71 protein-coding genes and 1 riboswitch (1 of these 72 running past the window's edge) are annotated in these 115,343 nt (G+C 41.1%); of the genes, 49 read left to right on the top strand and 22 right to left on the bottom strand.

Going from position 1 to position 115,343, the window contains the following annotated elements; genetic code table 11:
* Window positions 1-473, bottom strand: partial view of a vWA domain-containing protein gene (locus tag ACW689_RS05505; protein WP_476289141.1) — the 5' portion only. The gene continues 1,318 nt to the left of window position 1, outside the view; the window shows 473 of its 1,791 coding nt (coding positions 1-473); the start codon lies at window positions 471-473; its stop codon lies off the left edge, out of view.
* A gap of 1,308 nt (window positions 474-1,781) precedes the next feature.
* Between ACW689_RS05505 and ACW689_RS05500 the strand changes: the two genes are divergently transcribed.
* The 9 genes from ACW689_RS05500 to ACW689_RS05460 all read left to right on the top strand — a co-directional run bounded on the left by ACW689_RS05500 (window position 1,782) and on the right by ACW689_RS05460 (window position 40,064).
* Complete coding sequence (locus ACW689_RS05500; RefSeq protein ID WP_476289139.1) at window positions 1,782-11,732, top strand: amino acid adenylation domain-containing protein; 9,951 nt, start codon at window positions 1,782-1,784, stop codon at window positions 11,730-11,732.
* A 2-nt stretch (window positions 11,733-11,734) separates the two neighbouring features.
* Window positions 11,735-21,610, top strand: a complete 9,876-nt coding sequence (locus ACW689_RS05495; protein ID WP_476289137.1) for an amino acid adenylation domain-containing protein — start codon at window positions 11,735-11,737, stop codon at window positions 21,608-21,610.
* Window positions 21,610-33,696: an amino acid adenylation domain-containing protein gene (locus ACW689_RS05490; RefSeq protein WP_476289135.1), complete on the top strand. Its 12,087-nt coding sequence runs from the start codon at window positions 21,610-21,612 to the stop codon at window positions 33,694-33,696. The genes ACW689_RS05495 and ACW689_RS05490 overlap by 1 nt, the downstream gene beginning before the upstream one ends.
* Before the next feature lie 59 nt (window positions 33,697-33,755).
* Window positions 33,756-34,724, top strand: a complete 969-nt coding sequence (locus ACW689_RS05485) for a TauD/TfdA family dioxygenase (protein ID WP_476289133.1) — start codon at window positions 33,756-33,758, stop codon at window positions 34,722-34,724.
* 87 nt (window positions 34,725-34,811) lie between these two features.
* Complete coding sequence (locus ACW689_RS05480; RefSeq protein WP_476289131.1) at window positions 34,812-36,191, top strand: serine hydrolase domain-containing protein; 1,380 nt, start codon at window positions 34,812-34,814, stop codon at window positions 36,189-36,191.
* 204 nt (window positions 36,192-36,395) lie between these two features.
* Complete coding sequence (locus ACW689_RS05475; protein ID WP_476289129.1) at window positions 36,396-36,935, top strand: YcjF family protein; 540 nt, start codon at window positions 36,396-36,398, stop codon at window positions 36,933-36,935.
* Window positions 36,936-37,006: 71 nt separating this feature from the next.
* Window positions 37,007-37,183 carry a hypothetical protein gene (locus ACW689_RS05470; protein ID WP_476289127.1) on the top strand — a complete coding sequence of 59 codons (177 nt, stop codon included), beginning with the start codon at window positions 37,007-37,009 and terminating at the stop codon, window positions 37,181-37,183.
* A 107-nt stretch (window positions 37,184-37,290) separates the two neighbouring features.
* A complete protein-coding gene (locus ACW689_RS05465) occupies window positions 37,291-38,958 on the top strand; it encodes a cyclic peptide export ABC transporter (protein ID WP_476289125.1) in 1,668 nt (555 codons plus the stop codon).
* A complete protein-coding gene (locus ACW689_RS05460; protein ID WP_476289123.1) occupies window positions 38,955-40,064 on the top strand; it encodes a prohibitin family protein in 1,110 nt (369 codons plus the stop codon). Before ACW689_RS05465 ends, ACW689_RS05460 begins: the two co-directional genes overlap by 4 nt.
* 62 nt (window positions 40,065-40,126) lie before the next feature.
* On the opposite strand, the gene ACW689_RS05455 is transcribed toward ACW689_RS05460, so the two are convergent.
* Window positions 40,127-41,869 (bottom strand): lipoprotein N-acyltransferase Lnb domain-containing protein, encoded by a 1,743-nt coding sequence (locus ACW689_RS05455; protein WP_476289121.1) that lies wholly within the window; start codon window positions 41,867-41,869, stop codon window positions 40,127-40,129.
* An 11-nt stretch (window positions 41,870-41,880) separates the two neighbouring features.
* Window positions 41,881-42,243 carry an adenosine deaminase gene (locus tag ACW689_RS05450; RefSeq protein WP_476289119.1) on the bottom strand — a complete coding sequence of 121 codons (363 nt, stop codon included), beginning with the start codon at window positions 42,241-42,243 and terminating at the stop codon, window positions 41,881-41,883.
* 217 nt (window positions 42,244-42,460) lie between these two features.
* On the opposite strand from ACW689_RS05450, the gene ACW689_RS05445 reads away from it, so the two are divergent.
* The 3 genes from ACW689_RS05445 to ACW689_RS05435 all read left to right on the top strand — a co-directional run bounded on the left by ACW689_RS05445 (window position 42,461) and on the right by ACW689_RS05435 (window position 45,829).
* Window positions 42,461-44,125 carry a YHYH protein gene (locus tag ACW689_RS05445; protein ID WP_476289117.1) on the top strand — a complete coding sequence of 555 codons (1,665 nt, stop codon included), beginning with the start codon at window positions 42,461-42,463 and terminating at the stop codon, window positions 44,123-44,125.
* 506 nt (window positions 44,126-44,631) lie between these two features.
* Entirely contained in the window at window positions 44,632-45,429 is a 798-nt protein-coding gene (locus ACW689_RS05440) for a hypothetical protein (RefSeq protein WP_476289115.1), read from the top strand.
* 115 nt (window positions 45,430-45,544) lie between these two features.
* A complete protein-coding gene (locus ACW689_RS05435; RefSeq protein WP_476289113.1) occupies window positions 45,545-45,829 on the top strand; it encodes a hypothetical protein in 285 nt (94 codons plus the stop codon).
* A gap of 82 nt (window positions 45,830-45,911) precedes the next feature.
* Here the strand turns inward: ACW689_RS05435 and ACW689_RS05430 are convergent, their stop codons facing one another.
* The gene (locus tag ACW689_RS05430; RefSeq protein WP_476289111.1) at window positions 45,912-47,786 is read right to left on the bottom strand and encodes an acyltransferase family protein; all 1,875 of its coding nucleotides are present in this window, start codon (window positions 47,784-47,786) and stop codon (window positions 45,912-45,914) included.
* Window positions 47,787-48,050: 264 nt separating this feature from the next.
* Between ACW689_RS05430 and ACW689_RS05425 the strand changes: the two genes are divergently transcribed.
* On the top strand, window positions 48,051-48,302 hold the full coding sequence (locus ACW689_RS05425; protein ID WP_476289109.1) for a YkgJ family cysteine cluster protein: 252 nt from the start codon (window positions 48,051-48,053) through the stop codon (window positions 48,300-48,302).
* Window positions 48,303-48,349: 47 nt separating this feature from the next.
* Here ACW689_RS05425 and ACW689_RS05420 read toward each other — a convergent pair whose 3' ends face one another.
* Genes ACW689_RS05420 through ACW689_RS05405 form a run of 4 tightly spaced genes read right to left on the bottom strand, consistent with a single transcriptional unit; the run spans window position 48,350 to window position 53,546 of the window.
* Window positions 48,350-48,898 (bottom strand): DUF4136 domain-containing protein, encoded by a 549-nt coding sequence (locus ACW689_RS05420; RefSeq protein WP_476289447.1) that lies wholly within the window; start codon window positions 48,896-48,898, stop codon window positions 48,350-48,352.
* 46 nt (window positions 48,899-48,944) lie between these two features.
* A complete protein-coding gene (locus ACW689_RS05415) occupies window positions 48,945-51,737 on the bottom strand; it encodes an ATPase (RefSeq protein WP_476289107.1) in 2,793 nt (930 codons plus the stop codon).
* The gene (locus tag ACW689_RS05410; RefSeq protein WP_476289105.1) at window positions 51,734-52,285 is read right to left on the bottom strand and encodes a condensin complex protein MksE; all 552 of its coding nucleotides are present in this window, start codon (window positions 52,283-52,285) and stop codon (window positions 51,734-51,736) included. Before ACW689_RS05410 ends, ACW689_RS05415 begins: the two co-directional genes overlap by 4 nt.
* A complete protein-coding gene (locus tag ACW689_RS05405; protein ID WP_476289103.1) occupies window positions 52,272-53,546 on the bottom strand; it encodes a hypothetical protein in 1,275 nt (424 codons plus the stop codon). Before ACW689_RS05405 ends, ACW689_RS05410 begins: the two co-directional genes overlap by 14 nt.
* 145 nt (window positions 53,547-53,691) lie before the next feature.
* Between ACW689_RS05405 and nhaD the strand changes: the two genes are divergently transcribed.
* From nhaD to ACW689_RS05385, 4 genes are all read left to right on the top strand, one after another.
* Window positions 53,692-54,939 (top strand): sodium:proton antiporter NhaD, encoded by a 1,248-nt coding sequence (gene nhaD / locus ACW689_RS05400; protein WP_476289101.1) that lies wholly within the window; start codon window positions 53,692-53,694, stop codon window positions 54,937-54,939.
* Between the two features lie 120 nt (window positions 54,940-55,059).
* Window positions 55,060-55,232: riboswitch (Lysine riboswitch) on the top strand.
* A gap of 83 nt (window positions 55,233-55,315) precedes the next feature.
* On the top strand, window positions 55,316-56,662 hold the full coding sequence (gene lysC, locus ACW689_RS05395; protein WP_476289099.1) for a lysine-sensitive aspartokinase 3: 1,347 nt from the start codon (window positions 55,316-55,318) through the stop codon (window positions 56,660-56,662).
* A 91-nt stretch (window positions 56,663-56,753) separates the two neighbouring features.
* Window positions 56,754-57,284 carry a DUF924 family protein gene (locus ACW689_RS05390; RefSeq protein WP_476289097.1) on the top strand — a complete coding sequence of 177 codons (531 nt, stop codon included), beginning with the start codon at window positions 56,754-56,756 and terminating at the stop codon, window positions 57,282-57,284.
* Between the two features lie 104 nt (window positions 57,285-57,388).
* Window positions 57,389-58,717 carry a sodium-dependent transporter gene (locus ACW689_RS05385; RefSeq protein ID WP_476289095.1) on the top strand — a complete coding sequence of 443 codons (1,329 nt, stop codon included), beginning with the start codon at window positions 57,389-57,391 and terminating at the stop codon, window positions 58,715-58,717.
* 51 nt (window positions 58,718-58,768) lie between these two features.
* Here the strand turns inward: ACW689_RS05385 and ACW689_RS05380 are convergent, their stop codons facing one another.
* Window positions 58,769-60,919: a carbohydrate binding family 9 domain-containing protein gene (locus tag ACW689_RS05380; protein WP_476289093.1), complete on the bottom strand. Its 2,151-nt coding sequence runs from the start codon at window positions 60,917-60,919 to the stop codon at window positions 58,769-58,771.
* A gap of 308 nt (window positions 60,920-61,227) precedes the next feature.
* On the opposite strand from ACW689_RS05380, the gene ACW689_RS05375 reads away from it, so the two are divergent.
* From ACW689_RS05375 to ACW689_RS05360, 4 genes are all read left to right on the top strand, one after another.
* Window positions 61,228-62,583, top strand: a complete 1,356-nt coding sequence (locus ACW689_RS05375) for a DASH family cryptochrome (RefSeq protein WP_476289091.1) — start codon at window positions 61,228-61,230, stop codon at window positions 62,581-62,583.
* Window positions 62,580-62,729, top strand: a complete 150-nt coding sequence (locus tag ACW689_RS05370) for a DUF2256 domain-containing protein (protein ID WP_476289089.1) — start codon at window positions 62,580-62,582, stop codon at window positions 62,727-62,729. Before ACW689_RS05375 ends, ACW689_RS05370 begins: the two co-directional genes overlap by 4 nt.
* Window positions 62,726-64,297 carry a cryptochrome/photolyase family protein gene (locus tag ACW689_RS05365; RefSeq protein WP_476289087.1) on the top strand — a complete coding sequence of 524 codons (1,572 nt, stop codon included), beginning with the start codon at window positions 62,726-62,728 and terminating at the stop codon, window positions 64,295-64,297. The genes ACW689_RS05370 and ACW689_RS05365 overlap by 4 nt, the downstream gene beginning before the upstream one ends.
* 143 nt (window positions 64,298-64,440) lie before the next feature.
* Window positions 64,441-65,070: a LysE family translocator gene (locus ACW689_RS05360; RefSeq protein ID WP_476289085.1), complete on the top strand. Its 630-nt coding sequence runs from the start codon at window positions 64,441-64,443 to the stop codon at window positions 65,068-65,070.
* A gap of 1 nt (window position 65,071) precedes the next feature.
* On the opposite strand, the gene ACW689_RS05355 is transcribed toward ACW689_RS05360, so the two are convergent.
* Complete coding sequence (locus tag ACW689_RS05355; RefSeq protein ID WP_476289083.1) at window positions 65,072-65,656, bottom strand: hypothetical protein; 585 nt, start codon at window positions 65,654-65,656, stop codon at window positions 65,072-65,074.
* A gap of 273 nt (window positions 65,657-65,929) precedes the next feature.
* Window positions 65,930-66,655, bottom strand: a complete 726-nt coding sequence (locus ACW689_RS05350) for a substrate-binding periplasmic protein (RefSeq protein WP_476289081.1) — start codon at window positions 66,653-66,655, stop codon at window positions 65,930-65,932.
* 199 nt (window positions 66,656-66,854) lie between these two features.
* Between ACW689_RS05350 and ACW689_RS05345 the strand changes: the two genes are divergently transcribed.
* The 4 genes from ACW689_RS05345 (at window position 66,855) to ACW689_RS05330 (ending at window position 72,287) form a co-directional block, all read left to right on the top strand.
* A complete protein-coding gene (locus tag ACW689_RS05345; RefSeq protein ID WP_476289079.1) occupies window positions 66,855-67,376 on the top strand; it encodes an RNA polymerase sigma factor in 522 nt (173 codons plus the stop codon).
* 16 nt (window positions 67,377-67,392) lie between these two features.
* Window positions 67,393-67,761: a DUF6768 family protein gene (locus tag ACW689_RS05340; RefSeq protein ID WP_476289077.1), complete on the top strand. Its 369-nt coding sequence runs from the start codon at window positions 67,393-67,395 to the stop codon at window positions 67,759-67,761.
* A gap of 124 nt (window positions 67,762-67,885) precedes the next feature.
* Complete coding sequence (locus tag ACW689_RS05335; protein WP_476289075.1) at window positions 67,886-69,931, top strand: winged helix-turn-helix domain-containing protein; 2,046 nt, start codon at window positions 67,886-67,888, stop codon at window positions 69,929-69,931.
* Window positions 69,932-70,091: 160 nt separating this feature from the next.
* Window positions 70,092-72,287, top strand: coding sequence for a tetratricopeptide repeat protein (locus ACW689_RS05330; RefSeq protein ID WP_476289073.1), 2,196 nt, complete (start codon window positions 70,092-70,094; stop codon window positions 72,285-72,287).
* A gap of 82 nt (window positions 72,288-72,369) precedes the next feature.
* Here the strand turns inward: ACW689_RS05330 and ACW689_RS05325 are convergent, their stop codons facing one another.
* On the bottom strand, window positions 72,370-72,759 hold the full coding sequence (locus ACW689_RS05325) for a VOC family protein (protein WP_476289071.1): 390 nt from the start codon (window positions 72,757-72,759) through the stop codon (window positions 72,370-72,372).
* A 127-nt stretch (window positions 72,760-72,886) separates the two neighbouring features.
* On the opposite strand from ACW689_RS05325, the gene ACW689_RS05320 reads away from it, so the two are divergent.
* Entirely contained in the window at window positions 72,887-73,423 is a 537-nt protein-coding gene (locus tag ACW689_RS05320; RefSeq protein WP_476289069.1) for a GNAT family N-acetyltransferase, read from the top strand.
* A 30-nt stretch (window positions 73,424-73,453) separates the two neighbouring features.
* On the opposite strand, the gene ACW689_RS05315 is transcribed toward ACW689_RS05320, so the two are convergent.
* The 3 genes from ACW689_RS05315 to ACW689_RS05305 form a co-directional block, all read right to left on the bottom strand.
* Window positions 73,454-77,542 carry a GEVED domain-containing protein gene (locus tag ACW689_RS05315; RefSeq protein ID WP_476289067.1) on the bottom strand — a complete coding sequence of 1,363 codons (4,089 nt, stop codon included), beginning with the start codon at window positions 77,540-77,542 and terminating at the stop codon, window positions 73,454-73,456.
* 496 nt (window positions 77,543-78,038) lie between these two features.
* Window positions 78,039-80,846 (bottom strand): TonB-dependent receptor plug domain-containing protein, encoded by a 2,808-nt coding sequence (locus ACW689_RS05310; protein ID WP_476289065.1) that lies wholly within the window; start codon window positions 80,844-80,846, stop codon window positions 78,039-78,041.
* A gap of 333 nt (window positions 80,847-81,179) precedes the next feature.
* Entirely contained in the window at window positions 81,180-81,359 is a 180-nt protein-coding gene (locus tag ACW689_RS05305) for a hypothetical protein (RefSeq protein WP_476289063.1), read from the bottom strand.
* 616 nt (window positions 81,360-81,975) lie between these two features.
* Here ACW689_RS05305 and ACW689_RS05300 point away from each other — a divergent pair.
* The gene (locus tag ACW689_RS05300) at window positions 81,976-82,947 is read left to right on the top strand and encodes a hypothetical protein (protein WP_476289061.1); all 972 of its coding nucleotides are present in this window, start codon (window positions 81,976-81,978) and stop codon (window positions 82,945-82,947) included.
* Window positions 82,948-83,206: 259 nt separating this feature from the next.
* Here the strand turns inward: ACW689_RS05300 and astB are convergent, their stop codons facing one another.
* Complete coding sequence (gene astB, locus ACW689_RS05295) at window positions 83,207-84,559, bottom strand: N-succinylarginine dihydrolase (protein WP_476289059.1); 1,353 nt, start codon at window positions 84,557-84,559, stop codon at window positions 83,207-83,209.
* A 142-nt stretch (window positions 84,560-84,701) separates the two neighbouring features.
* On the opposite strand from astB, the gene ACW689_RS05290 reads away from it, so the two are divergent.
* The 3 genes from ACW689_RS05290 to arsJ are packed head-to-tail and all read left to right on the top strand — an operon-like array spanning window position 84,702 to window position 87,277.
* Window positions 84,702-85,055: a metalloregulator ArsR/SmtB family transcription factor gene (locus ACW689_RS05290; RefSeq protein ID WP_476289057.1), complete on the top strand. Its 354-nt coding sequence runs from the start codon at window positions 84,702-84,704 to the stop codon at window positions 85,053-85,055.
* Between the two features lie 9 nt (window positions 85,056-85,064).
* Window positions 85,065-86,075 carry an ArsJ-associated glyceraldehyde-3-phosphate dehydrogenase gene (locus tag ACW689_RS05285; RefSeq protein WP_476289055.1) on the top strand — a complete coding sequence of 337 codons (1,011 nt, stop codon included), beginning with the start codon at window positions 85,065-85,067 and terminating at the stop codon, window positions 86,073-86,075.
* Between the two features lie 5 nt (window positions 86,076-86,080).
* Entirely contained in the window at window positions 86,081-87,277 is a 1,197-nt protein-coding gene (gene arsJ / locus ACW689_RS05280) for an organoarsenical effux MFS transporter ArsJ (protein WP_476289053.1), read from the top strand.
* Window positions 87,278-87,378: 101 nt separating this feature from the next.
* Here the strand turns inward: arsJ and ACW689_RS05275 are convergent, their stop codons facing one another.
* On the bottom strand, window positions 87,379-87,807 hold the full coding sequence (locus tag ACW689_RS05275) for a hypothetical protein (protein WP_476289051.1): 429 nt from the start codon (window positions 87,805-87,807) through the stop codon (window positions 87,379-87,381).
* 529 nt (window positions 87,808-88,336) lie between these two features.
* Here ACW689_RS05275 and ACW689_RS05270 point away from each other — a divergent pair.
* Window positions 88,337-90,520, top strand: a complete 2,184-nt coding sequence (locus ACW689_RS05270; protein WP_476289049.1) for a phosphatidylinositol-specific phospholipase C domain-containing protein — start codon at window positions 88,337-88,339, stop codon at window positions 90,518-90,520.
* Between the two features lie 63 nt (window positions 90,521-90,583).
* Here the strand turns inward: ACW689_RS05270 and htpX are convergent, their stop codons facing one another.
* Together htpX and ACW689_RS05260 are read right to left on the bottom strand one after the other, a co-directional pair.
* Complete coding sequence (gene htpX / locus ACW689_RS05265) at window positions 90,584-91,441, bottom strand: protease HtpX (protein ID WP_476289047.1); 858 nt, start codon at window positions 91,439-91,441, stop codon at window positions 90,584-90,586.
* 194 nt (window positions 91,442-91,635) lie between these two features.
* Window positions 91,636-92,163: an NADPH-dependent FMN reductase gene (locus ACW689_RS05260; protein WP_476289045.1), complete on the bottom strand. Its 528-nt coding sequence runs from the start codon at window positions 92,161-92,163 to the stop codon at window positions 91,636-91,638.
* A 129-nt stretch (window positions 92,164-92,292) separates the two neighbouring features.
* Here ACW689_RS05260 and ACW689_RS05255 point away from each other — a divergent pair, with 129 nt between their 5' ends.
* Together ACW689_RS05255 and ACW689_RS05250 are read left to right on the top strand one after the other, a co-directional pair.
* Window positions 92,293-93,192, top strand: a complete 900-nt coding sequence (locus ACW689_RS05255) for a LysR family transcriptional regulator (protein ID WP_476289043.1) — start codon at window positions 92,293-92,295, stop codon at window positions 93,190-93,192.
* 135 nt (window positions 93,193-93,327) lie between these two features.
* Window positions 93,328-93,630, top strand: coding sequence for a DUF6172 family protein (locus ACW689_RS05250; RefSeq protein WP_476289041.1), 303 nt, complete (start codon window positions 93,328-93,330; stop codon window positions 93,628-93,630).
* 46 nt (window positions 93,631-93,676) lie between these two features.
* Here the strand turns inward: ACW689_RS05250 and rrtA are convergent, their stop codons facing one another.
* Entirely contained in the window at window positions 93,677-94,276 is a 600-nt protein-coding gene (rrtA, locus tag ACW689_RS05245; RefSeq protein ID WP_476289039.1) for a rhombosortase, read from the bottom strand.
* Window positions 94,277-94,358: 82 nt separating this feature from the next.
* Here rrtA and ggt point away from each other — a divergent pair, with 82 nt between their 5' ends.
* The 7 genes from ggt to cspE all read left to right on the top strand — a co-directional run bounded on the left by ggt (window position 94,359) and on the right by cspE (window position 101,552).
* Window positions 94,359-96,122, top strand: a complete 1,764-nt coding sequence (gene ggt, locus ACW689_RS05240; protein ID WP_476289038.1) for a gamma-glutamyltransferase — start codon at window positions 94,359-94,361, stop codon at window positions 96,120-96,122.
* A gap of 172 nt (window positions 96,123-96,294) precedes the next feature.
* Entirely contained in the window at window positions 96,295-97,989 is a 1,695-nt protein-coding gene (locus ACW689_RS05235; RefSeq protein ID WP_476289036.1) for an NAD-dependent malic enzyme, read from the top strand.
* Between the two features lie 102 nt (window positions 97,990-98,091).
* The gene (locus ACW689_RS05230) at window positions 98,092-98,910 is read left to right on the top strand and encodes an ABC transporter substrate-binding protein (protein WP_476289034.1); all 819 of its coding nucleotides are present in this window, start codon (window positions 98,092-98,094) and stop codon (window positions 98,908-98,910) included.
* 52 nt (window positions 98,911-98,962) lie between these two features.
* A complete protein-coding gene (locus ACW689_RS05225) occupies window positions 98,963-99,670 on the top strand; it encodes an SIMPL domain-containing protein (RefSeq protein ID WP_476289032.1) in 708 nt (235 codons plus the stop codon).
* A 98-nt stretch (window positions 99,671-99,768) separates the two neighbouring features.
* A complete protein-coding gene (locus ACW689_RS05220) occupies window positions 99,769-100,410 on the top strand; it encodes a sulfotransferase (RefSeq protein ID WP_476289030.1) in 642 nt (213 codons plus the stop codon).
* A gap of 68 nt (window positions 100,411-100,478) precedes the next feature.
* Window positions 100,479-101,051, top strand: a complete 573-nt coding sequence (locus ACW689_RS05215; protein WP_476289028.1) for a MiaE family protein — start codon at window positions 100,479-100,481, stop codon at window positions 101,049-101,051.
* Between the two features lie 291 nt (window positions 101,052-101,342).
* Window positions 101,343-101,552, top strand: coding sequence for a transcription antiterminator/RNA stability regulator CspE (gene cspE, locus ACW689_RS05210; RefSeq protein WP_070985466.1), 210 nt, complete (start codon window positions 101,343-101,345; stop codon window positions 101,550-101,552).
* Window positions 101,553-101,632: 80 nt separating this feature from the next.
* Here cspE and ACW689_RS05205 read toward each other — a convergent pair whose 3' ends face one another.
* On the bottom strand, window positions 101,633-103,255 hold the full coding sequence (locus tag ACW689_RS05205) for a methyl-accepting chemotaxis protein (protein WP_476289025.1): 1,623 nt from the start codon (window positions 103,253-103,255) through the stop codon (window positions 101,633-101,635).
* Between the two features lie 204 nt (window positions 103,256-103,459).
* Between ACW689_RS05205 and ACW689_RS05200 the strand changes: the two genes are divergently transcribed.
* Both ACW689_RS05200 and ACW689_RS05195 read left to right on the top strand, forming a co-directional pair.
* The gene (locus ACW689_RS05200) at window positions 103,460-104,533 is read left to right on the top strand and encodes a porin (RefSeq protein ID WP_476289023.1); all 1,074 of its coding nucleotides are present in this window, start codon (window positions 103,460-103,462) and stop codon (window positions 104,531-104,533) included.
* 9 nt (window positions 104,534-104,542) lie between these two features.
* Complete coding sequence (locus ACW689_RS05195; RefSeq protein WP_476289021.1) at window positions 104,543-104,950, top strand: type 2 periplasmic-binding domain-containing protein; 408 nt, start codon at window positions 104,543-104,545, stop codon at window positions 104,948-104,950.
* Window positions 104,951-105,005: 55 nt separating this feature from the next.
* On the opposite strand, the gene ACW689_RS05190 is transcribed toward ACW689_RS05195, so the two are convergent.
* Window positions 105,006-107,402 (bottom strand): hypothetical protein, encoded by a 2,397-nt coding sequence (locus tag ACW689_RS05190; protein WP_476289019.1) that lies wholly within the window; start codon window positions 107,400-107,402, stop codon window positions 105,006-105,008.
* Between the two features lie 310 nt (window positions 107,403-107,712).
* Between ACW689_RS05190 and ACW689_RS05185 the strand changes: the two genes are divergently transcribed.
* The 7 genes from ACW689_RS05185 (at window position 107,713) to ACW689_RS05155 (ending at window position 115,263) form a co-directional block, all read left to right on the top strand.
* On the top strand, window positions 107,713-108,072 hold the full coding sequence (locus ACW689_RS05185; protein WP_476289017.1) for a hypothetical protein: 360 nt from the start codon (window positions 107,713-107,715) through the stop codon (window positions 108,070-108,072).
* A 438-nt stretch (window positions 108,073-108,510) separates the two neighbouring features.
* The gene (locus ACW689_RS05180) at window positions 108,511-108,894 is read left to right on the top strand and encodes a response regulator (protein ID WP_476289015.1); all 384 of its coding nucleotides are present in this window, start codon (window positions 108,511-108,513) and stop codon (window positions 108,892-108,894) included.
* Window positions 108,891-109,796, top strand: coding sequence for an AAA family ATPase (locus ACW689_RS05175; protein WP_476289013.1), 906 nt, complete (start codon window positions 108,891-108,893; stop codon window positions 109,794-109,796). Before ACW689_RS05180 ends, ACW689_RS05175 begins: the two co-directional genes overlap by 4 nt.
* Window positions 109,796-110,734, top strand: a complete 939-nt coding sequence (locus tag ACW689_RS05170; protein ID WP_476289011.1) for a DUF58 domain-containing protein — start codon at window positions 109,796-109,798, stop codon at window positions 110,732-110,734. The genes ACW689_RS05175 and ACW689_RS05170 overlap by 1 nt, the downstream gene beginning before the upstream one ends.
* On the top strand, window positions 110,721-112,658 hold the full coding sequence (locus tag ACW689_RS05165) for a transglutaminase TgpA family protein (RefSeq protein WP_476289009.1): 1,938 nt from the start codon (window positions 110,721-110,723) through the stop codon (window positions 112,656-112,658). Before ACW689_RS05170 ends, ACW689_RS05165 begins: the two co-directional genes overlap by 14 nt.
* On the top strand, window positions 112,655-113,977 hold the full coding sequence (locus ACW689_RS05160) for a Na+/H+ antiporter family protein (protein WP_476289007.1): 1,323 nt from the start codon (window positions 112,655-112,657) through the stop codon (window positions 113,975-113,977). Before ACW689_RS05165 ends, ACW689_RS05160 begins: the two co-directional genes overlap by 4 nt.
* 173 nt (window positions 113,978-114,150) lie before the next feature.
* The gene (locus ACW689_RS05155; RefSeq protein ID WP_476289005.1) at window positions 114,151-115,263 is read left to right on the top strand and encodes a nucleotide sugar dehydrogenase; all 1,113 of its coding nucleotides are present in this window, start codon (window positions 114,151-114,153) and stop codon (window positions 115,261-115,263) included.
* Window positions 115,264-115,343 lie beyond the last annotated feature (80 nt).

Here is a 115,343-nt window from a genome sequence, read left to right as displayed (position 1 = left end):
GCTTTATTTTGTTCCTCAAGGGAGCGAGCCTTTATTTCCTCTTCTATTTTAGCTATGTATTCTAAAGAGTTGTCATAAATCGTACGTCGGCAAGCATTACCCTCCTCACACGCATAAGATAGAGAAAATAAACCATCGACTATCATATTCCAAGCTGAAAACGCGTCGCAGTTCACTAGTTTCTCGACTATTTCCGGTACTATCCCGTATGGGTTTTCAATTGGCGTGTATTTCGAATTCATGTAGTCATCCCTATTATTAATAAGCATCACTTTCATTTTTCCCCTGGTAGATTTGTGAATGGTATCCGCTATTTCGCTTTCATTTTCGTCAATTAGCCGCGTAGCTATTGTAATGTTCCAGAACGCTTGGCGTAGTGGAGGAGCAGCTGTGTGAACTTTTTTGTCAGTAGAGGGCACTGCAAATGTTAAAAAAGGCCATAATAATAGAATGGCTGCGGTAATAAATTTCATAATCAAAGTCCTTATATAATGTTTCGATACACGCAACTAGACTGAGTCTTGAGCAAGATCGATGTGCTTATGTTGATCTGCTGAACGTCATAGATGGCATCATTCAAATAAGTTTTGCACTAGAAAGTAAATACTGTGTAAATCTTATTTGTGTATAAATTGTATTATTTATGTTTGTTTTTTGTATTACACGGAATTACACTTATCACTAATCTAGATCAGGTAACTGTTATTTCTCTATAGACAGCTCTTAAGAATCAAGTAGATAATATAGCGCTGTGCTTACAGCTGATTAGCTCACCTCTAGACAGAAATTGTTTCTTACTTGCGGTTCTACAAACTCCGGAGATAGGGAAAGGTTGTGCAAGTAAGAACAAAATAATTTGTCGTATGGAATGATATCGGGCCAACACTGCTTAAGTGTTGGCCTGAGAGTAGGTTGTTAACGCAGATAAACCTCAAATTTTCCTGATGATATACCTTTCAAATCACCTTTTGTCCAAGTTGTGTCCGGATCAACGATAGTAAGACGCGAAACGTTAAATTTCTTGCATAAATTTTATTTACTTTTCTCATCAAGAATTCAGAAATTTACAGTGAACAGCTATCAATGAATTTATTCATTTTCCATATCTGCTCTGACAGATAGATGAAACATAGCTGTGATAGTTTTTAATGGGTGCGGATTGCTTGAAATAGCAGCATTGAGAAATGAAAAAATAGTTTTACCTAAATTAAATTTAGCAAAATAAATTAGTTAGACTAAACTCGTGTTGTAAACAAGATGTTTGTGAGCAATGAATAAGCTGGACGCTGTTTTTCTCACTCCCAAAGATAGAAAGCGCTCAAATTTGATTGGTTAAATTTTGTTCGTCACTGTGCGAAAGATGTGTATTAATTTTTTTAGGGAAGGTGAAACAGGCTATTAGCTAAGATTGAAAACTCCCAATGTTAAATAAATGTTATTTTAAGGGTGTTTTTATTTATTCTTAGTGTTAGTATCAAAGCATAATCACTATAACATTTATTTTCGATAGAAATTGTTTTGTAGTTCTGTGGTCGTTAATTCGAGATTATCGGTTTCTTTCGGGTGGCTTTAGGTTGGTAAATAATCCATTTAAAGTCAGTTGATTGGGGCAGTTTTTTGGCGCGTGCGTTAGGCGTGTTGATTACCCATATTGGTTCGTGTTGCTAAGCATGTTTTCTAGCATCACTTGGTTGAGAAAGTTTATTAATTGCGCTTTTTTGACCATTTGGCATATCGAAACGGTTCCTGTAAGGGCTGTAGTAATCGTTAATGGGCATGGAATGAAAAACAATATAGTGGCTTCTTTGGCCTTTTTGGCTGAAACTCGTGGCAATGACGTTGCATATCAATATTTCTTCGAAGATGACCAACCTGCAAAAGTTCTCACTTACTCGCAACTAGACTCAAATGTAAGGCGTATAGCATTACAGCTCTCAATGTATTTTAAACGCGGTGATAGGGCATTACTGCTTTATAACTCTGGTTTTGAATTTATTGAAGCTTTCTTTGCTTGTTTATATGCAGGAATTATCCCAGTACCAGCCTATCCGCCTAAGAAGAATCAAAACACAGACAGGTTACGTGCCATCATTTTGGATGCGGGTGCAACAGGAGCGCTAACAAGCGACAAAATCAATGAAATTGCGCGCCCACTTCTAGAAGCTGAGCCAACACTCAGTGAATTGCCAATTATTACCACTGATAATTTTGAACAGTGCAGCGATGAACAAACGCCCTGGCAACACATAGACATACAAGCACAAGATCTTGCTTTTTTGCAGTACACATCAGGCTCAACGGGTAGCCCAAAAGGGGTTATGGTCAGCCACGGCAACATCATGGACAACGAGCAAATGATGAAAGTGGCTTTTGAGCACGACAGTAACAGTAAAATTGTCAGCTGGTTGCCGCACTTTCACGATATGGGGTTAATATTTGGAATTATGCACCCGATCTACATCGGTGCGCCTGCCACATTGATGAACCCCACTTATTTTTTACAAAAACCATTAAGGTGGCTAAAGCTACTCAGTGATACCAAGGCTGTGACTTCAAGCGCCCCCAATTTTGCTTACGATTTATGTGTCGACACCATTAAAGACAGTGAACTTGCCAATTTAGACTTATCGCACTGGCGTTCTGCGCTTAATGGTGCGGAGCCTGTAAGAGCAAGTACTTTGGAGCGCTTTTATCAAAAATTTAAACAATGTGGTTTAAGACGAAATAGCATTTCTCCTTGTTATGGCATGGCGGAAACGACCCTATTCGCAACAGGAAGTAAGCTACTTGAGCGGACTTCTGTGTTGAGTTTGGATGCACAACAGATTCAATCTGGTAACGCGGTCGTACTTAAACAGCCTCAAAAAGAGGAAGCGTTTGTTGATGATGACGGTGGATATTACGCCGTTTCTTGCGGACAAAGCTGGCAAAATCATGACGTTATAATCGTTAATCCAGAAAACAAACAACGCTGTGAAGACTATGCGGTTGGCGAAATTTGGGTTAAAGGCGCAAGTGTTGCACAAGGATATTGGCAAAATGAGCAAGCAACAAAGGAAACGTTTCGAGCTTATACCGCTTGTGATAACTCCGGGCCTTTCTTGAGAACTGGCGATCTAGGCTTTATTGCCAATGAGCAGCTGTATGTAACTGGCCGTTGTAAGGATGTGTTGATCTTTAATGGCAAGAACTATTACCCTCAAGACATCGAATTGAGCGCGAGCGAATGCCATGAAGCATTAGATAGCAATGGTGGTGCAGCATTTTCAATTCAAACACCAAGTGATGAAGAAGGCCTCGTCGTTGTACAACAAGTGAAACGTACATTTGTCAGAAAGCTAAATAGTGAAGCTATTTTCTCTGCAATAAATCAGGCTATTGTTGAACAGCATGGTGTGATGCCTTATGAAGTTGTATTAATAAAACCTGGCCGCATTTTGAAGACTTCTAGTGGCAAAATCCAACGTCAGGAAAATAAACGCCATTATTTAGCGAATGAGTTTGAAGTTTTGGCACGAAGCAGGGATGAGGTTGCAGTCGTAGACCTTGATAAAGAGTCATTACAGAGCGACAGTAAAGCGTTATACGAGCAGGTAGTTGCAGCAGTTAAAGAACATATTGCATTTGAGGTTGATAAAAAGCCAGAGCAGCTAGATGTGAGTGCCTCGTTTGTGTCGTTTGGTGTTGACTCCGTTAAAGCCGTACGTATCTCTGGCGAGTTAATGGAACACTTTGATATAGAGCTCGGTGCGACTGTGTTGTATGAGTACCCATCAATAGCACAGTTGTCAGCGTATTTATCTCAAAATGATAAAGTTAAGCGAAGTTTTGACCAAGCTCTAATTGCAAGCGGCGAAATCAACCAAAGCGAACATAGTCTAAAACAAAGTGCCGATGAGCGAGACTTAGAAGAAACAGCGGACATTGCTGTGATCGGTATGGCATGCCGCTACCCCAAAGCGGAAAACATAGATGCGTTTTGGCAGTTGCTCATTGACAAAGAGGACGCTATATCTCTGCCAGAGTCGGTTCGTAAGGCCCTGTGTCCGAGTATCGAAAGCTCAAGAATGGGTGGCTATGTTAAAAACATTGAGTGTTTTGATGCGGCCATGTTTTCCATCTCACCCACTGAAGCAAAGCATATAGACCCACAACATAGATTGTTATTGGAAAGTAGTTATCATGCAATTCAATCGGCAGGTTATCAGCCTTCGGAGCTGTCGGGCAATAACATCGGCGTATATGTCGGTATTTCACAAAATGATTATTTTTTACTTTCGCAACAAACGAAAAAAGAGAACCCGTATCTAGGCACGGGCACGGCGTTGAGCATCGCCGCCAATCGTCTTTCGTACACTTACAACTTTACAGGTCCGAGTGTGGCCATTGATACCGCATGTTCATCGTCACTGGTGGCTTTGCATCAAGCAGTACAAGCGATCCGTAACGATGAGACGAATGCAGCTTTAGTTGCAGGAGTTAATTTGATCCTCAGCGATGAAGTAACCAATGCTTGTGATAACGCGCAAATGCTCGCCGATGATGGGCATTGTAAAACCTTTTCCGATTCTGCTAATGGTTATGTAAGAAGTGAAGGGATAGGCTGTATTTTATTGAAGCCGTTATCAAGCGCGCTTGCCGAGAAAGATCATATTTATGGTGTGATAAAAGGCAGTGCCGTCAATCAAGATGGTCGTAGTAATGGGATAACGGCACCCAATGGGCTCTCTCAACAAGCAGTGATCAAAGATGCTATACAAAACGCAGGGATCACAGCGGCGGACGTTCAATATGTTGAGTGCCATGGCACAGGCACTGAGTTGGGCGACCCAATTGAAATATCGGCATTAAACAAAACCTATGGACAAACCAAAACGAAGCAATCTCCATTGGTTTTGGGGGCTGTGAAGGCCAATATAGGTCATTTAGAGTCTGGAGCAGGGATTGCCGGTGTGATAAAAACCTTGCTATGTATGCAGCATCGACAGCTCCCAGGCCAACGCTATGTTGAGCACCTAAATACACATGTGAAATGGTCGCAGTTACCGTTGTCCGTGCTAGGTCAAACGCAGACTTGGCCCAAACTAAACAATGAGCAAATGATCGCCGGTGTTAGCTCGTTTGGCTTTGGAGGGACAAATGCCCATGTCATTTGTGCTCAAACTCCCACTAATTATGATTATCCTAAGCTGAATATTGAAGCCAATAAAGCGCTGTATGTATTGCCGTTATCGGCAAAAAATCCAGACAGTATGCAGGCGCTCGCTGCGAGTTATGCTCAGTCGCTAGCACATAAAACAGACGATGAGTTTGATGCACTGATATATAACAGCGTGCTAAAACCGCAATTTTCAGAGTACCGCTCGGGCTATTTTGGTGCATCACGAAAAGAATTAGTCCAAGCCTTAAAGGCAGGCATGCAGACTCCTCAAAAAAGGGGGGAACGCAAACAAACGTTAGTATTTGCATTTACAGGTCAAGGCGCACAGTACACGAAAATGGGCTTGAGTCTATATCAAACTCAAGGCGTTTTTAAATCGGCCATTGATGAATGTGACCGTTTGCTTTTACCAAGTTTTGATGGTTCGCTGATTGATGCGCTGTTTGGCGAAAATTCACAAGCGCTTTTAGAACAAACTAAATGGACTCAAGTTGCTTTGTTTTCGCTTGAATATGCGCTGGGCAAGTTGTGTTTGAGTTTAGGGCTCGAGCCAAAAGTGATGGTTGGTCACAGTGTAGGGGAATATGCCGCAGCTTGCTTGGCGGGCGTATTTTCACTGGAGGATGCGCTCACGCTTGTTTCTTCACGTGCAAATTTGATGCATAAGTTAGAAGCGTCTGGCAGCATGGTGTCAGCTCGGTGCGATGAACAGCTGGCTAAGCAGTTAGTCCAGAATTACAAAAATGAAGCCGCTATATCTGCTTATCATGGTCGCAGTGGCGTGGTGTTTTCAGGCAGTGATCACGCTATTAGTGAAATTTGTAAAGCACTAGAAAATCATCAAGTCAAATACACGCAATTGAATACCGCCAAAGCATTTCATTCGCCGTTGATGCGTCCAATGCTAGAGCAATTCGCTCATATTGCTAATTCCATTAAATATAATTTGCCGAAAATTGCATTTTTGTCTTCGGTAACAGGCAATATCGAAAGCAAACTCATTACTGATGCGCAGTATTGGATAGAGCAAATCATTCAACCTGTAGAATTTGCAAAAGTCATGGATGAGTTGAAATCAATAGATGATATATGCGTGTTGGAACTTGGGCCTAAACCCGTCTTATGTGCGTTGTTACAAGAAAATATCTCACGTAGTAATGACGAGCTACTCAGCTTGCTGACACATAAGCGCACTGATAATAGTTGTTTTGCAAACACACTGGCTCGTTTATATGAATTGGGCTTTGATATTAACTGGCAAGCGTTATATGGCAAATTTGATACGCCCAAAACACCTATGCCACTTTATCCTTTTGCCAAAACGCCTTACTGGATAACTGATGCTGTCACTCAAACGTTGCAACAAATACCAGCAGCTATATCCAGTTCAGATAGGGTGGAGGCTATTCAGGGCTTTGTACTTAATACGCTTTCTAAACAGCTATCCATAAGCGCCAGTGACATTCATCCAACTCAACCACTATTGGAGATGGGCGTAGACTCGTTAATGATTATGCAAGCGGTTCGTGCCTATGAAAAAGAATTTAATTTAGAGTTTAGCGTTAGACAGTTCTATGAAGAGCTCAGTACCGTTGAGCAACTGGTTGAATATATCGCTGCTCATAGCGATTATTTATTGGGGCAAAGTGAGCCTGTAGAGGCTGTCTCGTCAATTGAACAAACAAGTACCGTGAGTCATGCACAACAGTCGATGTTAGGTAGTGATTTTGCGCAAATTTTTAATGCACAACTACAAGCTGCAGCGAGCGTGACACACGAACAAGCAAGACTCAGTGTCGATTCAGTCGTTGCTCAACAATTACGGGTGATGCATTCAGGCAGCTCACAAACAATGGCGACCGCCCATTCACAAGTAGAGCCAACGCATGTTGCCCCGAGCACATTTAAACAAGCTGCTACGGGCAAGCAAACTACCAGTGTATTACCCGGTTTCCAAACTAAGCAAGTTAGCGCGTTTCATATGTCATCGCAGATAGCCGAACATCAAGCGCAGTTAGCCAAGCGATTTGTGGCAAAAACGAAAAGCTCAAAAGCACTGGTTGCCGAACATCGTGCTCATTTAGCTGATTGCAGAGCCTCTGCGGGTTTTAGGCTTTCGAGTAAAGAGATGTTGTATCCAATTTATTCAAAGCGCTGTCATGGTGCGCGTATTTGGGACATTGATGACAATGAATATATTGATATCACCATGGACTTTGGCGTGAATTTGTTTGGTCACAAACCTGAGTTCATAACACAAGCACTCTACGAGCAAGTAGATGCGGGCTTACAATTGGGTTTGGCAAGTACCAACGCATGTGAAGCTGCGAAACTGGTCAGCGAATTAACCGCCCTTGAACGGGTTACGTTTTGTAATTCGGGCACTGAGGCAGTAATGACCGCAGTGCGTTTAGCGCGCAGTAAAACAAATCGCGATAAAATTGTGCAATTTAATGGCGCTTATCACGGGCACTATGACGGGACGCTAGCCCATCCTAGTGAACAGGGCGTCGAGCCAATGTGCTCAGGGGTAAGACTTGGTTCGGTTAGCGACAACTTAGTACTAGACTACGGTGACGATGCGGCTCTAGATATTATTCGGGCAAACGCCAGTACAATCGCCGCAGTATTGGTTGAGCCTGTGCAAAGCCGCCATCCAGAATTACAGCCTTGGTCATTCTTACACAAGCTACGTGAATTGACGCAAGCGTTAGACATTGCCCTTATTTTCGATGAAATGATCACAGGTTTTAGGGCACATCCAGGTGGCGTACAGGCGTTACTTGGTATTCAGGCTGATATGGCGACTTACGGTAAAATAGTCGGGGGGGGCTTACCAATAGGTGTAGTTGCGGGCAGTGCGAAATATTTAGACGGTATTGATGGAGGTGTATGGCAATACGGAGATGCATCATTTCCGCAAGCAGATACAACGTTCTTTGCAGGTACATTTTGTAAACACCCACTGGTAATGGCCACAGCCAAAGCGGTACTTAGTGAAATAAAGCACAGAGGCGCACGCTTACAAGCAAGTATCGAAGATAAAACCACTTATCTGAAAGACACGCTCAATGATTTCTTCGTTAATGAGCAAGTTCCCATCACAATTGAGTCGTTCAGCTCTTTATTCCGCTTCAAGTTTAATCAGAACTTAGACGTATTCTTTTATGAAATGCTTAGCCGAGGCGTGTTTATTTGGGAGGGGCGCAACTGCTTTCTAAGTGATGCACATTCTAGAGAAGATGTTCAGCTGATCATTAAAGCGGTTAAAGACAGTGTATTAACTTTGAAAAAAGCGGGATACTTTGGCACGACAACAGAGCCTAACCACGACGTCACAGAATTCCCGTTGACGCAAAGTCAGCAGCAATTACTGGCACTGGCGCTAAGCTCTGAAGAAGGCGCAAAGGCTTATCATCTTCAGGCAACACTTAAGTTAGACGGGCAACTTGATAAAGCAAAGCTTAAAAATGCTATACAACAAGTACATGGCCAATTTAGCTTGCTTAACTGTGGTATAGATACAGGTAACCTAACGCATCAACTCGTTAATGTAGAACATGAACTGTGCCGTGAGTTTTCAATCACAAATACACAGGATCTAATGCCTTTATTGGATGAGTTGCGGTATCTACCTTTTAGCTTCGATAATGAACGCTTATGTCGATTCTCTGTTGTTACCGTCAATGACCAGGAGCACTATTTAACCCTTGTTGCTCATCACGTTTTATATGATGGGATCTCTTTATCATTAGTTTTAGATGCGGTGGCTAACAATTACAGTCTTTCTTCGAGCACGGCTTTAGAGCAAGGAGTCGCTTTTGGCCATTATGTTAGTGCATTGGAACACTATCTTGCATCCGGTGGCTATCTGCAAGACCAAGCTTATTGGTATGAGCAGCTAGCCGATTGTGAGCAAGTATTGCCACCAGTTGTGTCAGCGCAAATTTCAAAAGACACCTTTGAGGTAGAAAGCGTCGATATGTCTTTGAACGATGAAGTAATGGCAAATATATCGACACTCGCAAAGCAGCAAGGGTGCGGCCAGTTTGCAACGATGCTGGCGCTTTATATGTTGTGGTTGAACAAATTAAGCCAAGAGTCAATTGTATCTGTGGCTATTCCATCGTCTGATAGGTCGTTGCTAAATTTTATGAAAAGCGATGGTGTAGATATTGGTAAACTGGATACACATTTGGTGGGGTATTGCACGAATTTGCTGTCAATTGTCGTGGACTTCAAAACGATTAATAGCATTGGTGCGTTAATTAAACGCGTACAAAATACCTTGCTTAATGCTTTTGAACATCAACACTATCCTTATTCTCAATTAGTCAACAGTGGCCAGAATACGCCTAGTACCTTGTTCAACTTAGATAGGGTGGCAACGTTACCGAGTTTTGACGGACTGTGTACAAGTTCGATCGCAAGCAAAGCACGGTATGGTCAATTTAAGTTCAGTTTAAACGTACTTACGGTGCAAACGCACACAACCTTACAGGTTGAGTTTAACCGTTGCGCTTATAAGCCATCACAAATACAAAGTTATCTGGATAGTTTAATTACGTTATTAACAAATTTGCGCAGCAATGACCTAATTGATTCTGAAGCCTGTTCGTTGTTGAGCAATACAGATAGACAGATGTTGGTATCGCAACAGCTTGAAAATACGTACGAAATTCAACCACAAGAGAAAGTCAGTTTTATCTCTACCTTTGAACAGCAAACTAAAGCCAACGCAGAGAAAATTGCGCTTGTATGCGAGCAACAGCAATTGAGCTATTCAAGCCTGTCGTCAAAAGCTAACCGACTTGCTCACTATCTGATAGCGAAAGGTATAAAAGAGCATGATTTAGTGGCGATAGCGCTACCAAGACGCACCGACATGCTTGTCGCATTATTGGCTGTTATGAAAGCAGGCGCAGCTTTTTTGCCAATCGATTTAGCGTATCCTGCTGAGCGAGTAACAGGCATTTTACAAGATGCCAATGCCACCATGGTGATCTGTGATAGCACAAGCAATGATAGCGAGATACTAACGCATGCTCCATTTAAAGTGCTAGATATTGACAATGAGGCACTTGAAATTGACGCGCAAAATGATGACTCACCCACGGTTAATGTTTCATCAAATCATACCGCCTATGCTATTTACACGTCAGGTTCAACGGGTAAACCAAAGGGCGTTGAAATCAGCCACGGTAATTTACTCAATCTGTTAAATGCCATGCAACATGCGCCTGGAATAGAGGTGCAAGATAGGTTGTTAGCCATTACAACCATTGCATTTGATATTGCGATACTGGAGCTGTTTTTACCATTGTGTGTGGGCGCTACGGTAATTTTGGCTAATGAGCAAGAGTGTAGTGATCCGAGTGCGCTCATTGGTGTTATGCAAGCACAGCATATCAGCATGATGCAAGCAACCCCCACGTTATGGCGACTTTTACTCAAAACCAATAGTGAATGTGTGCACGACATTAAAGTACTTTGTGGTGGCGAGCCATTAGATAAACCCCTTGCTGACACTATTTTGTCAAATGGGGCTGAGCTTTGGAACATGTATGGTCCAACTGAAACCACAATTTGGTCTTCGGTTAAGCAAATCACCGATAAAGAAACCATTACGATTGGCGAAGGCATTTCCAATACTAGTCTGTTTGTGATGCCAAATAATGCTCGGCAAAATTCATTACCACTTCCCGCTGGGGTTTGGGGTGAGCTTTGGATTGGTGGTGCCGGCGTTGCAAAGGGCTACATTAACCGTGAAGAGTTAACGTCGCAGCGATTTATTGAGCATCAGTTCGCAGACTCAGCACATCACCTCGTTTATAAAACGGGTGATAGGGCAAGACGTTTAGTAAGCGGTGAGATAGAAATTCAAGGACGATTAGATCAGCAAGTTAAGCTAAACGGACACCGCATCGAACTTGGTGAAATTGAAAGCCAGCTTACTAAGCTAATTGGCACACAATATGTCAAAGCCTTGATTGTGCCTGTAGACAACGACGCACGCGCGCTAAGTATTTATTGTTTGAATGACAACCAGCAAAAAGCGGATTGGACGTTAAGCCACTTACGCCAGGCGCTGGCAAGCTTTTTACCAAACTACATGCTTCCTGAACATGTGTGCTGGCTGGATGCATGGCCTACCACTGCCAATGGCAAGCTTAATGTTAGGGCTTTGCCATCTATAGAAACCGAAGTAAATGTAGAAAGCGACGTAATAGCGCCTTGTAGTGAAACGGAGCAAGCACTGTTGCAATGTTACTTGAGTGTTTTAAATCGTAGTGTATTGAGCACACAGATAAGCTTTTTTGACGCCGGAGGCAATTCGGTGCTTGCGATGCAGTTAGTTTCAAAAATTAATCGCACATTTGGCATACGCGTGACCGTAGCGGATATTTTCGATTACCCCAATGTTATTCATTTAGCGCAGAGAATTGATGATTTAAATCAAGCTCATATGGCATCCGGTGCACCGAGAGTGCAACACTTGAGTGATATAGCCAGTGGCCGTGATATTAGTGACGCGCTTAATGATCAATCCATGACTGAGATGGACTTATAAGAATGGATAATTTAGCAATTAAAAACCTGTTGGATGAGTTAGATAGTTTAGGCATTTATATTTATCTACAAGATGGACGCTTAAAGCTTCGAACTAAGCTAAGTGCTGTACCAAGTGAGCATCTGACGCGTATTAAAGCAAATAAAACGGCACTGATTGCTTACATGCAACAGCATGACCAAAAACAAGGTCCATTATCAAGCGCCCAAAAGCGGATCTGGTTTATCTCTGAATATGAAGAGAATTCGGCTGCATACAATATGTCTGGCCTTATTGAGTTTTCACAACCGCTAGAAGAAGCAACTTTAGAACAGGCGCTTAATCGTCTATTGGCAAAACATCAGATATTGAGAAGCAACTTTGCAATGGGTGAAAACGGCCCAGTGCAAAAGGTAAATGATTCACATTATCTTAGCCTTAGTACATTGGAAACCAAGGGTTTGGATTGCAAAGAAAGCATTGCTCACTTATTGCGAGATGAACTTACATACAGCTTTGATTTGAGTGAAGAGTTATTACTTCGTGCGGTTTTGATCACGGGAGAAAGGCAGGAAAAGGGACGTTGGTTTTATGTTGCGATGCACCACATTATCGCCGATGGTTGGTCTGTCGGATTATTCGTGCAAGCCTTACTTGATGAGCTGGCTGAGTTATCATTGGATGACGAGGGGGCTTTACAATACCTAGATTACGTGCACTGGGAGCGACAGTATCGCCAAAGCGATGAGTATCAAGCGCAGCTACACTATTGGCAAACATCGCTTTTGGGTATGAGCTTATTTGAGTTACCCACTTGCTATCCAAGGGCTTCAAACAAAACGTATCACGGTAGTCATGTTCACTTTGTGCTCGATCAAGAAATACTTACGCATGTCGATACTGTCTGTGCCCACTTAGGTGCAACTCGGTTTGTTGTCTTAATCGCCTCTTTTTATGGCTTGCTATATCGATACAGCCAACAATCTGACATTACGATTGGTGTACCAGTTTTAAATCGCGATCAGAGCGAGTTCGATTCAATGATCGGATGTTTTATCAATACATTACCCTTGCGACTTAAGCTGCCAAGTGAGCAGAGTTTCACACAGCTCGTCGCATTGACGCAAAATTTGGTAAAGCAGTCGTTGGCTAATCAAAATGTTGCCATAGAAGACATCATCAGCAAGCTAAATTTACCCAAATCCAGTGCTCATTCTGCGCTGTTCCAAGTTTTGTTTAATTATAACGGGGTAGCGCTTGATACCTTATCAGCTGATGGCTTATCAGCGCGTTTACATCCACTTGATAATGATACTGCTAAGTTTGATTTGACTTTGACTATCAATGAAAGTGCTCAAGGGTTGGAATGTGTTTTTGATTATAGTGCGTCATTATTTGACGACGTATTGATAGAGCGCATGGGTCAAGACTATGAAGCTTTAGTTAAGGCGCTTTGTAGTGACACTGAGCTAAATTTGAGTGAACTTGTGCTGCCAAGTCATCAAATAAATCCTATACGAAGTCACAAGCATGCGTTATTAACGCCTTTACCTGAACTGATAGCCTCTACAGCCGAGTCAAAGCCAAGCCAAATTGCGCTAATTGATGGGGATAAATCGCTAAGCTACACGCAACTTATCGCTCAAAGCTCAGCACTAGCAAGCAATATTAACCAACAAGATGCATTTGCTAATGAGCGCTTTGTTGCCATTTTGGTGGATGGCCATAGCGAGTCAATTGTTGCTATGTTGGGCGTTATGTTCAGCGGCCGCGCGTATTTACCTATTGATATAAACACACCCACTGAACGCATCATTGAATTACTTAAACAAGCCACTTGCAAAAACGTTGTCGTATTAAATGAATTTGCACTAAAGCAAGGCATTCGGGTGGGGTTAGATGAAGTTGATGTTATCGTTCACTCGTTGACAGAATTAGTTGCCGATCAAAGGGCACATGCAAGTCCAGAGGTAAAACTAAACAGCGATGATTGTGCGTATGTGATCTTTACTTCAGGTACAACCGGCAAACCAAAAGGTGTTATGCTCTCGCACAATGCGCTATCTCATTATGTAGCCAGTATCTCGCAGGTCTTATCCTTTGATGAAAATACCCGCTCGGCCGTAGTGACAGGTTTAGCAACTGATCTTTGCTTAACCGGTATTTACCCAGTTTTAGCAAGTGGCGGCACGGTGATACTAAACCAGACAGAATCAGGTCATTTAGAGCCTAATGACATGATTGCGCAATTGGCGCGAACACAAACTAACTTTATAAAAATTACGCCATCGTTCGCGTCAGAGTTGTTGCCCTTTTTACGTACTGCGGACCATTTGCCACCAATAAAACAGTGGGTGTTAGGCGGTGAACCACTCACCGAACAGACTGTCGCACAAATTCGTGCGTTATACCCTAATGCCGTGCTCGTTAACCATTATGGTCCTACAGAATCTTGTATCGGGGTAACCTGTAATGTCTTGAGCTCAGACTCAACAACCAATTGGGGTAGCTTTAGCATTGGTAAGCCGCTCGCGCATGTACAGACGTTGGTGCTAGACGCATCGCAGCGGCCTGTCACACAAGGCATGCCCGGTGAGTTATACATTGGTGGTGCAAGTTTAGCGCTTGGCTACATTAATGAAGTAAAAATGAGTGAAGACGCATTTATAACGTTAAGTGGTGATAACGATGAGCCGGTGCGATTTTATCGCACTGGTGACAAGGTGAGAGTGAATGCATGTGGAGAGCTGGAGTATCTTGGACGCTTGGATAACCAGCCGAAAATACGGGGTTTTAGAGTTGATATATTAGATGTAGAGGCGAAGCTAAAGTCACTTGCTATTGTTAGTAATGCAGCCGTTACGTGCAAATTCATTGCTGAGCAAGCCGTGTTAGTGGGTCACGTTGTCGCTTATGAGACAAATAGGACCGACACGCAACTAATGCACGACATCAAAATCGCGCTCAAAGCTTTGTTGCCAGAGCCGATGATCCCAAGCGTATTGGTGCTCTGTGAGCAGTTACCAATGCTGACTAACGGGAAAATTGACCGTAAAGAACTGGCGCAACGCACTGTTCAAATCACCCAATCAGTTTATGTGGCGCCGACTACGCCATTGCAAACGCAACTGGTGGAAATTTTTACGCAGCTGACCGAATGCGTCAATGTAGGCATTCACGATGACTTCTTTGCCATTGGCGGCCATTCATTGTTGGCGATGAAATTAATCAATTGTATCCGTGATGAATTGGGTTACCCCATGTCACTTAAAGCAGTATTTGCAAATCCTACTGTGGCTGATATTGCGCAATATCTTGAAGCTCAGCCAATGGACTTTGTTAGTGACTCTGTGTATGCAATGAGCAGCTACGACGGTCAATTTCCGTTGTCGTTTTCTCAGCAGCGTTTGTGGTTTGTAGATCAGATGCAAGGACATAGTCGTCAATACAACTTACAAGGTGTGTTTACTTTGTCGGGTGTGGTTGATCTGCAAGCGCTGGAGCGCTCATTTGCAGATGTCATAGATGCGCATAAGGTCCTTGCTTTTAACTTTTTTACTGACGCCAATGGGGAGCTGATTCAAAGGTATAACCCTCAATGGCAATTTCACTTGAAGACACAGTCGCTAAGTGGGATGCCTGAAACTTTACAAGCGCAAGCAATTGACGAAATCATAGATCAGGATTATCAGCTCAGTTTTGACCTTAGCAAAGATTTACTAATAAGAGCCCAGCTGATTGAGCTTGGTGATCTTAATCATTTATTGATGGTCACTATGCATCATATTGCCTCTGACGGCTGGTCGATTGCTTTGTGTTGCCAAGCGCTTTCACAGGCATATCAAACGCGTTTACTCAATGAACATGGGCAAATATCCACACCTTCACACAGCTATCTTGACTTTGCACTTTGGCAACGAGAACAAGAACAAAAAGGGGGATGGCAGCGTGACTTGGATTATTGGCAAGAAAAATTAGCACAACTTCCTAAAGTTCATGAATTACCAACCGATTTTGAGCGAGGCAATACCAAGCTTCAAGGCGGCGGGCTGCTTGTTCGTCATTTACCTTCGACTCTCTCATCATTAGTTAAGCAGTATGTCGGGCAATCAGGGAACTCTTTATTTTTGGTGTTGCACACCGTCTTTAATCTTTGGCTTAGTAGAGCGAGCGGCCAATCATTTAGTATTATAGGCACGCCTGTTTCGGGCCGAGAACGAAAAGAATTTGAAGCCATTATTGGTAATTTTATTAATACGTTGGTGCTCAAAAATGAATTTACCGACGAGGCAACATTTGAACAGGTGTTGGCAAGTTGCAAAGTCACGTTATCGGATGCAATCGCGCATCAACAAATTCCCTTTGACTTACTTGTGGATGAACTATCGGGTGAGCGCAGTATTGCTATCCACCCGCTTATGCAAATCGTATTTCGTGTAAATAATCAGGTGAATGAGACACTTAAGCTACAAGGCTTAGCAGTTGATAATTACGAGGTGACAACACGTCATGCCAAACTCGACCTAGAAGTCAGTATTATTGATGAAGGCGATAGACTTAAAACGGAGTGGCTGTTCGATAGCGCTCTTTGGTTAGACGCGAGCATTGAGCGCTTTTTTGAGCAGTATTGTTATGTACTTGAGCAGTGCCTGAAAACGCCACTTAAATCGTTTAAAGAAATTCAGTTATGTCCTATCAATGAACGCAAACGTTTATTAGAGTTTGCGCAAACACTGGATATTGAATTATCTCATTCTAAGCGTTGGGAGCAGAAGTTTTCGCAGATTGCGGCCTTGTATCCTCAAAAAGTGGCCGTGCAATGTAATGACACAAAGATCAGCTATTCGCGCATAGAGGAGAGTGCAAATAGGCTTGCCCACTGTTTTATGGAAATGGAATTTGAGCCACAAAGTCGTATTGGTATCTTGCTTCCATCTTGTCCTGAAATGGTCACTGTCATGTTGGCTATCTTAAAGGCTAACCATGTCTATGTACCGTTACATATGGACACGCCAGTCAATGGACTCGCGGCAATTGTTGAAGACGCTCAAATGTCGATGATTTTGGCATTTAGCGCAGACAGTGAAAAATTAATAGACAGTGGTACCGACTTTTTGTTACTCGATGATTTGTTCGACGAAGAGTCAAACTTTTCCGGCTATCCGACCTGCGCAGTACAGCATGATGTACCAATCGATAGTACGCAGTTGTGTTATATCATTTATACTTCGGGCTCGACGGGGCGGCCGAAGGGCGTTGCCATCAGCCATGATAATTTAAATACCTATCTAGCGCATGCAATCGATCAATATTTCCAAGAAACACCTTTGCTGAGTACTTCCGTCGTCAGCACACCTTTGGCATTTGATGCCACTGTAACGTCTTTGATCCCACCACTAGTTAAAGGCTTAACGGTAAATATTGTACCTGCAGGCGCGCAGCAAATGTCGACTTTACACTCGCTGATGATGAACTCAACGCAACCTATGCTGTTTAAGATCACGCCAGCACACTTGCGCATTATCAATCTACTTTCCACCGCAAAGCCGTGTATGAATGCCCATACTTTAGTCATAGGTGGGCAAGCCTTGACGAGTGAATTGGTTGTACAGCTAAGAAAGCATTTGCCAAATGGTCGGATCATTAACGAATATGGTCCAACTGAGACAACGGTAGGCTCGAGTGTTCATGTTGTTGAGCCTTCGCAACCAATAGAGGTTATCAATCGCTATACAGATATTCCAATCGGTTTACCTATTCATGGCGCGACGATGATGGTTGTTGATAAGTTCGGCAAGCCAGCACCTATCAATAGTGTTGGTGAGCTACTCATAGGGGGAAGCGTCGTCAGCTCGGGATATCTCAATCGTGATGACTTGAATGAACGGGCATTTATAGATGTTACGTTACATGATTCAGGCACTCAACAGCGATTTTATCGTACCGGTGATATGGTGAAATGGGTTGAAGTTAGCCAAACCGGCAATCTATATTTACGATATTGTGGCAGAAAAGATGAACAACTTAAGCTACGAGGTTATCGTGTAAACGTTGGCGCGATATGCCACCATGCCAATTCATTTCCCGCAATTAAAGACTCCGCGGTAACGTATAACAAGGAGCAAGAAACATTATGTTTGCACTTTTGCTGCGATAAAGCGAATTCCGTTGATATTACGCATCTTAAAGCTTTTTTAGCGACATGCTTACCACCCTATATGATCCCGAGTCGCTTTGACCAAGTCAGTGAAATTCCTATTAACCGTAACGGCAAGGTTGATCTAAAAGCATTGCAAGATCACTTGGTTGCAGAGGACAAACTAGCATCAGAAAGAGTGGATTTAAGCACCCTAAGCCCGTTACAAGCTTATTTATTACAGGCATTTACAAAACTTTTAAAACGTGAAGATATAACACTCACAGATGGATTTTTTGAACTCGGTGGTCACTCTTTACTCGCTATTCGGCTTATTAATCAAATACGTCAAGACAAGCATTATGACATCACTTTAGAGCAGCTATTTAAAACACCAAGTGTGAATACGTTAGCGATCGCGCTAGAATCATGTGCTCCTATAATGAGTGAGAATCGCATAGCTCCGGTATCGCGAGCTCAACGCCTTCCACTATCGTATGCTCAACAACGTGTTTGGTTAATTGACCAGTTACAGCAAGGAAGTGTCCAATATCATATGCCAGCGACATTTGAAATTACTGGTCGTCTTGATATTAAAGCAGTTAGCAAAGCGCTTGAGCAAATAATCGAGCGACATGAAGTGTTACGCACGATAATAATACCCGGCAGTAAAGGGGAAGAACCTGAGCAAGTCATTAATGACAAATTTCAAGTGCCGTTGCTTGTATCAGAGCTACCTGAGACAAATATTTACGACCAGCAGACAAAATTACAAGCGCTTCTAAGTGCCTGTGAATCTGCGCCTTTTGATCTGACTTGTGACGTGCTGCTAAGGGTTAACTTGTTTTGCTTATCACCCACACGTTATTACTTGCACTTTAATATGCATCATATTGCCAGTGATGGATGGTCAATGTCATTGTTGACGAAAGAGTTTGTTGCTTTTTATCGGCATTTTTCGGGCGAGGTGAATTATACGCTGTCACTTGAGCAAGCGCATCCACTTGGCGTTCAATATGCAGACTTTGCTTACTGGCAAAGAAGTGGGGCTCACAAAGCTAAAGTAGGCGCTTCGCTTTCGTATTGGCAACAGCAACTTGTTGATTGTCCATCATTACATCAGCTACCGTTAGATTTTCCTAGACCCAAAGTACAATCTTTGTCTGGTCAAAGTTATACATGCTTTATTCCTAACAACCTTGTCACGCTTATCAATGAACAGTGTAGAGCCCACGACGTCACGTTGTTTATGTGGCTGCAAAGTGTATTTGCACTATTTGTGATGCGATATAGCGGGGCGACGGATGTGTTAATTGGTTCTCCAGTTGCAGGGCGGGAGCAGAGTGAAGTTAAAGATCTCATAGGCTTTTTTGTTAATACCATCGTGATCCGTTCTAGTACGAAAACGAACACTCGCTTTAACGAATTTTTGCTACAGCAAAAACAGATTATTATTGACGCCTTTACCCACCAATCTGCGCCGTTTGAAAAAGTGGTAGAGTTAATTCAACCAGAGCGAGAGTTAAGTCATCAGCCACTTTTCCAGATTTTATTTGCGCTGCAAAACAATGAACAGACAGAGTTTACATTGCCAGATTTGGATATTTCGCTTATCCAACCTACACATCACAATATGAAGTTTGATTTGGAATTAAACGCGATGGAATGTGAACGGGGTATAGAATTACGATGGAACTACAGTACGAGTTTGTTTAAAGAGCGGACTGTTATTGCGATGTCTGAAGCGTTTTACACATTGGTGAGTCAATTAGCCGAAAACGCCAATCTGGTCATTGAGCAAGTACCTTTGCTAAGTCAAAGGCAAGCGCATGAATTATTAAATGTGCATCAACTGCAAAAGCCGTACGACAAAACGCCAATTCATGCGCGTTTTGACGCTGTTGTACAACAAAATCCCGAGCAAATTGCGATATCAGATGCCTATGGTATTGAGCTCACATATCAACAGCTGCAACGAAAGTCAGCACAACTTGCAAGTTATCTCGTGACTCAAAATGTGAAGCCTGGGGATTATGTCGCGATTTGTATACCACCATCATGCGATTCAATAATCGCAATGTTGGCAGTGTTGCAGCTAGGCGCTGCGTATATTCCCATTGACTCAAAACTACCTAAATCCCGTTGTGCTTATATTATACAAGATAGCGACGCGCGAATACTGATCACAACCCAAGCGTTATTAGTTGATGTGCCTGACATCTGTGTGCTAGCCATTGATGATACAACTCAATGGGAAAATACACCGCTGTTAACAAGTTGGCCAGTTGTACATCCTGATCAGCAAGCCTATGTGATTTACACATCGGGTACAACAGGGCAGCCCAAAGGTGTCGCGATCACCCATGCAAACCTTGCGCTTTATCTAGACCATGCCATAACACACTATTTACCAGAACACATAGCTCGCAGTGTTGTTAGCACACCGCTTGCGTTTGATGCAACGGTAACCGCAATTTGGGCGCCTTTGCTCAAAGGGCTTTGTGTTGAAATGCTTAGCGATGGAGATGAACTGCTAGAAATATTGGCAATAAAGCTATTCGATTCACGTCCATCATTATTCAAGCTAACACCAGCGCATTTACAAGGCATGATTGACTATGCACCAAAAGAGAGCGGTGAAGCGTTACATCAAGTTGTGGTTGGTGGTGAGGCATTTAATATGCAATTGCTTAATAAACTAGTTGAGAAGCTACCCAATTGCGACTGGTACAATGAATATGGCCCAACGGAAACGACCGTTGGCACGAGTCTATTCCACTGTGATGCACACAAACTGACCAAGTTGAATCAAACGCGTAAAACCTCGGTACCAATAGGTACGCCTATTGCTAATACACAGCTGTTGGTTTTAGACGAAAACCAGCAACTTGCTCCCATCGGTGTGGTTGGTGAGTTGTATATTGGGGGAGAAAACCTCTCTTCAGGTTATCTGAACAAAAGTACGTTAACCGAGGAAAAGTTTGTGATGTTGCCTTTTGGCGAACACGGGCAGTTAAAGCGGTTTTATCGTAGTGGTGACAAGGTAAGTTGGGTTGCGGATAACAACCAAGCACCAGCATACTTGCAGTTTTTTGGACGCGTGGATCATCAAATAAAGCTTCGCGGCTATCGCATTGAGCTAGCTGATATCGAAAGCCAGTTGCATAAGCTTGCACAAATTGAGCAAGCTTTTGTCGCGCTTGATGAAAAGGGCGACAACCTCGAGGCCTTTTTGTTGCCTAGCGCTCAATTATTGTCATCTGTCTTAAACGAAAACAGTGAATTACCAAGCATTTTGAGTAAAGAGCTCGCTGCAACGCTTATGTCGGAGCTTTTGCACGTGTTACCCAGTTACATGCTGCCCAGTCGCTTTATTGTATTAGATGAAATGCCTGTCACCAGTAATGGCAAAAAAGACCATCGTAAACTGAAAGCAATTTCGGCTCAGTGCTTAACGCCGACTCAAAATATAAGCCCGCGTAACGAGTTTGAGCAATCGTTACAAAGCATTTTTATCTCAATCCTTGATGTGCCTTCGGTGGGGATAACGGATGACTTTTTTGCGCTAGGTGGGCATTCCTTGCTGGCAACACAATGTGTGGCACTCATAAAAGAACAGCTAGATATTGATATGCCGACAAGGGTGCTATTTGAACGCCCAACGATAATGGCGCTTTCTCAATGGTATGCCATCTCTCAAGCAGTCAACGAGGCAAACCCCAAAGACAGTGAAACGGACAATTCTGAAGAGATGTTTTTGTAATGAATGAACAAACTTTAATGATAGAAAGCTTGATAGCCGAGGCACTTGAAGCCGGTGTTACGTTATACGAAAAAAACGGTGGACTGGCTTTTAAGCAAAAACAGGGTTTTCCTGAAGACTTAAAAGCGCGGGTTGTTGCTAATAAAGCAGATATTATTGAGTACTTTCAGAAGCAGCATTTTACGAATACTAAAAACAAAATAAGCCAAGTTGAACGGCTCGAAAAGGTGCCTAGGCAAGTGCCCATCCCTTTAAGTTTCGCGCAAGAAGGGTTGTGGTTTATCGAGCAGTTGCAGGGGTCAAAGCAGTATTACATGCCGGCCGAATTCAAATTACAAGGCAAGTTAAATGTAGCTGGGTTTGAGTATGCGATATCTAAGGTCATTGAACGCCATGAGATCCTAAGAACGAACTTTGTTGAGGACGAAACAGGGCTACCGCATCAGGTAATATCTGAGTCAATAGCAACGCCTTTTACTTGGCACGATATCAGCGAGCTTGAAGAAAGCGACAAGCTTGCCTTTTCAAACAAGCTCAAGCAGACGTACTTCGATGAGCCTTTTGATTTATCGACAGGCGCTTTATTGCGCGTGTTACTTGTATCGGATAATGAACAGCATTGGCTTGCTTTTAATATGCATCATATTATTTCAGATGGTGCATCTTTGGCCTGTTTAGTTGGTGAAATTGTTGCTTTTTACAGTGCTTTTTTAACCGGAGAACAAAGGCTCACTCTACCAAAACTCGAACTGCAATATGCGGACTACGCAAACTGGCAGCGAGAAAATTTTACACCGCAGCGATTGCAGCAAATCAGCGCTTTTTGGCAAGAGAAGCTTGCCGATATAGAACCTATTCAGTCTTTGCCCTGTGATAGAGCAAGGCCTGCGGTTCAAAAGTTACAGGGCCAGATATTTCGCCAACAGCTTAGTTCTTTATCCATCTCGAATTTACAAACGCAAGCGAGTAAGTCCGGTGTTACACCATTTATGTGGGTTTTAAGCTGCTTTATGCTGTTTATTGGCCGGATAAGTCAAAGTGACAGTGTGGCCGTTGGTACGCCTGTCTTGGGCCGAAGTCAGCCTGAGCTGGCAGACCTCATAGGTTTATTTGTTAATACACTGGTGGTCCATGGTCAATTGCACGATGAGTTACCGTTTAATGAATGGCTAAAAATTCAAAAAGAGACCATTTTACAGGCATTTGAGTACCGAGAAATGCCGTTTGATAAATTGGTTGAAGGGTTGAAATGCGAACGAGATTTGAGTCATCATCCCTTGGTACAAATTTTATTTACGCTAGAGCAAAATCAAGACCGTGCGTTTAATCTACCAGGCGTAGTCGTAGAGCCAATCGTCAGCTCTTCGACGCAAAGCTGTGCAATCAAATGTGATTTAGAATTGAATGTTCAATTAAATCAAGAAGGTGCAACGCTTAATTGGAAATTTGATAGTGCGCTGTATGATTTAGAAACGATACAGAACTGGGCAAACAGTTTTGAAGTAATGCTTAGTCATACTTTAATCAACTCAGATACACCTTGCGCAAAACTTCCGTTGTTGAATGACCAACAGCGCCATGAACTATTGCTAAAAAGTAGTGCTAAGCGTGCGCAATGGCCACAAAATGAAACCCTTGTTAGTTTGTTTGATAAGGTATGCAAAAAATATCCTGATAATATCGCGCTCACTGATGGTCAGTCGCAGCTTACTTACAGTCAGCTGGCACTTAAAGTAGATAATCTAGCCTATACATTAGCTCAACAGGGTGTTAAACCTGGATTGTGTATTCCGATTAGTGTAAGTCGTACAAACGAGTTAGTTGTGTCCTTGTTGGCTACCATTAAAGTGGGGGCCGCTTATGTACCTATTGACCCACAATATCCGCTTGAGCGTATCAACTATATTGTCAAAGACATCGATAGTGACTTTTTGATTTGTGATCAAAGTTGTGCCGTAGAATTTTCTAGTCTCGCTGAGAAGGTTATTAATATCGATGACCTTGAGTATGATAAAAACTTCCAGAACGTGACGCCCGATGTTGGTGTACGACCCGAAGACTTGGCTTATATCATTTATACCTCTGGTACCACAGGCCAACCAAAAGGTGTGCAGATTGAGCACCGTCATGTGGTGCGGTTACTGTTTACTGAGCCTAGCCTATTTGATTTTAGTAGTTCAGATATATGGACGCTATTTCATTCATTTTGTTTTGATTTCTCGGTATGGGAAATGTATGGGGCGTTGCTGTTTGGTGGCAAGCTGGTTGTAATAAACCAAGAAACAAGTAAAGACTCGCAAGCATTCGCACAATGTTTATTGGATAACCAAGTAACCGTATTGAATCAAACACCCAGTGCATTTTATGTGCTTCAGCAGAGCCTTTTGGCTATGCCAGAAGAATCGCTGTCAGATTGTCACATTCGTTACGTTATTTTTGGTGGAGAAGCATTATCGCCATCCAAAATAAAGCCTTGGTCACAACAGTTCACACGGTGTCAACTCATCAACATGTATGGGATCACGGAAACAACTGTCCATGTAACGTATAAAAAAATCACACAGCAAGAAATAGAGCGAGGTACAAGCAACATCGGCAAGCCCATTCCGACAACATTTTGTTATGTGTTGGATAAAGAACAGCAATTGCTACCAGTAGGCGCTATTGGTGAGTTATACGTTGGTGGAGAGGGCGTTTGCAGAGGCTACTGGCAACGTGAAGGGCTCAATCAAACACGCTTTATCGAGGATACTTACTCTCATGATGCGGGTAAGAAACTGTATAAATCGGGAGATCTTGTTCGTTATTTACCAAATGGCGAACTCGTTTACATTGGGCGAGCGGATGATCAGGTAAAGGTACGAGGGTACCGCATTGAACTTGGAGAAATTGAAAATCAACTAAGAACGCATCCTTGGTTAGATGAAGTTGCTGTATTGCTAGATAAGACACACCACACTGGCGCACGGATCTGTGCTTTTGCGGTGGTCAATAAACAAGCGCAATTTGATTCACTAAGCAGTCAGCTTAAGCAGTACCTGCGTTTAACTCTGCCCGAATTTATGTTGCCAAGTGGTTTTGTTGCTGTAGACACGATACCACTGACACATAATGGCAAAGTGAACAAAAAGGCGCTATTGGCACTGGACATAGACGAAGATGAAAAAGAACAGTTTTGTCCTCCAAGAAGTCCTGTTGAACAGATCATTGCTGAATGTTTTGAACAGGTATTACAGGTATCAAAAGTCGGGCGTGAAGGCCATTTTTTCCGGCTGGGCGGTCATTCACTATTAGCCACTCAGCTGGTGACGCATTTACGTGAAAGAGCAAAGCTGAACATTTCTTTGAAGGATTTATTCCAACAGCCTCAAGTTAAGAGCCTTGCGCTTTATGCTCAACAAAATAACGATTCTGCCGAGCTAGTAACTCAGATCCCAATTGTTTCCAAAGATCAGCCATTGCCTCTGTCGTTTGCGCAACAGCGGCTGTGGAGCATAGATCAAATCCAACAAGGTAGCCTCGAATATCATATGAGCGCTGCATTTGATATCAAAGGAAGATTAAATGTAGATGCGTTTACACAGGCTTGGAACGCCATTGTAATGCGTCATGAGGTGTTGAGAACCAATATAAGGTCGCTCAGTAATGGGGAGCCGCATCAGGTTATATCTGATTTACCTTTAAACCCGGTGCAATATGTCGATGCCAGTGCACTTAATGAAGTACAAAAGCAAAGACTGTGGCTAAAAGTATTACGAGATGATGGACAAACACCCTTTGATTTAGAGCAGGACTTAATGCTTAGGGTTGTGTTGGTTAAGGAAAGTCGTGAGGCATATAAGTTGCTGATAAACACGCACCATATCGCCTCTGACGCAAAGTCGTTAGATATTTTAGTGAAAGAGTTTACGCACTACTATCAATGCTTTGCTCATGAGCAAGCGCTTCCCGAGTTTTTACGTGAACCCCTTGCTATCCAGTATGCCGATTATGCCAGTTGGCAGCGCGATAGTTTGGCTGGTAAAAGGCTGGAATCAGATAACCTATTTTGGTTAAAGCATTTGAAAGGTGCACCGCCAATTCATCAATTACCCTTGGACAACCCACGCACTAAACAGTTAAAAACGAATGGCGATGTGCATGTCCAATATTTCGATGAAATACTGACATCACAACTTAGAGCGCATTGTCAGCGTTTGGATATTACAACATTTACTTGGCTACATAGCGCATTCTCATTGCTCGTGGCGCGTTTAAGCCAAACTCACGATGTAGTCATTGGTTCTCCATTTTCAGGTCGAGAACACAGCCAATTAGATGCCCTTATCGGTTTCTTTGTCAATACGCTACCGATTAGAACGCAGTTTAGTGATTCTATGAGTTTTGAAGCCTTACTGCTCCAGCAAAAAGCAGTTTTGCAAGAAATACATCTACACCATGCTATGCCCTTTGAGCAAATAGTTGAAAGCTTAGGGCTTAATCGAGACTTATCTCATCAAAGTGTTTTTCAGCTGTCTTTTTCGCTTAATCCAGACCTCGATACTGAGTTACATTTGCCGAGCATAACAATAAATGCACAACAAGCGTCGGCTACAAAAGTGAAGTTTGATATAGAACTGAGTTGTTCTAAACAAGATAAAGGGTTGCGCTTTAGCTGGGCTTATAACACCTCGTTATTTGAAAGGAAAACGATTGAAACGCTTTCACTAGCATTTGAAGTACTTGTTAAGCAAGTACTTAACCGACCACAACAGGCCGTAGGTTCAATTCCGTTAACGGATGAGGCGCATACGAATGAATACGCAATATGTGGTAAACAAACGGGGTTGCCAGAGTTCTGTTCGGTGGTTGAGTATATTGAAGAGCTTGCCAATGCCGCAGATAGCCGGACGCTAGTGGCTGTGAAAGAGCCCTGTTCAGGCCAGGAAATAAACTATCAACGATTACACAACCGCAGTGATGAACTGGCAAAATATCTTGTGTTGAAAGGATTGGTGTTTGAAGAGCGTGTGCTTATCAGCATGCATAGTGGTATCGACTTGGTGGTTGCGATGCTGGCGGTTATGAAAGCAGGTGGTTGTTATGTCCCCGTTGATCCCAATTACCCTCTATCTCGCGTTGAGCACATAGTTCAAGACAGTGGTGCAAAGTGGCTTATTTCACAGACGGAATATGTTGATAAATTGATAGGAACTTGCCCTGATAGAGATTACTTCCTATGCATCGATGATTATCAGCATGAAACCAGAATACTTGAAGCGACAAGGAACTTTGTTCAACTTCCAAGTATTCGCGCCGACCAATTGGCCTATGTGCTTTATACATCGGGCACTACTGGGAAACCCAAGGGGGTTATGATCCCTCATCAAGGGCTGGTTAACCTTTGCAGTTGGCACAAAAGGGCTTTTGAAGTGACCGAGCAAAGTGTAGCCACACAAACAGCGAATATAGCGTTTGATGCAGCGACGTGGGAAATATGGCCATACTTAAGCGTTGGGGCAAGTGTAGTGAGTATATCTAAAGCTCAACAAAACGACCCAGAGCAATTGTCTTCATTACTGAGTCATTACAAGGTAACACATTGCTTTTTGGCAACGCCTATTGCGGAAGTTGTGCTGTCAGATGATAGTTTTACCCCTGAATTCTTAAAATATCTCCTGGTCGGTGGGGACAAGTTAGGGCCTTTAAATTCGCACCAATTTCCATTTTCTGTGGTAAACAATTATGGTCCTACTGAAACATCAGTAGTGGCAACTTCAGGTATTGTAGAGTCAACGCCTGAGGAGACCCCTGATATTGGCCTACCTATTGATAACACAGAGCTATTCATTTTAGACAACCATCGGCAGTTGACCCCTTTGGGTATGATCGGTGAGCTTTATATTGCGGGACGAGGTTTAGCGAGAGGCTATTTAAACAATATACATCTTAGTGAAGAACGCTTTGTTACGCTTAATTTGGCTAATAAGCGCCCCGTTAGGGCCTACAAAACGGGTGACTTAGTACGCCGCCTGCACAATGGCCGAATTGCCTACATTGCTAGAAATGATAGCCAAATTAAGCTAAGGGGCTATCGCATTGAGTTGAGCGAGATAGAGCATGTGCTTACGCAGGTAAGTGAAGTGCAAGAGTGCGTTGTGCAAATTTTCACGCGGGGTAATACCAATAGCTTAGTTGCTTTTGTCACGACGGATCTACGAGAAGATAAAGCATCACTACCAGAAAAATTAGCCAAAGTCGCCAATGGTTCACTACCGCGATATATGTGTCCTACTCATTACTATGTACTAGATGAAATTCCCTTAACACCACACGGCAAAATTGATGCACAAGCCTTAACCGAGTTTGCACAAGATCAAAAGCGCACTTCATGTGAGTTTGAATCACCAAAGCAAAGTGAGCAGCCAAGCGGTGGGTTTAGTAATCAGCTACTGACTATTTATCGTGATGTACTCAATATGCCTAAATTTGGTTTACATGATGATTTTTTTGCATGTGGCGGTGATTCAATTTTAAGTATTCAAATTGCAAGCAGAGCGCGTGCCGCTGGTTTAGAACTCAAAGTGGTAGATATTTTTAATCATGCGAGCGTGTATCAGTTATTAGAGAATGTGACACCTTTGACTACTGCAACGGGCGCATTTACGGATGAGTCTCCTTTTATTGGCAGTATTGCACCGTTACCTATTCAAAAGTGGTTTTTTGAGCAAAGCTTTGAACAGCCTTCACATTGGAACCAAGCCTTACTATTGTCTATTGACAAAAAAGTGACGAGTGATGACGTTGAGCTTGCTTGGCGTGCTTTGATTGAGCAGCATGACTCATTGCGGTTAGTGGTAAAGGAGCAAAATACAGATGTTGTTTTAGAGGTATTACCAAGCAGCCACTACGACTGTGACGTGCAGCACCAAGATTTATCTTTAGAAATTAATTGGCCAGATACATTTGCACGATTAGCTGATCAGCTACAGGCGAGTTTTTGTTTTGACGGCTCGTCATTGACTCGACTTTGTTTAGCGAAAACCCCTGAAGGTGAAAGCAAAAACCGGTTATTGTTAGTTGTTCATCATTTGTTGATAGATGGAGTGTCGTGGCGTATTTTGTTAGAAGATTTGCAGCAAAGTCTCTATCAGCTTACTCATCATTTGCCTTCACAATTGCCAAAAAGAAGTGCGAATATCGAAAGCGTAGGCAATTTCTTTAAGCAGCTAGCGACTGACGAAACGAATTTAGCCCGCTGGCAGTCTTTGGCAAAAGTGAGTAGAGAAACTCACTTGTTTGCGAATAAAAAAATGAGCCATAGTGATGGAGATGGTCTTCGAAAGGCGCGTTTTACATGCTCTAAACAGCTAACGCAAAATCTGCTTACACAAGGGAGCGTTAAATTTTCGGTTGATTTACAAGTCTCTTTACTCGCAGCCTTACAATGGTGCCTATATAGACATTATCAAACAAATAGCCAAGTCGTGATGCTAGAGGGACATGGTCGAGAATTACTGGGCAACAACCTCGATTGTACAAGAACTACTGGATGGCTGACTTCGCTCTATCCGGCACATCTTTATTGCAATACAGATGACATATCGCTGCTAGTGTGTGACATAAAAGAGCAAGTTGCTCAATTGTCTGCGATAGCCAGTAGTTATGGTGCGCTGAGATACAATCATACTAGCGCTGATGTGCAAACATCCTTATCCATAGATACGCAAGACAAGATATTTTTTAACTACTTAGGTCAGTTAGACGGTTCTCTACAAAATGCAGATTTATTGTCAGATGCCCCTGAGCACATAGGGACACTACATAGCAAAGCTAACCACCTATATTATGCGGTGCAAATGACTGCGGCCATCAGTAATGAATGCCTGTCTGTTACTATTGACTACGATAACAACAATTTTACTGACGATGAAATAAGTCAATTTGTCGCATTACTCGAGCAATCCATTGAAGACATCGAAAGGACCTATTTAGCAACTGACTTGAAAGTATTCACCCCGAGTGATTTTAAATTACTAGAAGGGGTATCAAATTTGCAGATACAAGGTTTACTTGAACCTTTACGTGGTATGCAAATAGAAGACATTTATCCACTTAGTGCCTTGCAACAAGGTATGTGGCTGCATAGTCAAACATCAATATCTGAACAAACGCCATATGTAGAACAAACCGCCATGATGTTTTCGGGTAATTTTGACATTGAAGCATTTTGCTTTGCGTGGGAGCAAGTAATTGCCGAACATAGCATTTTGCGAACTGCGTTTATCAAGGCAAGCCCGGAGCCTTTGCAAGTTGTATTCGAAAAGCCAAGTATTCCCTTATCTATTTCTGACGAACGCTTCGTGTTGAGTGAAGAGGAAGCACTGCGATATCTACATGAGCAATCCCAAAAGGAATATAACCAGGGAGTACAACTCGGCACAGCGCCTGCTATGAGGCTGTGCTTGATCCCTTTTAGTAATGAACATTGTGGATTTATTTGGACATACCATCATATGATTTTAGATGGGTGGTCAATACCCATACTATTATCAAAGCTATTAGGACATTATAAAGCGCGTATCGAAGGAATACGAACGAGCCATAAGGTTGATCGATTTAGTGATTATATTGGCTATTTGAAAGAGACCAGTAACAACCAAGCTCAAGATTTTTGGCAAACTTACTTAAAAGGGGTTGATGAGCCGACCTTACTGAGCGCAGCAATTGCAAACCAAGCTAAGGGTAAACAAGGCACACTAGAAGAACTTCAGCTCACGTTGACCTCACAATTTAATAGCAAAGTAAATGAATTCGCCAAGCAACATAGCATCACAGTTAATCACTTGGTCCAGAGTGTGTGGGCTTATTGGATTAGCGTTTGCTGTAATACGCCATATGCGTTGTTCGGTCAGACCGTGTCTGGACGTCCAACTGACCTAAATGCAGTAGAAACGCGGGTGGGCATGTACATCAATACGCAGCCTGTACGGATAAATATCCCACACAATTCGAGCGTTTTTGACTTCTTGCAAGCAGTTAAACAAAACAGTGCGGGTTTAAATCAACATGTGCACAGCGTACTGACCGATGTACATACTTGGAGTGATATACCCAATGGTACGGAATTGTTTGATGCGCTTTATGTGTTTGAAAACTTCCCCACTGATCCACTGAATAATGTAGAACAGTTGCCATTCGATGTCATTTATCAAGCAAGTCAAGATAATACGCACTACCCAATATCACTCGTTGTGGGTTGCGGTGATTCACTGTCACTGACACTGTGTTATAACACCGCTTTGTTCAGTGACCAGTTAGCTCATGACGCCCTGGGGACACTACAGCATCTACTTGAAGCATTTATTAGTAGTCCAAATACATTACTTTGCCAAATACCTTTGCGCGGTGACGGTGACATCACGCCGGATAAATCTTTATTCCTTCAAGAGTTCCGTTTGTATGGAGCTCAGGGTAAGCGCAGTGTTAGTCAAACTTTCAAAGACACACTTCAGCAGCAATTTGAATTTATTGCACAGCAGTATGCCACGCAAGATGCACTGATGTACTACCATAGTGACGGCGTTTTGAGTATGAGTTATGAGGAGCTCAATATACGAGCGAATCAACTGGCACATTTCCTTAGCCAGCGGTTAACTTTGACAAAGAATACGCAACCTATCATTGGAGTGTGCTTAGGAAGTGGTTTTGAGCTTATTGTCGCTATTTTAGCGAGTTTAAAACTAGGCGCGGCTTATTTACCCATATCGCCTTCATTACCGCTGCAGCGTCGACGGTTTATGCTTGAAAACGCGAAAGCCAGTGCGTTGATCACAAGCCAAAATGAAAAAGCTGAATTTGCTATGACTCAGGTTATCGATTTGCACAAGAGTAAAGCGTTATTAGCGCATATGCCAAAAACTCAGCTTAATCTGCCTTATCATCGCGACGACTTGTGCTATGTAATTTATACATCAGGCACAACAGGGACACCAAAAGGGGTGATGGTTGAGCAGCAAAGTGTGGTGAATTATGTCGAGTTTTTAACTCAAAATTATGCTATTTCATCATCCGACAACTATCTGCAGTTTGCTAGTTGTAGCTTTGATGTATTTGCAGAGGAAGTATTCTGTACGTTATTAAGCGGCGCAACACTGGTGATGTCTGAACAAAGTGAGCTGCTCAACACGGAGTCACTTGGTGCGCTCAGTCGTGAGTGTGAAATTTCCCTGATGAGTTTACCAACCGCTTATTGGCATCAGTTGTGTAATATTCGCGTTGATTTATCAAATAAATTACGACTCATCACCATTGGTGGTGAGGCTATGCAAAGCAGTGCATTATCTGCTTGGCAGCGCAATTACGACGCGAACATTCGCTTGATAAATGCCTATGGCCCAACAGAAGCGACGATATCTGCAACACTCAATGATGTAACGACCTATGAAGGTGAACTGGTGCCCATTGGGCAGCCCGTCGCAAATGTTAACTTACATGTTCTTGATGGGCATCAACGTGCGTTACCGAACTACATCGCCGGTCAGTTGTACATTAGTGGTGTAGCGTTAGCTCGGGGATATTTACATGATGAACAAAGAACCCTACAAAGTTTCATTATTGATGAACAAACCAATAAAAGGCTCTACAAAACAGGCGATAAGGTAAGAGTAACGGTAAATGGAGAAATTGAATATATTGGCCGTGTTGATAAGCAAGTCAAAATAAGGGGTTATCGCATTGAATTGGGCGAGGTCGAAAAATGCATATTGAGCTGTGAACATGTACAAAGGTGCTCGGTCATCGTGCATGAGGATACCTCAAAAACCAATCAATTATATGCTTTTGTCGTTTCAAGTAGTCAGCACCTACAAGAGGACATGATAAAAACGCAATTATCAAGCGAACTACCGGATTACATGGTACCGAGTAAGTTATGGCTGATTGATGAGCTACCAATAACGGTGAATGGAAAAGTTGACCAGACTAAACTACTTGAGCGCGTGTTGCATGATACGGTTAATGCGACTTCACACGCTCCTCCGCAGACTCCCGTTCAAATCGCAATTGCTGAGCATATTTCGTGCTTGCTTAATGTTGAACTTCCAAGCATTGATGATGACATTTTTAATTTGGGTATGCATTCTCTGTTGATGATGCGCTTGCTTGGTGAGATAAGCCGTCAGATAGGTATTTCGTTGCCTGTCGAGTTACTCTTTAAAAATCGCACCATCCGATCTTTAAGCAAAGTGATCGAGCAAATACAGCAAAAAAGAAATCGTGATTCAATGGGCAATGCGCCAGCTACATTAGTATGTTTGCAGGCGGGGCAAAAAGGGTATACGCCCATCGTTTTGGTAGCTGGTGCTGGTGGTTTATTAATATCATTTCAGGCGCTTTTAGAGCGTTTAGATGAGCGTATACCAGTGTATGGGTTACAACCGGACGAAATTGCACACGATGACGATTTAATCAGTTCACTTAGCGCAACAGCAAAGCATTATGTGAGTGCATTAAACAAACTAAAGCTTAACGATAGAGTAAGCCTTGTTGGGCATTCTTTCGGTAGTTTCATTGTGCATGAAATGGCGTGTCAGCTAAAACAAGACCAAGCTAGCGCGGTATCTATGTATGTTTTAGACACCCCCGTTTCTGTGCAAAATGTAACTCAAGTGCATCGCGATCAGAGCGATTTATATTTGCTTAACAATCTATGTGACTTTTTCTCATTGAAAGCGGAACAAAGCGAACTTAACGCTTATATTAAACTACCAATAACACATCGAAGTGCGTGGTTATCTAACTACTTAAGTAACCAAGGCTACTACTTCTCAGAGCCGCAACTAGAAAGCTTTTCGAAAGTTTTTCATGCACAGCTTAATGCGGATATAGGCTTACAAAAATGCGCACTTAATTTTCCAGTGAAAGTCATCAAAGCGAACGAAACGCGTGTCTTTGAGGGAGCAGAATTGGCAGCAGATATGGGCTGGGCGCAGCTTCATGAGAATTTAAAATGCTATGAGATAGATGCTAACCATTTTTCTATGTTGCAGAGTGACCATGTAGGTCAAATTGTAAATATTTTAGAAAATAATTATGTACTCGATTAACGTATTTGACATATGTGTTCTACATTGTAGGCCATACCTAAATAAAGGATGGGACGGAAATGGATCAGTTATTAACGAATAAGGTCAGTTCACAGTCTGAGGTTATCGATCAACGGATCCATGACCTTAGTGCAATCAAACAAAGCGGATTAGCGTGGGTTAAATCGCATATCAGCGAAATAAATCAATGGGTCAATCGTGATGGCTTTGCATTGCTCAGAGGCTTAAACATCGTGAGTAGTAATCAGTTTAGTACCATTTTGGAAACGATTTTTGGCGAGCCGCTCAGTCAGTATATGTATCGCTCATCGCCCAGAACCGCTTTGAAAAACAATATTTACACCACGACTGAATATCATTCTGATCAAGTTATTTTGCAGCACAATGAAAACGCCTACTCAAATTGTTGGCCAATGAGAATGGGTTTTTTCTGTGTAGTACCAGCAAAAGAGGGCGGAGATACACCACTTGCCGATAGTCGTTTGGTATATCAAAACTTGCCGCTACCTTTGAGGGAGAAGTTTGAGCGTTTGGGCGTTATGTACGTGAGAAACTATGGTTCGATAGATTTACCTTGGCAAGAAGTGTTTCAGACTAATAGTAAGCTTGAGGTTGAATCTTATTGTAAAGCAAATGATATTCAATTTGAGTGGCTTGATGAACAAAGGCTGCAAACTAAGCAGGTTCGCCCGGCCGTCGCTACTCATCCTAGAACTGGTGAAAAGGTTTGGTTTAATCAAGCACACTTATTTCACAGCTCAAGTATTGATGCCCATTCTCCAGATATGATGCGTACCAGCATTGGCGAAGACAAGTTACCAAGAAACGCATATTTTGGTGATGGGAGTTCTATTTTGGATGAAGACATCAAAACGATTAACGATGTATATGAAAACGTGACATTTTCATATCCATGGCAAAGAAATGATATTTTGTTGTTGGATAACATGTTGTACACCCATGGTCGACAGGCATACTCCGGTGTAAGGAAAGTTTTAGTGGGAATGGCAAAAATCACTCATGGCTAAGTTTATCGATGCCTTTTAAATTAAAACAAAAGTGTTTGTTAGTAGTTGTGTGGTTAGCAGGCAATAAACCTTTGAAGGAAACGAACAATGCAATGGCTTTTACATTCACGTTTTAAAATTTTGGTTTTATGTTTGATCAGTTTGATCTTGGCGTCCTGTTTACAAAAGAAAAGCATCGCTAAGAACACAACGATAACGGCGGACCAAATTGAGATGATCGCCACAACGGTTAATGATTACTGTGACAAAATGGTGTTCTTTGGCACAGTTTATATCACCTCAGCAGATAGCGTTGTCTATAAGGCAAACTGCGGCCCGCAAAATATGCAATATGAAGTCGATAACACCATAAAGTCTAAATATAGAATTGGCTCTAATACTAAAGCGTTCGCGGCAGCCATTTTAATGCGTATTCTCGAAGGAAAGGACCTAAGACAGGAAACCGTAGGTGATTATCTACCTTGGTATCCGAAAAACGAATGTGCCAATGTTTCTCTTCATCATCTATTAACTATGTCGTCTGGCATTGATAATTATAGCGACAATGAAGAGGTATATGACAACTATGGCTGGCGCCCATTTTTGTCTGAATCAGATCCCGCAAATCAATTGACATTAAGTGGCCCAGAGGTCTTTAGTAAACGTTTTTGTACATGCACAGCGCAAGGTGATAAACCGTCGTTTACACCCGGATCTCAATACGAATACAGTAACTGTAATTACTATTTAATCGGTAACATCATTGAGCGGTTTTTATCAGGAAATCAGGGCGATATTGCCGAAGAGTTTTGGTTTAGAAATGTACTTCAAGAACAGATTTTAAATCCATTAAATATGACCGATAGCGGCTCGTTTAGTGCGATTGGTGTGTATAAGGATATGACTACGGGGTATATCTATAAAGATAACCAGTATTTACCGCTTGCCAATGGCAGACCACCAGCTGTGGGTGGGCCAGTACCCTATGAAAATATATTAGTAAACCCGTACAGCAACCCTTTAGTTTTGTACTCAGCAGGGGATATGTATTCCACGGTTGAGGATATGCACAAATGGGATCAGGGGTTATATGGCACGCAAATTCTAAACGAAACGCAAAAGCTTGCTGCGTTTGCACCGTACTCAAACACCAATAGCAGCGAGTCATGTGAGTATTATGGCTATGGTTGGTTTGTGACATACATTGACCCTAACCAGTACGGAAAAGTATCGAATTGTCCTCAAGACCCAACCGATGCCAACTTAAGACAATACGAAAAGTTTTTGCAGTATTCAGGCAGCTACCCTTATTCATGGGTGACTAGCTTTAACCGATTACTTGAACGTGATCAGACCGTGATGGTTTTTAGCAACTATGTAAAAACGGGTACCGAATCAGATTGTATTTCTAGCGAGATCAGAAACATCATTTTTTATAGTGACAAACACCGTAGTGTCAGTTGTCAAAATGTCTTAAATGATGCTTAGCATAATAGCTGAAAAGGAAATAGAGCAGTTGTATTTCATTTTCACATCGAGGAACAAAAATACATTGTTCCTTGTTTGAGTTACTTTTCTATCACTATGTGGTGGAAAGTGAAAAAGGGCAAACTTGAGTTGAGGCTTTTATAGCTTAAGCAATGGTTTGATGTGTTTAACAACTGTTTAATTCAAAATCATAGAGGATTTATTATGACAGCGACAAAAGCAGCAAAGGATGAAAAAGCAAGCGAAGTGAAAACTGAGCAAGTTGAGGTGGAAAACCGTTCAGCCGTTGCAAACATTATTGTCGATAAGTATACCAAATGGTCATTTGGCACAGGGCTTATTCCAATTCCTGCGGTTGATTTAGTGGCTTTAACTGGTATTCAGATAAAAATGATTAGCGAGATTGCCAAGGTTTATGGTCAGTCGTATAGCGAAAATAAGATACGCGGTACTGTAAGCGCAGTAATTGGTGGTTCATTTCCACAAACGCTTGGCGGTGCAGGCTTAAGCAGCTTTTTGAAAGCTGTGCCAGTGATAGGCACTTTGAGTGCTTTAGCATTTATGCCTGTAGTTTCAGCAGCATCTACCAATGCTGTAGGCACTACGTTTATTCGACACTTTGAAAATGGTGGCACTTTGCTTGATTTAAACCTAGCAAGCATTAAAGGTGACATCTCTGAGATAGCAGCGAAGTATCGTAAAGACAAAGGTAATGCAGACGCTCAAGTGAATGCTGCTAGTTAGTAGTAGGCTGATAAACCAGCAGATTTCTGCTGGTTTATTTATAAAATGCTTGTTAACGTAAGGATATAATTATGTTGGTCGTGTTGTATTTATCGTTATGCCTGTTGTCGGGGTATTGGGGAAGAAACACGTTTGCTGGCCCTGTTGGATTTTTTCTGATCTCCTTGGTGTTTACGCCAATAGCGAGTTTGCTCATTTTGTTTTTGGCAAAGCGAAGAGATCCTGAACCAGAGAGCGACGACGATTGATTTAAGTATGATTTATAAGCTGCTTTATCACTAAATGCTTGAAAGGATATTGCAATTCGTCTTAGCAAGCAAACGAATGCTGAGTACAAAAACAATAAGATAATGAAATGGTATTATACGATTTAATAAGTCGAAATATAAAAATAAAGAAAAGGACCTTCATAGCACTCGGTTGTATCTCTGGGCTTGCTAATGCATTGGTACTTGCTTTAATCAATAATGTGGCAGAGAACATATCTGATATTCATAAAGAAAATCATATTCTCTATTATTTAGTTTTATTTAGCTTAACCATTTTAATCTATGGACTAACGCAGCAGCGTGTTATGACCAAGGCCGCTCGCACGGTTGAACGGGCCATCGCTAGCCTAAGAGTCGAGTTATTCGAGAGTGTACGTTACACCGAATTGTCAACGCTCGAGAAAATTGGCAAAGAACGAATTTTTAATACGCTGAGCAAAGAGCTACAAACCATTTCACAATCTGCACAACTATTTGTGATAATCGGTCAGTCAATTACATTGGTGTTTTTTACCTCGTTGTACATTGCATATCACTCATTTGTTGCTTTTTTGGTGATTTCCGCACTCATTATGTTGGGTGCGAGCATTCATCGGCTTCGAGCTAACGAGATCCAAAAAAATATGCAGCTTTCATTCGAAAGTGAAAACATGTTAATCCAACGCTTATCTGATTTACTCGATGGATTCAAAGAAGTAAAACTCAGTGTACCTCGCGCAGACGACCTAGAACATGCTTTTGTCGCTGATTCTAATCGTGCAAAAAAAGCAAATACCAACACCAAAACCCTGTTTGCGACCGATTTTGTAATGTCACAAATCACCTTTTTTGCGGCAACGGGCGCGATGGTGTTTATTGTTCCTATGCTGTCAGATGTGTATACAGATGTTGTTATAAAGGTGACAACCGCATCTTTGTTCTTAATAGGGCCTATAACCAGTATTGTTGGTGGTATTCCTATTTACACGACGGCAACTGAGGCTGCTAACAACGTGCTTGCGTTAGAACAAGAACTCAAGAAAGAGACTCAAAAAGATAAAGTAAAGGCTGCAAGAGCAAGCCATGGAGCGCAGGTACGCGCCTTCGAAGAAATTCGTTTGGATAATGCCTACTATCAGCACAATAAAAAGGCTGGGGATAGGCCGTTTTTTGTTGGCCCCGTGGAGTTATCCATTAAGCCTGGTCAGATCACGTTTATTACCGGTGGTAACGGAAGCGGCAAAACGACCTTTATCCGTATGTTAACTGGGCTATACGAGTTACAAGGTGGGCAGATACTTCTCAATGGTCAAGCGGTAACAAATAATGAGCTTGAGAGCTATCGGAGTTTGTTTACGGCGGTATTTTCTGATTTTCACTTATTTAAACAACTTTATGGTATTCGCACGGCGTCACAACAAGAAATCGATGATTGGCTCGTATTTTTAGAAATGAACAATAAGGTGAGTGTAGAAAATGGCAAATTCAGCTCTGTGGATTTATCTACAGGTCAGAGGAAACGTTTAGCCTTGCTCAGTACCATTCTAGAAAATAGGCCTATTTATATTTTTGATGAATGGGCTGCTGATCAAGACCCTATATTTAGACGCAAGTTTTATGAACAAGTATTGCCAAGGTTAAAAGCGCGCGGCAATACAGTCATTGCCATCACTCATGATGATGCATACTTCCATTTAGCGGATGTGCACCTGAAAATGGTAGAAGGACAATTAATGGAACACCATCAAGTCGAAGCTGAGGGGACACCCTTATGAATATTATCATCCCACCAGATATAGGCTTACTTGCGCTTGGTGCGCTCTGTTTAGTCATTCTTATCTCTAACTTAGTGATGCGCCTTCTAAAACGTTATTATCCAAAGTTGCGTAAGCGCATCATATCTTGGCGTTTTAGAGCTGGTGTTACGCTGCTGGTTTTATTATTTTTAATAGTCGCCTTATTTCCTGTAGTGTTTATTAAAATTGATTCAGGTCAAGTGGGGGTACTGTGGAAGCGTTTGGGAGGTGGTACCTATCTCGATAAGCCATTTTCAGAAGGTACTGTGCTCGTGATGCCATGGGATAAATTAACGATTTACTCTAGCCGATTCCAAACTGCACATCGAAAGGTACACGCGATAACCAAGCAAGGCTTAAGGATCTCCATGGATATAACGGTACGTTACAGGCCCGTTGTTAAGCATGTTCCTTATCTGCATCAGTTGGTTGGCGCTGATTATGTGAATGAAATGGTGATACCTGAAGTTGGTTCAGCGGTTAGGATAATTGTCTCTAACTATACTGCGGAGGAAGTTTATGGTTCACAAAGGATGGACGTGCAAGCGCAGCTACTGAATGAAGTGCTAAAAGAGTTAAGGTTGCAAGAACAAACGATACTAGAAGAAGCTGAAAGTGGCATAAGGGGACATGCACTTGTAAACCTTGATGATGTGCTGATCCGACGTGTGGATGTACCAGAGAAAGTTCATAATGCCATAATTTCTAAGGTAAATCAGCATTACCTGCAACAAGAGTATGACATGCGTCTAGAAGTTGCGGTAAAAGAGGCCAAAAGAAAAGAAACGGAAGCAAAGGGTATTGCAGCATTTCAAAAGGAAGTTAGTGGTGGTATTTCTGAAACTTACCTGAGATGGCGAGGAATTGAGGCAACTATTGAACTTGCTAAATCAAATAATAGCAAAGTGGTTGTCATTGGCGGTGGTAAAGACGGGCTTCCCCTCATTTTGAATACTGAAAATAGTTTGGCACCGGTAATACAACCTGATACAGAAAAAGAGGCTGAGTCGCCAACTAAGGAATCGATATACAAGAGTCCGACAAGTAGCACTCATATTCCACTAGAAGAGGTGAGTAGCCCATAAACGCTTGACTCATGCCTACGTATCATCGTGGGCATGAGTCAATAGTGTCAAGTTTAAGCACTCTAAAAATATAAATTGTAACTCAGACTCATGCTGGTATTTGTCTGGAGTTTATCTTTTACTGACTCTAATGACAGAGATACACTATTTGCATTATTGATAAACCAACTGTACTTTATCGTTGTTTCCATCATCGTGTTTGTTTTGTGTATTTTTCCAGAGCCCCATGATACTTCAACTGTTAATTTGGTATCGTGTACTAAGTCAGTAACTATTCCAGCTTTTAATTGAGCGAACCATTCGATGTGAGCTAGATTTGATGTTAACCCAGTAACGCCATGTGAATATACTAGAAGATCTTTATGAAGTTGTATGCTTTTACCCAGTCCAAACGAGATCTCACCGACAGAGTCGGGGTTCAGTGAATCATTATATGACGGGCGGTAACCTAAATATAGCTCACTAGACCAAGTCGAATTATGTTGTGTTGAAGGAGCGAGGTTTTTAACGCTGTAAATAGTCGCCTCTGACAGTTTTACGCTATTCTTATCAAAGTTAAGTTCGGTTACAACTTTTCCTAGCAACAATTCAGATTCATACAGATACTGCCGATTATCCGCAAAAAGATAATGGCCAGAAGCCAAGAAACTCAATTGAGCGCGCGCATCGGCTGAGTTATCAATCAAACTTATTCCGATGGCAGAATCTTGAGGGGTCATCGCAGGGTGTTTGTAATCTGCAAGATCGACATCTATTGAATCACCGAGCGCTTCATACCAATTGGCAGATGCGAGTGCTAGGTATTTTTGCGATAGCAAAGGTAACTTTCTTGCTTTGTCGATATTTTTTGTAGTAAGCAAAGGTGTAAGTTGGTACTTTTGTGACGCAGTCAGTTCATCATAAAGGGAGTTTAGTAACCAGTTTGGAGAAGCAATTACTTGCGTTTGTGATACCAAGCCATGTTTTTTGGCAGCCTTTAATACGTCGACAGGACTTACAAATAGCTTTTTTTCAATTAAAACACTTGGGTTGAGTAAGGCGATTAGTTCCAACGTGAGTGTTGCACAGTTATAAGATTGAAAATAATACGTTAAGTTAAGTGCCTTTAGCTCCCATAGGTGTAGCTGTAGCAATCTCTTTTTAAATTCGTCACCGGATAAACGAAATAGCCACAAATTTCGTTTTTCAATATCAAGGTATTTATGTTGATCTTGTTTGAACGGCCTGACGGTGAAAAAACCTGGCATACCAGTGATTAAGCTTTCTTTAATAAGAGAAAAGGGATTGAGCGTGGTTATCTCTGTAAAAAAAGCGAGAGAGTGACTCACTTCAACATCTCGATAATTCTTACCATTAGCCTTTAAAAATATATGGCCCATCATACTTGAGGCCGAGGAGAATATCTCAGATGCAAATACAAGTTCCAGATCGTCAATGGGAACGTGATCAATATACCTCTTTAGTTCAGGGCAATGCTCTAAGGCGCTTGCATAATCACTAATATTTATATTTAAAGCGTCACTTAAAAAAAGACTTCGAGCAGGGTATTTACAAAAAGCAGACTGAGGATCGGTATTAATGAGTGATAGAGTGAGTTCTAGCTCTCTAGAATTAGAGAAATTATTACCGGATAGTAAGAAATTACGACTTGTTATTTGCGGCTTATTATCACTACTATGTAACAAGCTCTGCCAAATTTTGGATGAAGCAACTTCGTTAAGAGATTTTATCTCATGTGCGATAGCATTGGATGTGAATAAAATGAATAGAGCCACTAAAATGTGGCTCTTGATATGATTGTTCATAATAAAGTGTATTATTTACACTTTACTTGTACAGAGTCTTCATAATCCCACATTTTACCTGTAGAACTGTCTGTAGTTGATCCTAGAACACCACCTATAACGATATTTCCAAAAAATACTGGTGTTACAGATTTTTTAACGGTTGTTTCAGCTTGGCAGTCTGCATCTGTTGCTTTAACAACTTTGTCTTTACCATTACGTAAAACAACGACAGTACCGGGAGTTGTGACTTTCTTGTCATCAACCGTTACTTCAATTGCTTTATCGTTAGAAGTTGTAATATTAATTGCTTGTTCTTGGTGTGTCATTACACTCGCACAGCCAGAAAGAGTAGCTAGCGAAACCGCCATTGTTGAAAGTAAGACTTTCTTCATTATATCCATCCCATTTATTGGATTGTAAAAAGGCGAGAACTTACACATAACTTATACTGTTTACAATTTAAAAATAATGCATATGGTGAAAGATTGTAAACAAGCATCTAAGGCGTTGTCGTTTAGTTCGCTCTTATTGCTTCCTATTTTCTTCCTCATTTCTATCTTAGCCTATACTCATCAGCAAACGTTAAATCGGTATTTAGAGGTGAGTAATATGAGATTAATTACACAAAAAGCAGTTACAACGCTAATTTGTTTATATGCTTTATCTGGTTGTGGTGGCTCGGAAGGGAGTAGCACTACTTCTCAGACTGATAACTCTCAACAGCCAGTGACTACAACTAACACTGTACCGATTGCTAATGCGGGTTTGGATCAAAGTGCAATAGTAGGTGAGCCTGTGTCACTAAACGGCAGTGCGAGCATAGACGCAGACGGCGATACGCTCACTTATCAATGGAGCTTTGTATCAAAGCCAACAAATAGTGCATCTTCTCTAACGTCTGCGACAAGTGTTACACCATCATTTATTCCAGACCTGCAAGGCGCTTATCGTATTTTATTGTCTGTTAGCGATAGTAAAGACAGTGCGCAAGATGAAGTTATTATTAATGTTTCACAGTCAGCTGAGCCAAACAATACTCCCGTTGCAAACGCGGGGGATGATGAGAATGTGGATGTTGGAAGCTTAGTCACGCTCAATGGTAACGATAGCAATGATGCCGATGGCGATACATTAACTTACACGTGGAGTTTTATTGCCAGACCTGAAAATAGTCAAGCAACGATTGTACAAAATACCAGTGTAGCTGCATCGTTTACAGCAGACTTAGAAGGGACATATAGAGTGATGTTAACTGTAAGCGATGGCAAAGCAAGTGCACAGGATGAAGTTGTGATCACCGCCAGTCAGTCCACTGCAAATAATTTGGATATTACTAATATTATATTAACTAAAACCGATGGTTCTTGCGTGTCTTATGTAGGTACTTATGAGTCGTTTGTAATGGATATACAAAGGGGGCTCGATTTTAATGGTCAAGTCACAATCACCAACGCAAATAATGAATGTACTTTCGCTGTTAATGAAATTCCCAATCACGACTTTAACGATGCGCAAGCGCAATTTGCGACTGATGTGAGTACACAAAATGCGAATTATCGCGTTTCTGCAAATCCGTCCATATCACCAACCACAACTGAAGTCGAAATTGGGGTGTCTAATGGGGTATTTCTTAATGGCGTAAGTGTGGATATTATGGCTGCCGCTTGTTATGGCGTTGGAAATGAACCGCTTGGTAGAGAAAAAATAGGGTGTGGTGGTAATGAAAAAGACCATCCATGGCGTTATGATCCAATGTCCTCGCTAAATTCATTTGGTACGGACAGTCATAATGCACATCCACAGCCTAGCGGCCGCTATCACTATCATGGAAATCCAAGAGCACTATTTGACCAAAACTGTGATGTCGTTTCACCAGTGATTGGTTTCGCAGCAGATGGTTTTCCTATTTTTGGACCTTGTATCGAATCTAATGGACAAGTACGCGAGGCTAAGTCCAGCTATGCACTGAAAAATAACGGCGGAAAACGTCAAGATGTGAGTGGTTATCAAACGCCTCAAGCCGGTGTAGGAGAGATCGCCAGTGATAATTACGACGGACAATTTAGAGGCGACTGGGAGTATGTAAACGGACACGGAGATTTAGATGAGTGTAATGGCATGACGGTAAATGGTCAGTATGGTTATTACATTACAAACAGTTTTCCTTGGGTTGTGGGGTGTTATCGTGGCCAAGTAAATAGCTCCTTTAGGCCTGCTGGGCCCGCACTAGATAACCTATTACATAGGCATCACAACAATATCAGCGAATATTAGCGCCAGAGGAGGGAACGCCTCAATATTAAAGGCGTTTGTTTTATCCAAGTAATAAATCAACGCCTTTTGATTCAGCTGAGCTCTAACTTTCGTTTGAGCACGGCAAATTAGTGTTCTACACAAACCTTTGCTTAGTCGGAGGTGTTGAGTAGATAGGATGCATAGCCTCTTTTGGCGCAAATAGGGTAAAAACTTTAACTCTCGCATGGTTAAAGCAAAAAGAACCACAATGCAATCAATAAAGCACTGATTATGTTATATTACATGCTTTAATATATTCGCAGTTTGGATACATGAATATACAGCCTACTCAACGTAGATGTCGGAATGTTTGGCATCTACTACAAAAATCAAGTAAACGTGTTCTTCTCGCATCAAGTAAATTTCAAATTTTCTGGAATACCCTAAATGGAGCACAAAAGCTGTATTTCACAGCGTTAGCAATTTTTCCACTGTGTTTAGATAACATAGTTCCAGTAATCATTATTACCATTGCCGGTTTAGCGATGGATTTTTGGCCTCGTTTACTGAGAGTGTGGGAAACATTAATAGGTAAAGCGGTCATTCTGTTGTTTTATGCAGGAGTAACAAACTTTGCGATTGCAAGCGCAGAGTCACTCGTGAATGAAGTATTGAAGGTGTCTGCAAGTAACCTTGCGTATACATTGAACTTATCGATACTGCTTCATTTGCCGATTTGGGTTTTTGCGTGTACGCTCAGTGCTCTGTTATTGCTACAGTTAATATTGCCTTTCTACATGTTTATTATTGTTGCGCTTAAGCCCTTTAGAAACAGGGGAGTGAGTGTTCTATCACACACGACTTATCCAATTATCACGACCTTAGCGAGAATATTTTTAATCGGTATTATCTTTGCGAAATTAATTATGTGGGCAACGAACTCTACAGGGGTGAGACCAGACATAAATTTTGGTTTAAACGGAGAGCCCTTTAGCGTGGGATTAGTCGTAGAATCGCCAATAGATGAACAGCGCCCAATCGATATGGTCAAATTACCTGGTTCGGCATCTGTATATTACTCATACAATCGGCATGGCTTGCAGGAGCATCTAAAAATTAACGACTATTTGAGCATAATTAAGCAATTGATCGCTGATTTCTCATACTATTATGAGGGTAACTCTTATTCCCGTTGTGAAAAAACACCTTCATCTTCAGTTATTGAGTTAAATGACTATGAGATTTTGGAGATCATGCCCGATGAAAGTCAAGAATTCGGTTATTTATTCACGGTTAAAAAGTGTACTTCTCCTGCTTTTCCTATAAATAAACGCGCTGAGTAGACCATTTTGTAACATAATGGTGCGTGTGAATACTTGTGTTATTATGGATAAAGTCGAGTTTAAACGGAACTCGATATGTAGATTAAACATTATAATTGAAATGGAGCATTTAAAATTGCTAAAAGTATTTTCTCCTATTATTCTCAGCCTATCTCTTGTTGCATGCAGTGCTACGACTGATCATGAGCCTTATCAAAAAGACTTAAAGCCGGAAGACAGAACTGAGTATGTCGGTGCCGAAGGTTTAATGCAAAGTCAAAAAGATCAAGTTTATCTGATGAATAAAGAGCTGGCTGACAAATGCCGAAATGCGCAAATTGATTTGGCAGTTGCGAAAACTAAAGAAGATAAACAAGAAATGGATAAGCAACAAGACATAATCAAACGCTCTTGTCGTTAACTTTATTGCGTTTAGCTTTTTTTAACTCCCCCATAAACTGTTTCAGTTTGAGGGGGAGTTACATCATAATAATAAACGACTGCTATTGAGCAGATACCGCAGAGGCAGTGACTGGCTCAAAAATGGGAGATAAGTAATCCATAGCCTGCCTTGCATACCAAGGGCGCATGTGCGAGGAGTCTTTATAATAGAAATTAAAATTGTTATCCATCACTTCGCATACATCATCACATAAATGTGTAATTGGGTCGATCACCTTTACGTCATTTAGTTGCTCAAGCTTATTTAACGCTTCATTATGCAATGTATAAGCTTTTCTTGCTTTTTCAACTGTTATAAAGGAGTTAAGACCGAATCTAACCGAAGCCTTTGGATCAAACTCTGGGGCTCTAGGCTCTCCAAGTATAAGGTAAACTTCTTTAGCGTTGTCTTTTGCAAAAGATAAGAAGTTATCAAACTCTTTTATTCTTGTATTAATTTGGTTTTCTCTTTTTGAAGGGTTATCAGAAAGAGAACCATCAAAGACATAAAAAGAAGTGACTATTTTATCAAATTTGATGTCTTTTATTATTTTTTGATGCTCTTGTATATTATTACAACTCCATTTTGGTTGGACGAATGAAGGTGTAAGAAAGCAACCGCTCTGAGTTAAGTAATATATATTATACTGCGTGCTTAAAGAAGCGGTGTAAGGATAAGTTTGCTCTATATGGCTTGCGCCAATAAAAAGAATATTTTTTAAAGAGCTACCCTCAATAAACCTAATTTTATTTATACCAATAGTTTGGTTTGGCTCTGGATAGTCCCAATCGTCTAATGCCATAACAGCACTCTTAACTTTTGCTTGCTCATCGTTATTCAAGCGCGTCATGGCACCATCTGTACTATAAATGGCGAAGCTTAAAAGCAAAACGAAACCACTCATATAAACTGGTTTACATGTTAAGTAGGAAAAAGGCGTTGTGAATTCTCTTTTGAACTTAATGCTTTCGATAAAACGATGGCTCAAATATCCCATAAGTACAGACAAAGCTATACCTAGATATATGAATGAATCATCTAAAGAATAATAGTATATCAGCACAACAAGTGGCCAATGCCAAAGATAAATAGAATAAGACCAACTACCAACCTTTTGAGCCACGATATTATTTGTTACAAAACTAACTTTTCTATTTGCTTGGATCACCAGAAATGTGCCCAATGTAGGTATTATGGCAAGGTAGCCAGGCCACAAGCTTTCTTTAGAAATTAAAAAATAAGTAGAAATAATAAGTGAAAGACCTAAATATTGTACGATCCGCTGGTTAAAATTAGATAACTTTAAAGGATATAGATATGCAACTCCCCCCAGCAACATTTCCCACGCTCGTGTTGGTAGTAAGTAATATGATGCCATAACAAATTTATTTGAAATAATGGCACAAAATATAAAACCAAAAATAGTTGTAAGTAAGATTGTGCGTCTTATATTCTCAAATGAAGTGATCTTACTCAATAAGAGTAAAACGATTGGGTAGAAAAGGTAAAATTGCCATTCTGCAGAAACTGACCAGGTATGCAGCAACCATTTACCATGTGATGAAGAATCGAAATATCCAAAGCTTTGCCAATATTGGATATTTGATGTAAAACTAGCACTCGTTGCCGCATGAGTTGAAAGTTCTTTATAATCTATGGGGTTTAAAAATATAAAACCAAAAAGTAGTACGATCAGACACATTGAGGCTAAGGCCGGAATGATACGGTTGGCTCTAGCAACATAAAAGTCTAATAAAGAAAACTTTTTCTGTTCTATTCCCCTTGTGACAATTCCAGTCATTAAAAAACCTGAAATTACAAAGAATACGTCAACTCCAGCGAATCCTCCTTGCATCCATTGAGGGTTAAAGTGAAATAATACTACAGCTACTACTGCAAATGCCCGCAAGCCATTTATATCTTCTCTAAATTGCACTGTCCATTTCCCAACAAAAAAATCGCGGTATTATATCGAAAATCGGGATTTTTTAAAGCGAAACCGATTTCGCTAGCGCATTTCAGACAAAGGGGAGAGCTTGCATAGCGTAGTTTGATTGTGCAAATGAAAAGCTAAAAAAAAGCTAGCTTATTAGGCCTAGTTTATGGAGAGGCTCAAATTGATTAATTTATCACTAGCGTCTTAAAAATGAGCGCTCGTGCTGTTACAATACGCGGCTTTTACTTAGAGAGGGTTGTAACTATGGAATGTCGTTTACACTGCGGTGCTTGTTGTATTGCGCCCAGTATTAGCACTAGCTTTCCTTTGCATCCTAATGGTAAACCCGCTGGTGAACGTTGCAAAAACTTAACTGATGACAACTTATGTAAGCTGTTTGGCAAGCCAGAACGGCCTAAAGTATGTCATGACTTCAAAGCAACAGAGTGGGTGTGCGGTAAAAACTCGAATGAAGCGATGTCAATTTTAAGCGAATTGGAAACGTTGACTAACTAGATGGAGAGTTTAAAGCCAAGCCTAGTAATTCGGCTTGGCTGATGGTTTTAGTACTGAGCTTTTGGCGGGAAGTTGGCCAAAATTTCAGAAACGGTTTTGTTTACAGATTCTGTACGTTGCTCTGGCGTTTGTTTGTTGCGCAAACGACCTTCTTTCGCACCGCGCCAAACAAGCTGTTTAGAGTTATTGTCAATCACGTCTATCACTAGCGTACCAACATCATACTCTTTAGTGGTTGTTTTAGTTTGATAGCCCCAGCCCCAGTAATTCCAACGTACACCATACGAAGCACTAAGCGTATCTGCTTCCAGTTTACTTTCAACCGATGCATGGTAATTAATTAAAATATCAGCAGACTTTTCGTCAACTAATTGAATACCTTGTTGTGAAAGCGATGTGCTGATCGCATTTCGCACGCGCTTTTCCATCAAATCATTGATTTGATAATCATGTGCGCCGCCTTTAAGATCTGCATTGGGCGCCCATGCAAACGTTGTGTAGTTTACAAATTCTACAGACTTATCATAATCCCAGTCGGGAGAACTTGAACATGCAGCAAGTAACATAAATGCTGATGTAATAATCAATTTCTTAATCATAATTATATCTCCTTGGGTCAGCCGCAGCTGACCTTATGTATGATCAGACAGCGGCACTTTGTTTATGTTCCACTTCAATCCAGTCTTTTTCGTCAACCCAGTTTTGGCGACCGTTTTTCACACTTCGAATTGGCACTAAATAGTCACAACTGATCTGTGGTTTAACAGACGCGAAAATGGGCACAAAGCCAAAGCTTAACGCAGTTTCAATGATCGCCTTTTGGTTTTGAGGGTCAATATCGGCTGCCTCATCAATATAAATTGGAATACGATACAAAGCTTGCTCTTGATCAGAGAGCAAGTACCGTATAAACAACATACCACATAACAGCTTGATTGTAATACGAGTTCCGTTTGAACCAGCAGAGTCAATCTTATCAAAGTGCTCTGTTTCACCTGCACGATTAACGACTTGAAAACGTATATCAAATAAGTCTGTAAGTGTTAGGCCGGCTTTTTCGCTGGCCAGCTTGATGAGGTGATCTTTTGCTTGGTTGACGGCTTTTTCATCAACTGGCTCTGAAGAAAGCAGATCCAGATTATCACCTTTTTCATAGCTATCTGAAGTACTGATAATGGTATCAATGCTATCGACTAACATCTTACGCGGTATCACATTAATCTTAAATGACTGCAAGTTAGAGATACGATGTTGACTTATACCTCGGTTAAAACTGTTCATTTCACGTCTTAATCTGTCTAAGTCTTCGCGCAGTCCTTTAATGGTGGCCGCTACTTCTGTGAGAGCAACACGCGCGTGCCTGTCGACGGCATCACGTTCGTTGTCGATATTATGGTAGGCGCTGATCAATTTAGCGTACTTATTAAATTCGTCAGTTTCATTGTCGAATTTGGTGATACCGGCATTATAAATATGCAAATAGGTGTTACGCACATTGACTGCAAGGTTACGAAGCTCATTACATTCTTTGTTAAATTGATGAACAACTTCCGCTAGATTATCAAAATCAAGCGCAATTTCGACAGGGTAAGGGGTTTGCTTACCGCTATACAAATCTAAAGTATGGTCAATTCGCTCTGATTTAACTTGGCGTAAACGATCGCTTTGGCGTGTCAATAAGTCTTGCTTACTCTTAATAATCGAACGTCTATCAGAAATAGAACCAGCATTACGTTGCACGTCTTGCAAGTATTCATCAACTTGTTCACGCTCTGCGTTGAGTTGTTCGCGAAGCACTTCTTGCGCGTCCACAGACTGTTGCATTGTCTTGTATTGTTCAAAACGTTTTAATGCGGCTTCTAGCGTCATTAACTCGTCATACAGTGCGTCGCGTTCTTGTTGTTTTTGCGCTACGTTTGCGGCGACTTCTCGTTGCTGTTTAAATTCGTTTAATGAATTTTGCAGTGCATCAAGTTGCGCCTTCAGTTGTTCTTTGTTTTCGCCACTTTGCATTTGCACAGGGCTGAGCTTTTTCAGTTTTATTGTCGCGCCAGGTACGTTGAGTTCGCCACCTTTTACATTCGCTGAAAGTTGTTCTAAAAACTCGCCAAATGCATCGTCATCGGTAATTGTAATATCACCTTGGCTGGTTGTAGCGAAAGACAGTAAATCTGGATTTAAAATACGAGAGATCTCTTCAACTTCTTTTAGCGATAGGTCTTCGCGCATACGCGTAAATAAATTGAACTCTAAGTTTTTCAGTTGTAGCTTTAAACTCTTAATCTGCTTTTGTGTTTCATTAATACGAAAGTCTAGGGTGTGTAAACTCTGACCCTGCGCGCTATTAATTGAAAAAGACAGTTGCTCGTACTCTTTTTTAAGTATCTGAAGGTTGGTTTTGAGCGTTGCATGATTGGTTAATTCAAACTCATTTTTAAGTACAACGTAGTCGATGAACCATTGTTCAATTTGCGTTTGGCGACGTTCAATATCACGGGATTGTTGAAGATAAAGCTGTTGTTTTTGTTCAAAATCATGCTTTTCTTGCTCTATGTCTTTAAGCTGTAAAGCCAACTCTGTCATTTGAGACTGCTGATATTCATCATATTCAACGAGGGCTTTATCAATTTTAGGCGCATATGCCGCAAGTTTACCTTTAATGCCGGATTCGCTCTCTAGCATGCCTTCCAATGCTGCGATAGGCTCTTGCATTGACTCTAGTGCAGATAATTCACGACGTGCGTGATTAACCTTATCAAACGCACGACGCCAAACTTCATAAAAGTCGACTCTAGAGTTAGACATATGGCGTTCAAACACGCGGAGCATAAATCGTTTAACGTCACTTGCACCAAGCTTGTGTAAATTCAGAATACGGCGAAATATTTCTTTGTAGATAGCCGCATCCTGCACATTGTTAAGCGGGATCATCTTAAGGTTTACATCACCATCAAACTGAGTCGCGCCACCAGTGAGTAGGGCATTTAACTCTTGTGCTTTTAGCTCGATGGGTTTTTTACCTTGGTTTTCTAAATGTTTAAACAACTTCGTATATTTGATGATGCTTTTACCTTCGGTAAAGTCATCAAGGTTTAGTTTACCGGGGTAACAAAAAAATTGATGGGCAAATCCTGCAATTTTACCAAGGCCTGCAACACCAATCACTACATCACCGTGGGGTAGATTTGCTTCGAGTAAAATATAAGACTGATCGGTAGAGAAATAGAACTTACGCGTTTCTTCAAGATCATGGCCATCCCATTCGGTTAGACGAAGGTCGTTGATCAATGGAAATTGTAGCGCGTTAATAACGGAACTTTTTCCGGTATTATTAGGCGCACAAATAGAAGCGCTTTTATCTAGTGGGATCACGCATTTGGCGTAGCCTGCGGTATTCAATAACGCGAGCTTACTTAAACCATATAACTTACTCATACTTCATCCTCGAGTCCGTCAAAACTATCTTCATTTACTTCCATTAGCGCATCAATGTAACGATACACGGGTGCCAAGTGCATAAAACCTTGTTCAACTTCTTTGGCTAATCCAAGGCGGACCATACGTAAATAAACATCCTTACGTAAGTCTGAACCGGAGAAAATTTCGAGTTGATCAAATAGATGTTTATTTAATTGTACGAGCGTTTGCATAAGCTCTAGGTCGGCAACATCATCAAATAAAGCACGCAATGGGTCTTTACCTTGGTTGGCATAGTGCTCAATCAAGATGAATACCGTCAACGCGATTGCGCGCGAGATCTTTCCCATATTTGGCGTGCTTTCATCGCTAGCTAAATAATAAAAACCTCTTCCGTCGTGTTGTAAATCGTGACCTAAAGCGTTAAAAAGCGCTTGATATGCATCGATGTGCTGGTCAAGTTGCTGCCAAAGGGTCGTATCTTGTTCACTGATGTGATAGCCACTCACTAGCTTTTTATTAATGGCTTGTAATTCGGTCAGTTCCGATAAATTAATCTGCGTCATGATGTTTTTCTTGTGATGTACTTGCGTTGAACGGGTAAAGCGCAAACGTGTGTTCAGCTATGGTAACTTTACTGCGTTCTTGGTCTTGCTGTAATTCAAATGCGTCATCGCTGATGAGTTTTTGGTATAAAAACAACATTTCATCGGCGTCGAGGCTAGGGTAGGTGTCAGACAAAAAGCCCAGTAAGGCTTTTGGTTTGCGTGCCGAACCAGAGAACGCGCTCGCAAATGATGTTTTAACATCCTGATAGTCAGGAATATTAGGGCTTTGGTAGTCTGGGACGTCAGTGTGATCGGGTAGTTGGTAATCTTCGTGCTCAAACTGTGCAAGGCTTGCCATGTAAGCAACCATATGGCGTTTTTGGCCAAGGGAAAAGCGTTGAATATCAGAAACAAACTCTGGTTGCACGGGGCTCAACATACGGTCAACGCCATTTTTTCTTATCATGCCAAGTACTTTAGCAGCTTGACGAGTGATAAGGGTATTGCGACGCAGTTCTTCGCGAAGTGGCATTAGCATGTCTGCACTTTTGCGCAAACTTTCTCTACCTACTAAGTGCATGTCTAATATGCGAGTTCTAAGTTGCTCTAACATGCGCTTGTCGTGAGTTCCTCGGCCAAACAGTTCAATATTGTCTATTTGTTGGCTGATCTGTCGCTCGATTACGCTAAAACAGGCGTGAAATTCGCCGCGAATGTCGACCATTTCTAACATAGGTTCGATATATTCGTCGAACGCTTCGATAACGGCACGATACCTTTTTTGAAGCGATAAGTTTGTATTGTCAGATTTTGCTTGTTCAACCAAATTAAAAATAGCGCTTTCGTTATGATGAAATAATTTCACTATTTTGCGAACTCGTTCATCCATAATGCGGCTAAAACGTCTCAACTCGCTAAAATCATCATCTTCACCAGCTTGCTGTAAACGGTTACCAAGGCGCTGTAAATCTCTCACTAACACGGTAATTTCTTCCGCTAAGCCAAGGTGCTCTTCCTGTAGTAAAAAACTTGCAAAATCAGCAATGGCACGGTTGATTTCTAGCTGCGATGACTTCGCAAGCGGTATAATTATTTCCTGATTTAACAACCTGTTAGACTCGCGAAATACTCTTTCACTGGTCCATTGAGGATTTTTATGTTTTATGATGTTTTGAACATCTTTTATGCTGAAATCGGTCATTTTAAACCGTTTAAAAAGCAACTCTAATACGCCCCAATGTTCGTTGAGCGTATTTAATACTTTTTTTGCTGGGATCATAGCTTTCCAGTTTGTATCAATTTTATGACATGCAGGGTAATTAATTTGTTTGTAGCCATAGCGCATACATGTTGTAAGTGCTAGACTTCGCGCCGACTTACGTTACGTTCGATTATAATACTTTATTTACAGGTTGTTTACGCAAATGGTTACGCCTATTATCCTAACCCTGATAGCGATTGCGTTCGTGCTTATCGTTATAGAGGATATCATCCATGTAAACAAGGCCAAAACTACCCTTTTTTTTGGTACTTTGTGTTGGATTATCGCTTTTATCTCTCCTATTCATGGGCAAAGCCCAGAAACTGTTCAACATCAGCTTGATCATAATATCCTTGAAATAGCCACTTTATGGTTGTTCTTAATGGCGGCGATGACGTTTGTTGCGTATTTGAATTCCAAAGGGTTTATTCAAAACATTGTGCACAGGATCATGCCAGCACAAATTAGCGAACGCAAGTTGATGTTTTTAGTCGGTATTTCGGCTTTTGTATTTTCATCTATTTCAGATAACATTACAGCAACACTGATTTCGCTAGCGGTGGTGATGTCATTGAAGCTCGACCCTAAGAAGCTGATCAAATATGCCACTTTGATAATTTTCAGTGTAAACAGCGGTGGCGTGTCGTTGATAACTGGTGATGTAACCACCTTAATGATTTTCTTAGCAGATAAAGTCACTATACCAGATTTATTATTGCTGATTGCACCAGCATTGGTGAGTGTATTAGCTTTAGCGGCTATGTTGTCTGTGGGTATGAATCAAACATTGCAGTTTGATAAAACAGCACAGCGCCGAATAGAAAAAACCGATATCACAATTGCGGTTATATTTATGTCAACGATCTTCGCAACCTTATTTTTAAGTGTGCAATATCAAGTTCCACCTTTACTTACATTTTTGTTCGGTCTGTCGTTTATGTTTTTAGTCGCTCAGTTCCTCATGCGTAAAAAAGACGTGAACAAGAAAATCATCGATTATATTCGTGAGATTGAATACGACACTTTATTGTTCTTTGTAGGTGTATTGCTATTAGTCGGTGCGCTGAAGGAAGTTGGTGTACTTGCTATGTTCACAGACTTATATGTTTATATGAGCCCTGAATATGCAAATTATGTAATGGGTTTACTATCGGCAGCCGTTGATAACGTGCCACTAACAGCAGCTCTGTTGAAAGCGGATATCACGATGACAGCTCAACAATGGCTAATGTTCACATACGCAACCGGTGTAGGTGGTTCAATGCTTGTAATTGGTTCGGCTGCAGGCATTATAGCTATGAGTAAGGTGAAAGCACTGACGTTTATGAGTTATTTAAGAATGTCATTGTACCTGCTTGTGGCATATAGCATCGGATATGCAGGAGCTTATATGTCAGGCCAGTTTATTTAACGTAAATTTAGGTGTCACGACAATTAAGACTTGACACCTAGACGGCTAAAAGATATTTTTTATCAGCCCGCTGCTTATGCGGGCTTTTATTTTGTTTTTATTCAGGTTACTAAAGGCAAAATAGACAGAAGAGGTGCGATGCTTAGGTATTTAGTGGTAGGTGACGATAGCCTGTGACCATTAAAGAGGGAAGTATTCGCCGAGGAAAGTTTTAGTACGTCACTTTGACTTTTCGGTTTACGAGGCTGAATCCTCGGAACTGTCACCGTTTTAGGTGGAGAGCTTCTGGCAAAGGTCTTATCAAACAAAGAAAATTTCCATTGCCAAGTTCTCCTTTTATTTATGATCACGCAGCTTGTGATCACAAGGAGATATCATGAATTCGCAGTACACAGTCGCAAAATTTGGTGGAACCAGTGTAGCTGATCACGACGCCATGCACCGCTGTGCACAAATTATACACGATGATAGTCAAGTACGAGTCGTTGCGGTAAGCGCCAGTGCAGGGGTGACTAATCATTTAGTGACGTTAACGCAACAAAAAGCCGATGAACAGCAAAGGTTATCATTGGTGCAATCAGTGCTCGAAATTCAAAATGCCATTCTTGCTAAGTTAACCCTAGATCATGATCTTAAGTTTGGTTTTGACGAAACTATCACGCAATTTAAAGCTTTGGCTGCATTGCCAGCGCTCAGCAATCAACAATGCGACGAAATGCTCAGCTTTGGCGAGCGTTTATCATCTTATTTGTTTACCCAAGTATTAAGAGATTTGGGCGTTAATGCTGAGCGATTTGACGTTCGACAAGTACTTAAAACTGATAACCGGTTTGGTAAAGCGACACCGGACGTAGAAGCCACATCTATTGCAGCTAAGCAGCATTTAGTACCGTTACTTGATGAAAAGGTGGTTGTAACACAAGGCTTTATTGGGAGTGATCAATATGGCCAAACCACAACGTTAGGGCGAGGCGGTTCTGACTATAGTGCAGCATTACTGGCTGAAGCGATTGAAGCACGAGCCGTGCATATTTGGACGGATGTCGTGGGTATTTTCAGTACAGATCCTAGATTATGTGTTAAAGCCGCGCCAATTGCGCGATTAAGTTTTGATGAAGCAGCAGAAATGGCAACATTTGGCGCTAAGGTTTTACACCCCGCGACTATTCTTCCGGCGAGTCGAAGTGGTATTGCGGTGTTTGTTGGTTCAAGCCGAGATCCACAAGCAGGTGGCACTTGGATTGAACGAGAAAAATCAGCGCAACCGGGTATAAGAGCTGTCACGCAGAGAAAAAATCAAATCCTACTGACGCTTAAAAGCCCCGAAATGTTACTTGCGAGTGGTTTTTTAGCAAGAATATTTACTATTTTAAGCGCTTACAACATATCTGTTGACTTGGTTACGACATCAGAGATCAGTGTGGCGATCACACTTGATAATGCGCAAAATGCATCTCGCCCAGAGCTTGATCAAGCCTGCTTAGATGAATTGAGTGAATTCTGCCATGTTACCGTGGAGAATAACTTAACACTGGTTGCTTTAATTGGCTCAGAAATTCAGCTGAAACAGCAGGAAATTAATTTGATGCAAGTACTTAGTGATTTCAACATTCGATTAATATGCCATGGCGCAAGTAAGCATAACTTGTGTTTCTTAGTTGAGCAGTCGGACTCAGATCATGTTGTTAAAGCAATCCATGCTAAGCTACTAGAGGCCGCATAGGGGTGAGAGGGGGCGTGAGCAACTTGGCTTGCTAGCCCCTTTTGTTTTATTTTGCTAGCACAATTTAATTCGCAATGTCACACGGGGCATTATGGGGTTTTTAGATGTCTACCAATTTTGGTTTGAGGAATGTACAGAACAAGATTGGTGGAAAAAGTCAGCTGAATTCGACCGAACAATTGAAATTAGATTTGGTGATGTTCATCTAGCGGCTGTGCGAGGCGAGCTGGCCTATTGGCGAGCTGAGCCCATAGGTGCATTGTGTGAAGTCATTGTACTGGACCAATTTTCTCGTAATATCTACCGTGATAAAGCGAATTCATTTGCCAGTGATCCCTTGGCACTGTGTTTAGCACAACATGCAATTGAAAAAGGATTTGATAAGCGTCTGGCAACAAAAGAAGTGAGCTTTTTATATATGCCGTTTATGCACAGTGAAAGCGCAATTATTCATGAACAGGCTTTAGTGCTGTTTAATTCTCTGCCCAACTATGAATTTGAGTTGAAACATAAACAAATCATCGATAAATTCGGTCGCTATCCCCATCGCAATGCTATTTTAGGTCGCCCATCAACAAAAGAAGAATTGATGTTTTTAGCCCAACCGGGGTCCAGTTTTTAGCATGCTGGCTTTTTAGCTAATTAGCTTTGGACCTATTTCATTCGCATTTTTTAACAACTTAAGTATAATCTGCCGACCAAAACAATAACTAAATTAGACTCTGTATGGCTCAATTGCGTGATGGCTTTCAAAGCCGAATTGGCTTTGTACTCGCGGCGGCAGGTGCTGCGGTAGGACTTGGCAACATTTGGGGATTCCCCACTCAAGCGGCAAACCATGGTGGTGGTGCGTTCTTACTTGTTTACTTTGTTGTTATATTTTTGTTAGCGCTACCCGCGCTTTACACTGAGCTATATATAGGGCATCAGGCGCAATCAAACCCAGTTAACGCATTACGCCAAGCGTGGAAAGAAAAAGCGCCAAAAGTAGGGGCCGGGGCCGGATATCTAGGCTTGTTTGGCGCGATTATCATGTTGAGTTTTTATTCCATTGTTGCAGGTTGGATGTTGGCGTTTTCTCTTGAGCCACTTGCAAGGTTTTTTGGTTTAGAAGAACTCAGTACATTTTTAAAAGGTGATTCAACGCTTAGAAATTTTATTTTCACGCCGCTCATGTTGGCGCTCACAGCAAGCATTATCCTTAAAGGGGTTAAGTCGGGTATTGAGGCCTGGTCAAGAAGACTTATGCCAATGTTGCTTGTTTTACTATTAGCGTTAATCGGTTATATCGCCACCCTTGAAGGGGCTGCGCAAGGCTTTAGCGCATACCTTGTACCTGACTTCTCAAAAGTCACGGATCCCGATCTCGTCATTGCCGCAATGGGACAAGCATTTTTCTCTTTGTCTTTAGGTGTCGGCTGTATGATGATCTATGGCTCATACTTAAAACCGAATGAAAACCTACCAAAACTCACAATGAGTGTCGCCGCACTTGATACCGGCGTCGCATTTTTAGCCGGACTTCTCATTATTCCTGCCGTGTTCGTGGCTCAACATAATGGTGTTCAAGTATTCCAAGATGGAAAATTGATAGGCGAAGGCCAATTGATTTTTGCCGTATTGCCTGAGTTATTTTCAAGTATGGGCGCAATAGGGTTGTGGGTAGGTCTGACTTTCTTTGTATTGATGTCAATCGCCTCTGTTACGTCAACGATTTCTTCCACGGAGATCCCAGTTTCGTTTTTAGTGGAAAACCACGGTATGCAACGAAAAGGAGCAACTTGGCTAGTAACGGCAATCATTTTAGTTGTTTCAAGCACTATTATTGTAAATTTTGATTGGTTGTTTGGGCTTGTTATAACGGTATTGACTCAGTATCAGCTACCATTAATGGGCTTATTCTACTTTATTACGGTTGGTTGGATGTGGAAAAGAGGCAACCAGCTAAGGCTTGAATGTAAAGGCACACATTACTGGTTTGCACAATATGTTCGTTTTGTGTGCCCGGTATTAATGACCATTGTGTTTGTAAACGTGGCACTAAATAAACATTGATAGCATAAAAGCCCTTAATAATAGTGCATTATTAAGGGCTCTGTGCTTGCCTTACCAGCGATTTATGTAGTTGATCTTGATAGTTTTCTCATCAAAGGTCGTTTGGCGTTGATGCCAGCCTTCGTTTAAATCATATCCCTTGTTAATACTAATTTGATACAGTTCATCGGGCGCGCTTTGGTAGCGTAAGCGGCTGAATATCGAAAGGCTATCTGAGCGCGTGTTATGTTGCATCATGGTATTCCAAGACCAATCTTCATTGAATGCAATATTGGCTTTTATACGCGTGCTGTACATGTTGTCTTTGATGCCATCACGCTCGTAATAATGATTTCTGCGTGCAACAGTGAGCATTAAATGCTTACTTGGTTTATAAATTACCTCCCCTAAGATTTGTTTTCTATCACTATCAAAAAATTTGCCAGAAGTAAGTTTAATATTGCCTGATATGATCCGATCTCGCGGTGTTTCATAGAATAACTTCCACTGGTCGAATTTATAATCTTGAGCCGAAAACTTAATGTTTCTTCCCATTGCGTATCTGTTTTTTAAACGTTCGTTACGAGAGTCGTACTGTATATAACCAGTGGCATTACTCTTTGTTTGCCAATAGAATGGCCTGATTGCGTACTCTTTACTGATCCAATTGTTATTTGTATCGTTATGCTGATAATAAAAGTAGGTCAATTGATATAGATTGAGGTATTCGCCCAACAGTCCAGAGGTTGGACGTTCCCTGAAGCGTGTCATGAGCTCATAGTAATTAATGCCTTTACGATTAACGAACCCTAGAGATGGGTTAAAGTCTTCTCCTAAATAACGATATTTTGCTTCTACATAAACGGCGTCGTTAGGTAAATAGAGCTGCGCACCGTAGGCTTTGGTATCGTCCATGCCAGGTTGTTTGTCTGTTTCTTGGTACCAAGCATGCGCTCTGATTTGCTGGTCGTCTAAGAAGCTCCCTGAAAAACGGTAATCGACACCATATAAGCCAGTATTATCGGCATCACTGCTATTACCATCGGTTGCAATAACACCCACTTGGTGATTTTCGTTAATTTGCTGCTTCACCCGCGCTACAGTTAACTGGCTACTGTCATCTTTGTTGCCGTCCCGCTCTTGATTTACGCTGAGTACACCAAAACTAGTGCCCTCAATTTTGCCAGTTACCTTAGTTCCCCAGTTTACATCCAGTAAACCATCCATCGGCCCTTGGCCAATGCGACGAGAGTAAAATGGCATACCATTAAAGTCATCATTGCTGAACCCGCCAAAACTAAAGACTTGGGAATCTTGCAAGAAGAAGTCACGCTTCTCTGAAAAGAATTCACTAAAGCGCGTCATGTTAATATTTACTTCATCGACATCTGTGCCGGAAAAATCTGTATTAAGAGTGAGTACTCCTGTAATGTTGGGAGTAAATTTGTAAAACGCATCCATAGATGGCGTCCATTTGCTTTCGTTTAGATTATCTTTAAAGCTCAAACCCGTTTTAAGTTCAATGCCTTTACCTTGATTTAAGCCAGTTATATTGGTGATCTTTGCAACTTGCGGCACTGTCCATGGATAGTTTTCGGGATCGTTGAGATTCCAATAAATTTGTTTGTATGGCTTTGAGAGCTTGTGTCTTAGTTGTAGTCCCCAGTCGCTTTTACTTGGATCAAAGGAAATAGATTGTACAGGAATTGCCATCTCTACACTCCAGCCTTTTTCCGTACGGCTGGTTTTTGCATACCAAATGGTCGTCCACTCGCCGATATACTTTGTCCCATCAATAAGCCCTTCTTCTCTAATCCCTGAAGGGGTTACATGAAAGAGATATCCGTCTCTTTTATCGTAGTTGGTGTCCAAAGAAATACCAAAATAGTCTTCATCCCACATCCGCTCACCTTGGATCAGCACCCGATCCGTGATGGTATCTTGGGGCTGTGTTATTTCAGCGGCAACATAAAAGAATTCAGCGTCATAGCCTATGCGCGCTTTGATTGGGTACGGGGCATTTTTTCCAATGGTTGGCCTGAATTCAACAAACTGCTCGACTATTTTGGCGCCTTGCCACTCTCGTTCGTTGACTATGCCATCAATGACTGGCGCGTGTTGCAATTTAGTTAGCGCCAAAGGTGAGCGCTTAAAGTTGCTGTTTGCTAATACGTTTGAGCTTGAAGCGAGCGCCGCTATGTATATGTAATAAATGCTTTTCATAATCTAATCCGTTTGGAGAACTGATTAAAATAATGCACAGAAGTGCACTAAAAAGCGTGATAAACAAAGGAAATGCGATGACTAAAACATGCGCCGAAAAAGTGACAAAGATATGTAACATATTGAATTAAAAGCTAACAATGTAATTTAAAGCGTGTAATTCTTCTCTGGGCGTTTGTCCAGGAGCAAAACGCTCTAGTTTGAAATTCAGTTGTTTAAGCATTTGCGGTTCACATTGATAGTGAACTTTTTAACGTAGGGATGCGTAAAATTTTGTACATAGCAATTAAGTCAAAATATACTTTTTAATGACCAAAGCGGCTTATTTATTCACCCACGATTTACGCCTAAGCGATAATCAATCACTCTCAGCAGCAATCGAGTCGTCTGACGAACTCTCGATTATCTTTATACTTGACCCAAATTGGTTTAGACCAACTAATTACCATCAAAAGCCAATGGGCAGTCACAGGTGGCGTTTTTTAAAAGCATCGCTTCTGGATATCAGTAAAAGATTGAACTTTTATGGTCAAAACTTGAATATACTAATTGGCAACCCTGTGATTGAATTGCATCGATTTATCGAAGCAAACGATGTCGCTAGGCTGTATCTCACCAAACAGTTCGGCTCTTATGAGGTGGAGTTAATTGACCACTTACAAGTGCTCAATCCTGGGTTACATATTCAAGAGTTTTGGCAATCAACATTATTTACCCGATCGGAATTAGACTTTTCATCAGTGTCCCTAAGCTCTTTCACTCAGTTCAAAAATACGACCAAGCATTTGAGTAAGCATGTTAAACCTCCCGAAGGCTTGCCTAGTTCTTTAATTAAGAGCTCAAACTTATGTGACGAGAAAAATTTTGAAAGCAAACTTGCACTGTTTGAAAAACAATTTGTCACTATGTCATCAAGTTCGGCTCTCGATGAAAAATTCACTGGTGGGGAAACTGCAGGTAATACTCATCTTCATCACTATTTCTGCACACACAATGCGTCTAGCTACAAGCAAACACGCAATGAGTTGGATGGTTGGGAGAATTCAACGAAATTTAGTCCATACTTAGCGCTCGGTAACTTATCGGCTAAGCAAATATGGTACTCAGTGACAAACTACGAGTCGTTATCTGGCGCAAACGAGTCCACCTACTGGATACGGTTTGAACTTTTGTGGCGAGAATACTTTCAATGGTTGTTGTACCGTTATGGTAAAGCATTTTTTAGATTTTCTGGCCTTGCAAATAAGGCACCCCTTACAAGTTTTTATTCTCAACGTTTTAAATTGTGGTGTTCGGGCAATACCCCGTACCCATTGGTGAATGCGTGTATGCGAGAGCTCAATGAAACAGGGTATATGTCAAATAGAGGTAGGCAAATTACAGCGAGTTGTTTGGTAAATGAGTTAGCCGTGGATTGGCGCTATGGGGCGGCATACTTTCAACAGCAGTTAGTTGATTTTGACATAGCCTGTAATTGGGGAAACTGGCAATACATAGCCGGAGTAGGGGTCGATCCAAGAGGTGGAAGACACTTTGACATAGATAAACAAACGGCGATGTATGATCCTGACAGTGAGTTTGTAAATAAGTGGGCTGAAGGTGTTGGAATAACAACTAGCGATCACGTCGACATTGATGACTGGCCAATAGAGCAGAAAAAATGAAAAAGGAACATTTACCTTCAAAAATATGCGTTGTTTGCCAGCGTCCGTTTAAATGGCGAAGGAAATGGCGACTTAACTCGCATGACGTGAAGTATTGCTCCAAGCGTTGTGCATCGAGAAAATCTATTTTAGTGGAACAAAAATGAAGACTCTGTATAAGAAATTGCGTTTGATACTCGGTGATCAGCTAAATGCATCACATAGCTGGTTTAAAATTAAGGATGATCAAACTTTGTATGTTATCGCTGAGCTTCATCAAGAGACAGGTTATGTAAAACACCATATCCAAAAAATATGTGCATTCTTTTGCGCGATGGAACAGTTTGCAACTGCGCTACAGCAAGCTGGTCATCGTGTTCAGTATATGACGCTTGATGACACTTATGCGTTTAAAACACTGGCTGATTTAATCAATGATTTAATAAATCAATATGGCATTGATGTTTTTGAATATCAGCTTCCTGATGAGTATAGGTTAAGGAAGCAACTAGCAAAGTTTAGTGAACAGACAGCGGCGCAAGTAACGAGTTATGAAAGTGAGCATTTTTATCTAGATGAACAGGCCTTGAGTAAGGAGTTTCAAAAGGGAAAAAGACACCGTATGGAGGCGTTTTATAGGAAAATGCGTAAACGATTCAATATATTAATGCAAGGTGTAGAGCCTTTAGGTGGCAAGTGGAATTTTGACCATGATAATCGCAATAAGTTAACGCATAGCGACTTCAATGAAATACCAAACCCGCTTTTATTTGATAACGATGTAGCTCATATTCTAAAAAGGCTAAATAAACATGATGTTCAGACAATTGGTACGTCAAATCAAGTCTCGTATTGGCCAGCAAACCGCGCTCAGGCGAAAGCATTGTTGGCGTACTTTTGTGAAAACTGTCTACCTCACTTTGGCCGATTTCAGGATGCCATGACTTGCGAGCTCGACAATGTATTTGAGTCGAGGCAGTGGAGCTTATTTCACTCGCGTTTGTCGTTTGCCATAAATGTAAAAATGCTGAGTCCCATGTTTGTTGTTAATTATGCTATTGACCACTACATGCAAAATAAAAATCGAATCTCCGTATCTCAGATAGAAGGGTTCGTAAGGCAAATTATTGGATGGAGGGAGTTTATTCGCGGCATTTACTGGGCAAATATGCCTCATTATGCGCAGCAAAACTTTCTTAAAGCTGATAAAAGTTTACCAACGTGGTTTTGGAACTCGAAAACAAAGATGAATTGCATGCGTCGTGCAATCGAACAGTCACTCGACTATGCCTATGCTCATCATATTCAGCGTTTGATGATAACTGGAAATTTTTGTTTGATCACAGGTATTAACCCTAACGAAGTAGATGAATGGTATCTCGGAATTTATATAGACGCCATAGAATGGGTTGAGATGCCTAATACCAGAGGGATGAGTCAGTTTGCAGATGGCGGCATTGTTGGCTCAAAAGCCTATGCCGCAAGTGGTAATTATGTAAAAAAGATGAGTGATTACTGCAGCGCCTGTGAATATCAAGTAGATAAAGCGTCAGGTGCACAGGCTTGTCCTCTAAATTCGCTTTATTGGCGTTTTATGGTTCAACATGAAGAGGCGTTCTCGAAAAATCCGCGTAATCGAATGGTTTATGCCAACTGGCAAAAGAAAAGTAGTGAAGTGAAAAAGAGCATATTGGCACACGCAGAGTATTGCATTGAGAATATAAACAAGCTGTAGTGCCTGTAAAGTATAGTTGTACAATATTGTAAAGGGCCTTTACGTGTTGTTTACCTTCTGAAAGACACAAAATTCGCGTGCATATTTGCGAAGTATTGAATATCATTTTCATCTTTGATTAGGGGTAAAAAGGGCACATCACTATGGAACTGTCTACTTGGCTTAGCTTAGCGTTGATTTGCATATTAGGGGCTATGTCTCCAGGACCAAGTTTGGCCGTCGTTTTAAAACATTCGCTTCATAATAGCGCTGCACATGGTATCGTTGCTAGTCTGAGCCACGGGTTTGGAGTGGGGGTGTACGCTGCGTTATCATTATTAGGATTGGCGGGCTTAGTCAATCGCTACCCAATTTTATTTCAAATAATGGTATTTGGTGGGGCGATGTACTTAGCATTCATGGGTATAAAAATACTGACAAGCAAGACAGGCAGTTTATCGGTTGAGAGTCCGAGTGCGACTTCTGATTATGGTAAAGCGGCGAGAGATGGTTTTGCGATAGCCTTTCTCAATCCCAAATTGGCGATCTTTTTCCTGGCACTCTTTTCTCAGTTTATCGTCCCTGAAAATATGACGCTACAGTCAGCCTTTATCATGTGTTCGACCGTACTGATCATTGATACTGTATGGTACTTTGCTGTATCGGTATTAAGCGTTAAAGCAAGAGATAAATTTAGCTTTATTTCAAAACGAGGGATCATAGACAAGGTGTTAGGGTGGATGTTTTTACTGTTAGCTTTGCGAGTCGTTATTGAGCAACTACAGCATATCTAGATTAATCAAAGCTATCGTTATAAAGCTCAAAAATAGTTTCTTTAAGGTCATCGAGTCCTGAATTAATATTCATGATCTCAAGCGCTACGGCGGTCTCGTTAACAAATCGACTGAGTGCGACTTCAAATGTGGCGCATCGCTCATTTGGCAGTGCAAGCGTGACGGGGGCTTGAGTGATGATTTGTTGTATATAATTTGCTAAATAAGGATGTGTCCTTATTACTAGGCCAGAAAGTGAAAGCGATAGTACTGAAAATTGAATGGTCGTATGTGGTATTTTTAACACAATGCCATTGAGCCGTTTTGTGATCCAATGCCTATTACTGGTTTCTGCTGAGAAGATATTGGGAAGATCGCATGAAAAAGTTGGTAATCCTTCATTTGTTGTGTTGAATTGAGCGGGAAAATAGACAACTTCAGAGTTTACTTTAGCAATAACTTGTATATCAGTTGCTTGACTTAACGTGTGCAGCCAGTGCTTCAGCTGAGCAGCATGATTATCCTCAAGACAAATATCAAAGTGGGGTGAACCGTCTTCTTTCATGACTTGAGCTATAAATTGGGTCTCTTCCTTTGAAAGCTTCATTTTAATAGTCCACTTAAAGTCGTTTATTGAGTATATATACACACTGTACCCTTTCAAGGGATTGTTACAAGTCTATGTGCATTTGTCTAAACAGGCTATTACATTTAATTACATCTTAAGAGTTCAACGGTTAGAGAAAGTTTCTATCTGTTGATACACTAATATCGGCACAAATATCAGAATATTTAGGGTTAATATTAATTCAAAAAGCTAAACAGTGTTAATTGGGACAAAAGGGATTTTTTCCGTAACTTGTAAAAAGCTTGAAGGTGGTTAATCTACAAAAGGAACATATTCAATGCGTTTGTTAAAAATGGTCAGCTCGGCTTGCTCTACCAATTTTTTTAATTCTCCAGTTTTCGTCATTTGTTGGAGCTTTTGGTTAACGATGGGCACTAAATGCGAATGCGTTTTATAAACGTAGTGATATAACTCAAGTTTGTCTAAGCTTTGCTCATGTGCTGCTATATCAGTCATATTCAAACTTCTCAATACAACCAGCCCATCCATTTTGTTTGTGAGCGCGATATCAGCAAGACCGTCTTGGAGTAACTTGAACATTTGAGCGGTATTATCGGCATCCACCACTTTGTTCATTCCCTGCGTTATATTCTCTGTGTGCTTAACACCTCTGACTTTTACAACGTGATAATTTTTCAAATCTGCCGCTGTGAGTATTTTAATACCGCTATTTTTTTTGGTGAACACCATCGTTTCCAAGTAATAATATGGAGTTGGAACTCGAATTGTGTCTGGTGCTTCCCTCCCGTAGCTATGAATGCGCATAATTTCACCATCTTTCATGCCTGTTGAAGCTTCATACTGGGCCCGTTTTCCAGGTAGGGGGGTGATCGTGATTTCAACTCCCAATTGACGATAAACTTCACTTAACACAAGCCTACCAACTTCTTGCTCAATAAGGTGGTTGATCGAAACAAAATGGTAGGTTTTTGCGAGCGCTGGTGCAAAAAAGCAAAGCAAAATTACGAGATACTTCATAGATTCATAACTTAATCTTTCGTAACGTACAGTATAGTCATGATTTTTAGACTATATGAACCTGTAATTACAAAAGTTGAACAAACAGAGCGTTAAGGCCATTGCAGTTAATTTGATGTTTGAAAAATAATTTCAAATTAGCGCGAACCTTTTACAGCACTTTGGCGCCCTATAGAAAACTAAATTGATAAGGGGTGTTATGAATGCAAGTGAAATAGCTATGTTGGTATTGGATGCGCAAAAGGGGGATAAGGCAGCATTTGAAACACTTTGCAGCACCTTATATCTTTCTAGCCATCGTTTTGCGATCAAATTATCAAAAAATACAGCTATCGCGGATGACGTTACACAAGAAGCATGGACTTACGTGGCCAAGGATATAAAGCGTTTGCAAGAACCTAGCGCATTTAAAGCGTGGTTATTTAGAATAGTGTATCGAAGATTTATTGACTACACACGCAAGCATCCATTGACTACAAATGAGAACACTGAGCGTGCTTATACACCAAATATTGACAAGCAGTATGATGTACTGAAATTAATCAATAAATTGCCGGATATAGAGCGTCATACCATTTACCTATATTACTTTGAGCAAATGACGACTTGTGAAATAGGCGCTGTGTTGGAAGTACCCGAAGGCACTGTTAAATCAAGATTATTTCGTGCAAGAAATGAGCTATCTAAATGGGCAAATGAAGCGTTATGCAGAACACACTAAACGTGGAGAGAATGATATGAATATAGATGATAAAATTAAAAAAGGTTTGAATGCTGAGCAACAGCAGTTAGACACAATCTTAACTCACGAAGCCGGCATATTTAAACGCTTAGGTGATATATATCAAGGAAGAATGAAAGTATGGGTGATTATCTCAACCTTGATGGCGTTTTTAGCGTCGTTGGTATTTATATATTGCGGCTATCGGTTTACTGTTGCACCAGAAGTGGAGCAGCAAGTCTTTTGGGGTGTGTGGTTTATTGCCGGACTGCTCGTTCAAGTAACAATTAAGTTATGGCTATTTATGGAAATGAACCGAGTTGCTTTACTCAAAGAGTTGAAAAGAACCGAGTTAAATTTATTGAATGCTCAGAAAAAAAACTAACTATAAAAGTGTGATTAGTGTATTTCGACGCTATTCACACTTTTACACACATAAACAATTGCAATAATTTGTAAAGCCCCTAGTATACAGAAGCGACGGCTAGTAAAAGAATAAGAAAAGGGTAATGTCGGTAATACAATTTGGTGATTTTTGCTTCGATTTAGAGCTTTCTCGTTTAACGCACGCCAATAGCGAAGTTGGATTAGACCCGAGACAACAAGCGCTTTTGTTATATTTTATTAATAATCCACAACGGGTTGTATCTCGCGATGAACTCCAAGCTCATATATGGCAAGGGCTTATCGTCACTGACAACGCAATAAACAAGCTTGTCGCAAATTTGCGTAAAGTGTTGAATGACGACGCAAAAGACCCCAAGTATATTCAAACCGTGCCCAAGATTGGCTACAGGTTTGTTGCGCCAGTTTCTCGTACTTCACACAACAATATTTCAACCGACTCAATGGTTAGCGAAGCGCATAGCGAGAATCAATTTTCAAAAGGTTGGCTTTTACTTGCCGTCTTTTTGGTGATCGTAATGAGTATATTCTGGTTTTTTCAACGCATCTATTCGAAGCCTGAATATGGTGAGACAAGTGCTTTGACTCGCTTTCATGGCTCTAAAATTTCACCCACATTTATAGATAAGCAGCGCATGTTGTTTTTAAATGCAACTCGAAGAGGCCGCTCGTTGTGGCTAAGTAGTGGTCAATCGGATTCAAATGTCGTACCTCAGGAAATTGATATAACAGACTCTGTGATTGAAAATTTGGTAGGTTTTGCAGGGAATGTTTTGGTCTATCATGGGTATAGTTCGAAGTGTGGCTGGTATAAGGCCAGTTTTGACACACAAACGCTGAAGTTATCAACTCCAGAAAAGAGCCATACAGAATGTGATTCTTTAACTGTTCATCGTTCTGCTTATGATACGAAAAATGACGTAATATACGCTTTGGCACACCCAAAAATCCAAGAGCATGACAATCAACTATATCGCGCTAAATTTGGCGAACCGCTTGAACGATTAACTTTAGATTTAGATCGAGAGTGGCGTCTAGTTTCCTTTGATCTTCATGAGCAAAGTGGCAAGATTTTGGTAAATGCTCATTCATTTTCAGGTAAAACCGCCTCGCATTTATATGAACCAGAGACTAACCAACTACATCACCTGAATACGTTTGACAACTTGCTTGAACATGTGGCTTGGGATCACGGTGGCAATGGTCTAGTTTTTGTAACTCAAGCACCTAGCAGCCGTTTGTTGCATTATGCTTTGGACAGCCAAGATACGACATTGTTGGCCAGTGCGAATGAACGTTTATGCTGTTCTATAGTGAGACACCCAAATTCTAAAGATTACGTATTCACAAGTAGTGATAAAAACATAGACGTTAAGTGGCTTAATTCAGGCTATAGCCTTGATAATAGTAGTGTTATCGATAGCAACCCACTATTAGCGCATACTCAAGAAGGTCATTACTTCTTATCGAACAGAACGGGCAAAACGCAAGTATTCTTTCAAAAGCCAAACGAGCCGGCGACGTTACTCAAAGAGTTAGAACGTAGTGCGAGAGTTGAATCAATGGCGCTATCAGAAGATGATACGCTGTTATTGTTGCGTGAAAAACACCGATTGTGGGTTGTGCCAACGTCCGAATCAACGGAACAAAGTGACATTTTTATAGATGGCTATGTGTATTCAGAGCATTGGTTAAGTAATACACTTTTCACTATTACCTTAAAACAGGGTGAGAAAAAGAGTGTTTGGATATATAACAAAGAATTGCAAAAAGTAGCTGAGCTGAACGGCCGTTTTCGGCACATACTTCCAGATCAAGCGATTCCTCAATCTCATTACTACCTAGATGAGCAAAGTAACTTATATCGAGGGACTCCAGAGCAACTGTTTGCCAATCCAACACCAGCAAGTTTAGCATTAATTGGTCAGCTCCCGAAGTTTTCTAACCTATTGATAGAAAATAATATTTTATACCTAGTCAGTCATTATGGCGAAGCGCTTTCTACCTACAAATTGGAGCAAGATAGCATGCAATTTTTGAGCAAGCAGCCATTAAACGCATATCAAGGTTTTGACGTAAATGATGCACAGGTTATTTTTTCAGGTAAAACGCATTATCGCAGTGAAGTTTATCGAACTGTTGCACATTAGTTTGTAAACACACCGTCGTAAGCTTGTGAAGAAAACAAATTCTAATCGTAAAGATGTCTGTTTAGTGTTCGAGGTGTGGGCGAATAATTTTCAATATGACTATATTGTTTCTTAAATTCGTTTAAACTTACTTTATAATTTTTTTCATAATAACCATATAATGTTGAAAGATTTTCTTAAGTTTCCGTACCACTTTGTTGTTGTCTTTTGGTTATCAACAAGTGCACAAGCAAATATCTCTCTTGTTCAATTAGAGCAAGAATTAGTGCAACAGCTAAATATAGATTCAAGTGCTGTACTTGAAAGGGCTGATTTGTTGCTTGGTCAGAAACAGTACGAATTTGAAGCGAACAGAGAAGCATGGTTTTTATTAACTGAAATTAAAGCGCATGCTCAAATAAATTTAGGCCAGTTCGAACAAGCAAAATCTATTGCAGATAAGCTCTATACATTACACAGTGCGCAAGCATATCCAGTTTATAGAGCACGCGCCGCTTTAATCTTGGCTATGTATGGCGAACGCCAAAATAGCGTAGTTACGGTTAAACGTTTTGCCTTAGAAGGCTTAAGTTTGCTTGAAAAGCGCTTCGAACATGATGACTTAAAAGCTGATTTATACGCGGTGCTAAGTACTGCATATCGGCATGAAGCAAACTTTTCTCAAGCACTCAGCTACTCTCAAAAAGCGTTGGCATTATCAAATTTAAATAAATCAAAGCAAGCGGTTATATACAATCAGATAGGGGTTATTTATGACTATATGGGCAATTTGCAGTTAGCCCTTGAGTACCACGAAAAGTCACTTCAGATCAGACGAAAAAATGCAAATCAACAAGGGTTATCTGATTCTCTTTATAACATTGGCGAAATATATAGAGATATGGGCCAATTGGATAGTGCCTTGTCGCATTTCAAACAAGCATTGCAAGTTGATGAGTCCCTTGGAAACCCCTATCACATAGCAAATAGCCAAGGTAAGCTAGGCCAAGTTTATTTAGCTATGGGTCAGCTTGAATTGGCTAAGTCACATATTGAACAAGGCTTAGCGCTTACGCTAAAAATGGATGCACCAAGTGATACTGCTTGGCAATTGAGCAATATGGCTCGCGTCCATATGGCACAAGACAAGCTAAAACCTGCGCTGGATGTTGCTAATCGCGCACTAACTTTGGCGCTTAAAGCAAATGCTAAACGCACCGAGCATACAGTTAGAATGACGTTGCTCGATATAGCCCTTGCAGAAAAAAATGAGAAATTAGCGCGTGAGCAGATAGGTGTATTACTTCAGATGGATAACATTGGGCTGCTATACCAAAAAGAGCTGCATGAAATTAATGCGACCCTATATGAAGATAACGGGCAGTGGCAGCAAGCTTACCATGAACTGAAAAAATACATAGATACGCAACAAAAACTATATTCCGACTTAGAAACGACGAGTACAGAAAAGCTGAAACAAAATGTTGAAGTGGTGCGGCAAGAGCAGGAGCTTAACCTACTAAAAAAAGAACAAGCCCTACAAAAAGCGAAATTAGAAAATTTAGAACTTCAACGTACGGTTATTGTATTAATAGGATTGCTGTTAGCCGGTGGACTGCTACTTATCTATCTAAAACACAAACAGACCCGCCGTATTGCATTTATGGAAGCACGCATGCTGGCAGCTAACCTAGAGGAAAAAAATCAACTGCTTGCGGATGTATCTCACGAACTTCGCACGCCGTTGGCTGCACTTAAACTATCGATAGAGCTTCTCGAACATAATATTGAACCAGATGTTGATAAAGCATATGGGAAAGTGCATAGCAAGATTGCACAGCTAGATAACTTGATCGGTGATATTTATCGATCAGCTCAGTATGATAATAACGCAATGCAGCTTGTTAAATGTGAATGTGATTTAGGTGAATTGCTTTTTGATGTTGTTCATGACTTTATCCCTCAATTCGACAGTAAACCCCAAGAGCTAGTTGTAGAACCTATTTTGGGCAAAGTTACATGCCATGTTGACCCTGAGCGATTTAAGCAAATAGTCGTTAACTTGCTAAATAACAGCTTGGCCTATACGAATGTCAATGGCAAAACGGTTGTGTCATTGGAAGTCGTTGAGCAGCAAAAAGTAAAACTAACTATTTGTGACTCAACGCCCGGTCTAGCTGATAAAGAACTTGAAAAAATATTCGAGCGGTTGTACCGCGTTGAAGCTTCACGAAGCAGAGATCTAGGTGGTTCTGGGCTTGGCCTCGCAATATGCAAGCAAATTGTACTCGCGCACGGTGGTACAATTGAAGCACACCATAGTCATTTAGGCGGGGTTTCGTTTGTGGTGCTTTTAGATGCTGTATCATCTAATTAACAGACGTTGTTTTACGAGCTACCAGAGTTTGGTGTTTGAGCTGAAAATACTGGTAGTTCGTAAAAAGTGAAATATAACGGTACTAATCTTTTGCTTGGACTAAGTGGGTTGCACAAATTTTGTTACCAGAAGGGTCACGCAAATAAGCAAGGTAAAGTTCGCGCCCTAACTTACTTCTAACTCCTGGTGGTTCTTCACAGCTCACTCCGCCGTTAGCGATTCCAGCAGCATGCCAAGCATCCACAAGCTCAGGACTATCAACCTTAAAACCAACCGTCATACCATTGCCATGGGTTGCTTCTTCACCATTGATAGGTTTCGTGAGTCCCAAAATCCCTTGTGGATTGACGTATAAACAGCGACCGAATTCGTCAATAGTGCCGGCAGGGTAGCCAAGCACTTCTAAGATAGCATCGTAAAAACGCTTCGAGCTATTGATGTCATTTGCACCGATCATAATGTGGCTATACATTTTATTCTCCTTAAAAAACGTTCGGTTTCACTTTGCAATATCGTGCTCAAGATGTCTAGCAAGTTTTACTACATTGTTATCTGTCGTTAGAATTGATGAAGGTAAGTATAAAAAGAAGGCTTTATTGGTGAACAACGGGTCATGCGTATTATTTCAATCAAACCGCCTCGAATTTAAGTCCTGTAAGGCGTTATTTCACACAGATGCGCATAAATTCATTGCTCAATTGAGCCAAATTCTAACTAAAAATGTGATTAAAGAATTGCCATCAGATTGGGAGCGGGCGTTACACCCTGACGAAATACGTAGCTGGTTAATCAAGCTGCTTGCGATATGTGACATGCTGGCGATGTTAGATAAAGCGAACGGCGATTTAATTGGGTTATTCATTGTGTATAAAGATGGTCGTTCGGCTCATATTGGTTATTTACTTGGTGAGCAATATTGGCGTCAAGGTCTTGCCAAAGAGGCATTAAAGGCACTTATCCATTATTTTATTGAGCATGATCACCTGGACAAACTTTACGCGGGCGTTGAAAGCGCGAATTTACCGTCAATCAATTTGCTTGAGCATGTAGGATTCATTAAAGGACAAGCCGTGAGTGACTACACAACATCGGTTATGTACGAATTTGACTGTAAAAAAGCTGGCTATCCACGCTAGTAGTTGCCAGCTTTACTTTAAGGTTGAACGTTATTGGTAAGTTACTTTGAGTTCAGTACCTGTACCTTGGCCTGTTACCATAAGGTAGTGCCATCCAGAATTTGGACTATCAATTGTAATAAGCTCTTCACTCGAATTAGCTGTAGTCGCTTTGTTTTCAAAGTTACTGCTGCTTGGCCAGCCCTGACTGTTGTGATACACGCTGGCATCTCCATCACCACCCGTTGTTTTTACCGTGAGTGTTGATTGACCTGCAGGTACTGATATTGAGACATATACGGTTTGACTGCCCATACAAATTGCTTCGCCATTGCTCAATTTGCCTCTAGTTTGCGGAGATTTGGTTTCACATGCATTACTAGGCGGTGTGATCACATCATCTTTGTAGCTGGCTGTTAATGTAACATTATCCGAAGCACTGAATCCTACAACTGATACATAATAGGTACCGCCAGACTTTGTCAGCTTGCTGCTATCGCAGGTTTCATCCACATTACCACCTTTGTAAGGTCGACAATCCCAGTTGCTTGCAGTGTCAGAGTCGCCAAACTTCACGTAGAGATCTGGGTCGCCCGAGCCAGCGCCCATGTGAACATTGATATTAGTCGCACCTTGAGGAACATTGAACGCGAACGTTTTAGTTTCACCTTTGGTCACGTTGATCCCTGATTTGGTTTCACCATTCTTCAGTTCATTGCTAGGCTGCGTTGCATCAGTGATAGTAACATCATAATCCTCAACTTCGCCCCAGCCAAAACTACCACAAGCAGGTACTTTTCCATCTGTCAGTTCATACGACTGCATAACACGCATCACGGTTTTACCCGTAGAGCTAGTTTGCGGCACCGACAACGAGCCAATCACTTCGTCAAAAGTAGTGGCACTCTTTTGTAGTAATAATTCACCTGCGTCATCAAAGCTGTTGTTTTGGTTTAAATCTACATAAACTGCCCAATTCGCCAAGTATGGACCCCCCGAGCCATGAGTAAGACCAATTTCAGTGTCACCACCTTTATTTAATACAAAATCTGCATCTGCAAAGTGGCTAAATTGACTCTTTTGCGACGCATTGTTCTTGTTTCCGACTCTTACATTGCTTGTCCATTGAGTTGGGGAGTTACCATAGGCAATACAATAAGCATCACCAGAAACTGTGACGTCTTGCTGTTTTACATAACTAACGCCGTTTGTAAGTTTTACTTTTGCGCGCACGGTATAAGTACCTGCATACGAATAGGTATGAGTAGGGCTAGACTGTGAGCTGGTGTTATTGGGGTTAACCATACCATCGCCAAAGTCATACTCAATTGAGGCGATGTTTTGGTTTGTATCAGCACTGTCGACAAAGCTTACTGTCAGATCATTTGCTGATACATTAGCCGTAAATTCGGCTGGATTTTGTTCTTTTATATCTACAGTGAAGTCTTCTACTTCTCCCCAGCGAATTCGACCACAAGGCGACGACAGCTTTTCGTAGCTTTGTAGTACACGCATTCTGGTTTTACCCTCTAGTGCTGTGTTAGCAAGACTAAAAGGTCGCGCTATTGCGTTACTGGTATTTGCGCCTGTCCAGTACCAAACACTTTCGCTGTCTTCAAAAGTACCATTTTGGTTGCTATCAATATAAACACGCCACTCTGCGTTGTATGAAGATTTAGAGCCTGTTGCACCTTGACGAACAGATAAGATGTTTTCACCGTGAACGGCGCCCATGACGGTTGCTGTGTGATCAGAATAATTTGTTGCGCCAGATGTAACGCTAGTACCATTGAGTGTTACATTGGCATTGTATTGGTATTTAGGTTGATTACCGTATGCTTGACAATAATCTTCTCCTTCAGGCGCGGTGACATCAATGACCTTGGTATGCGTTACTTTTTCACCGTTCTTCAGTGTGATGGTTAAGGTAACGGTATAGCTTCCTGAAAATAGGTATCTATGGGTTGGATTGAAGTCAGTACTTGTGCTCGAGCGGCTAAATAAACCATCACCAAAATCCCACTCTACAGAAGCAATATCTGAATTCGATACGCCATTAAAGCTTACGTTTAAATCATTAGCGGTAATATTGGGTATAAATTCAGCTGGGTTTTGCTCTTGCTTAATTTCGATAGTGTAATCTTCCACCTCACCCCAAGTGAAATCGCCACAAGCGCCGAGTGTTGTTTCACCATCACGTAACTTGTACGATTGCATAACACGCATACGGGTGGTGCCTGCGAGTGCCGTTTGAGGAATAGTAATGTTACCCAGAACAGGCTCTCTAGATTGCGTTGTTCTAGGTACTGAATAGTGTAAAAGTTCGTCTTCGCTAAAGGTGTTATCTTGGTTTAAATCAACATAAACTGCCCAATAGGCAGCGTAGGGACCAAAGTCGTTGCCACGAGTACCTTGCTGTAGTGTGATACCAGTTGAAGAACCCGCATAGGCAGTAAATGCCTCTTTTTGCGTTTGATCCGTATAATTTCTACGCCATGTTTCATGCGTGAGACCATTCACGCCAACGCTTTCTATATGTTGATATAGCGCATTGTAGCCTTTAGCTGTGCAGTAACCCATGCCAGGCAAAGCGGTAACAGTGACTTCAGTATTCGCTGAATGAATAAGGCCTTGATTATCGGTAGCAGTGTAGCGAACCGTGTATGTGCCCGGAAATTGATAAGTATGCGATACATTATCGCCCTGAGCATACGGTTCATTATGATAAACACCATCTCCAAAGTCCCACAAAGTTGACACAATACTGCCGTCACTATCATTTGCTTGGCCAGAAAAGCTAACGGTTAAGTTATTATCCGTTGTGCTAACTTGTGTAATTGTCGCGTTAGGTGCAATGTGCGCACTTGTACGAAGTGCTGACATGGTTTCTGCACGCTCATTGTGTACGCGCGCATTGTTGTTGGTTGCCGTCGTACCACCCACTTCATCTTTGTACATTTGTTCTGGGTTTGACCAAACATTAAGTCGCTCACCACAGTCCGAAATGGCCATCAGTGTACGCCACGTTTTATCAGTATTACAAAAACCGTGCCCATAAGCGAACGGGGTAGTGGTGGAGTCGTTATCGTGACGCGCGCCATATAAATGGCCGAGCTCATGGGCGAAGGTATTTTTGAATGTACCCCAACTACTCAGTGTAAATAATGCGCTTTGCTCATCGGTGCCTATTTGTCCTGCCCAGCCAGCCCAAGGAGACGACTTATTCTTATCCGCTAAAAATACCATGACATCAGCTTGATGTTCATCACGCAGACTCTTTAATTCAACGCCAAAGCCATTTGGTGCTAGCGGGTTTGGATTTTTTAGCCAGTCACTAGAGTTTTCATTGAGTAGCGTTGAGTTGTCCTCTGCCATGTCACCCGTCGATTTGTAGCCGGTCTGATAAGCATGCACGATGCGTACGGTGGCATTTACGCCACTGGCAACGTAACTGTCGTTGGTGTCTTTTTCCATAAGCGCTAAGTACGCGTCAATATCGCCAACTTCTTTTGCGACTTCTTCTGTGTACGCAACTATGACTGTTACCTCAGGACTCGTTTCATCACTATTTAACACATTAGCGAGTGCGCGGTTTAGGCCCTGGAAAGTCGTCGTGTTTGACAAGTCATTAATTTGTGGGTGCTCGGAATCATCAACTTGAGTCTTATCATCTATAAATTTACTCAATTTATAAATGCTACTTTTATTGCGTGATGGACTCAGTAAATAGCCAACGCCGTTAACTTGGATTTTAGCGCTGTAACGGTTATTCACGCTTACCATTGAAAGCGTGGCACCGCTGTCATAGGAGCGACCTGAAATGAGAACTTTATTGTCAGTCGCCAGAGTGACTTTAGTCAGTTCAATTTGAATATATTGACCATCAATTATAAGGCTCAGTAGGTCGCCCGCTTTTAATGTACTTGCGTTAATTGTATTAATCTCGACTGGTTGCACTAATGCGTTTTCAGCAGCCGAATTAACACCAAACGCTAAATTGTTATTTTTTTGTTGTAGCTTAGTGATTTGACTGTCAAAAGAAATAGCGTGGTTAAATAAATTAACTTCCTGCGCAAGCGTAGAAAATGATGTAGTAATCGCCAATGCAGCGGCTATTTTTGTTAGTTTATGCTGTTTCACTGCGTATACCTTAGTTGTTTTTTTGCTCAAATAAAGGTTTGAGCGGTTCCTGTTAACGAGAGACCTGTGGAAAGGTGAATCGCACGAACATATAAGTATAATGTATACAATATACTTATATGTTCGTTCAGTATACATATTGGTGAAATGATTGCCATAAATTTGTGCTGTTTTTGGGGGGTATTGTTATAAATAAGTAATTATTATCAATTTGGCTAATATGATAATGCTTTGGTTTAGGTTAAAGATTGGTATAGATTATTGAACTTGAGGTAATAGATACCAAAAAACCTGTTTGACTACGTGATGATCAGTGCAGGTAGAACAAGGCTGTTGTTACATTGAACTATTGAAAATCTAGTTGACTAATAAAAGGCTAAAAACCAAATGTTTGAAGCGTATTGTTGACCAAGAGATAAAGTGAAACAATTAAAATATCCTAAATAGCCCTGCAAACGCAGGGCTATTTTGTTTTTACGGAGAAAGGACTGTCGTGTTAAAAGTTGACGTCAATTCCAACGTACCCAGAGCGGCCTAGGATCGACCAACCGTTATATGCACCGCGAGATGTGGTCCAGTGATCACCACCATTATTGTCTGTAATGTTATTCAGGCCAACGTAAAAAGACATGCTATCGCTATACTGATAGTCGGCACGCAGATTGTGAATAAGGGAGTTACGAGGTGTGTCTGAATCTCGATAATCTGGCGCTGAATCATCATTGTAACGGCCAGATTGTTTAAACTTAAATGTCCAAGTCAAGGTTAAATCTTCAAACTTGTACTTAGTTTTCAGATTGGACATCCATTTAGGATCGCCTAGCTGTCCTGCTTCATTGTTAGTTTCTACAATCTGTTCAACAATATTGAATGTAGAAGCCGAGCGCTCTAAAATACGGCTTGCTTTAAAATCAAATGACAGCGCGTCCCAACTATAGTAAAGCTCAATATCGACACCTCTGGCTCGTGCAGAGTCATAGTTAAGACTCAGTGGTCTCACAAAGTCTACATCACCATTACTTTTACGCTGGATCAGCTTACAAAACATGTTATCTACGCTGTTCACTTGCAAGTCTACGCAGTTTTCCATTACGGCTGTACCACCGAAGCCTGAAATCATGTCATCGAGCTTAATATCATAAAAATCAACAGATGCAGTAAAGCCTTCCAAATATTCGTCTGGCGTAAATACAAGACCTACGGTTAGCGTATCGGCTTTCTCTTCTTTTAAATCCGGGTTACCCGAATTTTTCACTTGCGCACGTTGAGTTTTAATATTTGAATTCCAACCTTCGGAAATACCCAATAATGCACAGTTGGCTTTACGTCTACCATCAGCTGGTCCTCCGTTGATATTAGAGTCATCACAAGGGTCGCTTACATCAGAGTAACCAATACTTTCTGCGCCATATAGCTCTTCTAATTGTGGTGCCCGTACTGCTTGAGAGAAAATTGTGCGTAAACGAATTACATCACTAAGCGCCCAATTTAAAGCAAGTTTGGTACTTTCAAAACGACCATCACTGCTTGAGTAATCAGCAATACGATATGCGGCTTCAAGGTCGACCTGTTTTGCGTATGGCATGTCACTTAATAAAGGTACTAGCACTTCTACGTACGCTTCTTTAATATTACGGCTTTTATCTATTGATTTTTTAACAGAGCTTAACTTACCTGAAGACCACAATTCAGAGGGATCAAAATCAAGGCTTTCATAACGAATATCGATACCTGTACTAACTTGAACCATACCCGCGTCAAGTTCATACACGTCTCCCGCTAAGTTCGCCTGAAATGCGTGATTTACAGCGATAGTATCGGAAATAAAGCCGTCAACAACGTAATCCATCAAGGCTTGTGATTGACGCTCAAAAGGGTTAAAAGTAGGGCAGTTACCTTGTGCTTCACAGTCACCAACAACTTGCAATTTATTATTCAACCGGTCTTGACGTAGTTGACTTGGGCTATCAAGCTCAAATTTAGAGCGCCCAGTTGTAAAGCTGACATCCCAGAACCAATCATTATTGTATACACCTGAAAGTGATAAATTGGTTGAGAAAAAGTCTCTTTGCGTTTTACTAGTACGGCCACCGTGTTCATAGAATGTGTGGTGGAAGCCTATCCAATCATCATCACTAAAGTTATCGGTAATTGAAGCTGGAGTATCAAAAAGCGCTTTCACCTCTGAAACCTGCATCCAAGCACGCTTAAATGGCGGATCGATTACATTATGAGATGTATTACGAGAAAGTGTAATATCATACGCAAGATCAAAATCGTCGAATTGATAGTTGAGTGAGCTATACAAACTAACGCGTTCAAGTGGATCTTCAATATGCCCCCATCGCGTACCTTCATAACCGTTTTCTTCATCGACCAACCAGCCGTCATACATATCACGATAACGCGCTCTTAGTGCTACATCTTGGGTTGACTCATCAAAGTCATACCAATCGTAACCACCATCTTCATCGTTATAAACTGAGAAGATAGTTTGTGGCACACCCCATGGGATAGGCGAAAGCCCAGTTTTCCATATTTTACTTGGCTGCCCTTCGCCTTTATTCGGATTAGTTACAGAACGTTGATAGTTATATGACTTTGCACGGTTCTCCTGTGTAAGTGCCGACTCAGACAAGTAATCGAATGAGACGGTTAAATTACCTTTATCTTCATCAAAATTAAAGCCATGCGTCACTGATAGGTTTCGTGTACTGTGGCCTCCTTCTTGCGTTCCTGATACTTGGGCGTTTGCCGTGGTACCTTCAAAATCTTTTTTCAGAATAAAGTTAACAACCCCAGCGACGGCATCTGATCCATAGATAGCTGAAGCTCCACCTGTCATAATTTCAATACGTTCAATAAGCGACGACGGGATAGTTCCAACATCTGTTAACATTCCTTGATAGTCCGTTGCAACAGAAGGAGGGCGTTTGCCATTTACCAATACTAGCGTTCGCGCTTCACCTAAGTTTCGAAGGTTTATTACGTTAAGTCCTGCGTTACCAAAACTGTAGTTCCCTGATGCTGAATCAAAACCATCGGCAAACATTGGTAAGCCAGTCAAAATGTCGTTAACGTTTTGTGCACCCGTAACTTTGATATCCTCTGCCGAAACAACAATAGTAGGTGAAGGTGCTTCGAAATTGAGGCGCTTAATTCTTGAACCTGTCACCTCAATTCGCTCTGGCTTATTAGCTTGTTCAGAACTGTCTTGTGCAAATGCAAAATTACACGAAGTGGCCACGGCTATAGCGATTAGGCTTTTGCAGAATGCGGTGTTTATATTCCTGTGATGACGCATTGAGATACCCCTTAAATATCATCTTTATTGTTTTAATTAGTGAGTGAAACTGACATACAGCTCAACTCAACCAAGGTATAATGTATACAATATACTCAAGTTGAATTATTGCAAGTACTTTTATTGGGGAAATTTCATTAATTGATGTTGGTCGTTTTTTTAGAGCGGAGCAGTATCGCTAGGATTGTATTGAACTGTGTTGCGAGATAAATTAGATTTTAACTTTATTGGCTTTTAAAAAAACAGTGGCAGAAGAACCAGGAAAAAACATTACTTAACAAGGTCTTGAACCTTGTTAAGTACTGTTTTAGAAATTAAGACAGACCTAATATGTTAGCATATTTGCGAGCCTGGCGTGATTTGTTTACATGCAGACGCTTCAGTAGGGTTCATATCAGGCGTTCCATCTAAACCGCCTCTCCCAGCATTCGCCAAAAGTGTTTTTTCTTTTCCTAAGATAATAAATTGTGATTTAAGAGTTTTAATCGTTTTCTTCTTTAATGCTAATTTCATTTTATTTTCCTTATATGCATAGAGTTTAAAGTAAAGTTTACTATTTTGAGTCAAATAGGTGATATTCAAACCTTGCAAATGAATACTGTATGCAATATATTTTTGTCAATATTCTAATCTCATGAAACTTGTTGAATAGATACAATGCACTAAGCCCGTGAACTCACATAATTTTTGAAACAGCTCAAAACCCTGATACGAACGCTACGCAAAGTTATTGTGCAAGGTTCGAGTTTGGAGTTAATGGTTACTTGAATTTAGTATTTGAAGGTTGATAGAAATAATCAAAATTTGATAAGCAGATCACACTCAGCCTGAGAAGCTCCTCGATGCTGGAAACAACCCCAAAATACAGCAAAGAAACAGCTCCTGTAATTTTTGACAGCTATCGACTCGTAACTTAATTGTTTAATTTATGTATACCGAATGTGAGGTTAGGCAGTTGGTTGCATTGCTCTGGTTGTTATGAGTGGTGAGACATTAACACAAAGGAAACACTAAACCTTTTAGACCTTGGCTCATATTGTAAAGGTATATTTTTACGTAGCTAGCTGAATTTATTGAAATTTTAAGTTAGGAGCAATGAGTTGCTCGTTATTTAACTAAGGAGAGAACCATGAAAATACAAAAAATGAAATTTGCCGCTATCGCTTTAGCCATGTCATGTTCAATGTCGTCATATGCTCAAAGCGAGCATGATGTTTCAACTCAGTACCAACAGAGTAACGAGGTTTATGAGTCACAATACCTTAACGCTCAGGGCTTTTTAACAACCGTAATGATACGTGAGGCGATATTAGACGGTGCAAAAAGCGCATTGAAAGGTGGCGTTAAAGACTTTATCTCTGGTTTGTTATTCGGTGGAAGCTCGCCGGGGCCTCAGATAGTGAGATTACATGAAGAAGATCTGCAAAAAATCGAAGATTTGGTGTCTGGCGTGGTGATCACCGATGCCGTTTATGATGCAAAGAGCCAGCTTGCTGCTTTTGGTAATACGTTTGACTACTATCAGGATTCATTGAGCGGTGGCAATTTTGACGCATCTATTCTCACATCATTATTGCAATATGTTAACTCGTTACGAGAGCACAGAGCGTACGATCCAAATTACAACTCTAATGCATACGCGCTTACTACATCTTATTCTTTAATGACGACTTTAAACTTGGCTGTGCTAACTGAGCGCCATGTTAAAGGTTATATAAGCGCATCATTCGTTCGCTCACAAGCCGATGCTATGGCTAATAAACTGTCACAACTTGGCAACTTGGTGAATACAAAAGCAGCGTCAATGGGTGGAGTAAGAACTTTTGGCAGCGATTGTTGGGGAGGGCGTTTTTCTACAGAGCTTAGTGCACATAGTACACAGGATAAATCTGATGATAATCAAGTTATGGCGCCAGTAGATTGTTTAGTGACGGCGTCTTTCCCTGGTAAACCCTCTAAAACTTGGAATGGTTCGCAAATTGGTATTTTTGAAGCTGAAGAACTAGCTTACGAGTATTTAAACCAAATGCGTGCCGAATATAGAAGCGAAATTAAAGGCGCTGACTTTGATTCTGTGGTGGCTAAACTACGCAATCTTTAGACGTTGAAAACTTACGGATTTTAATAACTAAGTAGCATATCTTAGATTAATTAATGTTAGATAATCTAAAAATATACTGAATTAAATGTTGAGTGTATACAATATACCAAATACACTGGGGTTACTTTAAGTGCTATTGCTATTTTTTAAATAGCGATTATGTCTTGTACTTAGAGTTAATTTCTTTGCTTGCGCAAAGTTGTTAGTTATTATTTTCCCTGACTAGTAAAGCCCAGCAATGCTGGGCTTTTTTCTGTGACTAGTGCTGCTGAAACGGGTAGACACAACCTAACGATAATATTTTTGTTAGCTCATCAAGCGCTGTTTTTGTTTCTTCCAATAAAAGAGGGTCAGCTAAATCTTTGTCAGTTATTCTATCCCGATAATGCGTTTTAACCCATGATACTAGCGAAGTAAATTTCTCTTCACTCATCAATACGTCTTTATTTACTGCATCAAATTCGTCTTGGTTTAGCGAAACTCGCAAGCGTAAACATGCCGGTCCTCCGCCATTTTGCATACTTTGTTTTAAATCAAAAAACTTAACATGTTCAATTGGGTTATTAGCATTGAGCAAACTTTCAATATAAGTACATACGGCAGTGTTATTTTGACTCTCTTGAGGCGCAACGAGCATCATCGTACCATCTGGTAACGTAACGAGTTGACTGTTGAATAGGTAGCTTTTTACTGCATCTTCTACACTGACGGAATGACTGGGTACTTCAACGATAAAGAGTTGTTTCTCACCCAAATAGGCTGATTTTATTTTGTCCAATGTGTTAGCTTGATTTAAAAAAGCTTGTTCATGGCAGAGCAGTACATTTTCATTGCCTACGGCTATGACGTCATTATGAAATACACCTTGATCAATAACGCTTGGATTTTGTTGGACATATATCGCTTGGTTTTCTTTTACTTTGTGCAATCGAGCTATTGCTTGACTCGCTTCTAATGTTTGCCGAGCAGGGTACTTTTTTGGACCAATAATCGCATTGTTTAGGCTGCTTGAGCCATAAACAAACAACTCGAGCCCTTTATCTGCATGGCTGTCACACAAGCGAGTATGATTGGCTGCACCTTCATCACCAAAAAATGGCTGTTCAGGCAAGTGTGTATGATGAACAAAATGCTCACTGGGAAACATCGCTTTGAGCAGACCTGTTGTTGTGTTTGGCTCCAGCGAACGATGAAATTTATTATTTAAATTAGCACTGGTGAAATGTACTTTGCCATCGTCAGTATCTTTTGAAGGAGATACTGTTGCAGCATTCGCAGTCCACATTGCTGATGCGGAATAGACAGCCCGCAAAAGCACGGGGGATTCTTTGGCCGCTTTGTTTATTACCTGATGATCTGAGCCTGTGAACCCTAGTCGTCTTAGCGCGTTTACATCTGGACGAGCATGCGGTGCGAATATCCCTTGCTTTAATCCCATATCATGCATTGCTTTCATTTTTGCAAGACCTTGTAAAGCCGCTTCTTTTGGGTTTGAGACTATGTCTACATTACTTAGTGAAGCCACATTTCCATAGGATAGCCCAGCATAGTTATGCGTTGGCCCGACAAGGCCATCAAAGTTAACTTCGTAACTTTTGTTGTTGTTCTTCATGTCATTTTCCTGTCCTGTTGATGTGTTACTTAGTATGACAATTGGCGCAAACTAAGCAATTAGCATTCGATTTCATAAGGAAATATTGAATATATGAAAATATGTATATATGATATTCCGTATATTCTAAGGGGAGATAATTATGGACTTGGTCAATTTTTATAAAGCGCTCAGTGATACAACTAGACTGCAATGCTTATTGCTCATTGAGCAAGAGCAGGAACTCTGTGTGTGCGAGCTGATGGAAGCGCTGGAGTTGAGTCAGCCTAAAATTTCACGACATCTTGCTCAATTACGTAGGCTGGGGATTCTCATCGATCGTAAGCAAAAACAGTGGGTTTATTACAGTGTGAACAAAGAATTGCCAGATTGGTGTCTCACTGTTATTACGCATACGTTTGCGCAGAATACAGATTTTATACGCGCAGCCACTCATAAATTAAATAGCATGGGCGCACGACCAGAGCGTGTCGCTACCTGCTGCAATGCAAATTAAGGAGCTTTTATGACAATTAAAGTGGGTATTAACGGTTTTGGCCGAATGGGTCGCTTAACAATGCGTGCTCTCTATGCAAGTGAAAATATTGAGATAGTACACATTAATGATCCTGCAGGAGATGCGGCAACATTAGCGCACTTGATGAACTTTGACTCTGTTCATGGCCGTTGGCGTTATGAGGTTGAAAGTCATGGTAATGATATGACCATTGGTGATGCTAAAATCTCAGTAACACAAAACAAAGAAATAGCACAAACGGACTGGTCGAAGTGTGACTTAGTGATTGAAGCATCGGGTAAAATGAAGACTAAAGCCTTGCTTCAAGCATACTTGGAGCAAGGTGTTAAGCAAGTTGTAGTCACGGCTCCGGTGAAAGAGGATGGTGTTTTGAACGTCGTATATGGTGTGAATCATAAAGACTATGACGCTAACGTCCATGACATTGTTACTGCAGCATCTTGTACAACTAACTGTTTAGCACCTGTTGTAAAAGTATTGCAAGATAAAATCGGCATAGAACATGGCTCAATGACGACTATCCACGATATTACCAACACGCAAACTATCTTAGATGCGCCCCACAAAGACCTGCGTCGTGCACGCGCTTGCGGCATGAGCTTAATTCCGACTACAACCGGTTCAGCTACAGCTATTACACACATTTTCCCTGAGTTGAAAGGTAAATTAAACGGTCACGCAATACGTGTACCGCTTGCAAACGCATCAATCACGGATTGTGTCTTTGAAATGAGCCGTGACACCACAGTTGAAGAAATTAACGGTTGGATGAAAGAAGCAGCTGCAGGTGAATTGAAAGATATTCTTGGTTTCGAAACGCGCCCCTTGGTATCGATTGACTATCGAACTGATCCAAGAAGTTCAATTGTGGATGCGCAGTCAACTATGGTTATTAACGGTACGCAGGTTAAAATGTACCTTTGGTATGACAATGAGTGGGGCTATGCAAACCGTACCGCTGATTTGGTGCGTTATGTTGTATCTAAAAGGTTTACGTAACAATTATGATCAGCAAGTTGTCGAGCGATATTAAGCAATATTTAATCATAACCGGTAATTACTGGGTTTTTACCCTGACTGATGGCGCGTTGCGGATGCTCGTGGTGCTGTATTTTCATCAGTTAGGGTACAGTCCTATCAGTATTGCTATGCTCTTTTTGTTCTATGAGTTTTTTGGGGTTGTTACTAATTTGCTGGGAGGCTGGCTTGGTGCACGTCTTGGCCTGAATAAAACCATGAACTTCGGCTTAGCGTTGCAAATAGTATCGCTTGCAATGCTTGCTATTAATCCTCAGTGGTTAAGTATCGCGTACGTGATGGCTGCTCAAGCACTCTCAGGGATCGCAAAAGACCTAAATAAAATGAGTGCCAAAAGTGCTATTAAGTTATTAGTACCAGAAGATGCCGATAGCACTTTATATAAATGGGTTGCTAGATTGACTGGTTCTAAGAATGCGCTCAAAGGCGTTGGCTTTTTCATGGGTGGTGCATTACTGAGTGTGTTTGGCTTTCAAGGTGCCTTATGGGTGATGACCGCACTACTTTTAGTCGCTTGGATCATCAGTGTAACATTGCTAAAGGCTGATTTGGGCAAAAAGAAATTCAAGCCAAAGTTCAAAGAGCTGTTTTCTAAGAGTCAGCAAATAAATACGTTATCCGCAGCGCGTTTGTGTTTATTTGCCTCACGAGATGTTTGGTTTGTAGTTGCATTGCCCGTATTTCTGGCATCAACCTTTGGTTGGGAGCACTCGCTTGTTGGTGGCTTTATGGCCATTTGGGTAATTTTTTATGGGCTGGTGCAAGCAAACGCGCCACATATAACAGGTCACAAAAGCAGTGCAGAGCCCAGTAAACTATTGTCTGCTTGGGCGCTCATACTCACCGTAATTCCAGCACTAATTGCATTAGCGTTGTCTCAAAATATCTCGCCAATTTGGGTAATAACACTTGGACTGTTGTGTTTTGGTGGTGTTTTTGCTGTTAATTCGTCATTGCACAGTTATCTAATTGTTAAGTTTGCAGACAGTGATGGGGTTTCGTTGGATGTGGGTTTTTACTATATGGCGAACGCAATGGGGCGACTAATTGGCACCGTTCTTTCGGGTATCATTTACCAAAGCTATGGCATTGAAGCTTGTCTTTGGCTTTCAAGCATATTTTTACTGACGACAACGATAATAACGCAAAAGCTTCGAGGATAGTTCAATACATGAATACGGCGCAGCAAACCTTATTTACTGCGCTTATTCAATAACTTTTAAAGAATAACGCATTGGCCTTTTAGGCATTAACTCTTTCAAGCTTAGCCACTTGGTGCGTCAATTATCTGTACTTGACAGCCTGTCTGTATGCTTTTCTGAACATACAAGGTGGGTGATTCGGCTGCTATATCTATTCCAAGCACTTTATTGGTGTCGACGCCTCGAACAAATGCGCGTAACTGTTCATCGACTACCTTCCAAGTCGCCACTGTTGTTTTCTCAACGGGAATTGGTAAGGGTGGCCTTACAGGTGCAAGCATTGAGCCAGTAATACTAATATCTAAATAGTCCTTGAGCTTGTCTATTATTTGGAAATAGTGCAGTTGCTCATCTTTTGAGTGCTTTACTAATAAAAATTGCGTCGCGTTTTGTATATTCACACCACCGATGAATCGATCACCTTGTGAGTTAAGCCCCAGATAACCAAAATCTGAACCATCATGTGCTGTAAGTTTTAAAATCTTGTTCACTCTGCTTCCTTTATAAACTAGAGGGGCCATGGTAATAAGCAAAAATGGACCAAACATGAAGTTTTACCACTTTATAGCTAAATTATTTAAAGTTTTTCGCTAGTTACAGTGTTCGAACCCTCTTGCTTAACCGCTATATTAAAACACTGTTATGTGTCATTACCTATTATGGGGCCTTTTGTTGAAAGGGAAATTACAGCGCATTACACAAAAAATGAACTTTAGGTACATATTGATTTGCTTTAGTACAATAATATTGACTACTTATTGCGTCTAACATGAGTGATGTTAACAGCTTTTTATTATTAAATTTCAATGTGTTGAATTTGAAAAGAGAGGCGTGCTGTACGGCTTAAAAAAGAGGGAAGGCTCTATATCAATTGTGTCGTTTATAAATTTTAAATTAATTTTACGTCCTCATTGTTTGCACTTTTGACTCCTACCTTTTGCGGTGGTTGCTAGTACAGGATCAATAATATGATCTCTGGTTAAGGACCAACATATTACGTAAAAGGAGAGGAATTTAACTATGAAGCAAAGTAACAAATTGAATAAAGTCGCATTACTACTGGCTGGAGGCATGATCGCTTCGCTTGTATCTTCAGCGAGTCATGCTGCAATCGACACCGATGATGACAAAGTCACGCGTTTAGATCTTCAAGGCCAAATTGATAATTTTGCGCCGTTCTCAAAAACATTGTGGGCTGGCGCTCATAACGCTTATGCGTCTTATTCTTGGAGTAAGGGGACTTACACTGATGTTAACCAATACTACTCACCAAAAAGCTTGTTGAAGCGGGGGATACGGGTCATGGAGTTTGATATTTACCCAGAGGGTACTTTTGATTCAACCCCCATGCTTTGCCACAATTCACTTGAAAACAAAGCGCTATGCTCAAGCTTTCATGCAAAACTGTCCGAAGGCTTAGATGACATCAAAGAGTTTCTACAAGACAACCCTGACGAAGTCATTTTGCTTAAAATTGAAGCTTATAAGCACAATGATCACAACAATTGGCACAATAAAATAGGCGAAAGATTGCAAAATGATATCAGCGACTATCTGTTGTTGCCATCTGATTGGGGCTATGCAGATAAAAGCTGCGCGTCACTTCCCGTATCACATCTAACTAAGCGTGATATTCTAGCCGCTGGTAAACAATTAGTCGCAGTCGTGCAAACGCCTAGAGATAAAAGCGATCTCTGTTCATATCACAAAGCTGGCAATTATTCTAAGTTCTGGAACACCGTATTTATTGGTGTAGATGCCTTTGATTCAAGTGGGAATTTGAAAAGCAATCAACCATTTTGCCAAAATGGTAACGATGAGTGCGTGAGCAACGACCAAACAGCGCACTATAATGCGAATAATATGACAGTCGTTATTGATGATGCGACGCAGTTAAACACAGATGGACCTAGTTCCAGTAAAACGGGCAGCAATGTACTAAAAAATTGGGGTAAGAAAGGGTCTCAAATATTGGAACTAGCGTTGGTTGAGGCAAATAACACCAGTGCAGCCAGTGGTTATGGCGCGAATGAAGTGCAAATTGAAGATTACATCTGGTCTTGGAAATCAAATCGCCCGAATGGCACGGGGGATTGTGCAAGCCTCGAAGATGATGAGTCTCTCGTTGATAAAGCCTGTACTACATTCCAGTATCACACATGTGTAGATAAAGATAGAAATTGGAAACTTTCAGCGACTAAAGGTACCTGGCATATGGGTTTTGAGTATTGTAGAAGCTTGGGTGGTACTTATACGTTTGGTATGCCATACAATGCGTATGAGAATGAACTATTACTGGGCGAAATAGGTAGTAGCACTGAAGACCATTGGGTGAATTACTATAATGCCTTTGAAGATTTTTGGTTATCCAACGCAAGCCGTTATATTGACTGGAAGCTCGTCAAAAATAACGCTGTGGGTTCGACTAACAAAGGGGATTCGTTCGACAATATCGGGTTTTTAAAGCGTAAAGCATTACTGGGTGGCGCGCTCAATTTAAGCTCTGTAAAAATTCGCTCCAATAACCGCGTTAATGGCTTTAAAGCGTGTTATGAGACTAAGCAAAGTATTAGTCATGCTAGCGTTGGTACATCGGAGTTATGTGTTACTTATGGAGGAAGTGGTGGCGACTGGGGTAATGAACTTAGCTTTGATGCCAGTAGTGGAGAGTATCTAAAAGGCGTGTTGATCTGCAAAGATGATGCAAAGTACGGCTACGACACCGTTTATTATGTGAAGTTTACCTCAAGCAACGGCAGCAACATCTCGGGTGGTACTAACTCGGGTAGCTGTACGTCCTATAACGCAAGTTCTAGCCAGCAAATATTTGCATTCCATGGCACTGAAAACAGTGAAATCAACTCGCTAGGCTTATATCGCATAGAAAATTCATTGGTTAACGGCGGTTTGTACGCAACAGATTGGTTAGACCGCGATGATCCAGCAAGTGGCGATAATGAGTTGTTCAATGCGCACAAGTCATCTGGCAATATTGCTTCAAGCTGTGAATCAAGTGACATTGCAGCCATTGTTGCCCGTGATGTAGATACAAAGCTGGATGCGAGCTTAACCGGCCAAAACCTAGTGAATAACGCTTCAGGGTTTGCTTGTTGGAATTCAAGTAATGGCGGCAGTAGCAGTAATACCACCTGTAAGGACTATGAAGTGCGGTACTTCTTTACTAAGTCGAGTTGTTTGCCTTAAGGCTAACGCTCATTACGTAAAAAAGCGCCCAATAGGGCGCTTTGTTTGGGCTAGTAATTGTGTTTATTTCAGAGCTTGAACACGTTGTTCAAGCGGTGGGTGTGAGGCAAACATTTCCGATAAGCTCTTACCAGATGCTATACCGAATGCCATCATTGACCCTTCAAGTTGTGACTCTTGATTTTGCTTTAAACGCTCAAGTGCTGCACGCATTTTGTGCGCGCCCACTAAACCTGCTGCACCTTTGTCGGCGGCAAACTCACGTTTACGACTAAAGTACGCGACAACAATTGATGCCAAAATACCGAACACCATTTGGAAAATCATGTCAAATACAAAGTAAGCCCAACTAGTGCCTTCTTCGTCTTCGCCTCTGAAGAAGTTATCAACGATACCTGCTAGCACTTTTGCGATAAAGATAACGAAGGTGTTTACCACGCCTTGAATCAATGTCAGTGTGACCATATCGCCGTTGGCGACGTGTGATACTTCGTGTGCAAGTACGGCTTCGGCTTCATCTTGACTCATGTTATGCAGCAGACCAGAGCTCACTGCTACTAGGCTGTTGTTTTTGCTTGGGCCTGTTGCAAAAGCATTGATCTCAGGGCTATCGTAAATTGCCACTTCTGGCATTTTGATATTTGCTTGCTGTGCTTGGCGAGCAACCGTTTGTAATAACCAATGCTCTGTTTCATTACGAGCGTGTTCAATCACTACTGCACCCGTTGATTTTTTCGCCATCCATTTCGACATAAATAGCGAAATAAAAGAGCCACCAAAACCAAATACCAGTGCTATTAGCATAATGCCGCTGTAGCTTCTAGACGATATGCCTAGTACCGACATTAAGACAGATAATACCACTCCCAATACCAGCATAACTGCTAAATTTGTTAGTAGAAATAACACAACGCGTTTCATAATCACCTCAGTGAAATAATAAATGTAAGTTCTGCATAAGTACGTTTATGCAGCGTCAGATTTCTAATAAGTAAAATGGGGCAGAATGAGATACTAATCAATAGTGAAAAGGGCAATAAAACAGATATTTTTATCACTTTTTTGAGTTAATTTTTTGTCAAGGGCCAAACTGGTTGTTTGGCCCAGATTATTTCTTATAACTGCAACGAAAAAGCCGACTCTTTGAGTTTTTGCTTAATTGCTTCGTCTTTGATTTCACCTTTTTCGCTGTCGAAAACATCGTAAAAACTAGGCACTGAAACACTGGCTTTTACATCCATCGCGAAAAATGGGGCAGAGCCATTGGCGCTGGCTAACACACTTTGCGCACCACCTGGGCCCGGTGACGTTGCCAATAAAAGCATTGGTTTGTTTTGGTACACCTTTTGGTTGATACGAGATGCCCAATCAAACACGTTTTTATAAGCTGCCGTATAGGTACCATTGTGTTCGGCGAACGACACGACAATGGCATCGGCTTCGCTTATCTTGTTATAAAATTGCTGTGCTTGTACTGGAATGCCACTTTCATTTTCTCTATCAGAACTGTAGATAGGCATTTCATAATCATTTAAATCAAGTAACTCAACTTGCGCCCCTTCAACGAGAGACGCTGTGTACTGCGCTAATTGCTTGTTGATAGACTGACGGCTACTGCTTGCTGCAAATGCTAAAACTTTCATAACGTACTCCTAGGTGGTTTTTGTTCAATAACGAAGACTCTGTCACTCGTTGTATTCATTTGATGTTTCACAGTGTATATTGATATTCAAAATTCATTAATAGGCTTTTTGTAAAGTCACTATTTCCATATGACTAACAATGTATTCGATGGCATAGAAATTTTTGTTCAAGTGGTAAAGAGCGGGGGATTTGGCGCAGCAGCACAAGTGTTGGGCCACTCCAACTCGCATGTGAGTAAAGAAATAAATAAGTTAGAAGCGCGCTTAGGGGTGCGGTTGCTTAATAGAACAACGCGCTCTATTGCGCTCACGCCCGAAGGTGAACTGTATTATGGCTATTGCAATCAGCTTGTTGACGATGCATCCGAAGCGTTTAGTTTATTGACGGAACATGATGACAACCCTAAAGGAGAATTAAAAATAAGTTGCCCAGTGGGGATCAGTCGCTCTTTTATACAGCCAGTAATATCTCAGTACTTAAAACGCTACCCTAATGTAAAAGTAGATATAGATTTAAGTGATAAAAGAATTGATTTGGTTGCTGATGGATTTGACCTTGTTGTAAGAGCTGCCCCCATGCTCGAAGAGTCAACGCTGATTTGTAAGCGGCTGTTTTCTTGCCCGACTTACGTAGTGGCATCGCAGGCTTATTTAGAGCGTTTGGGACATCCGCATCACCCTAAAGAACTTACAAAGCATGACTGTATTTGCTATAGCAACCTGAAAACACCGGACCGTTGGGAGTTTACCGATAAAGAAGGTGAAAAGTTTAGTGTTAAGGTACGTCAAAAGGTACGCACCAACAGCGGTATGATGCAAACCCAAATGGCACTTGATGGGATCGGTATTTGCCGATTACCAGAGTTCTATTTAAAAGATGCACTTGAGAGTCAGTTACTTGAAATCATATTTAAAGATTACCCACAGCCTGTAGTTAACGTTTACGCCATTTACCCCAGCAAAAAACATTTGGCAACGAAAGTTCGTCGTTTTATCGACCTACTACAAGAATATGCAAATGAAATTTGACAACAAACCGTCATTTTTATTACGACAAGCACATGGTTTTCATCGCGCGGTTTGTATAAATGCGATAAAATAAATAATTACTTTCCAATAACTCGATACCCACTATTTAGTGGATATCCTGACATCGAGAATACCATGAAAAAAACGTTTGCATTAACGCACCCTAAATTAAAACCTGCACGTTTAGTTGACGCTATAAAATATGAAGTAAAAAAGTACTTGCGTAGAGAGCGCAATAAGAGTCTGCCAGCGGGTGCTGATTTTTGGGATTTTGACTGTCGCTTTGGCGCGACTCAATCGCAAGCAGATGTGATAAAAGTAGCGCACATAAACAAGCACGTAGACAAAGCTGTAGAAGCTGAATTACCTTCTTTTTACCTTGAAATATTGGCAAAGCCTGGCTTTAGAGCCCCATTGTTGGATTCTGACGTAGATTAAACACCGACTATTTGTGGCATTCATTATTGAGTGCCACGTCAAATAGTTACTTTTGAGACAAACTTCTTCTATATTGACGAATAAAATTCAAAAGCAGAGGAAGTGATAAGACTAAACCACCTATTGCGCCAATTAGATGTGCTTCAATCGCTACTGTTGAACCAATTAGTTCATTCACTTGCACACTTGGGCCTTGTATTTGTTCCCAGAGTAATTTTGCCCATATACCGACAAATAGCAAAACACCAGAGCGCATGCCAACATGAATGTCTTTAAGTGCCCCCCAGACAATAACGCCGTGTAAAAGACCGCTCAGGCCCGTGTAAATTGCAATATTAGGGCAGAACAACCAAATCCCCAACCCTGTCCAAAGTGCTAAAAAGCTAATATGGATAAAGTAATTAGCTGGAGTGCGATGTTCTGCGTGTAATATCCATATAAATACAATACCAAGTACATTAAGTAGCAAGTGATTCCAATTGCTATGCATAAACTGACCGGTAAAAATACGCCACCACTGCTCAGGCATCAATGCCCGGTTGAATGCAAATAGGGCGTTTGTGTCTAATAACATTAATGCACTGGCTAAAAGAGTGAGTACGAGGGGTGGCAGTACATAGCGTTTTTGTAGCGGAAGTTCAATCATGTTAGATAGCAGTAATTTTTTGCATATTGTGCCCGTTTGCTTTTATCATGCCAATGTTTTCAATGGATAAAAGTGACCAGATATGAAATATGCACTGCACATAGCGAGCATGTTATTACTGACAAGTTGTGCTTCAAATCTTGATAAGCAAACGACCCAAAAGCGCGAGGCACGTGAGCCAGAAGCGGCTACGGGTGTACAACAAAAAGACCAAGTTGTTGCTAAGCAATTTATGATCGCAGCAGCGAATCCCTATGCATCAAAAGCGGGACGAACGATGCTTGCCAAAGGCGGCAGTGCGATTGATGCTGCTATCGCCACACAACTGGTGTTAACGTTAGTGGAGCCTCAATCATCGGGTATTGGTGGCGGTACGTTTATTTTGTATTTCGATAAAGATGCAAACGAACTTGTTACTTTTGACGGCCGTGAAACCGCGCCGCGTAATGCGGATCACACGTTATTTTTAGATGAAACAGGCAAAGCCGTACCTTGGATTAAGGCTGTGGTTGGCGGACGTTCAGTGGGGGTACCAGGTGTATTGCACGCGTTTAAACAAGCGCATGATAAATATGGTAAGTTGCCTTGGCAGCAACTTTTTGAGCCCGCAATTAAACTTGCAGCGGAAGGGTTTGAGGTTTCTCCTAGGTTGAATATGCTGCTTGAGAAAAGGTTAAACCCTGGTTTAACTCAGCTCTCACCAGCAAAAGAGTATTTTTATCCAAACGGTGAAGCGCTAAAAGTAGGCACAGTTAAAAAAAATCCAAAACTTGCCGAATTGTACACTCAAGTGGCACGTAATGGCATCAACGCCTTCTATCAAGGTTCAAATGCGCAAAAACTGGTGACGGCAGTGCAAGATTCCGTGATAGCCCCAGGTAAACTAGATAGTACGGATTTAAACAACTATAAAAGCAAACAACGAGACGCGATTTGCGTGGAATATCACCAATATAATGTGTGCTCTATGGCACCTCCAAGTAGTGGTGGGATCGCTGTTTTACAAATATTGAAACTGCTTGAAGGGAAAAATTTAGGCCTATATGAGGCAAACGACCCACAAGCTTTGCATTTATTTACTCAAGCGTCACGTCTGGCGTTTGCGGACCGAAACCACTATGTCGCAGATCCTGATTTTATCGCTGTACCAACTCAAGCATTGCTGCAAAGTGACTATTTATCTAATAGAGCAGCGCTGATTACAAACCAAGACAATCACAATGTGCCTGTCGGTGACCCTACTCATGGTAAGCTTGCTTACGCAATGGATGACGGCTATGAATTGCCCTCTACAACGCACGTATCAATCGTAGATAGTGAAGGTAATGCAGTTTCTATGACAAGCTCGATAGAGATGGCTTTTGGCTCAACCGTGATGGTGAACGGGTATCTTTTAAATAATCAACTTACCGACTTTTCACTTACTCCAAAGAAAGAAGGCAAGTTGGTTGCTAATCGCGTTGAGGCAAATAAACGTCCACGCAGTTCTATGTCACCAGTTATGGTGTTTAACCCCGATGGAAGTTTGCGCTTAATTGTTGGTTCACCGGGTGGTAGTCGCATCATTAATTATGTTGCGCAAACAGTGATCGGTGTGTTGGATTGGAAATTGACGCCTCAAGAGGCGATCAACTTACCTCGGATCACTAACCGAAATAAGTACACAACTTTAGAAAAAGGTACCGCACTGGAAAACTTAGTGCCGTTCTTTCAAGAAAAAGGGCACAATGTGCAGGTAAGAGATTTGAACTCCGGTTTACATGCAATTGAATTGAAAAATGGCAAATTATTTGGTGGCGCTGATCCACGCCGTGAAGGCATCGCATTAGGCGAAAACACGCGATAATCGTAGGCTTGTAACTAAGTTTACGATATACTGTATGGCCCTGTTTACAGATTAAATTATCAGTGAATAGGGCTTTTTACATTGGTCTGATGTGAATGAAATTCATTGAAATTTAATCACTTTGGGCAATAATGAACTCTCAGCCTATAAAAATGTGTCAAAACTTGTAAATATGACTAAACAAACCGATCCAAATTATTTATACATTCCTTACTCTGGTCCAAATCTTCTAGAAACGCCTTTATTGAACAAAGGCAGTGCATTTAGTCAACGAGAGCGTGAAAGCTTTAACCTAACCGGTTTATTACCGCCTCGCTACGAAACGATTGAAGAGCAAGTTGAACGCTGTTATCAGCAGTACTCAAGTTTTCAAGATAACTTAAACAAGCATATTTACCTGCGCGCAATCCAAGATAATAATGAGACTTTGTACTACCGTTTAGTTCGCGATCATTTAGAAGAAATGATGCCAATCATTTATACCCCAACGGTAGGTGATGCGTGCGAGAAGTTTTCTGATATTTATCGTAGTTCGCGCGGCTTGTTTATTTCGTACGAAGAGCGCCATCAAATGGACGATATCTTACGTAATGCGACAAAAGGTAAGGTAAAAGTAATAGTTGTAACCGATGGTGAGCGTATTTTAGGCCTAGGCGACCAAGGTATTGGTGGTATGGGTATACCTATCGGTAAGTTGTCGCTTTACACAGCCTGTGGTGGTATCAGCCCAGCTTATACACTACCTGTAATGCTTGATGTTGGTACTAATAATGAGAAGTTACTTGCAGACCCTATGTACATGGGTGCAAGGCATAAACGTATTAGCCAAGAAGAGTACAATGAATTTTTAGAGCTTTTCATTAGTGCAGTGAAGCGTCGCTGGCCGAGTGTCCTACTTCAATTTGAAGACTTTGCGCAACCTAATGCTATGCCACTATTAAAGCGTTATCGTGATGAGATCTGTAGCTTTAATGACGATATTCAAGGTACCGCTTCTGTGACCGTAGGTTCGTTGTTAGCAGCATGTCGTGTAAAAGGCGCGAAGCTGTCTGAACAGAAAGTCGTATTTGTTGGCGCAGGCTCCGCAGGATGTGGTATTGCTGAACAGATCATTAGCCAGATGGTTGCTGAAGGTATTTCTGACGAGCAGGCCCGCAGCCAAGTGTTTATGGTTGATAGGTTTGGTTTATTAACAGAAGGCATGGAAGACTTACGTGACTTCCAAGCGGCACTTGTACAAAGTAACGATGCGTTAAGTGATTGGTCTTACAGTGGTGATTATGCGTCGTTGTTAGACGTGATGCACTGCGCAAAACCCGATATCCTTATTGGTGTATCTGGCCAGCCAGGCCTGTTTACTGAACAGGTTATCCGTGCGATGCACAACGGGTGCGAGCGCCCAATTATTTTCCCTTTGAGTAATCCATCACGTCAAGTTGAAGCACATCCAAAAGACGTGATTGAATGGACTGACGGTCAAGCAATCGTGGCAACAGGTAGTCCATTTGAACCCGTTGAGTACGAGGGAAATATCTACCCAATTCCACAGTGTAACAATAGTTATATTTTCCCTGGTATTGGTCTTGGCGTGATCGCAGCAAAAGCAACACGTATTACTGACGCTATGTTGATGGTTTCAAGTGAAACGCTTGCTGAGTCATCACCTTGGGCTAATACAGGCAAAGGCAGCTTGCTACCTGCATTGGTAGAAATCGAAGCATTGAGTAAACGCATTGCTTTTGCTGTTGCTAAGAAAGCGATGGAAGAGGGTGTAGCGCTAGAAATGAGCGATGACGCCATATGGAAAGCAATTGAGAAAAACTATTGGCTGCCTGAATACCGTAATTACAAGCGACGTAGCATTTAATTTTCTAGATAGAGCCGGCATGACGATTGCTGGCTCTTTTGGTACTATTGCATAATGATTGAACGCCAAGGAGGTGACTTGCACATGTAGCTTTGGTGATTTATGACCCTCTTTAGATATTTCGCTGTTTGTATTATTGTATACGCCTTTAAAAGTCAAGCGCTAGTGATTGACCTAGCATCAGATTATGACCCATCAAAAATCTATGAACCTCGTGATGCAGCGATGGTTTTACTCATGAAAGTTCAGCAAAAGCTGGATGGTAAGATGGTTTTCAACCACATTCCCGCAAGCCGCGTTCGAGAATGGCGAGAACTAGAAAACCAGCCAACCACTTGCCTTTACAACAAAGCAAAAACCCCTGAACGAGAAAAGCAAGCAAGATATAGCAAATACCCACTAATCGCGTTTCCAGCAAATAGAATTATCGCCTTCAACCATCAAGCTTTGCCATTGGCCATATCAATTAAAGAGTTAGCTATAAAGCATAGACTACATCTTGGTGTGACTAAAGGCCGTTCTTATGGAAACGAAATTGACGAGATGCTGCTCGAAGTCGATGACAACATTTTTATCAATGAAGGGGCTAATAGTGCTGTGCGTTTGCAAAAGATGTTAATCCAAGGAAAGCTAGATGCAATTATTGAGTATGCGAGCGTGTTTAGATACAACCATCCACATGAATCAAAAAGTGCTTCAATCTCAGTTCATCAAATAAAGGGCGCTCCTTTAGCAACCTTTGGCTATTTTGTTTGTGCAAATTCGCATATTGGTGAACAAGCGATTAAGTTATTTAATGAAGCAATGTCAGATGCTTCGTTACAAAAAGACATTATTGAGTTTCATAAAAGCTTGTTTTTCGAACCTGAAAGCGCTTTTATTACAGAAGCGTTAGAATCACAATTCGACGTTCAGGAGTGATTAAGGACAATGTGATTCAATACAAACATCAGATTCAATAAGGAATAGCAATATGCGCATGTTCACATCAATCATAGCAACTCTATTTTGCACTACAGTATTTGCTTCACCTCTACCTGACGAGCCTCATCTGTATGTTCAGGGTTCTGCTAAAATGCAGGTTCAGCCCGATAGAGCAACCATCCGAGTTGCCATTACGGAAAAGCACAAGCAGTTGACGGACGCTAAAAAAAGAGTGGATAGCATTATGGAAGATGCGATTAAGTTAGCGAAGCGCTTTGATATTGAAGCAGATGATATTCACGCAGAACAACTCAATATCCACCGCCAAACGCGTTACGACAGAAACACCAGTGAAGAAGTTTTTGAAGGTTTTCGTGTTACTCGTAGTTTAACGCTCACTTTAAGTAATGTTGAGAGTTACCCAGTTTTGTTACAAAAGCTCGTTGATACGGGAATTACCGAGTTCTACAACACTGAATTTAGTGTAAGTAACCAAAGTGAGCTGGTAGATAAGTTGAAGAAAGATGCTATCAAAGACGCAAAGCATGCCGCAAAAGAGCTTGCTGGCGAATTTGACGTAAAATTAGACAAACTTTATTCTGTTTCTTTTTCGCCGCTATCAACGCCCACTGTGCCATATCTGCGCCAAGCTTCAATGCGTATGAAGGATTCTGAATCGGGAAATTATAAAGAAGCATACAACACAGGGGCTATTACCCTTGATGCTCAAGTTTATGCTATATATCTTATAAAGTAGCCCCTTTGGTCAATGGGGGCATATAGCCCCCTATCTAGTTACCCTTTGATTCCTGTATACTCGCGCCATATTCCCATTTAGGTATTCACATATCGGTTATGAGTGATAAAGTTTTTATCGTGGGCCTTCCAAGAACAGGAACAACGAGCGTGTGCGTCGCCACACTGTACTTAGGATTCACAACTGCGCATACGGCATACACGCGTAACACATTTAAAAATGCGCAGGTAGTCGCTGACACGCCAGTGTTTAACGATTACCAGACATTGTCTCGTATTTATCCAAATAGTCGCTTTATTTACTTAGAGCGCGAACAGCAGCTATGGCTTCCTTCCATTTCACAATTGCTTACACGCATGTCAACAAATCTATTGCGTGATAATGGTGGCTTTAACGATACTATAAAACGTTGTTTTTTAAATACATTTGAAGGTTTTAATGCACAGTTTACGAGCGATTATGAATATTTAACCTCATGTTATGAAAGCCATAAATACAAAGCGATTAACTTCTTTAAGCAAAACTCATTAGACTATTTATCGTTTGATATTTCTGCTCCCCAAGCACTCAATACATTGAGCGAATTTCTTTGCGTTAATTCGTGTAACTTGGACGCGATGCCTTATACCAATAAAGGTGGAAAAGTGACGGCTTGGAATGAAATACGTCACCCGTTGAAAGTCAGCTCAACACGAAATGGAAAAGTAGATAAGGACAGTCAATTGTATTGCATGACTTAAACTTTGCTCACTGATCAGAATGCGTTAAAATGCGTACAATTTTATCGATATAAATGTAAGTATTAGTAATGTTTGAACTTAAATATCACACGCCGTTTGAATGGACTCATAAAGTACTCGAAGATTTTGGCACCTTTTTACAAGATCATGCAGCGGCGGAAAAAAAAGCATCAGGTATGGCTGTATCGATGTTAAGTCATTACCCAGACAGAATTAAGCTCGTAAAAGCAATGACGGACCTTGCTATTGAAGAAATGATCCATTTCAAACAAGTACTCAAGCTATTGACTGAGCGTGGTATTACCTTAGGTAATGATCAAAAAGATCCTTATGTAAAAAAAATTCGCGCCTTATTTAGAAATGGTCGTGATGAATTTTTGATAGATCGCCTGCTTGTAGCTGCGGTAATTGAAGCGCGTGGACATGAGCGTTTTTCTCTTGTCGCGGAAGCGTTACCGGAGGGCAAAGAGAAAGACTTTTACGTGAGCATTGCAAAATCGGAAGAAAAACACAAAAACCTGTTCGTTGAACTAGCTTATGAATATTTTGATAAAGATGTCATTGATCAACGGTTGGAAGAGATATTAATAGCCGAAGGCAAGATCTGCGCGGAGATACCTTTTACTGCAGCATTGCACTGATTTTGTGAGACTTAATAGCTAAGTAAAACGAGTAGGGCATTAACCTGCTTGTTTTACTGTTCAAAAAATAGCAATACTAAGAAAATACAAAGAAAAATTATATTGACTTGCTAGCGTAAATCTATATAGTTACGCCAAGCTTAAAAGTAAGTTCTTTTATACACTCCATTTCGAAGCGTTAACGTTAGTACCTCCGTCCTGTAGTTTTAAATATCATTTATCTTTTTTTGCTATTCCGTCTGACTTTGATGATAGTCAGCAATTTAATTTTTTAATTACAGGATATACATTATGTCTAACACAGTTACTGGTACAGTTAAGTGGTTCAATGAATCTAAAGGTTTTGGTTTCATCGCTCAAGAAAACGGCGCTGACGTTTTTGCACACTTCAGTGCAATCAAAGGCGACGGCTTCAAAACTCTTGCTGAAGGCCAGCGCGTAGAATTCACTCTAGCTCAAGGCCAAAAAGGTCCTCAAGCTGAGAACATCGTTGCTCTTTAATTCATAAGAATTAAGTTCAACAAAAAAGGCAGCGTAGGCTGCCTTTTTTAATGCCAAAATTAATTTAAGCTGCGAATTGATTACAGTTTAAATTTAGATGTTGAGTCCAATAAATTATCCGATAATTTATGTAAGTTTTGCGCTACATCACCCACCTGTTCAAGCGCTTTCATTGTTTGCTCAAACGAACTGTGCATATTAGAAACATTATCTACAACCATTGCAGCAACAGATGTTTGTTCTTCAGTTGCCGTTGCAATCTGTGAGTTCATACCATTGATAGCCAAGATTTGATCAGAAATCTCCTGAATGGACTTACCAGTTGCTTGAGCAGCTTCCGCATTGTTAGTTGCCATATCTCTTGCTGAATTCATTGCATTAACTGAATCTGACGCTGCGACAGTTAAAATATTAATTAACTCTCGGATCTCATTTGTAGATTTTGCTGTTCTTGAAGCAAGCTCCCTTACTTCATCTGCAACCACAGCAAAGCCACGACCTTGCTCGCCTGCGCGGGCCGCTTCAATGGCCGCGTTCAATGCCAGTAGGTTGGTTTGTTCGGCAATAGAGGTAATTACATTCAATATTTGAGTAACATTCTGAGTATCATCTGCAAGCTTATTAATAGTCACAGCTGCTTTATTTATCTCTTCGCTTAAGTCTTGAGACTGAGCAACGGAGACATTGATTTGTTTTAAGCTTTCATCAACGGCATTTTCTGCAAGTTCAGCGGCTTGGAAAGCAGTTGCAGCCGATTGAGAAATATCACCCACGCTCTGTTTCATTTCTTCCATAGAGTTGCGAACAACTTCGGCATCGCTGGATTGCTGTTGTGTTGCTCTCTCTGCCGATTCCATACCTTGAACTAAGCGAGTTGAGTTTTCCATCAGCGGCTCAACCACGGCAATCACGTCTTCAACAGTACCACGCAGCATGTTTACAAAGGAGTTAAAGTTTTTCGATACTTGGCCAATTTCATCGTTAGAGGAAACGGTAAGTTGAGAACTCAAAGAGCCTTTTCCTTCAGCTAACAAATAAAGATTGTCGGCGGCTTCACCAGCAGAGGAACTAATACCGCGCGCAATCATAACGGCTAAAATAATCACAATTGATAAAGATATAACAGCAACTACAAACATCATGGTAAGTGCGTCGTCAGCGTTTGACTTTGTGTTGTTAATTAGTTCGAAAAATCGATCGTCCGCGCGCTTTTTATCAGAGTTTAGGTCATTCAGAATGCTATCGAACAAGTCACTCTTTTGCTTTGCAATTTGCGGTAACTTAGCAAAGTCCGCAGTACCATCTATCATGCTCGTGGCAATTTGTTTTGCAATTTTTCCATACTCTTGGATTTTTCTGACTGTATCCATTGTTGGAAAGTTAATATTCAAATTGGGAACTTGCTTAAGGTTCTCAACCAGTTTTTTTTGCGTAGCGGTCGCCTTACTAATTAGCTCAGCATCTCCGAATGTTACTGATTGAGTGTATGTTTCATCTAGATTTTGCATTGATGTAACGTTTTCGGAAGTAAGGATGAGCAATTTATAAGTTTGGTTTTCTAATTCATCTAATGAGCGTTTATTCTCCAGAAGCGATTTATAATTAATCATTACGAGTACGATAAATGCTGCAACGGCAACTATGGTTATCGCATGAATCTTCTTCGAAATGCTCAAATTCTTAAAATGCAATAATTTAGACATATAACACCTTGTAATATAACAATGTGACAACCTTAAGTTGTGTAACTCCTTGCTATGTGCCTATTTATGGCGCAGCTTGGCTATTTTTATATTTCCCCTGATTCTAAGCTTAGCCATATTCTAATTTTTATCAATAAAACTTTCTTTTTCGGAGGTTTAACTATACTTAGCTTGCCAATTACTCTTAAATGAGCGGAGCTATCTATGAAACTAAAAACGACTCTCTTGGTCGCTGCACTTAGTTCGACAGCGGTACATGCAGAGATAAATATTTCAGGGTTTGCAAGTGTTAATGGTGGTAAGGTACTTAGTGGTACTGGGGCGCCTCAGTATGGTATTGAGCCTTCATTTCTTGCTGACTATCCAATTGTTAGTACATACACTGAAGACTTTTCCTTTTCACCAGAATCACTTATAGGTTTACAAGTGAGTGGAGACTTAGGCGATGGATTGAGTGTGACTGGTCAAATTGTGGCTCGTGGTGCGAATGACTATGACGCTGAATTTGAATGGGCTTACATATCTTATGAGATAAATGATAATTGGACACTCCAAGCGGGTAAAAAACGTTTACCGTTATTTTACTACTCGGATTTTTATGATGTAGGTTACGCATATGTATGGATGCGCCCACCTGCAGACAACTATACATGGCAAATTTTTAACTATGAAGGCGTAAATTTACTGTACAACGGTTCGGTAGGGGATTGGGGGTTGTCCGCGAATATTTATACTGGTCGCGAAGATGACAGCCAGAACAAACTTCTTTCCGATTTTTTCTTCCGCCAACCAACACGTGAAATTTGGGAAGACATATTAGGCGGTGTCGTTAACCTAAGTCACGATTGGTTAGAGATACGTTTAACACACATGCGTTATACCAACAAACGTTTTGTAGGTGGTCAGCCGTCAATGTGGAATGGCAAAGATGAACGTGATGGTAAATTTTATGGCTTAGCTGTGAATGCTGATTGGGGTAACTTCTTTGTATTAACAGAGTTGAACCGCCTTGAGCTTGATAGTGACTTTGATACTTACATGGTAAGCGCTGGTTATCGCTTTGGTGATATAACACCATACGTGATGTATTCCGACTATGAGCAAAGCGGTACTGGTGACGTTGAAAAACATGACACTACAGCGGTTGGTGTTCGTTGGAACTTCCACCCTTCTGCAGCGTTCAAAGTTCAATACGACCGAGTAAAAGACGATTCGTTTGACTTTGCTGTAGCGGGCGACAGTAAAGCGCTTACGTTTGGCGTAGATGTAGTATTTTAGGAGGCAGCGATGAAAAAACTAACTTATCTAGCAGCTATGTTGCTATGTGCTCAGTCATATGCAGGCGTATCGGTTATTGTTCATCCTAGTAATAACAGCAGCTTTGATGATTCTACAATCAGCCGTATTTTTACGGGTAAAGAAAAGTCATTTTCTAACGGCAACAAGGTGATCCCCATTGGTCAAGAGTCAGGCAGTGCCGTCGCTGAAGAATTCAACAGCAAAGTATTGAACAAATCCTCAGCACAGTTAAAGGCATATTGGTCAAAGTTGATCTTTACGGGTAAAGGAACACCACCTAAAGAAGCGGCAAATGATGCAGAAGTAATTCAAAGTGTATCATCTAATCCTGATACAATCGGCTTTGTCTCTTCTGGCGCGGTCACTGGTGATGTCAAAGTTGTAAAAGAGTTTTAAATATACTCAACAACTTTATATTAAAAACTCGCTCGAAAGAGCGAGTTTTTTGCATTTAGTTATGTGATATTTCAATTTCTACAGTTTGTGAAATAGCGGAGAGATTACCAGCCAAGTCTTGTGCATAAATAGAGTAAGTGACTTTCCCTTGAGGTGGCCACGGATCAATGAATTGTGTCTCACTTGTGTGAGTGTACATTTGGCCATTTCTCGCAATCTTGTATAACTTTACCCCATAGTTATCTGTACTTGGCCGCCAGTTCAATTGCGCGCCGTAGGCTCCGTTAGTTTTCACCGTCAACGCTTGAGGTACTGAGGGGGGCTCACTATCTCCGGCTTGAGTAACTACCTGCTTGCTTGCGATAAGCACACCCGTTGTTTTATCGACGGCATCAATTTGATAGGTTATCTGCTGATTGAGAGACAACCAATTATCCTCAAAAGCATTGTTATCGCTAAGCGTGATCTTCTGAGAGTCTCTAGAAATGCTGTATTGAACAGGCCGCTCGAAATCGCTTAGTTGCCAACTCAACCTAACGCCATTGGTTTCATATATTGGTTGTGCAAACAGAGTTAAAGTTGGTAGGGGGCTAGGCTCAACAACTGGTGGTGGGGAGACATCATCAGGAGGTAGGATAATAGGATCGTCGTTATGTGCGACTTGCCTTTCACAAAGCGGCCACCAACAAGGGTTTTGCTCTATAAAGTTTAATACAGCATCGAATTTGACTGCACTTTGTCTAGGCTGAGTTTGATACTCTTTTAATGGAAAGGCGCCCCAGTCATCCCAACGCCCAATGCTTTCAAATACAATAAATAGGCCTGCGCCAGAAGCTTGCCAATCGGCAAGGTGCTCTGTAAATGCATTTGCCATTCTTTTATCGCGATTAGCTTCCAAAAATAGGGTCTTACTAATTTGTTCTCGCCCATCGCGCCTATCACCCGCGTAGGTTAAATGTTGGCCGCCTTCATATGCTGCGAGCATTAGGCCGTTTTGTTGTGCTAACTCAAGATTACCCGTGATATTGTCTTTTGCTTGGGCGAGGGCTCCGTGTTCGGGAGCCTGCCACCAAATAGGCTCTTCAGGGTTAAACGTTAATGATCGTAATAGTCCAGAATGCATTTCAGTAAATAGGTTGTCTAAGCCAGTTATCGGCTCTTTTGCCCATTCATTTAAAATTTCAAGATACTTTTGATCGGCAAAATACCCACCAAAATAACTACCCACTGCCAGTACATCCATATTGTCAGCACACTTGGTATTAACACCTGACGCGTAGATAGGGCAGTTGAGTGCTTGTTCGCTTATCCAAGGTACGCCGGTCTGGCCACCCATAACGCATTTTATACGACTCGCTTGGTCCGCGAATTCTGTTTTTACGATGTCGCATATTTGAGTGCTACGCATGCCGTAATAATTCATACGATACTCAATATCATGGTAATGAGTATTGGGCCAAAGTGCTTTTCCTTGCTCTTCTATGTAAATGGCATCATTAATGTACGGCCATGCGTTATTCCAAAGCTCATTACCATACTCAATGTAAATATCGCTTTGCTCATCAGCGGTACTTTTTAGAAGTTGCGCAAATTGTTGAACGTATTCATCATTTATCCTTACAGGCAAGTTATACCAACCTTCGGCATGCAGCGTATTTGCCATTGAAATAGCGACTTCGATAGGGCTTCCGCCGTTTAATGCCCAGCTTGCATAGTTGTACTTTGGTCGTTCATGCCAATTAATAATGGGGTTGTCGATTGTGCTTAGCAGTTGCATAAAACGTAGGGTTCTAAACTGCGACATGTCTTGTAAAAACAGCGGGTGAAAAACCCGCTGCGCATAACTTTGCTCAAATGGAATAAACATATCAGGCTCAGTACAATCACTTGCACTTTGGGCGAAGTCAGTTTCACTTGTGCTGCAACTACCTCCCGGTGCAATGATCCTCACGTTACGAATATAGTCGCCTGTATTGTTGGGGTCCGTACTATGAATTTGTAGGTGAAAATAGCTATTTTCCTCCATACGCACTACGTCTCGCCCTGGTACTGAGCTAATTAACTGAGGACCTGAGTAATAAAGCTCACCTTCACCTTCATACAAAATGACATATTCGCCTTTTGCGTAATGGGGGTTATCGTGAAAAATAATGGTCGTGACATAATGAAAAGGGGATTCGCTCGTCAATGAAGGCAAAGAACGCGGCCAACCTTGTTCATCTAAGTCTAGCAGTAACTGATCGCCAGTATTATATTCGTACGTAATTGCATTACTTGTTGCCCAAAGCTCACCACTTCCATTAGACGCATGCTTCATTACGTCTATTGTCGTCCATTGGCTCGACCAATAGTTTATGCCGGTGAGGTTGATGCCAACACCAGAGTTGATATTGCTTGCGACAGCATGGCTCGATGTAATCGCGAGCAATGCACAGATTAAAAACTTTTTCATGATTAAATGACCATTCCAATTGACCAAGATTTAATCATATAACAAAGCTTAAATATTACTGATAAGGCTAAAGGCTGGTTTTCTGTAAAGCGGTTCTGAGATTTAAGGCGTCTATCGCACGCAGTTATTGCGAATGTGGGAATGTCGACTCTACAGCTTTGCTAAAGTCTCGTATGAATTAGCATGTATTGACAAAAAATTAGGGAGGCTGCACGTAACAATAATGGGTAATCACGCTTTTGTCGTATTTATTTTTCCTTTACTAGTAATTAAAGTTTACACATTGCGATAAAAAAGAGTGGACCATGCCATGACTGAACAATTTAAATGGTCATATATTGGCATACTTGTCAGTGCCGTTGTTGGCTTAGTTGTTATGTCAAAAAGCAGCTTAAAAACACAAGAGCATGCGGTAAAGCTCACATCTATCAATGATGATAGTTATATCTTTACGCTTGTTAAGCCCGGTAATGCTAACTTATACAGACAAGAATCATGCACAGTGACTAATAAAGCCGACAAGCGATTTCTTAATGCACACAAAGGCACCATATATAAGGCGAATGTCAGATTTAGGATCGGTGATGAATCATGGAGCTATTGCTCATTAACGAAAGAGTCTGAACAGCAGTTTAAGCATGCCATTGATTCATTTTTTAGAGCTGGGTAATGTTTTCGTGACAGTTCCAATAAATATGCTTTTGATTCCTGAAAAGGTTGATAAGTAGCAAACAGCGAAATAATACACGCATCTATTTGTTCTTAGGATGAGCAAATTATCAAAGCACAAAGCACAGTGAGAAATTGCAACATGCATCAAAAAATAGGCTAAATTGCTAAATATGTAAGCTCTATAAATGTTTACCTTTTAAGGGGATTACAAGGAGAGCTTATATAAAAACACTATTTAACATAACGTAAATTATGGGAAGTTAAGCATATAACTGCACTTAACTTCTATAGTAACATTCTAATCCACCCAAAATGTCCAATACTAGACGGTATCGGACATTTTGGGGTTGTCTGTTGCTAATATGGTCAAAGTTATTGAGCTTGAAGTTTGTATGCCTTAGTATGTTTTCATACAAACAATATGAAGTATCGTTATATGGAATTTGTAAAACCCCTTGAACCGATATTGATTATCGACGACTCTCAAGACATTCGAGATTATTTGAGTAACATATTGAATGAACTTGGTTTCGAAGAGATTTTCGAGTCTGAAGATTTTGAATCGGCCAAAACCTTGTTATCTGAAACCCCGCCTAATGTTATTTTTTTAGATATTGAATTACCCGACACTGACGGCACGCAAATATTAGAGTTTATCAACGACAATTATCCAAACACGCATGTGATCATGTGTTCTGGCCACAACAGTTTAGAAAACGTTCAAAATACTTGGGAACTTGGCGCTAAAGGTTTTATCGCGAAACCATTTAATGCAAAAAAAGTTGATACAGTATTGAAACGCATAGAAATGATTGCATGAACCAAGTAATTGAACAAATAACGTCGCAGCTATCTCACATCATCTACGGTAAAGAATCACAAGTTAAACTCGCCATTTGTAGTTTGTTATGTCGCGGCCATTTGTTGATCGAAGACTTGCCTGGTATGGGCAAAACTACGCTGTCGCATGGTCTAGCCGATGTTTTGGGCCTGAGCTATCAACGTGTACAGTTCACGAGTGACCTATTACCTGCGGATGTAATCGGTACAATGATATTCAATACCAATGAGCATCAATTTACCTTTCATCCAGGCCCTGTTTTCAGTCAGTTATTATTGGCCGATGAAATAAATCGCGCAAGTCCAAAAACACAAAGTGCATTGCTCGAGGCGATGGAAGAACGACAAGTTACTGTGGATGGCGTTAGCCACCCTCTGCCAGAACCGTTTTTTGTAATCGCAACGCAAAATCCATTACATCAAGCGGGTACACACCCCCTGCCCGAATCTCAACTCGATCGCTTTTTTATGCGTATAAGTTTAGGTTATCCAAGTGAGGATGCTGAACGTAAATTGATACTTGGCATTAAGGATAATGAACCTTCTAAAGTCACCCAAGTTATTGATAGTAATAAATTAAAAAATGTACAAGAACAGGTTAAGTTGGTCAAACTCCCCAAGTCTGTAGTCGATTATATCCTTGCGCTTGTACGCTATACTCGAGATAGTGGTCGGTTTACCGATCCACTTTCTCCACGCACGAGCATCGCCTTGGGGAGCGCTGCTCGTGCTTGGGCGCTGATAGACAATAGAGATTACGCAACACAAGACGATGTGCAAGATGTATTTGCAAGTATTGCAGCACACCGCTTGAACATTCCGGTTCATATGCAAGACAGTGCGATATCGGACATTTTGAATGAGGTGAGCATTCCCCTTTAATGAACAAGATAACTAGCCGTGTATTTGAACGCTTAGTGAGCAAAAAACATTTGGGCTGCGAGATTATGCTCTCTCATAACAACATATATGTCTTGCCCTCAAAAATGGGGGTTGGCTTTATGGGGGTTGCAGCGCTCAACTTTGTGCTTGGTATTAACTATCAAAATAACCTGTTACTGGCCATTGCCTATTTAATGGTGATGCTTCTGATTGTGTCGCTCCTTTATGGTTTTGCGAATATGAGCGGAACAAAAATACAGTGTGTAAGCATTCATAGCGATTATGCGAGTGCACCACCGACTATCAATCTAGAGATCACTACCAAAAAACCACTATTAGACTTTCAAATTAAACACCGAAACTCGCATTTAGGTTTAACGTTAGGGCAAGTTTTAAAATCAACAATACAGGCTTTACCCGTCGCTTTGCCACGCGGAAAGCATAAAATTGGCCGGTTAAAATTCTTAAGTCATTATCCATTTGGTTTAGTTAGTGTCTGGAGTTATCTGTACATTGAAGAGTCAATATATGCCTACCCTAACCCGTTACCAACCGATGAAACCTGTCATTTCGTAATGGACAATAAGGGAGAGCTAGCCGGTGCAAAAGACTCATCTTTGAATGATGAATTTCAGCAGTTACTGCCTTATCAACAGGGTATGAGTATGCGTCGTGTATCTTGGCGGCACTATGCCAAAACTCAACAGCTTGTGCTCCAAAGTTATAAAGGCGAAGATGAAAAATGTACCTTGGGATACGACTTCGAGCAACTACAAGGTGACATTGAAGAGCGACTGTCAAAGCTAAGCTATTTGATATCCAACGCTGAGAAAATGCAAATTACTTACGCTTTAAAGCTGGGTCACTTGCAATTCAAAGCTAATAATGGCGAACAGCATAAAGTTCGCTGCATGGAGGCTCTTAGTGAATTCCAATAATTTATTGGTGTCATTCAGTTACTTATTACTTACATGGATGCCGATAACTGACTTTGGCGTGCTATTTAACATAACAATGACGTTGCTTGCAATTTGGCATGTCATTTTAGTGTATCGCGAACAAATTGGGGTTCGTACTTCTTGGCTTAACCTGCTCGCTTTGGTTGGTATGGGGATCACCGCATTATCGGCCGGATTATCAAACTCAGTATCCTTGTTTGTTGCACTGATGCTCTTAGCTTGCCAGCTGAAAGTGTTACAAGCCAATTCTAAAAGGCTGTGGCGACAAATATTTGTTCTCAATTTTTTCAGCATTCCTTGCGCTTTTTTGTTTTCACAAAGCTTATATATCACCCTTTTTGTATTTGCATTTTTAGTCATCAATTTGGCTTTAATGCTACAGCTTGAGCAAAAAAAGCCAATATTTAAGTTAACAAAGTTTGTATTTTCTAAGCTTTTGTTTAGTGCTGTTTTAAGCGCCGCTTTAATCATATTTTTACCTAAGTTGCCCGCATTTTGGCAGTTACCAGGACCAAATTTAGCAAAAACGGGTCTGTCTGAAGATGTTGATCCATTTAATATTGCTGCGCTATCTCAATCGGATGAATTGGCTTTCAGAGCTATTTTGAGCAATCAAGAACAAATCCAAGCCCCGCTCTATTGGCGTGCCATTGTCCATGAAAAGTTTGATGGCACTCAATGGAAGATGGCAGATTTACAGCATGTACCAGCGTCTTCAACTGAGCGTGACAACTCAACGTTTTACACCATTTATGCCGAGCCCAGTAACACACCATGGCTGTATGGACTAGGCTATGCGTTCAGTTCAACTTCTGGCGTTGTGACAAACTATTTTGGTACTTTATATCGAACTGAGCAGCTAAGTAGTACCTTCGAATATTTAGCGTATAGCGCAAACAGTCTAAAACAACCGCACATAACCAGACGTGAGTATAGGCGCAACACTGAGTTCCCTGCATCGCTTAACCCCAAAGTACAAGCATTGGCAAAACAATGGGACTTGAAAAGCGCTGATACAGCGGCCTTTGTTACATTAATGAAAAACTACTTTTTGCAGCAACAGTTTAGCTATACGTTAACACCGCCGACTGCACTATCCAGTCATGTCATTGATGAATTTGTGTTTGAAAATAAGCGTGGGTTTTGTGGGCATTATGCAGCGACCGCAGCCTTAATGATGCGTGTTGCTGGTATTCCTGCGCGTTTAGTATCTGGCTATCTTGGTGCGGAATACAATCAAACGGAAAACTATTACAGCGTGTATCAATACGACGCACATGCTTGGGTTGAATATTATGTGCCAAACCAAGGTTGGGTAAGTCTTGACCCGACTGGGTGGGTGTCGCCTGAACGTTTACAAGGCTCACTCTCACAGCTTCAACCTTTGTCAGACGAATTCAAATCTAATTTAGGCATAGGGTTAGCCGCTTGGTCTAACTTTCCTGCTATTAATTGGCTTAGGTTGCAACTTGAACAGTTAGACTACCAATGGACGCGCTGGGTTTTGAATTTTGATCAAGATAAACAAACAAGCTTACTCACAACTTTATTTGGTGAGCGCGGCAAATTTCTGTCTGGACCTTTAATAATTATCGCGTTAAGTTTGGTGTTTTTGCTGTGGTACTGGATTGTTTTTTTGCAAAACAAAGTAAAAGAGCCATTAGCAGTTCAGCATTACAGAGCTTTATTAGCTTGCTCCAAAACGGACCTTAATCAGTTAGGACCAAAACAATCAATCGCCCATTTACAGGCCGAATTTCCAGAAAGTGGCGAAGAATTAGACCAGTTTTATCACAATTTTTCAGCAAATCGGTATCTAGGTAAAACATTTAACAAAAATCAAAACATTCAAGCTAAAAATTTGATAAATTCAATAAAAACAAAAGCAAAGAGAAAAATATGAATGCAGTAATTATCGGGGTTCTATTGATGCTCGGACTCACGCTTGTGCGCGTGAATGTCATAGTAGCGATGACGGTCAGTGCGATGGTGGCCGGACTAAGTGCTGGACTTGGACTAGCTGACACTATGAATGCTTTTAATAGCGGCTTATCTGGCGGTGCTGAAATAGCCCTAAGCTATGCTATGTTAGGTGGGTTTGCTGTCGCAATATCCAAATCGGGTTTAACGCATATTTTGGCACAGAGACTATTAAGTATCGTTGATAATTCAGATGAATCACATACGCGAGTCCTCAGCATTACCATCATGACGATTATCTTGTGCTGTGCAATTGCTTCGCAAAACTTAATCCCTGTACACATCGCATTTATTCCAATTTTGATCCCACCACTATTAACGATATTAAACAAACTCAACATAGATAGGCGCGCTATCGCGTGTATTCTTACATTTGGTTTGGCGACCTCTTACATGGTGTTGCCTTATGGCTTTGGCGGTATCTATCTCTATTCTATTTTGCATAAGAACCTTGTTGATAATGGGCTTAATGTAATTAATACCCAAGTGCCTATGGCCATGATCATCCCTGCATTTGGCATGTTTATTGGGTTATGTATTGCGGTGTTTTTTAGTTATCGTAAAGGTCGCGATTACAAGCATAACGAAGCATCTGAGGTTGCTGAAGCTAAAATGGTCGAGAATCCTAAAAAGGTCATGATCATAGGTAGTATTGCTGTTATTTGCTCTCTTGTTGCGCAAAATGTCAGTGGCTCCATGATTTTAGGCGGCCTTGTAGGCGTGATGATGTTTAGCGTATTTGGTATCGTAAAGTGGGAGCAAAGCTCTGATGTCTTTAGCCGCGGCGTTGCCATGATGGCTATGATAGGCTTTATTATGATTTCGGCGCAAGGCTTCGCGTCGGTGATGAAAGCAACTGGAGATGTTGCAGCTTTGGTATCGGCTTGCGCTGATTTTATCGGCGATAATAAACCTTTGGCTGCAGCAATGATATTAATAGTCGGTTTATTGATCACGATGGGTATTGGTAGCTCGTTTTCGACAGTACCAATTATTGCTACTCTTTTTGTACCACTTTGTATGGAAGTTGGTTTTTCTGTCATGGCAACCGCAGCTCTAGTTGGTACGGCGGGAGCGCTAGGTGATGCAGGCTCCCCTGCTTCAGATTCTACATTGGGGCCGACATCTGGCTTAAACGCAGATGGCCAGCACGATCACATTTGGGACTCAGTCGTACCCACATTCATTCACTTCAACCTCCCGTTACTCGCCTTTGGCTGGGTCGCCGCTATGGTACTTTAACCGAATCGTATTTTGCATTTTGCAACGCGCTTTGCAGTCAGCGCGTTGCACAGCCCCTTAACACTTCCTTGCTCCAACCTAACCAACTGTTTTAAATAAAATTAAAATCATATTCAAAAATCGCATTCTTTTTGCTGCATCTAAACATCATAAAGCAAAATGAGCGCGAGACTATGGCAAACATTACTGTCGTTGGAATGGGTTACGTGGGGTTAGCGAACGCATTGTTATTAGCACAACATAATAATGTATGTACTTTAGATACTAATGTAGACAGAGTAAATTTAACTAACCAGAAAATATCACCGATTGCTGATACAGAAATTAGTGAGTTTATAGAGCATGTTGCAAACCCATTGTTTGCAACACGCGATCCCTATTTAGCGTATGGGAAAGCAGACTTTATTGTTGTTGCGACGCCAACCGACTACAACCCAGAAACGAATTTTTTTGATACTTCGAGTGTTGAGCAAGTTATAGACCAAGCTAGACAACTTTCTCCTAAAGCGACGATTATCATCAAGTCTACCGTTCCTGTGGGATTTACGGAGCGTATGCAACGGCGACACAACACACCGCATATCATCTTTTCACCGGAGTTTCTTCGCGAAGGCAAAGCACTGTATGACAACTTGTATCCTTCTAGGATCATTGTTGGTAGTAAGTCTAGCGAAGCGAGAACATTTGCGCAGCTATTAGTGCAAGGCTCGTTCGACACCAATGTGTCGGTGTTGATGACGCATAGCAAAGAAGCGGAAGCTATTAAGTTATTTTCAAATACTTACTTGGCCATGCGTGTCGCATTTTTTAATGAACTTGATACTTACGGTGAAATTAAGGGTTTGGATACCCAACAGATCATTGACGGTGTTAGTTTAGATCCACGCATTGGTAAGCATTACAACAACCCTTCATTTGGTTATGGTGGCTATTGCCTGCCTAAAGATACCAAGCAGTTACTTGCCAATTTTGATGGCGTGCCAAGCAATATAATCGGCGCTATTGTGGAAGCGAATGTAACAAGAAAAAATTATATCGCAGAGACTATTTTGACTAAAGGTGCGAAGAAAATTGGTGTGTATCGCCTAATTATGAAAACTGATTCTGATAACTTCAGAGAGTCAGCTATTTTGGATATTATTTCCTATTTACATCAATCAGGCGCCGAGGTTGTGGTATATGAGCCTAAGCTCGCACAACCATTTAGTGAAGAATTTGCACTTTGTAATTCTTTTGAAGACTTCAAAAATGGATGCGATTTAATCATTGCAAATCGGACTCTGTAACTAAATCTGTGTAACTGCCTATTATTAATCCTTAAAAAGGGTTTAGGATAGGCAATGATGAATAAGAAAGAACTGGAAGC

The sequence above is a fragment of the Pseudoalteromonas sp. ABE4_541 genome, assembly GCF_056312285.1.
This window is presented reverse-complemented; position numbering and strand designations above follow the sequence as displayed.

Bases quoted from the DNA above. Each gene is read 5' to 3' on its own strand.
- ACW689_RS05500 (WP_476289139.1), top strand. From the start codon at position 1,782: ATGAAAAACAATATAGTGGCTTCTTTGGCCTTTTTGGCTGAAACTCGT.
- ACW689_RS05495 (WP_476289137.1), top strand. From the start codon at position 11,735: ATGGATAATTTAGCAATTAAAAACCTGTTGGATGAGTTAGATAGTTTA.
- ACW689_RS05490 (WP_476289135.1), top strand. From the start codon at position 21,610: ATGAATGAACAAACTTTAATGATAGAAAGCTTGATAGCCGAGGCACTT.
- ACW689_RS05485 (WP_476289133.1), top strand. From the start codon at position 33,756: ATGGATCAGTTATTAACGAATAAGGTCAGTTCACAGTCTGAGGTTATC.
- ACW689_RS05480 (WP_476289131.1), top strand. From the start codon at position 34,812: ATGCAATGGCTTTTACATTCACGTTTTAAAATTTTGGTTTTATGTTTG.
- ACW689_RS05475 (WP_476289129.1), top strand. From the start codon at position 36,396: ATGACAGCGACAAAAGCAGCAAAGGATGAAAAAGCAAGCGAAGTGAAA.
- ACW689_RS05470 (WP_476289127.1), top strand. From the start codon at position 37,007: ATGTTGGTCGTGTTGTATTTATCGTTATGCCTGTTGTCGGGGTATTGG.
- ACW689_RS05465 (WP_476289125.1), top strand. From the start codon at position 37,291: ATGGTATTATACGATTTAATAAGTCGAAATATAAAAATAAAGAAAAGG.
- ACW689_RS05460 (WP_476289123.1), top strand. From the start codon at position 38,955: ATGAATATTATCATCCCACCAGATATAGGCTTACTTGCGCTTGGTGCG.
- ACW689_RS05455 (WP_476289121.1), bottom strand. From the start codon at position 41,869: ATGAACAATCATATCAAGAGCCACATTTTAGTGGCTCTATTCATTTTA.
- ACW689_RS05450 (WP_476289119.1), bottom strand. From the start codon at position 42,243: ATGAAGAAAGTCTTACTTTCAACAATGGCGGTTTCGCTAGCTACTCTT.
- ACW689_RS05445 (WP_476289117.1), top strand. From the start codon at position 42,461: ATGAGATTAATTACACAAAAAGCAGTTACAACGCTAATTTGTTTATAT.
- ACW689_RS05440 (WP_476289115.1), top strand. From the start codon at position 44,632: ATGGATTTTTGGCCTCGTTTACTGAGAGTGTGGGAAACATTAATAGGT.
- ACW689_RS05425 (WP_476289109.1), top strand. From the start codon at position 48,051: ATGGAATGTCGTTTACACTGCGGTGCTTGTTGTATTGCGCCCAGTATT.
- ACW689_RS05415 (WP_476289107.1), bottom strand. From the start codon at position 51,737: ATGAGTAAGTTATATGGTTTAAGTAAGCTCGCGTTATTGAATACCGCA.
- ACW689_RS05410 (WP_476289105.1), bottom strand. From the start codon at position 52,285: ATGACGCAGATTAATTTATCGGAACTGACCGAATTACAAGCCATTAAT.
- ACW689_RS05405 (WP_476289103.1), bottom strand. From the start codon at position 53,546: ATGATCCCAGCAAAAAAAGTATTAAATACGCTCAACGAACATTGGGGC.
- nhaD (WP_476289101.1), top strand. From the start codon at position 53,692: ATGGTTACGCCTATTATCCTAACCCTGATAGCGATTGCGTTCGTGCTT.
- lysC (WP_476289099.1), top strand. From the start codon at position 55,316: ATGAATTCGCAGTACACAGTCGCAAAATTTGGTGGAACCAGTGTAGCT.
- ACW689_RS05390 (WP_476289097.1), top strand. From the start codon at position 56,754: ATGGGGTTTTTAGATGTCTACCAATTTTGGTTTGAGGAATGTACAGAA.
- ACW689_RS05385 (WP_476289095.1), top strand. From the start codon at position 57,389: ATGGCTCAATTGCGTGATGGCTTTCAAAGCCGAATTGGCTTTGTACTC.
- ACW689_RS05380 (WP_476289093.1), bottom strand. From the start codon at position 60,919: ATGAAAAGCATTTATTACATATACATAGCGGCGCTCGCTTCAAGCTCA.
- ACW689_RS05375 (WP_476289091.1), top strand. From the start codon at position 61,228: ATGACCAAAGCGGCTTATTTATTCACCCACGATTTACGCCTAAGCGAT.
- ACW689_RS05370 (WP_476289089.1), top strand. From the start codon at position 62,580: ATGAAAAAGGAACATTTACCTTCAAAAATATGCGTTGTTTGCCAGCGT.
- ACW689_RS05365 (WP_476289087.1), top strand. From the start codon at position 62,726: ATGAAGACTCTGTATAAGAAATTGCGTTTGATACTCGGTGATCAGCTA.
- ACW689_RS05360 (WP_476289085.1), top strand. From the start codon at position 64,441: ATGGAACTGTCTACTTGGCTTAGCTTAGCGTTGATTTGCATATTAGGG.
- ACW689_RS05355 (WP_476289083.1), bottom strand. From the start codon at position 65,656: ATGAAGCTTTCAAAGGAAGAGACCCAATTTATAGCTCAAGTCATGAAA.
- ACW689_RS05350 (WP_476289081.1), bottom strand. From the start codon at position 66,655: ATGAAGTATCTCGTAATTTTGCTTTGCTTTTTTGCACCAGCGCTCGCA.
- ACW689_RS05345 (WP_476289079.1), top strand. From the start codon at position 66,855: ATGAATGCAAGTGAAATAGCTATGTTGGTATTGGATGCGCAAAAGGGG.
- ACW689_RS05340 (WP_476289077.1), top strand. From the start codon at position 67,393: ATGAATATAGATGATAAAATTAAAAAAGGTTTGAATGCTGAGCAACAG.
- ACW689_RS05335 (WP_476289075.1), top strand. From the start codon at position 67,886: ATGTCGGTAATACAATTTGGTGATTTTTGCTTCGATTTAGAGCTTTCT.
- ACW689_RS05330 (WP_476289073.1), top strand. From the start codon at position 70,092: ATGTTGAAAGATTTTCTTAAGTTTCCGTACCACTTTGTTGTTGTCTTT.
- ACW689_RS05325 (WP_476289071.1), bottom strand. From the start codon at position 72,759: ATGTATAGCCACATTATGATCGGTGCAAATGACATCAATAGCTCGAAG.
- ACW689_RS05310 (WP_476289065.1), bottom strand. From the start codon at position 80,846: ATGCGTCATCACAGGAATATAAACACCGCATTCTGCAAAAGCCTAATC.
- ACW689_RS05305 (WP_476289063.1), bottom strand. From the start codon at position 81,359: ATGAAATTAGCATTAAAGAAGAAAACGATTAAAACTCTTAAATCACAA.
- ACW689_RS05300 (WP_476289061.1), top strand. From the start codon at position 81,976: ATGAAAATACAAAAAATGAAATTTGCCGCTATCGCTTTAGCCATGTCA.
- astB (WP_476289059.1), bottom strand. From the start codon at position 84,559: ATGAAGAACAACAACAAAAGTTACGAAGTTAACTTTGATGGCCTTGTC.
- ACW689_RS05290 (WP_476289057.1), top strand. From the start codon at position 84,702: ATGGACTTGGTCAATTTTTATAAAGCGCTCAGTGATACAACTAGACTG.
- ACW689_RS05285 (WP_476289055.1), top strand. From the start codon at position 85,065: ATGACAATTAAAGTGGGTATTAACGGTTTTGGCCGAATGGGTCGCTTA.
- arsJ (WP_476289053.1), top strand. From the start codon at position 86,081: ATGATCAGCAAGTTGTCGAGCGATATTAAGCAATATTTAATCATAACC.
- ACW689_RS05270 (WP_476289049.1), top strand. From the start codon at position 88,337: ATGAAGCAAAGTAACAAATTGAATAAAGTCGCATTACTACTGGCTGGA.
- htpX (WP_476289047.1), bottom strand. From the start codon at position 91,441: ATGAAACGCGTTGTGTTATTTCTACTAACAAATTTAGCAGTTATGCTG.
- ACW689_RS05260 (WP_476289045.1), bottom strand. From the start codon at position 92,163: ATGAAAGTTTTAGCATTTGCAGCAAGCAGTAGCCGTCAGTCTATCAAC.
- ACW689_RS05255 (WP_476289043.1), top strand. From the start codon at position 92,293: ATGACTAACAATGTATTCGATGGCATAGAAATTTTTGTTCAAGTGGTA.
- ACW689_RS05250 (WP_476289041.1), top strand. From the start codon at position 93,328: ATGAAAAAAACGTTTGCATTAACGCACCCTAAATTAAAACCTGCACGT.
- rrtA (WP_476289039.1), bottom strand. From the start codon at position 94,276: ATGATTGAACTTCCGCTACAAAAACGCTATGTACTGCCACCCCTCGTA.
- ggt (WP_476289038.1), top strand. From the start codon at position 94,359: ATGAAATATGCACTGCACATAGCGAGCATGTTATTACTGACAAGTTGT.
- ACW689_RS05235 (WP_476289036.1), top strand. From the start codon at position 96,295: ATGACTAAACAAACCGATCCAAATTATTTATACATTCCTTACTCTGGT.
- ACW689_RS05230 (WP_476289034.1), top strand. From the start codon at position 98,092: ATGACCCTCTTTAGATATTTCGCTGTTTGTATTATTGTATACGCCTTT.
- ACW689_RS05225 (WP_476289032.1), top strand. From the start codon at position 98,963: ATGCGCATGTTCACATCAATCATAGCAACTCTATTTTGCACTACAGTA.
- ACW689_RS05220 (WP_476289030.1), top strand. From the start codon at position 99,769: ATGAGTGATAAAGTTTTTATCGTGGGCCTTCCAAGAACAGGAACAACG.
- ACW689_RS05215 (WP_476289028.1), top strand. From the start codon at position 100,479: ATGTTTGAACTTAAATATCACACGCCGTTTGAATGGACTCATAAAGTA.
- cspE (WP_070985466.1), top strand. From the start codon at position 101,343: ATGTCTAACACAGTTACTGGTACAGTTAAGTGGTTCAATGAATCTAAA.
- ACW689_RS05205 (WP_476289025.1), bottom strand. From the start codon at position 103,255: ATGTCTAAATTATTGCATTTTAAGAATTTGAGCATTTCGAAGAAGATT.
- ACW689_RS05200 (WP_476289023.1), top strand. From the start codon at position 103,460: ATGAAACTAAAAACGACTCTCTTGGTCGCTGCACTTAGTTCGACAGCG.
- ACW689_RS05195 (WP_476289021.1), top strand. From the start codon at position 104,543: ATGAAAAAACTAACTTATCTAGCAGCTATGTTGCTATGTGCTCAGTCA.
- ACW689_RS05190 (WP_476289019.1), bottom strand. From the start codon at position 107,402: ATGAAAAAGTTTTTAATCTGTGCATTGCTCGCGATTACATCGAGCCAT.
- ACW689_RS05185 (WP_476289017.1), top strand. From the start codon at position 107,713: ATGACTGAACAATTTAAATGGTCATATATTGGCATACTTGTCAGTGCC.
- ACW689_RS05180 (WP_476289015.1), top strand. From the start codon at position 108,511: ATGGAATTTGTAAAACCCCTTGAACCGATATTGATTATCGACGACTCT.
- ACW689_RS05175 (WP_476289013.1), top strand. From the start codon at position 108,891: ATGAACCAAGTAATTGAACAAATAACGTCGCAGCTATCTCACATCATC.
- ACW689_RS05170 (WP_476289011.1), top strand. From the start codon at position 109,796: ATGAACAAGATAACTAGCCGTGTATTTGAACGCTTAGTGAGCAAAAAA.
- ACW689_RS05160 (WP_476289007.1), top strand. From the start codon at position 112,655: ATGAATGCAGTAATTATCGGGGTTCTATTGATGCTCGGACTCACGCTT.
- ACW689_RS05155 (WP_476289005.1), top strand. From the start codon at position 114,151: ATGGCAAACATTACTGTCGTTGGAATGGGTTACGTGGGGTTAGCGAAC.